A 113997-nucleotide genomic window follows, 5' to 3' on the forward strand; every position below is an offset into this window, starting at 1 on the left:
CGACGTTAAGGTGCGGGATGGGGATCGCTCGGCTCGTCTGTCGGCTGCTACCCGCAGATATCATGTTGACGGTCCCTCCACCCTGGCTCCTACATACCTCGTAGGAGACGGGAGGAACATACAAGCCATGCTCGGCTGATAGCGCACGGATACCGCAACGAAGAGCAGCCGAGCATGGCTCGGCTCTACAACAGGCTCGGGTCAGGCCTTGTCACCACCGCGGTCCACGCAACCCCAGTTGAGGATGCGGGTGCCGGCCGGCAGCACGCGGCGGAAGAATTCCACCTTGGCCGGCTTCGGGTTGACCACCACCGGCGCTTTCGCCGCAAGCAGCAGCGGCAGGTCGGCAGTGCTGTCGGAGTACGCGATATCGATGTCGCCGTAGCCGCGCTCGCGCAGCATGCGCATCTTCTCTTCGTTGTGGCAGTGCCGGGTCGGCCCTACCCCGCCCAGCCGCGGCCCCACTTCGGTGCCGATCACCGGCACGTCCTGGTGGGCGACGAAGGCCAGGATCGCGCGGGCAAGTTCCGGCGGTGCGCCGGTGGCCACCACCACGCGATCGCCCTTGGCACGGTGCGCGGCAAATACCTCCAGCGCCTGTGGCAGCAGCTTGGCGCGCATCTGCGCTTCATTGCGCAGCACGTAGGCGTCAATCACCTTGTTGAACTCGCGCGCGCGGTGCAGGCCGAAGCTGCCGATCCAGACGTAGACCGAGATACCGGCACGGCGGGTCGGCAGCATCGCCACCATCGGCCCGGCAATCGGGGTGACCAGCAGCGCCGCCAGCATCCGCAGCGGGTTGCGCTTGATCAGCGAGGCGAACAGGTGGGTACCCGAATCGCCGTCATACAGGGTGTGGTCGAAGTCGAAGACCACCAGCGGCGCATCCTCGCGCGGCGTTGGATAGTACGTTTTCATGCTGCGAAGAATAGCTGACGCAGACCCTCGCCCGGCTCTTCCACGCGCATGAAGGCCTCGCCGACCAGGAACGAGTGGATGCCGGCATCGCGCATCAGCGCCACATCCTGCGGGCCGAGAATGCCACTCTCGGTGACCAGCAGGCGGTCACGCGGCACGGCCAGGCGCATGTCCAGCGTGGTCTGCAGCGACACCTCGAAGGTGCGCAGGTTGCGGTTGTTGATGCCGATCATCGGCGCTGGAACCTGCAGCGCTCGCTCCAGCTCGTCGATGTCGTGCACTTCCACCAGCACGTCCATGCCCAGCGACATCGCCAGTTCGGACAGCGTGGCCAGCTGCGTGTCGTCCAGCGCGGCGACGATCAGCAGGATGCAGTCGGCGCCGAGCACGCGCGCCTCAACGACCTGGTAGGCGTCGATCACGAAGTCCTTGCGCAGCACCGGCAGCGTGCAGGCTTCGCGCGCCTGTTGCAGGTAGGCGTCGGCCCCCTGGAAGAAATCGACATCGGTCAGCACCGACAGGCAGCTGGCGCCGCCGAACTCATAGCTGACCGCAATGTCGGCCGGGCGGAAGTCGGGGCGGATCACGCCCTTGGACGGGCTGGCCTTCTTCACTTCGGCAATCACCGCCGGATCGCCATTGGCCACTGCGGCCTGCAGCGCGCGCACGAAGCCGCGCACCGGTGGCGCATCGGCCAGCGCGGCCTGCAGCTCCTCAAGCGGGCGCTGGGCGCGGCGCTGGGCTACTTCTTCGGCCTTGCGGGCCAGGATCGTCTGCAGGATATCGCTCATCGTCGTCGGGTCGGTGCTGGGGCGGTGAGGACGACCATTATCGGCCATCGGGTGGGTCAGGCTGAACCGCGCGCTCAGGCAACCAGCGCGCGGGTGGTGTCGACATACTGCTGCAGGCGGGCACGGGCGCTGCCATCGGCGATGACCGCGCGGGCGCGGGCCAGGCCGTCGCCGATATCGCTGGCCACGCCGGCCACGTACAACGCCGCGCCCGCATTCAGGGCGACGATGTCCAGCGCCGGTCCCGGCTCGTTGTCGAGCACCGCACGCAGCATGGCGATGGACTGTTCCGGGCCATCCACGCGCAGGTTGCGGCTGGCCGACATGGCGATGCCGAAGTCTTCCGGGTGGATCTCGTACTCGCGCACCTTGCCGTCGCGCAGCTCACCCACCAGGGTGCCCGCGCCCAGCGAGATCTCATCCATGTTGTCGCGGCCCCAGACCACCATCGCACGCTCGGTGCCCAGCTCGCGCAGCACGCGCGCCTGGATGCCCACCAGATCGGGATGGAACACGCCCATCAACACCGACGGTGCGCTGGCCGGGTTGGTCAGCGGACCGAGGATGTTGAAGATGGTGCGCACCCCCATCTCGCGACGCACCGGCGCCACCACCTTCATCGACGGGTGGTGGATCGGCGCGAACATGAAGCCGATGCCGGTCTGCTCGATGGCCGCGGCCACCTGCGCAGGCTGCAGCTCGATCGCCGCGCCCAGTGCTTCGACCGCATCGGCACTGCCGGATTTGGACGACACGCTGCGGTTGCCGTGCTTGGCCACGCGCGCGCCGGCGGCGGCGGCAACGAACATCGCGCAGGTGGAGATGTTGAAGGTATGCGAGCCATCGCCACCGGTGCCGACAATGTCGACCAGGTGGGTGGTATCGGCGACCGGTACGGCCAGCGCGAATTCGCGCATCACCGTCGCCGCGGCGGCGATCTCGTCGATGGTTTCCTTCTTCACGCGCAGGCCGGTGAGGATGGCGGCGGTCATCATCGGCGAGACGTCGCCGCGCATGATCTGCCGCATCAGGTCAACCATTTCGTCGAAGAAGATCTCGCGATGTTCGATGGTGCGTTGCAGGGCTTCCTGGGGGGAGAAGCTCATCGGAATACTCCTTGGATCAGGCAGCCGGGCGCTGCAGGAAATTGCGCAGCAGCGCGTGACCATGCTCGGTGAGGATCGATTCGGGGTGGAACTGCACGCCCTCGACCGGGAACTGGCGGTGGCGCAGGCCCATGATCTCTTCGATCGAGCCATCCTCGTTCTCGGTCCACGCGGTCACTTCCAGCGCGTCGGGCAGGCTGTTCTTGTCCACCACCAGCGAGTGGTAGCGGGTGGCCTGGTAACCGTCCGGCAGGCCCGCGAACACACCCTTGCCTTGATGGCGGATCGGCGAGGTCTTGCCGTGCATGATGTTGCCGGCGCGGATGACCGTACCGCCGTAGACCTGGCCGATGCCCTGGTGACCCAAGCACACGCCGAGGATCGGCGTGGTCGGGCCCAGGCGCTGGATCAGCTCCAGCGACACGCCCGCTTCGTTGGGCGTGCACGGGCCGGGCGAGATGACGATGCGCTCGGGTTTCTGCGCGGCGATCTCGTCCACGCTCATCGCATCGTTGCGCACCACCTTCACCTCGGCGCCCAGCGTCTGCAGGTACTGCACGAGGTTGTAGGTGAAGCTGTCGTAGTTGTCGATCATCCACAACATGGTCAGGTTCCGTCGCTTATCAGGAAAATGGCGTACACGTTTTCGGTGTAGGTGATGGGGCCGGCTTCGATGGATTCGGGCAGGCGCGAGCCCGTGGTCTCAATGCTGTTCATCGGCGCCTCGGGCGAGGGCGGCGAAGGCGGCGTCACCAGATCGCCGCTGCTGGGCCAGCTGCCTGCTTGGATTCCGTAGGCGAAGTTCGGAGCCACATCGGAAATGCTGTACAGACCGCGCAGCTGGGTGCCGTAGGCCTTGGCCAGGCCCTGCGCGGACTCGCGGGTCTTGGCTGCGGCCTCGCCCTTGAGTTCACGGCGCAGCGCCACCTCGCCCGAGTACGTCGGGGCCAGGCTGCTGACCTGTACGTTCTCGTTGGCCTTCAGCGCCCCCAGCACATCCTGCATCGCCTTCACGTTGGCAAAGCTGGCGCGCAGCTGGCGTGACACGCGGGTACCGATGAAGACCTGCCGGCTCTGCTCATAGCGTGTGGCGGGGCCGATGCGCAGGTTGTCCGCGCGCACGCTACCCTCCACCGCTTTGTGCTGCTTGAACAGCGCCAGTACGCGGGCGACGTTGTCCTGCACGCGGCGACGTGCGGCATCGGCATCCATGTCGGTCTCTTCGATGTTCAACTGCAGGCCGAACCGGTCCGGCATCACCAGCCGGCGCGCCTCGCCCTTCACCAGCAGGTGTGGCTGCGAGGGAATGGTGTTGGCCTGTGCCCACGCAGAGGGGGCCATCGTGGCCAGCAGCGACGACCACAGCAGAACGCTCAGCAGCTTCATGCGGTACTCCTTGTCTTGAATGGAAACAGCGAAGGGTGCTGCGGCGCAGGCCACAGCACAGGGAAACTCACAGGCCCTTGGCGGCCTGGGCGACGGCGCGGAACAGCGCGCGGCCCTTGTTCATCGTCTCGTCCCATTCCTTGTCCGGGTCGGAGTCGTAGACGATGCCGGCGCCGGCCTGCACATACAGGCGGCCGTCCTTGATCACCGCAGTGCGGATCGCGATCGCGGTATCGGCATCGCCGTGCCAGCCGATGTAGCCGATGCTGCCGGCGTAGACATTGCGCTTGATCGGTTCCAGCTCGCGGATCACTTCCAGCGCGCGGATCTTCGGCGCGCCGCTGACCGTACCGGCCGGGAAGGTGGCGCGCAGCACGTCGGCGTAGCTCAGGCCCGGCTGCAGCTGCCCGGTCACTTCGCTGACGATGTGCATGACGTGGCTGTAGCGTTCGATCACGAACTGCTCGCCCACTTCGACGGTGCCGGCCTTGGACACGCGGCCGGCGTCATTGCGGCCGAGGTCGATCAGCATCAGGTGCTCGGCGCGTTCCTTCGGGTCGGCCAGCAGCTCGACCTCCAGCGCCTGGTCCAGCTCCGGCGTGGCGCCGCGCGGACGGGTACCGGCGATCGGGCGCACGGTCACTTCACCGTCCTGCAGGCGCACCAGGATTTCCGGCGAGGAGCCGACCACCTGCAGGTCGCCAACATCCAGGAAATACATGTACGGCGACGGGTTCAGTGCACGCAGCGCGCGATACACATCCACCGGGCGCGCCTTGAACGGCACGCTCAGGCGCTGGCTGAGCACCACCTGGAAGATGTCGCCGGCACGGATGTATTCCTTGCTGCGCTGGACCGCGTCGACGAAGCCTTCGCGGGTGAAACCGGAAACGAAATCGGACTCGTCCAGCACGTCGCTGGTCAGCGGTGCCGGATAGCCTGCACCCGGCGCACGCAGTTTGGCGGTCAGTGCATCCAGGCGGGCCTGGGCCTGCTCGAAGGCGCCTTCGACACGCGGATCGGCATGCACGATCAGGTACAGGCGGCCCTTCAGGTTGTCGAATACCGCCAGCTCATCGGAGTGCAGCAGCAGGATGTCCGGGGTACCAAGTTCGTCACGGCCGGCCGGCGAGGCCAGGCGCGGCTCGATGTAGCCGATGCATTCGAAGCCGAACCAGCCGACCAGGCCACCGGTGAAGCCCGGCAGGCCTTCCAGCTTCGGCACCGAGTGGGCGCTGCGCAGCGCCTCGACCTCGGCAAACGGGTCGGCGACCTCGCGGGTTTCCAGCACCTGGCCGTCCTCACGCACAGTCAGGGTGTGGCCGTGGAAGGCGTACACGCGACGTGCCGGCAGGCCGATGATCGAGTAACGACCAAAGCGCTCGCCGCCTTCGACGGATTCAAACAGGTAGGTATTGGGGCCGTCGGCGAGCTTCAGATAGACCGAAAGCGGCGTGTCCAGGTCGGACAGCACTTCGCGGACAACGGGAATATGGGTGTGGCCTTCAGCGGCCTGCTGCTGAAACTGAGCGTGCGAGATCAAGACGACTTTCCTTCCGGGACACAGCGTTATGGGGACGGACGACGGCAACAGGCCACCATCGCCACCAACGGCGTGCGGAAGAAAGGGTATGCGGGGTCGTCAGGCTGGACACCCAATGACTGTATCGCAGCTTTGGCCGCAGGGAAACCCTTTGGCGACGGGCGGTTTGTCTTCGCCCTAGCCCATCCGCCGCGCCTGTTCCTGGCTCTCCTGCACCTGCTGCTGGGCCAGCGACACCCCCTGCGCCTGCTCGCGACTGGCGTTGATCGCATCAATCTGGGCGGTGCTCGCGCTGAGCGGCTGGGCCATGCCCGCCGCCACCTCGACGTGGGCATGGCGGCGGTGCGCGGCGTTCAGGTCGGGCGTATCCACCGCGAAGGCGCGGCGGTGATCGTCGCTGAGCACCACGTGGGAAATGGACTCCAGCCCCTCGCGCTTGGCCTGCACGGCCAGTGCACCGGCGAGCTGGTCGCTCTGCACGTTCGGCACGCGGTTGTGGGCGGCATCCAGGGCGTGCACGCCGGTCTGTGCGCCATTGAACAACCGGTAGTCGGTGTGACCAGGGTCGTTGATGCCGGGCGCGCGCGCAGTGGGTTCTGCCGCCACGCCGGCGCGACGACCATCCTCCGGATGCTGTATCCGCTGGTGCTGCTCGACCAGCTTGCGGGCGGCGGCTTCCTGCTTGATCAGTTCCGAATCCAGGCTGGGGATGACGGTCGGATCCATGCCATGGCGGGCAGTCGCCTCGCTGAAGGCCGGCATCATGCCGCGGATGACACGTTCGGACTTGTCGAGGTTGTGCAGCCTCATTGCGTCCAACGGCAGGTTGCCGGTCGGCACGTGGGTCGCTGCGGCAGCCCCGATGCCCACCGCAGCACCACCCAGCGTGGACAGGGTAATCGGCGCCTTGGCGGTGATGCCCTTCAGCTGGGACGCCACCAGGTCATAGCCACGATCGACATGGGCGCCGGCGGTGGCGAACCCGTTCTGCAGCTTGCCGGCCACCCATTGGCCGTCGTGGCTGATGGCAGCGGCCACGCGTTCACCCGCCGCACGCGTGCTTGCGGCGTCGGCAACGGCCTGTTTCGTCGCGTGCTGCGCATGGTGCTCGCCGTGGTCACGGACAGCTTCGGCCTGCTTGGCAAGCCGGCCGGCGACGTTGTCCGCGCCCACCCGGTCAGCCACCCACGACAGTGCGGACAGGCCATGGGAGCGGGTTTGCGATTCGACGCGGTGCAGCGTGGCTTCGATGCTGCCGGTCAGTTCGCGCCCCGAAGCGATCACCGTACTGGTCGCCCGGGTGCTCACCTGCAGGCTGGTGGACCCCATGTTCACCACCTGGCCGATGACCATGCCTTCGGTCTTCAGTACGCGCTCGACACCATCGCCCACCTTGTCCAGCGCATGGGCAGTGACGGCGCCGGCCCGTTCGACCTGCTCGCCGGCCAGGCGACCGCTGCGCATGCCGTACGCCGTGGCATGCAGCACGGTGGACAGCGGGCCCGCCAGTTCCGCCACCTGGCTGGGCGGCGCCACGTGCGGGCGATCGACGAGTGCCCCGTGCGCGTCGCGGGTCTTGGGCTCAAGCAACAGCTCGAGGCGCCCTGCCGCGAGCGGAATATCGCGCAGCGCCTGCTGGCCCGGCTGGCTCGCCAGTTGTTCGATGAACTGTGCAGCGGAGGTCTGCGCACCCGGGGGCAGCATCTCGCGCAGCTTTTCACCGACGACCTTCTGCATGGCCGGATCCTTCAGCACCATGCCCAGTTCGTTGGCAAGCACACCGTAGCCACGACGCTGATGCTCGCTCAGGCGGTGCATGCCGTTCTGCACATCGTTCAGCACCTCACCGGTGGTCTGGTAGGTGTGCACGGACTGCTGCGTGTCGAAGGTCGGCAGGCCGTTGTCCTTGGCATAACGCGCCGGGGTTGCCGGATGCAGGCCGGCGGCGTTGAACGTGGTGGCACGTGCGCCGGTGACTGCGGACGCGGCGGAAGCCATGCCGCCGCCGAGGGAGTGGCCGGCGATTTCGAAGCCGCCGGGCAGACGACGGTTCATGGCTACGGCAAGTTCCATCGCGCGATCGTAATAATCGCTGCGCATGCCGATGCCCTGCTGACCGTTGTTGAGGAAATCCTCGCCGCCGGATTCACGTTTTCCATTGGGCGCCAGCGGGTCAAGAATTTCACCCGTGGACCCCTTGTAGACCACGACAGGTTTCGCATCCTCACCGAAGACGCGCTTGTCGGGGATATAGATCTCGGCGCGGAATCCGGACTTCCTCGGCTGCAGCATTTCCTTGAGTTCAGCGTCCGAGATGTTGATGCCAGCTTCGCGCAGCGCGTCGGGATCACTACTTGCGCGCACCCATCCTACCGGGGGCTTTCCCTCGTGCTTCGCTGACTTATACACGTCAGCAGCCAGTCCTGACATTTCACGCGCATGGTACGTTTCCTGGAGGCGCTCAGCTTCCTTTTCGTTCCCACTGTCGCGCAATTGCTGCACGAGAATATTCTGCTCATTGACTGCGCGGGCACGCGCCTCGCTCTCCGAACCATTCATGGCAAACTCCATTGCACCTTGAAGTGCCGCTTGTTTCGCGGCACCTATGGATTACCAGAACCTTTTGCTAGTGTCACGTCATCAGCAAATAGACAGGAAAAAAATGACCGTCATTTTTCACAATATGACGACAAAATTCCTCACAAGTGTGGCATGGATCACGCTTCTGCTTGTGGCAGGGTGCTCTGGAACGTCTGCACACGGTGCCGATGGCTATTTCGAGGGAGCGGCATTACGGCTGGCCATTGCTGCTGAAAGCGGCGACGCCGATGCCATACGTCACCTCGTAAAGGACGAGGGCGTCAACCCGGACAAGGCGTTTTCAACGCGGGACGGAATTCCGCTGATCGCATGGCCGCTGCGGGCCCGCAACATCGAGGGACTCAAAGTGCTGCTCGACGTTGGGGCAGACCCCAATGCGCGTGAGTCAAAGCAGATGAATGGAGAACTGATCAGGTTCGACAACGCGATGGTCTACGCGGCCAAGATGGACGATCCTCGGTTCCTGGAACTGCTGCTGAAGCACGGAGGAGATCCCAACACACGAAACGTCAACAATGAAACGCTTCTCTTCCAAGCCTTCATCAGCGGGAACCAGTGGAAGAATGTCCAGACCCTGGTCAAGAACGGCGCAGACGTGAATGGATCCAACCGCAGAAGCCTGGGAGACGACACCGTCCTGAGCTGGTACACAGGAAGAGGCGCATTCGACTACGCATACTGGTTGCTGGAGCACGGTGCAGATCCCACCATTCCCGAGCACGTATCGGAAAGTTCGGGAAGATCTGCTCGGCAATTGATGGTTGAGGACATCTACTGGGAGATCACCACGCCGGACAACCTGCCGTGGCAGAAGAAATGCCAGCAGTGGCTGATCGAACGCAACATCCCCCGCCCGCCAATGCCCGAACACATCCGCAGGAAGCGCGAGGCATTCAAATTCCCGAGCAAGGAAGAAGACATTCCGCTGCTGTAACCTGCGTTCTTAGCCCCGCGACAGCAGCACGCAATCCTCCGGCAGGTGCATCCGCACCCTGCCCGCCACGCATTCGATGCGGAAGCTGCGTGCCTGCACCGGTTCGCCGTCCAGGTTCAAGGTCAGCGGCTGCGGTGCGTCGATCTGCAGCCAAGCCAGCTGCGCGCGTGTAGCGACACGTTCCAGCGCCGCTTCCTTGCCACCGGTCAGCATCTGTCCAAGGGTGGCGGCGACTTCGCCGTCCAGCTCCGGCACCACGGTGACGTCCAGCAGGCCGTCATCGATCAGTGCCTGCGGGCACAGCTGCTGACCACCACCGGCCTGACGGCCGTTGCCGATACCCAGCGCGATGAACCCACCTTCCCACTGGAAATCCGGCCCGCTCAGGCGCGCGGTGATCGGTTCGATGCGCCCGAGCTTGGCGATGCCGGTGATGACATACGCCAGACCGCCGAGCATCTTCTTCAAGCCCGCATCGGTTTCCACCGTGACCTGGGTACCGAAGCCGCCGCTGGCGAGGTTGGCGCACCACCATGGCTTGCCGTCGGCATCGACACGCAGCAGATCCATCGGACGCGGCGTACTGCCGGCAATCAGTGCGAAGGCCTCCTGCGGCTGCACCGGAATGCCGGCAGCGGTTGCGAAATCGTTGGCGGTGCCCATCGGCACCAACGCCAGTGAAGGCAGCGCCCCGGCCGGCTCGTCACGATGCGCCAGCGTCTCGGCCACCGCGCTCAGCGTGCCGTCGCCACCGGCCGCCACGATCACGTCCACGCCGTGGTCGATGGCCTCGGCCACGTAGCGCTCGGCGTCACCGTCTTCCCAGGTCACCCGCACTTCCAGCTGCACGCCACGGTCGCGCCAGTGGCCCACGGCCTCGCGCAGGTCGTCGTTGCCTGCGGACTTGCCGTTGAGGATCAGGCGCCAGCGCGGTGTGCTCATGCGGTGCTTCCAGGGAAAGGTGGCACAGGCTAGCAACCGCGCGTTCGGGGCCAGTGAAAGGCGGTGGCAACCGTTCAGCCAAGCGCAATGACTGCGACCCTCAGGGGATGTTCTTGCGTATACAGCGGCTCGTCGGTGACGGTGTCGGTGTCGAATTCGTCAGACGCATCACTTCCCTCGAAACACATGAATCGAGGGTTGTTCCAGTCATCAAGCACGATGGGCTGCACAACGCTGCGGATATCCGTTGTCTCGACGTGGTGGCAGCCAAATGGCAGCTTACCGTGCACGGATGACACCAGGCTCAGGCGCAGCTGGCGCACGTTCATGTCATGCCAGCAGTAGAACGTCATTGCGTGGCCTGCGACCTGCGCGGACCGGTGCGCGGCAACCCTGTGAATGAAGGCAACCACCTGCTCGACATCCAGGGTCACCTCCGCCGGCGGAGAGAATGCGCAGAGATTACCGTGCGCCTCAGCATTGATGTATTCCAGATCCATCACCAGCGCATCTTCTGCTGCAAACTGAAACCACGATTCAAGCAGGTCAGCGACATCGCTCTTCATCAGCCCATTCTAGTGCGCCTGCGCCACTCCCGGCAGGGTCGTTGACGACATCATGTCATCCGGTTGTCACCGAACACCCGGAGAATGGAAGGCCATAGCAGGGACGACGGATGGAGGCAGGATCAGCCTCCCACGCATGCAGCAAGGCCACGCCAGTGTTTGGCGTGGCTTTTTTTTGCCTGCCAGGCGCATCCACGCATGGCGTGGATCTACTGTGCCCACGCACCGTCTTCAGTAGATCCACGCCATGCGTGGATGCATTCCGCCTCAACCGTTGGCGAAATCGTGCAGCGCCTCACCTTCCAGCCGGTACACCGTCCACTCGTCCTGCGGCTTGGCGCCGGCTGCGGTGTAGAACTCGATGGCCGGCGTGTTCCAGTCCAGCACCGACCACTCGAAGCGGCCGCACCCTTCAGCCACCGCCTGCCGGGCGATGTACTTCAGCAGCGCCTTGCCCGCACCGGAACCACGCTTTTCCAGGCTCACGTACAGGTCTTCGAGGTAGATGCCCTTGCGGCCCAGCCAGGTGGAATAGTTGTAGAAGTACACCGCGTAGCCGATGGCTTCGCCGTTCGCCTCGCAGATCAGCGCGCGGGCGGTGGCGTCGGCGCCGAACAGGCTGTCAGCGATGCCGATTTCATCGGTCTGCACCGAATGCTCGGCCTTCTCGTAGATCGCCAGTTCGCGGATGAAGCGCAGGATCAGGCCAGCGTCGGCGACGGTGGCCGGGCGGATGTTCAACACGGCCACCGTGCTCATGGCTCAGCCCCGTGCCGCAGCGACGTTGGCGCGCATCTGCGCGATCACGTCCTGGTAGCTGGTCTTGGCGTTGAAGATGGCCGAGCCGGCGACAAAGGTATCGGCACCAGCGGCAGCGATCTCACCGATGTTGTCGGCCTTCACGCCACCGTCGATCTCCAGGCGGATGTCACGGCCGCTGGCATCGATCTTCTTGCGCACCACGCGCAGCTTGTCCAATGCCGACGAGATGAACGCCTGGCCGCCAAAGCCCGGGTTGACCGACATCAGCAGCACCAGGTCGAGGTCGTCCAGCACCCAGTCGAGGATATCCACCGGGGTGGCCGGGTTCAGCACGATGCCCGGCTTGCAGCCCAGCGAGCGGATCAGCTGGATGGTGCGGTGCACGTGGCGGCTGGCCTCCGGGTGGAAGCTGATGTAGGTGGCGCCGGCCTCGGCGAAGTCCGGGATGATGCGGTCCACCGGCTCGACCATCAGGTGCACGTCGATCGGCGCGGTGACGCCGTGCTTGCGCAGCGCCTGGCATACCATCGGGCCGATGGTCAGGTTCGGCACGTAGTGGTTGTCCATCACGTCGAAATGGACCCAATCGGCGCCAGCGGCCAGGACGTTGTCGACTTCTTCGCCCAAGCGGGCGAAGTTGGCCGAGAGGATGGAAGGAGCGATGAGGCAGTTGGACATGGCCGGGGCCTTCGGAACGGGGAAAGGGGTCTCCCGCCCGCAGGCGGGACTGTGGGGTCAGCGCTTGCGCAGGGTCTTGATGCGGTCGTAGGCGGCGTTGATGCGCCGCGACTTCTGCTCGGCCTGCTGCTGCAGCTCGGGGGCGGCGCCGCCCAGCTTGTCGGGGTGGTACTGGGAGATCAGCTTGCGGTAGGCGCGCTCGACCTCGGCATCGGTGGCCTCGGAGGTCAGCCCCAGCTCGCGGTAGGGGTTCTCTTTGTTCAGGCGGAACCAGTCCGAGTCGAAAGCGTGGCCGATCAACAGGCCGACCACCGCGCCGAACAGCGGATTGGGCCGGAACAGCAGGGCCCCGGCGATGAAACCGAGCAGTTTTCCGTACCAGCGCATGGCGCTCCGGGGTCGGCCGACGAAATGGACGCTCATTTTACGTCACAGCGGGCCCGGACCGCTTTACACTAGGCCGCCCGCTGGTCAGCGGGCCCGCCGGGTCCGTTGGGCAGCCGTATCGACGAAGCCCCAGGAGTGCCCGTGCCAACCACGCTGTTGCAATCCGATCTCCCCGGCCTGCCCTTGCGCCACCGCGGCAAGGTGCGTGATGTGTTCGATATCCCGCGCGAGCGGCTGCCGGCCGGTACCCCGCCGGGGGACTACCTGTTGATGGTCGCCACCGATCGCCTGTCGGCGTTCGACGTGGTCCTGCCCGACCCGATTCCGGGCAAGGGCGAGATGCTCTGCCAGGTGTCCAACTTCTGGTTCGCCAAGACCGCGCACCTGATGCCCAACCACTTGACCGGCATCGATGTGGCCAGCGTGCTGCCCGAAGGCGTGGACGCGGCCCTGTACGCCAAGCGCGCGGTGGTCACCCGCAAGCTGAAGCCGGTGCCGGTGGAAGCGATCGCCCGCGGCTACCTGATCGGCAGCGGCTGGAAGGACTACCAGCGCACCGGCAAGGTCAGCGGCATCGACCTGCCCGACGGCCTGCGCCAGGCCGAGCAGCTGCCAGAACCGATCTTCACCCCCTCGACCAAGGCCGCCGTGGGTGACCATGACGAGAACATCGACTTCGACGCGATGGTGAAGACGGTCGGTGCGGAGATGGCCGAGCGCGTGCGCGACGCCACGCTGCGCATCTACAAGTTCGCGGCCGATTACGCGCGCGAGCGCGGCATCATCCTGGCCGACACCAAGTTCGAGTTCGGTACCGACGCCGATGGTCGCCTGTACATCATGGACGAGATGCTGACGCCGGATTCCTCGCGCTACTGGCCGGCCGACGAGTACGAAGTGGGCACCAGCCCGCCGAGCTACGACAAGCAGTTCGTGCGTGACTACCTGGAGACGCTGGACTGGGGCAAGACCGCCCCGGGCCCGAGCATCCCGGCCGAGATCATCGAGCGCACCCGCGCCAAGTACGCCGAGGCGCTGCAGCGCCTGGCCGGAATCAGCGTCGACTGATTCCCCTGCGCCCCCGGCCGGCCTGGCTGGGGGCGGTTTCCTGCGCCCCCCGGCAGCCAGGCATGGCCTGGCTCTACTGTCGGTTTCCCGGGGTAGTGCCGGCCGCTGGCCGGCAACCTCGGCGAACCTGCAGCCAGGCATGGCCTGGCTCTACTGGCGGCCCCGGCCGGGGTATGCTGGCCGCATGCAGACCACCACCCAGCTTGCGCGTCCGATCGACCGCTATTTCGCCAGCTACTCCGACGACCACCGCAATGTGGTCAACCAGCGCATCCACCTGGTGGCGGTGCCGGCGATCCTGTGGTCGGTGGTGGCCCTGCTGTGGTGCGTGCCGCCGCTGATCACCTGGTTCCAGTACGGCATCTGGTCGGCGTTCGCGATGTTCAGCGCCTGGTGCTTCTACAACAAACTGTCGCGCCCGCTGGGCATCGGCATGCTCATCCAGTTCTTCGTGTTCGGCTGCCTGTGCCGGCTGCTGGAAGCGGAAATCGGCTTGCACAACCTGCGCTCGCTGGCCATCGGCGTCTTCGTCGTCGCCTGGATCGCGCAGTTCATCGGCCACAAGTTCGAAGGCCGCAAGCCCAGCTTCCTGACCGACCTGACCTACCTGCTGATCGGCCCGGCCTGGGTGATGGCCAAGGCCTATCGCAAGCTCGACTGGCGCTACTGACCAGCGTCGCCGCATCGACGCGTTCGTTTCCTGAACGGGCAGATGCCATCACCCACGCTGCACGGCGCGCCTGCCAGCCTGCCGCGGTGACCTCCCCACCTTGCCCCGCCCAGCGGCGGCGGTCCCTGTGCGACAGGGGCTGCGGTCTCCCTGCGTGGGCGTAGGGTGGACCTGCCAACCGGGTCCTGACGGGGCATCCGCGCCGCATGCTGCATCGCAGAAAAAATGAATCAGCGCACGTTACATGCAATTGATCGCTGTTCAATGGGTTTCGGCGACATTTGGCGGCCTGTTATGCTCCCTGACCTGCTCGTGAATCATGGATTCCCTGCATGCTCCCCAGCCTGCCCCTGCTGCTGGCCCTGCCGTTCCTCATGGCAGTGGCTGTCGCAGCCTTCCCCCGTAGTTCGCGCTCGACTGCTGCCTGGCTGGCGGCGCTGGCGCCGTTGGGCGGGCTGGCGATCCTCGCCTGGCTGACCCCATCGGTGCTCGATGGCCAGGTGGTGCGGACGATGGTGCCGTGGCTGCCGCAGATCGGCCTGGACTTCACCCTGCGCCTGGATGGCCTGGCCTGGATGTTCGCCGGGCTGGTGCTGGGCATCGGTGCGCTGGTGGTGCTGTATGCGCGCTACTACCTGAGCCCGCAGGACAGCGCGCACCGCTTCTACACCTACCTGTTGCTGTTCATGGGCGCCATGCTGGGCATGGTGCTGTCGGGCAACCTGTTGCTGCTGATGATCTTCTGGGAAATGACCAGCATCAGCTCGTTCCTGCTGATCGGTTTCTGGTCGCATCGCCAGGACGCCCGCGAGGGCGCACGGATGGCGCTGGTGATCACCGGCGGCGGCGGCCTGGCCCTGCTGGCCGGCGTGCTGCTGATCGGCCGCATCGTCGGCAGCTTCGACCTGGACGTGGTGCTGGCCGCCGGCGAGCAGATCCGCGCCAGTGCGCTGTACCCCTATGCGTTGTTCCTGGTGCTGGCGGGCATCTTCACCAAGAGCGCGCAGTTCCCGTTCCACTTCTGGCTGCCGCACGCGATGGCCGCGCCCACCCCGGTGTCGGCCTACCTGCACTCGGCCACCATGGTGAAGGCCGGCGTGTTCCTGCTGGCGCGCCTGCATCCGGCGTTGGCCGGCAGCGATCTGTTCTTCTACACGGTCAGCGGCATTGGTGCGATCACCCTGCTGATCGGCGCCTGGAACGCGATCTTCCAGCATGACCTGAAGGGCCTGCTGGCCTATTCGACGATCTCGCACCTGGGCCTGATCACCCTGCTGTTCGGCCTGTCCACGCCGATGGCGGTGGTCGCCGGCGTGTTCCACATCCTCAACCACGCCACCTTCAAGGCCTCGCTGTTCATGGCCGCCGGCATCATCGACCACGAGACCGGCACCCGTGACATGCGCAAGCTCGGTGGCCTGCGCAAGCTGATGCCGTTCACCAGCGCGCTGGCGATCATCGCCTCGCTGGCGATGGCCGGCATCCCGCTGCTCAATGGCTTCCTGTCCAAGGAAATGCTGTTCGCCGAAGCGCTCTCGGCCGGTGGCACCGACACCATGCGCACGGCGGTGTCGATCGCCGCGCTGCTGGCCGGTGTGTTCGGCGTGGCCTACAGCCTGCGCTTCGTGCACGACACCTTCTTCGGCAAGGGCCCGCATGGCCTGGACCGCGTGCCGCACGAGCCGCCGCGCTGGATGAAGGTGCCGGTGGAGATCCTGGTGGTGATCTGCGTGGCGGTGGGTATCGCCCCGGCACTGACGGTGGCGCCAATACTGCACGCAGCAGCCGCCTCGATCCTCGGCAGCGCGATGCCCGAGTACAACCTGTCGATCTGGCATGGCTTCAACCTGCCGCTGGCGATGAGCGCCGCGGGCGTGGTCGGTGGCGTGGCCCTCTACTTCGGCCTGCGCAAGCTGATCGATCTGCACGCGGTAACCAACACCACGCCGGGACGCAACGTCTTCCACCACCAGCTGGACCTGCTGTCGGCCGGTGCGCAGCGGCTGACCGCCGGCATCGCCAACGGCAGCCTGCAGCGCATGCTGCTGGGCCTGGTGCTGGTGGCGATCGTGGTCGCCGCTGCGCCCTACATCGCCAACCCGGCCTCGCCGGAATGGACCAAACCGCAGCCCATCCCGCTGCTGGGCTGGGCACTGTGGCTGGTGATGATGTCCTGCGCGGTGGCGACGCTGCGCATGTACAAGCAGCGCCTGCTGGCGGTGCTGCTGGTCGGCGGTGTCGGCCTGATGGTGGCGCTGACCTTCGTGTTCCTGTCCGCACCGGACCTGGCACTGACCCAGCTGCTGGTGGAGATGGTGACCTTGGTGCTGATGCTGCTGGGCATGAACTACCTGCCCGCACAGTCAGGCCCGGAGCGGCCGCGCTGGCGCAAGCGCCGTGATGCGCTGATCGCAATCGTGGCCGGTGCCGGCCTCGGCGCGCTGGCCTACAGCGCGATGACCCTGCCGCCGAACACCATGGCCGGCGAACTGCTTGCCCGCGCCCTGCCCGAGGCGTACGGCCAGAACGTGGTCAACGTGATCCTGGTCGACTTCCGCGGCTTCGATACCTTCGGCGAGATCACCGTGTTCGGTATTGCCGCACTGGTCGTGCATGCGCTGCTGCGGCGTACGCGGATGGCGCCGGAGCAGATCATGCCCGGCCCGCCGATCAAGCTGCCGGTGCCGGCCGATCTGGCCCAGATCATGTTCCCGCTGACCCTGACGGTGTCGATCTTCCTGTTCCTGCGCGGCCACAATGCGCCGGGCGGTGGCTTCATCGCCGGCCTGGTGCTGGCGGTGCCGCTGCTGATCCAGTACGTCATCCAGGGCACCGCATCGGTGGAATCGCGCTTCGGCTTCGACTACATCCGCTGCATCGGTACCGGCCTGCTGATCGCCATCCTCAGCGGCGCCGCCTCGATGCTGTTCGGTGTGCCGTTCCTGACCAGTGGTCACCTGGACCTGCACCTGCCGTTGATCGGTGATGTACCGCTGGCCAGCGCGATTGGTTTTGATATCGGCGTGTACCTGGTGGTGTTCGGTGGCGCGATGCTGATGCTGTCGATGATGGCCACCGTGAAACCCTCGCGGACGCGCACCGCGCGCAAGGGCGAGATCGACCTGCAACGCCGCTCGGCACGAACGGGGGAGATGCACTGATGGAACTGGCCCTGGCCTCTGCGATCGGCGTGCTGACCGCCATCGGCATCTACCTGCTGCTGCGCGCGCGCAGCTTCGATGTGATCCTCGGCATGACCTTCCTGTCCTACGCCACCAACCTGCTGATCTTCGCCGGTGGCCGCGTGGTGCAGGGCAAGGCGCCGGTGCTGCAGGAAGGCGTGGAAAGCCACCTCGGCAACTACACCGATCCGCTGCCGCAGGCGCTGGTACTGACTGCAATCGTGATCGCGTTTGCGATGACCGCCGTCAGTATCGTGCTGGCCATGCGCAGCCGCAGCGACAACCACAGTGACCATGTGGACGCGCACGAGCCGGACGACGATGCACCGCCGCGCCGGGGCGAGGACCGCGCATGAATCATCTGGTGATCCTGCCGATCCTGGTTCCGCTGCTCGGTGCTGCGCTGTCGCTGTTCGTTGAACACCGGCGCTATGGGCCGAAGGTACAGCGTGCCGTGGCGTGGACATCGCTGGCCGCACTGGCGGTGGTGGTCGGCCTGCTGTTCGCCGACACAGCAGGCGGCGACATCCGCGTCTACCTGCTGGGCGACTGGCCGTCGCGGCTGGGCATCGCGCTGGTCGCCGACCAGTTGTCCGCCTGGATGCTGCTGACCACCCTGCTGCTGGCCATTCCCTGCCTGCTGCACGCGTGTTCGGGCTGGGATCGGCGCGCACCGCACTTCCATGCGCTGTTCCAGTTCCAGCTGGTGGGCCTCAACGGCGCCTTCCTGACCGGCGACATCTTCAACCTGTTCGTGTTCTTCGAGGTGATGCTGATCGCCTCCTACGGCCTGCTGCTCAGTGGCGGCCGTGGCCTGCGCATGCGCATCGGCCTGCACTACGTGGTGTTCAACGTCACCGCCTCGACCCTGTTCCTGATCGCGCTGGGCCTGCTGTACGCCTCGCTGGGGTCGTTGAACATGGCCGAGCTGTCGCAGCGCATTGCCGAGGTGCCGCCGGCGCAGCTGACCCTGGTGAAGGCGACGATGGGGCTGTTGCTGCTGGTGTTCTGCGCCAAGGCCGCACTGATGCCGCTGTACCTGTGGCTGCCCGAATCGTATGCGCGTGCACCGGCGGCGGTGGCGGCGCTGTTTGCGATCATGACCAAGGTGGGCCTGTATGCCGTGCTGCGCATCCAGATGCTGTGGTTCGGCGAGGATGCGGGAGCGATGGCCGGCTACGGCCGTGACTGGCTGCTGTGGGCCGGTGTAGCGACGCTGGTGCTGGGTGGCCTGGGCGCATTGGCCGCAGCGCGCCTGCGCGTGTTGATTTCGTATCTGGTGATCGTTTCGGCGGCGACGCTGTTCATCGCGTTCTCTGTTGGCACGCCGAAGGTGCTGTCGGCCGGCCTGTATTACCTGCCGCACAGCAGCTTCGTCGCCGCCGCACTGTTCCTGGTCGCCGACCTGATCCGACGCCGCCGTGGCGGCGCCAGCGACCGCAAGGAAGTGATCGCGCCGATGCCCGGCAAGGAGACGCCCGCCGTGCTGTTCCTGATTGCGGCGGTGTCGGTGGCCGGCCTGCCGCCGCTGTCCGGCTTCCTGGCCAAGGCCGCACTGTTGGCCGGCATGCCCGCGCAGTACACCGGCGCGGTGTGGACGGCGGTGCTGGTCAGCAGCCTGCTGGTCATCATGGGCCTGACCCGCGGCGGCATCCGCCTGTTCTGGCGCGTGCCGCTGCCCGATCCCGATGCACCGCCACCGCGCAAGGCACCGCTGCGTCGCGTAGAGCTGTTTGCCGCCTGCATCCTGCTGGCGTACGGCATCGGCATGACGCTGTTCGCTGCGCCGCTGATGCAGCACACCGACGCCATCGCCACCCAGCTGCTGCAGCCGGGCGATTACGTGCAGCAGTTGCGCGCGACCACGCCGGAGATCCGCCAGCCATGACCGCCAAGCGTTCCCCGATCCGCCGCCTGCTGCCCTCGCCTGCGCTGAGCGTGATGGTGGTGGTGTTCTGGCTGCTGATGTCCGACAGCTTCACGCTCGGCCAGTTCCTGCTGGGCCTGCTGCTGGGCGTGGTGATTCCGCTGTTCGCTGCGCGCCTGGACCGCGAGTTCGCCCGCATCGGCACCCTGCGGCCGCTGCCGAAGCTGGTGTTCGTGACCCTGTGGGACATCCTGATGTCCAATATCCGCGTGGCCCTGCAGGTGCTGGGCCCGGAAAAGAACATCCACCCCGGTTTCATCTGGCTGCCGCTGGACATCGCCAACATCCACGGCATTGCCGCGCTGACCAGCATGATCACCCTGACCCCCGGCACGGTGTCGGCCGCACTCAGCGACGACCGCAAGTTCCTGCTGGTGCACGTGCTGCACCTGGAAGACCCGCAGGACCTGATCGACACGATCAAGCGCCGTTATGAAGCCCCATTGATGGAGATCTTCCCATGACTGGATTCCAGATCATCCAGACCACCCTGGTGGTATGCATGCACGTGGTCGGCCTGGCCATGCTGCTGGCCACCTGGCGCCTGCTGCGCGGGCCGACCGTGCCCGACCGCATCCTGGCACTGGATACGCTGTCAGTGACCGCCATCGCCGAGCTGATGCTGTTCGGCATGTACCTCAATTCGGCGATCTACTTCGAGGCGGCGTTGATCATCGCCATGCTCGGCTTCGGCAGCACCGTGGTGCTGAGCAAGTTCGTGCTGCGCCGGGACATCGTCGAATGATCACCTTCATCCAGATCGCGCTGTCGATCCTGCTGCTGTTCGGCTGCTTCTTCATCCTGGTCGGCGCGCTGGGGCTGGTGAAGCTGTCCACCTTCTTCAAGCGCCTGCACGCACCGACCAAGGCCAGCACGCTGGGCGTGGGCTGCGTGCTGGTGTGCTCGGTGTGTTACCACATCTTCCTGGGCCAGGACCCGCAGCCGCGCGAGCTGCTGATCACCGTGTTCCTGTTCATCACCGCACCGATCAGCGCGCACCTGATGGCCAAGGCGGCGTTGTCGCTGCTGATGGAAACGCGCCCCAGCCTGCCGGGCAACGAGCGTGCGGAAGAAGAACAGCTGCCGCCGCCGGAACCGGAGCGGGAAGAGGAAACCACCACGCGTTGACGGTGGGTGCCGACCGTTGGTCGGCACGCCCCCGGATAACCGCCAGTAGAGCCAGGCCATGCGTGGCTGCGAGTTCGCCGAGGTTATTGGCCAGCGGCCGGCACTACCTCAGACCGGTGTGACCAGCGCGATTTCCAGCCCCAGCCAGGCCACGAACGCGCCCAGCAGCACCGCACCTTCGATGCGGCTGATGCGCAGGTCGCCGCGCAGCATCGGGTACAGCACCAATGCGAAGGCCAGCAGCGCCGGCAGTTCCAGGCGCACGAACGAAGCCGGCAGCGCCAGCGGCTGCAGCAGCCCCATCGCACCGATCACCAGCATCAGGTTGACCACGCTGGAACCGAGCACGTGGCCCAGCACCATGTCGCCGTGACCACGGCGCGCCGCCGCGACGGCGGCTGCCACCTCCGGCAACGCGGTGCCGATCGCCACCGGCAACAGACCGACCAGCAGCGGCGTCCAGCCCAGCGCAGCACCGAAATCAGCGGCAGCACCGACCACCAGGCGCGCGCCCCAATACAGCGCCACTGCGGCAATCAGCAGACGCAACACGTTCAACGGCAGGCTGGTGCGACTCAGTGCCGACTCGGCGATGATCGCCTGTACCTCGGCGCTCTCATGGCGCCCGCGGCGCAGCAGCAGGAACTGCACCACCACGAACCCGGCCACCAGCACGCCAGCCTCCCAGCGCAGCAGGCGGCCATCCAGCCCGAACACGATCAGCAGCAGGCCCGCGGCCAGCAGCGCCCACCACAGCACCGTCTGCAGGCGGGCACGCAACAACAGCGGCGCAGCAATGGCAGCCATTGCCAGGGTCAGGCCGAGGTTGACGACGCTGCTGCCGACGGCGTTGCCCAAGGCAAGCTCGGGCTGGCCGACCACCAGCGCGCGGGCGTTGACCGCCAGCTCCGGCAGCGAGGTGGTGATGCCCAGCAACAGCAGGCCGGCGGTGAATGCGCTGGCACCGAAGCGCTGCGCCAGGCCGGAAACGGCTTTGACGATGGAGTCCCCACCCAGGGCCAGCAACAGCAGGCCGAGCAGGAACCAGGCAATGGCAATGGCGATCATCGAGCACTCCCCAGCGGTCGTGGCGCGATTCTACGCTCGGCCCACCCGCTGCGGGTGAGCCGAGGAGGGTGGATCAGCCGCAGCCTTCGGCGTAGTCCACCTGCGGCGTCCTGCCGACCCGCCAGGCACCGACCTTGCCGTCAGCGCCGAGGGCGAAATCGATGATCGCCGCGCCCTCCTGCGCCGGGCGCACGCGCAGGTGCTGGGCCTTGTCGTCGTACTTGTCCGGGCCGACGTCGGCGCGCTCGGGATAGAGCACCTGCAGCTCGCCCAGGGTCATGCCGACGCGGCCGCCACCGGGGGCGACGATGGACGGGCTGCGTACGTCGTAGCGGACCAGCTTGCGCGCCTCGAACATCAGGCGCGGGTCCTCGGCGTCCTGCGGGCGCAGGAAGTAGCAGCCCTCATTGGCATCGTCGGCCGGCAGCGGCTTGCCGGCGGCATCGGTGCCCAGACCCTGCAACGGCGTGCCGAAGCCACTGCGGACCTCGGCGATGCCGGCGCCCAGCGTGGCGCCGCCGAAGCCATCCAGGCGTGCCGGGCTGTCGCGGCGCGGGTCCACCGGCGAAGCGGTGGCCAGATCGGCGTCGGCGGGGACGGAGGCATCCTTCGCCGGTGCGGTGGCGGCGGCAGGTGCGTCCGCCGCGGCAGTTTCGGGACTACGGTTGCAGGCGGCCAGCGACAACAACAGCAGGCCGGCGATCGGGAGGTGCTTCATCGGTGCGGATCCTTGGCACAGGGTGGGTGCACGCTACCCCAGCGCGCGTGCAGGCGCTGCATTGTCATCGCGGTTTCATCGCCCTCATTCAGGCTGGGCAAGCACCGACTTGGCTGTCCTCCCCATGCAACCGCGCAAGACCGACCTCGCCCGAACCGCGCTGCAGGCCCACCGCGCGCCGCTGGACATGCGCCAGCGACGGCTGCTGATCCTGTGCGATGGCCAGCGCAGCATCGCCGAGCTGACCACGCTGCTGGGGCAGGACGCGGCAGCGATGGTGATCCAGCTGATCCAGGCCGGCTACCTGGTGACCGCTGCGGACACCGCCGCCTCCACGCAACTCGCGCCGGTGGTGGCTGCTGCCCCGCAGGCGCCGTCAGTCGCCGCAGCTTCCGCCGCGCCCGTCGAGCGACGCCGCTCGCTGGTCGCCGCGCGCATCTATGTGCTGGGAATCCTGGAGATGCAGCGGCATCCCAATGCAGCGGCGCTGTTCCGCGACCTGCAGCAGGCGCGTGCCGAAGGCGAGGTCCTGCGGGTGATGCAATCAGCGCTGCAGGTGTTGCCGGCGCTGACCTCGGAAGGCTACTGCCAACGCGTGCGGCAGCGGCTGATGGAGGCATTGCCGGTGGAGCATTGCGACGCGTTCGCGGCCATCGCCTGATCCGGCGAACAGCATCCACGCATGGCGTGGATCTACTGCATCACGAACCCCGATGGATCCACGCCGCGCGCGGTATCGCGCCACCCGGTAGATCCACGCCATGCGTGGATACGGTATCGCGCCACCCGGTAGATCCACGCCATGCGCGGATGCGGTATCGCGCCACCCGGTAGATCCACGCCATGCGTGGATGCGGTATCGCGCTTCCCAGTAAATCCACGCCATGCGTGGATACGGTATCGCGCTTCCCAGTAGATCCACGCCATGCGTGGATGCGGTATCGCGCTTCCCAGTAGATCCACGCCATGCGTGGACGCGGTATCGCGCCACCCGGTAGATCCACGCCACGCGTGGATACGGTATCGCGCCACCCGGTAGATCCACGCCATGCGTGGATGCGGAATCGCGCCACCCGGGAGATCCACGCCATGCGTGGATGCGGTATCGCGCTTCCCAGTAGATCCACGCCATGCGTGGATACGGACGATCAACGGAAATTGTTGCGCAGGCCGTTCCAGCACTGCTGGTAATCGCCCTGCCGGTGACCGGCGGCCAGCGCCTGCGCGGTCGGGCGGATCACCCCACGGGTCTCGAACATGAAGGCCATCGTGTCCTTGATCACGTCCGGCTTGGACAGGTCTGCACTGGAGGCTTTGTCGAAGGTCGGCGCATCCGGACCGTGGCCACTCATGCAGTTGTGCAACGACGCACCGCCCGGTACGAAGCCTTCGGCCTTGGCGTCGTAGGCACCATGCACCAGGCCCATGAACTCGCTGGCAATGTTGCGGTGGAACCACGGCGGACGGAACGTGTTCTGCGCCACCAGCCAGCGCGGCGGGAAGATGGCGAAATCCATGTTGCTGGTGCCCGCGGTGTCGCTGGGCGAGTGCAGCACCAGGAAGATCGACGGATCCGGGTGGTCATGGCTGATCGAGCCGATAGTGTTGAAGCGGCGCAGGTCGTAGCGGTACGGTGCGTAGTTGCCGTGCCAGGCGACCACGTCCAGCGGCGAATGATCGATCGGGGCACGCCACAGGCGGCCGTCGAACTTGGCAATCAGTTCGAAATCGCCGTCGATGTCTTCAAACGCGGCATGCGGGGTCTCGAAGTCGCGCGGATTGGCCAGGCCGTTGGAGCCGATCGGGCCCAGGTCGGGCAGCTTCAGCAGCGCGCCGTAGTTCTCGCAGATGTAGCCACGGCTCGGACCGTCAGGCAGCTCGACACGGAAGCGCACGCCGCGTGGAATCACCGCGATCTGCTGCGGTTCGATCTCGATCACGCCCAGCTCGGTCAGCAGCCGCAGGCTGCCCAGCTGCGGCACGATCAGCAGCTCGCCGTCGGCGTCGTAGAAGTAGCGGCCGACCATGTCACGGTTGGCCGCGTACAGATGGATACCAACACCGGCATGCGCGTCGGGCGAACCGTTACCGCCCATCGTGTACAGACCTTCGACGAAATCGGTCGGCAGCTCCGGCAGCGGCAGCGGGCTCCAGCGCAGCTGGTTCGGCGAAGCGGGCTGCGCACCGAAATCGCCCTGCAGCTGCGATTGCGCGAACGGAGTGAACTCGCCATGGGTCACCGCTGGGCGGATCCGGTACAACCAGCTGCGGCGGTTGCTGCCGCGCGGTGCGGTGAACGCGGTGCCGGTCAGCTGCTCGGCATACAGGCCATGGGCCACCTTCTGCGGCGAATTCTGGCCGACGGGCAGTGCACCGGGCACGGCCTCGCTGGCGAACTCGTTGCCGAAACCGGACTGGTAGCCGCGGGCGGTGATGGAGGGGGACATGGGGGTTCCTGGAAGCCTTGGGGAAGCCGCCGGGCATGGCCCGGCGCTACCGGTGGGAAGGTGCCGTTGTGGAAACGTTACAGCACGCCGCGACGGATCTGGTCGCGCTCGATGCTCTCGAACAGCGCGGTGAAGTTGCCTTCGCCGAAGCCTTCGTTGCCCTTGCGCTGGATGATCTCGAAGAAGATCGGGCCGATGCAGTTCTGGGTGAAGATCTGCAGCAGCTTGCGCTGGTGGGTTTCCGGGTCGGCGTCGATCAGGATCTTGTTCTTCGCCAGGCGGGCGACGTCCTCACCGTGGTTCGGCACGCGCTGGTCGATCACGTCGAAGTAGGTCTCCGGCGTGTCGAGGAAATCCACGCCCTGCGCGCGCATTGCTTCAACGGTCTCGTAGATGTTCTCGGTGAAGCAGGCGATGTGCTGGATGCCTTCGCCCTTGTACGCGTCCAGGTACTCGTTGATCTGGCTCTTCGGGTCGGACGACTCGTTCAGCGGAATGCGCACGATGCCGTCCGGCGCGGTCATCGCCTTGGACACCAGGCCGGTCTTCAGGCCCTTGATGTCGAAGTAGCGGATCTCGCGGAAGTTGAACAGACGCTCGTAGTAGTCCGACCACTGCTGCATGTTGCCGAAGTACAGGTTGTGGGTCAGGTGGTCGATGAAGGTCAGGCCGAAGCCCTTCGGGCGCAGCTCGGCGCCGGCGATCAGCTCGTAGTCGCCATCAAAGATGCTGCCGGCATCGCCGTAGCGATCCACCAGGTACAGCATGCAGTCGCCGATGCCCTTGATGACCGGGGCGTTGACCGCCTTGCTCTCCGGCTTGAAGGCGATGGCTTCGGCGCCATTGCCCAGCGCGGTCTGGTAGACCTCCGCGCCCGGCTTCTTGAAGCGGATGGCGAAGCCGCAGGCGCACGGGCCGTGCTTCTCGGCGAAATCGGCAGCGAACGAATCGGGGTCTTCATTGACCAGGAAGTTGACGTCGCCCTGGCGATAGACGGTAATCGGACGCTGCTTGTGCTTGAGCACCGCGCTGAAGCCCATCTTGCGGAAGTACTCGTGCAGCTCGGCACCACGGCCGGCCGGTGCGGCGAATTCGACGAACTCGAAGCCGTCGATGCCCATCGGGTTTTCGAAGGTGGTGACCTGCATGCCGGGGTTGGGATGCGAGGCGGACGGGACTGCGGTATTCATGGCGTGGCTCCGAATCGGTGCCGCATCGGCACAAACCAGGTGCGGGCGGGGTTGGACCCGGCGAGAATGCAGGGTACGGACCCAACACTTATAGTTACACTTGAAACCACCAGCAAGGTGCACCGCAACATGAGCCCCGCCGATCCCGCTTCCACCCGCCTGCGTGCCTCCCACGTCCTGCTCGACCTGGAACAGTTCCTGCCGTACCGGCTGAGCGTGCTGTCCAACCGGGTCAGCGGCAACATCGCCAAGCTGTACGGCGACCGCTATGGCCTGGCCATCCCGGAGTGGCGGGTGATCACCATCCTGGCGCTGTACCCCGGCTCGTCGGCCAGCGAGGTCTCCGACCGCACGGCGATGGACAAGGTGGCGGTCAGCCGTGCCGTGGCGCGCCTGCTGGAACGCGGTTTCATCAAGCGTGAGACGCATGGCGATGACCGCCGCCGTTCGGTGCTGGCGCTGTCGGCGGCGGGGTTCGAGGTGTACGAGACGATCGCGCCGATGGTGATCGAGATCACCCGCAAGCTGATGTCGGTGCTGAGCGAGGAAGAGGAGCAGGTGCTGGAGAAGCTGATCCTGCGCCTGGCCGGCGATGGCCTGGAGCGGATGGGCGAAGGGGTCTGACCCCTTCGGGGCGGCGCCCCCCGCCGCCCTGGGTCGGTGTCGCCCTTGGTCGACGCCTGGATCCACGCCAAGCGTGGATGATGTCGCGGGCTGCGCTGTGAGGGATCCGGCGCAGGCCATTGATGACGTGCAACGCGCGACGTTCATGGCCCGCCGACGAACGGTCTTTCGGCCGGGTTCGACTCGACGTGTCGCGTTTACCACCTGATGTTTCGGCATCGGGCCGGTAGAGTCCTGATCGACAGAGCGGTTGTATCGAAATTCGCGCATCGAATGGCATTGCCTATTGGACTGCCGGTCCCATCGGCCCGAGGGTAGGCGCGCAGCGGAGCACCGCTGCCGGGGTTGAAAGCCCGATGATCCGAAGGAAACCACGCCGCACCCGTCGCCGCCCATCGCGGGCGGCGACGACTCGCGCTGCCCTGCTTTGGCGGGCGGTGCGTGGGGCCGCATGGCCGCCGTTCTTCCTTCGGATCACGGTCTTTCAACCACGCATCGCCTGCCGCCTTTCCGGCGGCCCCTCCCCGGAGCTTCGCCATGACTCGCCCCCATCATCCCCCTGCCGCTCCCATCAACCGCGAAGCCGACCTGCAGCGCATCGACGAGGCGTTGGCCACACTGGAAACCGTCACCGAGGCGTGGCTTGAACATCATCGCCTGAAGGCCTGCCAGCCGGGCCTGCTGCTGTCATTGAACCGGCTGCTCGACCTGACCAGTCTCGCCAAGGGCTATGCCAGTGCGCTGCGGGTGATTGCCGAACCCTGAGGGATGGATGGAAGAGCATCCACGCATGGCGTGGATCTACGCGGAGTCCGCACGCAATGGGGCAGTAGATCCACGCCATGCGCGGATGCGGAACCACCAGCACCAGCAGTAGATCCACGCCATGCGTGGATGCGGCCTCACGCGCGGATGGCCCACGTACTCAGCTCAGATGCTTGCGCCGTGCATGGATCCACGGCACCGCAAGCGCGCCGATGGCGCCACCGGCAAAGCCCAGCGAGGCAGCAACGGTGGCCGCTTCAACGGCCCCGGGCAACGCCAGCGCGGCAGTGACCAGCAGCAGCGACGGCAGGCCGACGAAGGTGCCCAGGAAGAACGGCCAGCGCGGCGACCAGGTGTTGAGCTGCAGCAGGCTGACCGGCTGCCACGCCTCGGACGCGGCGTCTTCGGCGATCTTCGCGACCACTCTGCCCAGATCCACTTCCGGCAGCAGCTTGCCCGGACGGGCGGCGGCAATCGCCTCGGCCACGGCCTCGACGGGCGGGAAGCTGCCCGGCCATGCCACCGGTGCGGGCACGCCATAGGCGGTCAGCAGGGGCACGCTCAGCCACGGCGCCACCAGCGGCCGCAGCCTGCGCCGGCCATGCACGCACCAGATCTGCGGCTGGCCGTGCGCGGTCACGCTGTACAACGCCAGCTCGCCCGGCGGCGGGTAGCCCAGCATGGTCACCCGTGCCGCCAGGCTGTCCTGGTCCATCGCACGCAGGAAGCCGGGGCGGCTGCGCCCTTCCTGCATCCAGGCCAGGCCGAGCGCGCCGACCAGATAGGCCTCGGCGACATCCTTGCTGCCCGCGGTGGCACGGTCATCGCTGGCCAGATACCAGGCCAGTGACTTCGGTTCGGGTACGTCGGCCAGGCCCCAGCGGCTGTCATCGCCCAGCACATGGCGCACCGGCAGGCGGGCCGGTGCGGTTTCACCACGCTCGCCGGGCTGCAGGAACGGCAGCACGCCCTGCACGAAACTGGACAGGTCGATCGCGCGCACGCCGTTGCCGTGCCATTCCGGCGGCAGCAGACCGGCCAATTGCCCTTCGGCGGCCAGTCGATCCAGCCGTGCCTTCTGTTCCACCAGCTTCTGCACCGCGCCCTTCAGCACCACGTTGTCGGGCAAGGCGATCTGCGGCAACCGATGCCGCGGCGGTGCGAGTTCGAGGGCTTCCGCGCCGGTGCCGGCGTCGTCCAGCAGGGCTTCCTGCGGCGGCAGGCTCACGCCATCAGGCGCCTCACCTTCGACCAGAGTGCTGGCAGATTCGGGCAGACGTTCGGCGTGGTCGCTGTGCATGGGCGCTCCGGTCGCGCCGTGTGGCGCAGTGAGGTCCTTGCCATTAACGGCCGAAGGGTAATGATCTGTAGATCCACGCCACGCGTGGATGGCCGAGCAGCGGGCGGCAGGCGCCGGACGCTACCGCGGCGTTGGCGGCGCCCACTGCTTGAGGAACGCCATCACGCGTGCGGTCTGCACGGTCCTGCCCTTGTGCATCGCTTCGCTGGGCTGTGGCGCCAGCAGCGTGCCGTCGGCATCGATCACCAGCAGGTGCGGGTGTTCGCCTTGCAGCGGCGGGAACTGGCCCAGGAAGGCCGCGTTCGGGTTCTCGGCGCTGTCGTTGACCTTGACCCACACGTAGTGGGCATCACGGAAGCGGCGCAGGTCGCCATTGCCTTCCACGGCTTCATCCAGTGCATGGCAGGGCTCGCAGGTGGCGCTGCCCACTTCCAGGATGATGCGCTTGTTGCCGCGCTGGGCTTCGACCTTGGCCGTTTCCAGGTCGGCAACGGGGTCGCGGGCCGGGTCGAACTGCGCGCCAAGCCCGGCGATGGCGGCGATATCAGCCGCCGCCGGAGTATTGCCCGAGGCCACCGGTTCGCTGGGGTCAGCGACCGGTGGCTCGGTGGGGCGGGTATCCAGGGGCTGCGTGGGTTCGGGGGCCGCGGGAGGTTGAGGCTGCGAACAGGCGCCGATCAGCGCCGCACACACCACTGCCACCACTACACCACCGAACGTTGTACGCATGCCCACTACCCTCTCATTACTTCACGCCGTGCATCAGCTTGTTGATCAGCGGCGCGACCAGGAACAGGACCACACCCGAACCGATCAAGGCCCAGAAACCGAAGGTATACCCCTTCAGGGCCGATTCGACCGTCATGCCGCCTTCACCACTGACCGCACCGGCGAAGATGCCCGACAGGTTGTTGCCGATGCCGGTGGACAGGAACCAACCGCCCATGCCGAAGCCGACCAGGCGCACCGGGGCCAGCTTGGTCACCATCGACAGGCCGATCGGCGACAGGCACAGCTCACCGACCGACTGGATGACGTAGACCATGAACAGGGTCCAGAACGGGATCTTGCCGTCCACGACCATGGTCGACAGGGCGAACATCAGCAGTGCGAAGGCAGCGCCGTTGAACAGCAGGCCGAGGCCGAACTTGCGCGGGATGGACGGATTGGCGCGGCCCAGGGCCACCCAGATCCAGGCGATGATCGGCGCCAGGGTGATGATCGCCACCGAGTTGACCGACTGGAACCACGCGGTCGGGAAGGTCCAATCACCCAGCTGGCGGTTGACGATGTTCTCGGCCAGGAAGGTGAAGGAGCTGCCGGCCTGTTCGAAGAACATCCAGAACATGACGTTGAAGGCGAAGATGATCAGCATGGCGATCACGCGGTCGCGCTGCACCTTGCCCTCGCGGATGCCTTCCACCAGCAGCAGCACGGCCAGGGCGGCAAACATCACGCCGAGGATCCAGGCCAGCGCGGTGGCGCCGGTGGCGAGCAGGAAGTAAGCCACCGGAATGGCGAACAGCGAACCGACCAGCACCATGATGATGCGGCCGAAACCTTCAGCACCGACCGGCGGTGCACCGATGCCCTTCAGGCCCGCACGACCGATGTAGAACCACACCAGCGAGACCAGCATGCCCACGCCGGAGGCGATGAACACGACCTTGTACGACGGCATTTCCGAGGTGCCGAAGACCTTGCGGGCCAAGTACTCGGTCAGCACCGGGGCGATCATCGCGCCGATGTTGATGCCCATGTAGAAGATGGTGAAGCCCGAGTCGCGGCGCTCATCCTTCAGGCCGTACAGCTTGCCGACCATGGTCGAGATGTTCGGCTTGAACAGGCCGTTGCCGACGATGATCGTGGCCAGGCCAAGCTTGAAGATGTGCTCCTGCGGCAGCGAGATCATGAACAGGCCGACGGCCATGATGATCGCGCCGGTCAGGATCGAGCGCTGGTAACCCAGTACCCGGTCGGCCACGTAACCACCGAAGATCGCGGCGGCGTACACCAGCGCCAGGTAGGCGCCGTAGATGCGGCTGGCGTCGCCTTCACCGGCGGCGTTGCCGTTGTAGAACTGGGCAACGATGTACAGCACCAACGCCCAGCGGATGCCGTAGAACGCAAAGCGCTCCCAGAACTCGGTCATGAACAGCATCCACAACGGGCGCGGGTGGCCCATCGTGGTGTTGAAGTCCGGCAGCGCCGGCTCTGGGGTGTTCGCAGTGGCGTTTACGCTCATGCGGAATTCCTGGTTCGGTGGATGGAGGCACGTCCAATGTGCGGTGAAGCAACGCGCGAGGATCACCGAATTCTGGCGTTCACGTCAAATACACGCCGTTTGAGGCAGGTCGCGGCCTGCTCGCTGAACTTGCATCTGAAACGATCCAGCCAGCCGCGGGCGACCAAGCTGAATGGGGGTCAGGCCAGATCCGGCGGGGGCGCGACCTGCAGGGTGGTACGCACCTGGAACAATTCAGGGAAGAAGGTCAGTTCCAGCGCCTTGGCCAGGAAGCCCACGCCGGAGGAGCCGCCGGTGCCGCGCTTGAAGCCGATCACCCGCATCACCGTGCGCATGTGTCGGAACCGCCACAGCTGGAAGGCCGTTTCCAGGTCCACCAGGTCCTCGCACAGCGCGTACTCGCGCCAGTAGCGGTCGGTGTCCTGGTAGATGCGTTCAAAGACCGGCTGCAGTGCGTCATCGGCCACATGCGGCTGGGTCCAGTCATGCGCCTCGTACACCGCCGGCACCGCGTGGCCGAAGCGGGCCAGGTACTTCAGGAACTCCTCGTACAGGCTCGGCGCCTCCAGCACGGTGCGCAGCTGCGCCTGCCCGGCCGTGTCGTGCTCGAACACCTGCAGCATCTGCGCGTTCTTGTTGCCCAGCAGGAACTCGATGTAGCGGTACTGCAGCGACTGGAAGCCCGAGGACGGGCCCAGCACGTCGCGGAACCCCATGTACTCGGAAGGGGTCAGCGTTTCCAGCACCGACCACTGCTCGGTCAGCTGGCGCAGCACCTGCTTGCTGCGCGCCAGCACCTTGCGGCACTGCCAGACCTCGTCGCGCTGCAGGAAACCGATCGCCGCCCCCAGCTCGTGGCCCAGCAGCTTCAGCCACAGCTCGGAGGTCTGGTGCTGGATGATGAAGAGCATCTCGTCGTGATGCGGCGGACTGGACAGCGGCTGCTGCGCGCTGAGCAGCTGGTCCAGCCGCAGGTAGCCGCCGTAGGTCAGCCGCCCCTGCAGATCGGTGTGGATACCGGCTTCGAGATCGCGTTGGTTGTTGTCGACGGACATGGGCGGGACCAGATCGGGGGCGGCAAGGGTAGCGCGTTGCCGCCGCGCTGGCAGCCGTGATGACCGTACCGGGGCGTGCGGCGCAGCTGTGGAACGGCCGTTGCGCGTGGAACCGTTTGCGCCGTTCTACTGGCGCTCAGCCCAGGGCGCGTTGTGATGCTTTGCAGCAATGGCTGAATACGTTGAAGTTATTGGCATCAAGCACGCGGAAGGGGGTACAAAGGCCGGCAGGCCGTGCTGCGCCGCAGGAGAGCTTTTTCGTACGCATTCCTTAACATGGCGATTCATATCATTTGTAACTTCTCTGTCGAAGGTGCAGTACGCAATGACGGTTGCCGCTGAGTTCAAGATCGAATACCTGCAGTATCTGGACACGGACGGCACGCTCGTCCGCGATGACCTGCCCGAAGCCCTGCGCGACCCGCGCGCGTTGCTGCCGATGTTCAAGCAGATGCTGTTCGTGCGCGTGTTCGACGGCAAGTCGATCGCGCTGCAGCGCACCGGCAAGCTGGGCACCTACGCGGCCTGCCTCGGCCACGAAGCCGCGCATGTGGGGATCGGCGCCTCGATGCAGAAGGACGACGTGTTCGCACCGTCCTACCGCGAGTACGGCGCGATGTTCATGCGTGGCGTGCGCCCGCACGACGTGCTGATGTACTGGGGCGGCGACGAGCGCGGCAACGACTACGGCGGCAATGCGGCCAAGGACTTCCCGTTCTGCGTGCCGATCTCCACCCAGTGCCTGCACGCCGCAGGCGCTGCGCTGAAGTTCAAGCTCAACAAGGAACCGCAGATCGCGGTGGCCGTGTGCGGCGACGGCGGCAGTTCCAAGACCGACTTCTACGCTGCGCTGAATTCGGCCGGCGCCTACAAGCTGCCGCTGATCCTGTGCATCGTCAACAACGGCTGGGCCATCTCGGTCCCGCGTTCGGCGCAGACCGGTGCCGAGACGCTGGCACAGAAGGGCCTGGCTGGCGGCCTGCACTGCCTGCAGGTGGACGGCAACGATCTGATCGCGGTGATGGCCGCCATGCTGCAGGCGCGCGAACGTGCGCTGGCCGGCGACGGCGGCACCGTGCTGGAACTGATGACCTATCGCCTGTCCGACCACACCACCGCCGATGACGCGCGCCGCTACCGCGACGACGCCGAAGTGAAGGATGCCTGGCAGCGCGAGCCGATGCTGCGCCTGCGCAAGTACCTGACCAACGCCGGTGTCTGGAGCGAGGAAGAAGAAGCGGCCTGGACCGCCGAGTGCGGCAAGCGCGTGGACGAGGAAGTGAACCTGTACCTCAACACGCCGGTGCAGCCGGTCGAGGCGATGTTCGATTTCCTCTATGCCGACCCGCCGCAGGACCTGCTGGCCCAGCGCGCCCAGGCGATCGCCCTGGAGCAGCGCCATGGATGAGATCAAGAACGGCGCGTCCAGCGCGCACACCAACGCCGCCGACAGCGCTGCCGTCGCGCGCGGAGAACAGAACATGACCGACACCCCGATCACCCTCATCGAAGCCATCACCCAGGCACTGGCCTGGGAGCTGGAGCACGACAAGTCGGTGCTGGTGCTGGGCGAAGACGTGGGCGTCAACGGCGGCGTGTTCCGCGCCACCGCCGGCCTGCAGCAGCGCTTCGGCGCCGACCGCATCCTCGACACCCCGCTGGATGAAACCACCATCGCCGGCCTCACCATCGGCCTGGCCGCACAGGGCATGAAGCCGGTGGCCGAAGCCCAGTTCGACGGCTTCATGTACCCGATGGTCGACCACATCATCTGCCACGCCGCGCGCCTGCGTTACCGCACGCGTGGCCGCCTGCACTGCCCGATGGTGCTGCGCGTACCGTGGGGTGGTGGCATCCGTGCACCGGAACACCACAGCGAAGCCAACGAAGCGATCTTCACCAACGTGCCGGGCCTGCGCGTGGTGCTGCCGTCCTCACCGCAGCGCGCCTATGGCCTGCTGCTGGCCGCGATCCGCGAGCCGGATCCGGTGATCTACATGGAGCCCAAGCGCATCTACCGCCAGTACAAGGAAGTGGTCGTCAACGACGGCGAAGCCTTGCCGCTGGACGTGTGCTTCGTGCTGCGCGACGGCACCGACGTGACCCTGGTGACCTGGGGCGCGCAGGTGAAGGAAGCGCTGGAAGCGGCCGACAAGCTGGCCGGCGAAGGCATCAGTGCCGAAGTCATCGACGTGGCCACGCTGCGTCCGCTGGACTTCGCCACGATCGCCGAGTCGGTGGCCAAGACCGGCCGCTGCGTGATCGTGCAGGAGGCCCCGAAAACCGCGGGCTTCGGCGCGGAAATCGCCGCACGCCTGGCCGAGGAATCGCTGTACGACCTGCTGGCGCCGGTCGAGCGCGTTACCGGCTACGACACCCACATTCCGCTGTTCCGCCTGGAGATGAAGTATCTGCCGAGCGTGGAGCGGATCGTGGCGGCGGCCAAGCGCGCGGTGGCGGCAGGCTGACATGCGGGCCCGCCTTCTCGGGGCTTACCGCAGCCAGTATCCCAACCCGCTCCGGTTCCGCACCGGCCAGATCGTCGAAGTAGGCGTACGTGACGAGGAATGGCCGGCGTTTGCCTGGGTGCGCACCAGTGATGGGCGCGCCGGATGGGCACCGGTAGCGTGGTTGCAGCTGTTGGACGATGGTCGCGCAGAAGCCCTGCGCGACTATGACGCCCGCGAGCTGGATGTGGAGAACGGCGAGATGGTCAAGCTTCATCACGAACACGGCGGGTGGTGGTGGTCCGAGCGCGCCAATGGCGCGATGGGCTGGTTGCCTGCCCGCGAACTGGAACTGCTGGAAGAGAACTGCAAATGAGCCAGACCAAGAACTTCAACCTGCCCGACCTGGGCGAAGGCCTGCCGGACGCGACCATCGTCGAGTGGTTCGTCAAGGAAGGCGATGTGATCAAGCTGGACGAGCCGCTGGTCTCGATGGAGACCGCCAAGGCCGTCGTCGAAGTGCCCTCGCCGTTCTCCGGCACGGTGCTGAAGCTGTCCGGCGCTGCCGGCGACATCATCCCGACCGGCGCGGTGCTGGCCAGCTTCGCGCTGGACCCGAACCTGCCGCAGCGCGCTGACGGCCAGGACACCGGCCACAGCCACGGCCATGCCGCTCCGGCGGCTCCGGCCGCACCGACGCCGCCGCCGCTGCCGACCGCAGCCGCCCCGGTAGCTGCCGAAGAAGCCAAGCCGGCCGCCGCCGAGCGTGATGACGCCGGCACCGTGGTTGGCGCGATGCAGAGCTCCAACGCGGTGCATGCCGAACAGGCGCTGGCCGTCGGCGGCGTCAAGGCCGTACCGGCCGTGCGTGCCACCGCGCGCAAGCTGGGCGTGGACCTGAGCCGCGTGCGTGCCACCGGCACCGATGGCGCGGTGACCATGGCCGACGTCAAGCAGGCCGCTGCCGATGGCAGCGCGAAGATCGGCGCCGCACCGGCAGCGGTTGCTGCACCGGCTGCTGCCGCACCGGCTCCGGCGCAGGTAGCCGCGCCGGTCCAGTCCGACGCACGCACCCCGCTGTCTGCCGCTGGCAAGCCGATGCGCACCCAGCCGCCGGGCGTGGTCGCCAAGGGCCAGCCGGAACCGCTGAAGGGCGTGCGCCGCAACATGGCCCGCGTCATGGCCGATGCGCACAGCAAGGTCGTGCCGACCACCTTGAACGACGACGCCGACATCCACGCCTGGCTGCCGGGCAACGACGTCACCGCGCGCCTGGTGCGCTCGATCGTGGTCGCCGCGCAGAAGGTGCCGGCGATGAACGCCTGGTTCGATGGTGAAGCGCTGACCCGCACCCTGCATGCGCAGGTGGACATCGGCATCGCCGTTGATACCGACGACGGCCTGTTCGTGCCGGCGCTGCGCAACGCCGACATGCTCGACGCACGCGGCATCCGCGAAGGCGTGAACCGTCTGCGCGAGCAGGTGGAAGCGCGTTCGATCGCGGCCTCGGAGCTGAGCGGCTACACCATCTCGCTGTCCAACTTCGGCATGTTCGCTGGCCGCTACGCGACCCCGGTCGTGGTGCCGCCGTGCGTGGCCATCGTCGGTGCCGGTCGTGCCCGCCACCAGATGACCCCGGTGATGGGCGGCGTGGAAGCGCACAAGGTGATACCGCTGTCGGTGACGTTCGACCACCGCGCCGCCACCGGCGGTGAAGCGGCCCGCTTCCTGCGCGCGATGATGGACGATCTGGCGCTGGCCAGCTGATCGACCACCTGATCGGTGGGTGCCAACCGTTGGTTGGCACATGAACTGGAAAAACGCCGGGCATTGCCCGGCGTTTTTTGTGCGTCTTCATCCACGCATGGCGTGGATCTACTTCGCGCTGATCAATCGCGCGCGACCATGCCCTCGGCGCGGCTGTAGACACGCAGGCGGTGGCCATCGGGATCGACGCCGACGAAGGTGTGGCCAAATTCCAGCGTCACCGGTGCCTGGGTGATCTGCACGCCAAGCGCGCGCCATTCGTCGTGCATGCGATGCACCGTTGCTGCATCAGCCACCACCATCGCCAGTTCGGCTGCACCCGCCTCGGCGGTGACAGGCGGCTGCACGTCATCGCGTTGCCACAGGCCCAGCGCGGCGCCATCGCCAAGCAGGAACAGGGCGAAGCCGGGCGACTGCTCGACCGGGGGTTTGCCGAGGATGCCGCTGTAGAACGTGGCGCTGGTGGCGACGTCGTTCACGTACTGCAGCAGGGTGCTGGGCTTGAACATGGGGAAGCTCCGTTGTTGGGAGCGTTCATGGTGGCCCTGCCCTGCTGACAGATCCTGTCAGCAGCAGCGAGCCTGCTAGACGGCTGTTGCCCTGGCTCTGGTAGAGGTCGAGCTTGCTCGACTGCTCGAGCCTTGGCCCTGGTAGAGGTCGAGCTTGCTCGACTGCTCGAGCCTTGGCCCTGGTAGAGGTCGAGCTTGCTCGACTGCTCGAGCCTTGGCCTTGGTAGAGGTCGAGCTTGCTCGACTGCTCGAGCCTTGGCCCTGGTAGAGGTCGAGCTTGCTCGACTGCTCGAGCCTTGGCCCTGGTAGAGGTCGAGCTTGCTCGACTGCTCTCCGCGAACAGCAAAAGCGTCGAGCAAGCTCGACATCTACCAAGAGCGGAGAGCAAAGATCAAAAGCAGTCGAGCAAGCTCGACCTCTACCAAAGCTGGTCCGTCACGAACGGTCCAGCCAGTCCGGGGCGATGCCCTGCGCCTTCTGCCAGCGCCGCAGCAAGGTGGCGCGTGGCACCAGGTAGCACTCTGCCAACGCACGCACCTGGCGAATGCGATCCAGGCGGAAATGACGGAAGTCCTCGCGGCCCTCGCACCACGCCGCCAGCATCGGCACTTCATCGAAGTAGCCCAGTGCGAACGGCCAGACCACGCGCTCGGTACGCCGTCCCTGTGCATCCTCATAGGCGAACTGCAGCCGCTGCTGCGTACCCACCGCTTCGCGCACGGTCTGCAGGCGCGCCGGGGGCACCTTCGCTGCCGTACGCGATGGGCCCACCCGCAGGCCGCTGTCACGCAGTGCTTCGCGGCGTGCTGCTGGCAGCACATGGGCGATGCGTGCCAACGCATCACGCGCGGCCTCGGCCAGCGCCGGCTCGGTGCGTGCCGCTACCCAGCGCAGGCCCAGCACCAGCGCGTCGATTTCCGCCGGTGGCAAGGTCAGCGGCGGCAGCACGTCGCCCGGTTCCAGCTGGTAGCCGACACCGGCTTCCCCGCGCAGGTCGGCGCCCTGTTCGCGCAGCGTTTCGATATCGCGGTACAGCGTGCGCAGGCTGATGCCCAGCTCGTCGGCCAGCGCCTGCCCGGCCACCGGCCGGCGGTGGCGGCGCAGCACCTGCAGCAGCTGGGTCAGACGCAGCGCGCGCGACATCAGTCCACCAGGTCTTTCGAAGCCACCACGTGCTCGCCCGGTGCCGGCGCCAGTGCCGCGTTCACCAGCGCGCGCGCGATACGCGTGGCCGGGTTGATACGCCACGCACGCGGCAACACCGGCCGCAATGCACCCAGCACCTGCAGGGCGAACTGTTCGCCGCGGCGCGCCTGTGGGCGGTGGCCGCCGATCAGGCCCGGCCGGACCAGGGTCAGCGAAGCGAAGCCCAGCGCGCGCAGGTCGCGCTCCAGCTCGCCTTTTACCCGGCTGTAGAAGATGGCCGAACCCGGATTGGCCCCCGCCGCCGAATTCAGTACGAAGGCACGCGCGCCCTGGGTCCTGGCCAGGCGGGCGAAGGCGAGCGGGTAGTCGTGGTCGATCCGGTAGAAGGCCTCGCGGCTTCCCGCCAGGGCCATCGTGCTGCCCAGCGCGCATACCACTGCATCCACCGGTGCCCAGCCCGGCGCATCCGGCAGCTGATCGAAGTCCAGCACCGGGGCGTGCAGTTTCGGGTCGCGCAGGTCCAGCGGCCGTCGGGTCGGGGCCACCACAGCGCGGCAGCGTGGGTCGTCCAGCAGCATCGGCAGGGCCAGCCCGCCCACCAGTCCCGTCGCCCCCAGCAACATCACACGCATACCCACCTCCACTGCGGCATCCTGTCGCCCATCCTATCGGTTCAAGCCACCGCCAGTTGCGCCGATATGCTGTGACCAGCCTCCCTGCCACCCCAGGATTCGTTCCATGACGGACCAGCCCGACCCCCGCCCTGCCCCCGGCACCGCCATCGGACCGCCTGCGCGCGTGCGCGCGGTGGTCGATGACGGGCGCGGCGATCGGGTGGTACTGCAGGGCGGCAGCGGCGTGGCGTTGCAGCAGCTGTTTGCCGCGGCCGATGCGCCTGAGCCGCTGCTGGCCGCCTTCGCCAATGGCATGGCCACCCTGCCCGGCGAGCTGGGCGACATGGGCGATCGCCTGCAGTCGGCGCAGGCCAGTGCCGACTGGCCGCGTTATGGCCGGGCAATGCGGCAGCTGATCGACAAGTACATCCGCACCATCGACCAGCACTCGCCCGATGGCCAGCCCGACAGCCTGCGCCTGTCCGAGCAGCTGAGGTTGCTGCTGGGCGGCGCGGTGGTGGCGCTGCTGCAGCACGATCCCGACTTGCGCGAGCAGGCCCAGGCACTGGCCGTACGCCTGCGCCAGTGGCAACCGGGCGCGGCACTGGAGCCGATCGAACAAGGTGCGCGCGAGCTGGGTCACCAGATCGGCGTGCGCGCCGAGAGCTGGCAGGAACAGCAGGCGCTGCTGCTGGAATTGTTCGCACTGCTGCTGGAGAACGTCAGCGAGCTGCTGGATGACCGCAGCTGGCTGCAGGGCCAGATCGCAGCCGTGCGCCAGCTGCTGGCCGGACCGCTGGAAGCCGAATCGGTCGAGCGCACCCGCGCCGAGCTGCGCGAAGTGATCTACAAGCAGGGCCTGCTGCGGCAGGGAATCGACGATTCGAAAGCGGCCATGCGCGGGTTGATGGGCGAGTTCATCGAGCGCATGGACGGCATGGCCGCCAGTACCGGTGAATACCACGACCGCATCGGCAGCTACGCGCTGCAGCTGCGCGAGGCGCGCAGCATCGCCGACCTCAACCACCTGCTGCAGGAAGTGATGCAGGACACCGGCAAGGTGCAGCAGCAGGCCGCGCAGGCACGTGATCACCTGGCCAGCGCACGGCAGGAAGTGGAACGCGCCGAGCAGCGCATCAACCAGCTGGAACAGGATCTGCGCGCGGCCGGCGATCTGGCACGAATCGATCCGCTGACCCAGGCCCTGAACCGGCGTGGCCTGGATGAACTGCTGCAACGCGAACTGGCCCGCGCCGCGCGCAACAACTCGCCGTTGGGGCTGGCGGTGATCGACCTGGATGATTTCCACCAGACCAACGACGAACACGGCCACGCCGGCGGCGACGCGCTGCTGCAGCACCTGGTGGCGGTGTGCCGCCTGCTGCTGCGTGCCACCGATGGCATCGCCCGGCTGGGCGGCGACGAGTTCGTTCTGGTACTGCCGGAAACCCCCGGCGCGGACAGCATGGCCACCGTGCAGCGCCTGCAGCGTTCACTGGCGCATCGCGTGCTGACCGTGCAGGACCGGCGGGTACCGGTGCATTTCAGTGCCGGGCTTTCGCAATGGCAGCCGGGCGACGATGCCGATACGTTGCTGCGGCGCGCCGATGACGCCCTGTATGTGGCCAAGCGCGAAGGCAAGAACCGGGTGCACGCCGGGTAGTTCGCGAGCAGATGCCAACCTTGGTTGGCACGCGCGACAAACAACCCGCCGACCAAGGTCGGCCTCTACCGGGCAAGGCGCTGGAAACCGCTTGGTAGGTGCCAACCTTGGTTGGCACGCGCGGCAAACAAACCGCCGACCAAGGTCGGCCCCTACCGGGCAAGACCCCTGCGCTACTTGCCGCGCAGCTTCTGCACGCCGGTCACCACCGCCAGCACGATCGCACCGGCGATGATGCCGACCACCATGTTGCCCAGCGCGTTGACCAGCCAGCCCCACTGGCCTTCGCCGCCCAGCGCCTGCACCGCGTGGTGCAGCGCCGGCACGTTGTGCACCAGGATGCCGCCACCGACCAGGAACATCGCCGCGGTACCGGCCACCGACAGGAACTTCATCAGCCACGGCGCCGATACCAGCAGGCCACGGCCGACCGCCGCCAGCGCCGCGCCCTTGCGCGACAGGTACAGGCCCAGGTCGTCAAGCTTGACGATGCCGGCGACCAGCCCGTAGACGAACACGGTCATCGCCAGCGCGATCACCACCAAGGTGCTGACCTGGTTGATGAACGACGCCGTGGCGACCACACCCAGCGACAGCACGATGATTTCGGCCGAGAGGATGAAGTCGGTGCGGATCGCGCCCTTCACCTTGTCCTTCTCCCACGCGACCATGTCCACCTGCGCATCGGCCAGCGCCTTGCGCCGCTCAGCCTGATGTTCGGCGTCCTCGTCGGCGGAATGCAGGAAACGGTGCGCCAGCTTCTCCACGCCCTCGAAGCACAGGAAGGCACCGCCGATCATCATCAGCGGCACGATCAACGGTACGTTCCAGCCACGGCTGTGCAGCCAGGCTTCCAGCGCGCTGATCGCCAGCGCGGCGGGCACCAGGATCACCTTGTTCACCAGCGAGCCCTTGGCCACCGCCCACACCACCGGCAGTTCGCGGTTGGCATTGACGCCGGTCACCTGCTGCGCGTTCAGCGCCAGGTCGTCGCCCAGCACGCCGGCGGTCTTCTTGGCGGCGACCTTGGTCAGCACCGAGACGTCGTCGAGCAGGGAGGCGATATCGTCGAGCAGGGCAAACAGGCTGGCACCGGCCATGGGGGATCCAGTAAAGGGAATGAGCGGATTCTGACCCATCCTGCACCGCCTGCGGTAGCGGATTCACCGCGCGCCTACCGTTGCACAGGGACACTGCAAGCGTATTCCGATCCCGCCGGGCATGGCCCGGCGCTACCCGGCCGCCAGATCACGGCCGCCGGGTCGTCGCTTTCGAGGAGTTCTGTTTGAGCAAGCCGCCCGCCGCCACAGGCAATCCCCCGCTGATCCGGGGCATGAACCGGCGCAGCCAGATCCTGCGCCTGTTGATGCGCTACCGTCATTCCGGCGTGTTCTCCGGCATGAACCTGGACGCTGCCGGCAGCCACACCGATGTGCCGCCCGATGGCAATCCCGAGCAGTTCGTCAGTGACCTGGAAGCGCTGGGGCCGACCTTCGTCAAGCTCGGGCAGATGCTGTCCACCCGCCCGGACATGGTGCCGGTGGAGTTCGCCACCGCGCTGGAGCGGATGCAGGAGAAGGTCGCTGAGATCCCGGTCGAACGCATCCACGCCATCGTCGAACAGGAGCTGGGCGCACCGGTGAACAAGCTGTTCGCCGCATTCGATCCACAGCCGCTGGGCTGCGCGTCCATCGCCCAGGTGCATCGCGCAGTGCTGCATGACGGCCGCGAGGTCGCGGTGAAAGTGCAGAAGCCCGAGGTGGCCGCGCAGCTGCGTTCGGACCTGGACGTGCTGCGCAGCTTCGCCCTGGCCGCCGACCACCTGACCCAGATCGGCCGCCGCGTGCGCCTGCGTGACTGGCTCAACGAATTCTCCAAGACCCTGATGCAGGAGCTGGACTACCACGCAGAGGCTGAGAACCTGTCGCGCTTCGGTCGCCATCTGAAGCCGTTCCGGCGCCTGTGGATTCCGCAGCCGCTGTGGGACTACTGCAGTCATCGCGTGCTGACCATGGAACTGGCCAGCGGCGTACGCGTGGATGCCATTCCCGATGTGCGCCGTACCGAACAGGCGATGGACCCACTGGCGGCGGCGCTGATCCGTGGCTATCTGGATCAGATCTTCGTGCACGGCGAGATCCATGCCGATCCGCACCCGGGCAATCTGCGGGTACTGCCCGATGGGCGCCTGGCGATCTTCGATCTGGGCATGGTCGCGCACATGCCACCGCGCCTGCGCGAGCGGCTGCTGAAGATCCTGTTCGCCGCCGTCGATGGCCGCGGCGAGGAGGTGGCCGACGACCTGATCAGCATCAGCACGCGGCTGGAGGCGTTCGATGAAGAGCGTTACCTGCGCGAGACCGGCCAGCTGATCGCACGCTACGCAGCCAGCGCGAATTTCTCCGAAGGACGTGTGGTGCTGGACATGGTGCGCATCGCCACTTCGTCCGGATTGCGTACGCCGCCGGAGCTGAGCCTGCTGGGCAAGGCGCTGCTCAACCTTGAAACCGTATGCCGATTGCTGGCACCGGACCTTGATACGCGGCGCATCGTCGAGCGCCAGTTGCAGCACGTGATGCGCGCGCGTCTGAAGAAATCCCTGTCGGCCGCCAACCTGGCCAGCGAAGCCATGGAGGTGCAGCAACTGCTGCGCGATGGGCCACGCAAGCTCTCGGACATCATGGCGCTGCTGGCCGAGAACCGCCTGCAGATGAAGGTGACCGGGCTGGAAGAATCGCGGCTGATGGAGAACCTGCAGAAGATCGCCAACCGCGTGGCGGCCGGCATCATCAGCGCAGCGTTGATCATGGCGGCGGCGATGATGATGAAGATCGATACCGGCTGGCATATGTTCGGCTATCCCGCCATCGCACTGGTGCTGCTGTTGATCGGCGTGGTGCTTGGGCTGGGCATCGTGACCAGCGCCTTGCTGTTCGATCGGCGTGCGCGTTCGCGCGAGGAACGTGGACATCGATAGCGTTGATGCGTTGTCGTATCCACGCGTGTTGTGTATCTACGAAAACAGCGCATTCATGCGGTTTTTAATGCAATCGAGCGTGAGTTTTCACGCTCGATTTACGTTCGCGGCGTGATATCGCACGCGCGATTTCAACAAACATTTCAGTCAGGTTCGTGCATGCACTATCGGGTCATCGGCCTGTCATGCAGATGTGCTTGCAGCAGCGCCGGTCGGATGGACACGCGTCGGTACGACGTCCATCGCCACCCCGTCACTGCCGAAGCTGCCTATGCTCTGGATTCTGCTGCTGTCGCTGTTGCTGCTGTCCTGGTTGTTCCTCGCGTCCGCAAAGTGGGTGTGGTGGAAAGCAGGTCTGTTCTCGCTGTTGCTGCTGGCGCTCAGTGCGTGGTGGCTGATCGACAAGCTGTCCGGCGACGGACTCAACGCCGCCACCCTGTACCACCTGGGTGCGGACATGGAAGGCGCCGGTGTCGCCGACTTCAAGGGCTATATCGCCGGCTTCATCGTGCTGGCTGCCGTGTCGCTGCTGCCGCTGTTCGCTACGCGGGTGAAGCGTTGGCGCCGACCCACGGCCGGTGGTGCGTGGTTTGCCGGTTTCGCCGCGCTGTGGGTGGCCACGGTCATGATCAGCCCGCTGGCGCGCGATGGCCAACGCCTGTACCAGCAGCTGCGTCCGGTGGATTTCGCCCGTATCGCTCCCGAGTACCAGATCCCCACGCAGGCCCTGCAGCGCCCGCGCAACATCGTGTGGATCTACGGCGAGAGCCTGGAACGCACCTATCTGGATGAGGCCGTGTTTCCCGGCCTGATGCCCAATCTCAACCGCTTGGCCGCCAAGTCACTCGATGTCCGCGGGCTGGCCTCGGCCGAGGGCGGCGGCTGGACCATCGCCGGTCTGGTGTCATCGATGTGCGGCGTGCCGCTGACCACCTCGCAGGGCGATGAGAACAGCATGGACCGGATGGGCAGCTTCCTGCCCAAAGCCGTGTGCCTGGGCGACTATTTGAAGCAGCAGGGCTACACCAACCACTATCTGGGTGGCGCCAACGGCCAGTTCGCCGGCAAGGGCCAGTTCCTGGCCAGTCATGGCTTCGACGAAGTGCATGACCTGGCATGGTTCAAGCAGCAGAAGAAGATCGGCCGCATCCACTACTCGGCGTGGGGCGTGCATGACGACGTGCTGCTGGACACCGCCTACCAGCGCTTCGAACAGCTGTCGCGGCAGGACGCACCGTTCATGCTGACCACGCTGACCATGGACACGCACCACCCGGCCGGGCATCTGCCGGTGGCCTGCAAGGGCGAGCGCTACCAGAGCCAGTACGGCAACATCGGCATGCTCAACGCACTCAAGTGCACCGACCGCCTGATCTCGCAGCTGGTCGAGCGCATCCAGGCCAGCCCGTATGGCAAGGACACGCTGATCGTGATCGCCTCCGATCACCTGGCCATGCCCAATGACCTCAGCCATATCCTGACCAGGCAGAAGCGCGAGAACCTGCTGCTGTTCCTGGGTGACGGCGTGGCCCCGCGCCAGCTGGCCGCCGAAGACGGCTCGACGTTGGATTCGGGTGCCACCCTGCTCAGCCTGCTCGATCCGAACCTGCAGACGATGGGCTTCGGCCGTTCGCTGCTGGACGACAAGCGCGCGCCGAGTGCCAGCGCCGCCGCGCGCCGCGATGGCGGCCGCGACTACCCGCAGTACCTGGCCTTCGCCCGCTCGCTGTGGCTGGGTGAACCGACGCGGCAGCTGAAGATCGACGGCGACGACCAGGTCGTGGTCGGCCTGCAGCACGTGCAGCCGCCGGTGCTGCTGGAGTACGACAAGGACTGGGACTTGAAATCGGTGTATCTGGAAAACACCTCGCGCCAGTTCGACGATGCCGACCCGGACAACACACTCGCCTACGTCGATCGCTGCACCGCGTTCGAGGATGGCTCAGCCGACGGCGACTGGTGCGCGCTGCTGGTGAACCGCGACAACGGCATCAAGCTGTACCGCGATGGCCAGCTGCGCAACGGCATCGACGTGGATGCACCGCTGGATGCGTTCCAGGGCCCCCGCCCCAGCGTGCGCCAGGCACACATGATCACCCAGAAGGGCCGCCGCACCCGCGCGGGCCAGTACATGCTGCAGCTGGTGGCGAGTACGCGCCCGGATCGCGGTTTCTGGATCGAAGCGGTGTCTTCGCAGCGCAAGGTGGTGCTGGCCCAGCAGTGGGTGCAGCCCGATGCCGACGGCAAGATCAACGTGTCGTTCGGTCTTGATCACGAGGTGGACGATCTGGAAATCCGCGCGTGGTTGAACCACGCCGAGAAGCTGGCAGTGGATACGTTCGCACTGGTGCCCTCACGCGGGCGACCGCGGGGGTAAAGGGGTTCTTTCGGCAGGGCTGCGCCCTGCACCTGCAGAGGCGGAAGCAAAAGCAACGGCGGCATTTCGTGGGGTGGCGGGGCGGTGTCGGATTGCGGGGACGCCGCAAGTACGTCCCTGTAGGCTTGGCAGCCGCATCCATGCGGCTGACACCCCGCAATCCGACACCGCCCCACCTCTGACAGATTTCCGCAATCTGGTAGATCCACGCCATGCGTGGATGTTTTTCGATCAATTTTCGAAATATTCGATTTCGATGGACATTCATCCACGCATGGCGTGGATCTACGTGTCGACCAAGGTCGACACCTACCAACCGCAGCGCGGTCGACACCCACCAAGAGCAGGCAATGCCATCCCGACAGATCGCGGAAATCTGTCGAAGGCGGGGTGGGTCCGGTTGCGGGGGCGTGAGCGCCATGGATGGCGCGACCGAGCTTACATGGACGTACTTGCAGCGTCCCCCGCAACCGGACCCACCCCGCCTCCCCACAGGAAACCCGCTCTTGCTTCGGCCGTTGCTGTTGCCGTTGCTTCGGCAGGTGCAGGGCGCAGCCCTGCCGACCCACCCTCTTACTGCTGCGGATCCCGGGTGATGTGGATGTCGGTCGGCGTGGACAACGGGATGTTCCGCTCAGCCAGGATCTGCAGCAGGCTGAAATACAGATCGCTGCGCGTGCCGTACACCTGTCGCGGGCTGGCCACGTAGGCGAAGCTGTTGATGGTGATCTGGCCGCCGGCGATGCTGTCGATGTAGACCGACGGCGCCGGCTGCTGCAGTACCGTGCTGTGCGCACCGTAGGCATCCAGCAACGCCTGTCGCAGGCCCGCGACATCGGTGCTGGCCGGCACCGCGAACTGGATCTGGATGCGGCCCTGGTTGTTGCCCATCGTCATGTTGCGGATGGTCTTGGTGATCAGTTCCGAATTGGGCACGATCAAGGTGGACTTGTCGCTCACCTGGATCTCGGTCGAACGCACGTTGATCCGGCGGATGTCGCCTTCCTGATCGCCCAGTTTCACCCAGTCACCGATCTTCACCGGCCGCTCGGTCAGCAGGATCAGGCCGGACACGAAGTTCTGGATGATCGCCTGCAGGCCGAAGCCGATGCCCACCGAGAGCGCGCTGACCAGCAACGCCAGGTTCTTCAGGTTCAGGCCCATCGCGGTCAGCGCCCACAGCGCCACCAGGATGATGCCCACGTAGCGGGTGATCGTACTGATTGAGTTGCGTGCGCCCAGGTCCAGCTCGGTCTTGGGCAGGTAGGTGTCGGTCAACCAGCGCTGCAGCAGCTGCGTCAGCCCCAGTCCGACCAGCATCACCAACAGGGCAATGGCGATCCGCGCGGGCTTGAGCGTGATGTCGCCGATGGAGATGCCGTTGGCCAGCGACGCGACGCGCTCGACCACCGAGCCGATGTTGCCGAACGGTGCGGCCAGCGCCAGCAGCGCGACCAACACCACGAACGTGCGCAGCACGGCTGACAGCAGCACGCCGGCCTGCTCCAACCGCGACACGCTGAGGCCGGTGCTGAGCAGGATGGTCTGGCCAACCTTGCTGTCAGCGTTGAGCAGCCAGGTGGAGAAATCGTCGACGAACTTGAACAGCAGGGTTGCGGCCAGCACCACGATGCTGCCGCCGATCAACTGCTGGTTCACGAACTTGGCGAAGTTCACATAGCCCATCAAGGTGGCGATGATCGCGGCCACCACGGCGATGTTTCCGGCTACCCGTGCCAGCACCAGCCAGCTGCTGCGGCGTACCGGAACGGCCGCGCCCTGGCCGTCGGCCTGTGCTTCCAGCTTCGCCTCGGCCTCGGCGGTCTGCCGCCGATGCAGGCGCGCCAGGGTCACCAGCATGGCCATGATCAGGCCCAGGTAGGTCAGCGCGATCACGCCGTCCAGCGCCACCGTGGTGACATCGCTGGTGCGCGTGGCGCGATCGATGGCCACCAGCACCGTGCTCAGCCAGGCCAGTGCCGCAGCGCCCCAAGCGTACTTGCGCAGTTTCAGCGCGGCGGTGTCATCCAGGTTCAGCAGCCGCCACGAAGGCCGCTTGGGTACCAGCAGGCAGGCACTGAGCGCGGAGATGAAGGCCGCCGCGAACGTCGCCGCCTGCACGCCTTCGGCCACGCTCTGCAGCCGCGGCGGAATCGCGCCGATGGCATCCAGCGCGGCCACCAGCACCACCACGGCGTAACCGGGCAGCAGGGTGCCTACCAGCAGCAACCACATGGCCAGGCCGGAGCGGCGCAGGCGGCCGTCGGGGGCGCGCTCGGACGCGGCGAAGCGGCGCCCCAGCGCGCGCAGCCACAGGCGCAGCGGGAACATCATCACCAGTGCCGCCGCCAGCCCCAGCAGCAGCGTGCCCCAACCATGGGTGGCGATGGCCGTGGTCAGCGCCGCACGGCCCTGTTGGGCCAAGGGCGTGACGCGAGCGATGTCGTTCGGCAACTGGTCGGCCACCTGTCGCCACAGCGTCGGCGACAGCGGCGAGGCGACCTTGCGCCCCAGCTCCTCGGTGCGCTGTGCGTTGCGCTGCTTGTCGATGTCCGCGCTCAACTGCTGCGCACGCACGGCGCTGGACTTCGCCTGGGCAATCGATGCCACCAGGGCATCGCGCTGGCGGGTCAGCGTCCGCCGCTGCGCGGCCAGCTCCGGCGGTTCGGTGGTGTCCTTGGGCGCATCGCCCAGCTGCGTCAGCTGCTCGTTGAGCTGGTCCAGCTGGGGCTGCAGGGTCTTTTCCAGCGCCTCGGCATCGCGCTTGGCCTGCGATGCATTTTCCGACAGCGTGCCCAGCGTTTCGGTGGCTTCGGCATCAACGCGCTTGCGCTCAACATCCTTCAGCGTGCTGTCGATCTGCGCCAGCTGCTGCTTCGGTGTGGGGTCGTCATCCTGGGCCAGCGCCGGCACAGCCAGCAGCAGCGTGCAACACAACAGCAGGCCCAACCACGGGCCACGCACCAGGATCGTTCGGAAGAAGGAAGACAAGCCAGCCACACCGGTTCACGCGGACCACCGCGCCTGCGCGCGACTATACGGCAGGTGCTGTAAACGGCGGATGCGCAGGCGCTGGTGGGTGGCGGCGGCTCAGTACTTCAGCCGCAGCTCTTCTACCTGTGGCTGCTGCAGCGCGTACCACTCCTGGAATTCTTCCTCGGTGATCTCGTCCGGTGCGTACACCGCGATCGGATGCCAGGCATGGTCGGTCGGCAACGGCTGGCGCGGCCCGGCGCGCAGGCTGTAGGCCACGCCTTCGTAGTCCACCAGATCGTCAACCTGCGGCCACTGCTCGCGGGCGAACTGGGTTTCACTCTTCAACAGGATCACCTGGTACATCGGCACCTCCACTGCGGTTGGATCGGAAAAACGCGGCGCTGGCGGAAGCATACCGCTGCACCGATGACGGCACGCGCTTCGCCGGGGCGACGGAACGTTCTGGACATGGCCCTCGCCCCGGCTTCACCCGCCCGTGGCAGCGTCCTCGGCATCGTGGAGGTCCTCTCCTGCCACGCCTGACAATGACCGACCTGCCGCCCCTGAAGACCGTCACCGACCTCAAGCTGCCGCGTTACCTGGGCACCTGGTACGAGATCGCCCGCCTGCCGATGCGCCACGAGCCGGAGGGCTGCACCGACGTGTCGGCCCATTACCAGCTGCTCGACAACGGCAACGTGGGGGTCACCAACCGCTGCCGCATGGACGGCGAGGTCGAGGAAGCCACCGGTGAGGCGTGCGCGATCGACAACGACAGCGCGCGGCTGGAAGTCAGCTTCCTGCCCAAGGGCCTGCGCTGGCTGCCCTTCGCCAAGGGTGACTACTGGGTGATGCAGGTGGCGCCGGACTACAGCGTTGCCCTGGTCGGCAGCCCCGATCGCAAGTACCTGTGGCTGCTGGCGCGTGAGCCCCGGCTGGATGCCACCGTGCAGGAACATTATCTGGCAGCCGCACGCCTGCAGGGCTTCGATCTGTCCGAACTGATCCAGACCCCGCATACCGGCCACCCCACCGCCTGAGCACGAACGCGCATGGACCTGAAGAGTGGCTACCCGTGGTGGGCGGTGCGCAACGGCCTGATCCAGGCCTTTCCGCCGCTGGAACAGGATCTGCACTGCGATGTGCTGGTGGTCGGTGGCGGCATTACCGGCGCGCTGATTGCCGATGAGTTATCGGCCCATGGGCACGACGTTGCGGTGATCGAGCAGCGCGACATCGGCTGGGGCAGCACCGCAGCCAGCACCGCGTTGCTGCAGTACGAGATCGACACCCATCTGCTGGAGCTGGCCTCGCAGTATGGCGAGGACGCGGCGGCGCTGGCCTACCAGGCATGCGCGGATGCGATCCCGGCCCTGCGCCAGGTGGCACGCGGCTTGAAGGAGGTGGATTTCAAGCAGATGGACAGCCTGTACCTGGCCAGTCGCCGCCGTGACGTACCGCGGCTGATGGCCGAAGGTGAGGCGCGCCGTGGCATCGGCCTGGATGCCCGCTGGCTGGACCGGGAGGCGCTGCAGGAACGTTTCAGCGTCGATGCCGGCGGTGCGCTGCTGACCCGCCAGGCCGCGCGCGTGGATCCGTACCGCCTGGCCTATGGGCTGCTCGAGCGTGTGCGTCGGCGCGGCGGCGTGGTCCATGACCGCACCGTGCTACATGCCCTCACCCCCAGCACGCGCGGCGTGACTGCGCGCACCGAATCCGGCATGCAGATCCGTGCCCGCCACGTGGTGCTGGCGATGGGCTATGCCAACCAGCAATGGCTGGACCCACGCGTAGCCCGCAACCGCAGCAGCTATGCCTTCATCACCGACCCGATCAACGCCGACGAGCTGGGCTGGCTGCAGCGCACGATGGTCTGGGAGAGCGCGCGTCCCTATCTGTACCTGCGCGCCACCGGCGACCGCCGGTTGCTGGTGGGCGGGCTGGACGATGCCATCGATATTCCCGCCCGCCGCGACGGCCGGGTGGAAAGCAAGGCCCGCAAACTGATGAAGCAGCTGCAGCAGTGGTTCCCGCACCTGCAGCCGACCCCGGCGTTCTCGTGGGCGGGCACCTTTGCCGAGACCGCCGACGGCCTGCCGTTCTTCGGCCCGCATAAGCAGTGGGGCCCGCGGGTGCAGTTCGCCATGGCCTATGGTGGCAACGGCATCACCTATTCGATGATCGGCGCCGGGCTGTTGCGGGCCGGGATCGAGCGGCGCCGGCACCCGCTGCAGGAGCTGTTCGGGTTCGGGCGGTTGTAGCGTGCAGCCAGGCATGGCCGGGCTCTACCGCAAGCGGGCGCCGACAGGCATCATTCAAGCAACGCCTGCTAGCGTCGGCCTGTACCGCCGCGTGCTGCGCGGCCCCTCTCCGTTGGAGCGCCGTCATGATCCGCCCCCTGACCCTGCTGCTGTGCCTGGCCGCCCTGCCCGGGACCGCGTTGGCGCAGTCCGCCGCTGGCGCCACCGCGCCGCAGGCCTCCGGCCTGGACCTGTCCGTGCCGCAGACGCCGATCCGCTATCTCAACGATCCGACCCTGCAGCAGGATCCGCCGGGCACGTTCTACGGCGACAAGACCGGCCCGCGCGTGAATGGCGACGGCCGGATCGCCGACGTGACGGATGACAAGGTCAAGGTGTCCGGCAGTTTCACCACCGGCATCGGCTACGCCAAGAATTACGGCAACACCCACTACAACGCCGCCACGCTGAATCTCAGCAAGAACTACACCAACGATGAAGGCAAGACCCGCGGGGTCAACGTCAACATCCACGTGAGCGAAGGCAAGGGCCCGGGCTTCTTCGGGCCATATGGTGGTGGCGGCTACTACGGTGGTGGCCCGGGCTATTGGGACTACCCACCGCCTTACGGCTGGTAATCCGCGCCCTGGGTAGGTGTCGACCTTGGTCGACACGCTTTTCCGGCCCTGTGCCGACCAAGGTCGGCATCTACCGAAGCGCAGCTCGACCCGGCCAGCGGCCGGCTCTACCCGGTAGCTGTCGACCTTGGTCGACACGCCCACCCCAGCAGGCATCAATCCAGCCAGCCATCACGCTCGCTGTGCAGGATGCGGCCGTCGTAACCACTCAGGCGCACTTCCACACGCTGGTTGCGGGCATTCCGCGCTTCCAGCGACCACGTCGCACCATCGCGTTCCAGCGAATGGATCTCACGCAGCCCCTGCGACTGCGCCTTGGCCAGCACCTGTTCGGTACTCAGCAATGCGCGGCTGTCGTGCTCGTCGAAGATCTCGCCGGTCTTCGGGTCCACGTACACCTCGCTGAAGCGGCCGTCGGCACGGCTGACATCGGCTTCCCACAGGCCGTCATCGCGCTCGATCTCATGGATCTGGGTGTAGCCGGCCTTGCGCAGGGTCTGTTCGACCTGGGCCATGCCCAGCGGTGCGGCCTGGGCAGCGGGAGTGACGGCGAACGCAACGACAGTGGCGAGGGTGAGCGACTTCAACATGGGGGTTCTCCTGTTCGGTGCCGGACCATCCCGGCAACGCCACGATGCGCCGCGTGGTTAACAGCCACTTAGCCGCCGCTGTTAGCCAATGGTTAGTTGGCGGCGGCACACTCGCGCCTGTTCCCCCATTCCCCATCATCCACGTGCCGATCCTGTCTTCCCTGTCCCTGCTGCTGGCGCTGGCCAGCGCTCCGACCGCCACCGGCCCCGCCCAGGACCCGGCGCAGCAGGTCGCGCGCCGGGCCGTGCAGCAGGGCCGCTACGTGCCGCTGGAAAGCGTGGTGCGCGATGCACTCAAGCGCCACCCCGGCCAGCTGCTGGAAGTGGAGCTGGACGATGGCGTATACGAAGTGGAGATCCTGCGCGCCGACGGCGTGGTGGTGGAGCTGGACTATGATGCGCGCAACGGCAGGCTGCTGAAGACGGAGCTGGACGACTGATGCGCATCCTGTTGGCCGAAGACGATGCCGCATTGGCCGAGCGCCTGCAGCCGCTGCTGGAGCAGGCCGGTTACGTGGTCGACGTGGTGGCCGATGGTCGCCAGGCCGAGGAGATCGGCCAGGTGGAAGACCTGCAGGCCGCCATTGTCGATCTGGGCCTGCCCGGGCTGGATGGCCTGAGCGTGATCGAACGCTGGCGCGGCAATGGCCGCGACTTTCCGGTGCTGGTGCTGACCGCACGCGGCCGCTGGCACGACAAGCTGGCTGGATTCGACGCCGGCGCCGACGACTACCTGACCAAACCCTTCCAGGCCGATGAACTGGTGCTGCGCCTGCGCGCCCTGATCCGTCGCAGCCGCGGCCATGCCAGCCCACGCCTGCAGTGCGGCCCGTTGCAGCTGGACGTCAATGCCGGGCGCTTCGATCTGGATGGCCATGCACTGGCACTGAGCCCACAGGAATTCCGTCTGCTCAGCTACTTCATCCACCACAGCGGCCAGGTGATCGGCCGCGACCGTCTGGGTGAGCACGTGTTCGATGGCGGCCACGATCCCGATTCGAATGCGCTGGACGTGCTGCTGGGGCGCGTGCGTCGCAAGCTCGGCACCGACCTGATCCAGACCGTGCGCGGCCAGGGCTGGCGGTTGGCGGCGCCGTGAGCCGGCAACCATCACTGCGACGCCGGCTGCTGCTGGCCGGTGGCATCGGCCTGCTGCTGGTCTCGGCACTGGCCAGTGCGCTGCTGGGCGAACTGTTCAAGCGCAGCGCGCGCGACCGCCTGGACAACGAACTGCAGCAGGACATGCTGACCCTGCTGGCGCAGGCCGAGATCGATGCCGACGGTCAGCTGCAGCTGCGCCAGGAGCCCAATGACGCGCGTTTCCAGCGTGTGTTCTCCGGCGCCTACTGGCAGATCGCCGATGGCAGCGGCAAGGTGCTGCTGCAGTCGCGTTCGCTGTGGGACGAGACGTTGCCCGTGGCCGCCAATGGCGCGGCCGAACGCAATCTGCCTGGCCCGCTGCAGCAGTCGCTGCGCGCGCGCGTACAGCAGGTGCGCCTGCCACGCGCGAACGAACCCTATGTCGCCGTGGTCGCCACCGACCGCAGCGCACTGGACGCGGATGTGGCCGCGTTCCGCCAACGCAGCGCCATGGCGCTGGCGGTACTGGTCGCCGCGTGGCTGGCGGTACTGGCCAGCCAGGTGCATTTCGGCCTGCGCCCGCTGCAACGCCTCGGTACGCAGCTGGAGCGTGTGCGCCGCGGCGATGCACAGCGCATCGATACGGCGGGACTGGGCGCTGAAATCGCGCCGCTGGGCGACGAACTCAATGCACTGCTGGACCACCAGCAACGGATGGTGGCGCGCGCGCGTACCAGTGCACAGGACCTGGCGCATGCGCTGAAGACACCGCTGAGCGTGCTCGCCGCCGAAGCCGATGGTGAAGGCCGCGCGTGGCGCACCACGCTGCGTGAGCAGGGCGCGCGCATGCAGGCCAGCGTCGATCGCTATCTCGCCGCCGGGCTGACCGCTGATCATCGCGAGCGCACGCCGGTGGCGGCGGTGGCGCAGGCGATGTGCCGGTTGATGGCCCGGGTGCATGGCGACCGTGCGCTGCAGTTCCAGGCCGAGGGCATTGCAGAGGACCTGCAGTTCGCCGGCGCCAGCGCCGACCTCGAAGAAATGCTTGGCAACCTGCTCGACAACGCCGGCAAGTGGGCGCAGCGGGATGTGACAGTAACGGCGCGGGTGGACGAAGGGCAGTTGCGCATCGATGTGCGCGATGACGGTCCAGGTCTGGCAGCCGAGGCGTTGGCGCAGGTCACCCAGCGCGGCGTGCGGTTGGATGAGCGCGAAAGCAGCAGCGGCCTGGGGCTGGCGATCGTCGGTGATATCGCCGCCAGTTATGGCGGGCGGTTGGCGTTGGAGAATGCGCAGCCGGGGTTGCGCGCTACGTTGTGGTTGCCGGTGGGGTGACGCGCCGCTGCGCTCGCCGGGCATGGCCCGGCGCTACCGGATCACGCGCCACCCGGTAGGCGTCGACCTTGGTCGACACGCATCAAGCATCAACGATGATGCATCCACCAGCAGTCGATGGCATCCAGCACGATGTGGATCATCAAACCAATCCCCACCAGCCGCGTCTTCTTCGGAACGCACAGGCCCGCATACACGGCAATCGCCGGCGCGGTATGCAGTGGATGGAAGCCGATGCTGCAACGGTTCGGGGCGTAGATCGGGTCGGCCAGCAGATGGTCCAGGTCGATGATCCAGCCCAGCAGCAGCAACAGCCACGCCGAGGCGAAACGCTTGCGCCAGAACAGCCATGCCAGCAAGGCTGGCACGGCGGCATGCAGGAACAAGTGGAAGATCGCGCGCGCGCTCATCAGACGGGACTCATCACCGCCGGTAGCGCCGGGCCATGCCCGGCGTTCCCGTCACCCTCAGATCAGCGGTTCGTCGGACAGGTAGGTGTAACCGGTCAGGCCCGCTTCCAGCGCTTCGGACAGTTCCTGCGCGCGCTCCGGCGACAGGTCTGCCGATGCCACGCGGTCGGCGTAGGCCGCACGCAGGTCATCCAGCTTGTAGCCCACGTAGTCCAGCATCACGTCGGTGGTGTCGCCGCGACGCTGCTGGGTGATGGCGTAGCCATCGGCATCGGCCAGCACTTCCACCGCGTCGGTATCACCGAACAGGTTGTGGATGTCGCCGAGGATTTCCTGGTAGGCACCGACCATGAAGAAACCGATGCGGTAGCTTTCGCCGTGCTTGATCGCGTGCAGCGGCAGCGAGCTGTCCAGGCTTTCGTTCTCGACATAGGTCTTGACCATGCCATCGGAGTCGCAGGTCATGTCGGCGATGATGCCGCGGCGATCCGGCGTTTCGTTCAGGCGCTCGATCGGCACGATCGGGAACACCTGGTCGATCGCCCACGCATCGGGAATCGACTCGAACACGCTGAAGTTGACGAAGTACTTGTCGACCAGGCGTTCGTTCAGTTCATCCAGCGCCGGGCGATGGCTCTTCTCGTCATAGCTCAGGCGCGCACGCACGCCGTGGGCGATGGCATAGAACAGATCGTCGATGCGCGCACGCTGCGGCAGGTCGATCTGGCCCAACGCATAGCTGGACAGGCCTTCGGCGTGGAAGTGCTGTGCTTCCTGGAACAGCTCCACCGCCGGACGCACGTCCAGCTCTTCGTGGATCTCGCGCAGGTGACGGATCGAGGCCGGCTCGTCGTCGTGCTGGTCCGGCACGCGGCCTTCCTGCGCCTGTTCCACTTCGGACACGTTGGCGATCAGCACCGCGTGGTGCGCGGTCATCGCGCGGCCACACTCGGTGACGATGCGCGGCGGGGTCAGGCCGTGTTCTTCGCAGGCATTGGCCAGCGGCTGCACGATGTTGCTGGCGTACGAGTTCAGGCCGTAGTTGATCGAGCAGAAGCTGCGCGACCGGGTGCCTTCGTAGTCCACGCCCAGGCCACCGCCCACGTCGACGTGGGTGATCTTCGCACCCAGCTGTGACAGCTCGACGAAGTAGCGGGTGGCTTCGCGCATGCCGTTGGCGATGTCGCGCACGTTGGAGATCTGCGAGCCCATGTGGAAGTGCAGCAGGCTCAGGCAGTCGGCGTACTCGGTATCGCGCAGCGACTTCCACAGGTCCAGCAGCTGGCGCGGCGAAAGCCCGAACTTGGCCTTGTCGCCACCGCTGTTCTGCCACTTGCCGGCGCCCAGCGAGGCCAGGCGCATGCGCACGCCCAGGCCCGGCTTCACGTCCAGCGCCTTGGACTCTTCCAGCACCAGCTTCAGCTCGGACGGCTTCTCGATGACGATGAAGGTCTGCAGGCCCAGCTTGCGGCCGATCAGGGCCAGCCGGATGTACTCGCGGTCCTTGTAGCCGTTGCAGACGATCAGGCCACCCGGGCGCGACAGCGCCAGCACGGCCATCAGTTCCGGCTTGCTGCCCGCTTCCAGGCCGAAGCCCTCACCGTGGTGGCTGGCCAAGGTGCCGGCCACGCCGCGGTGCTGGTTCACCTTGATCGGGTACACGGCGGTGTAGCCGCCCGGGTAGTCCCAATCCTGCTGGGCCTGGGCAAACGCCGCCTGCAGCTTGCCCAGGCGCTGGCCCAGGATGTCCGGGAAGCGCACCAGCAGCGGCAGCTTGGCGCCGGCCGCGCGCGCGGCATCGACCACCTTGGGCAGCGACACCACCGGGCCATCCGCCCCGGTCGGTCTCACCACCATGTGCCCGGCCTGATCCACGTCGAAATAGCCATCCGCCCAGTGCGGGATCGAGTAGGTCTTGCGGGCTTGGTCGAGGGACCAATCGGTCATTGCAGTCGGCCTTGTGGCAAATAAAAGGGGGGGCATGATAACGCCTATATGCCCACAGGTTCGTTATCATGCGCGCCCGCGCCCGCGGCAGGTTCCAACCTGAACGGGCCGATCCGTCCGGATGCGTGGCACCCCGCCTTCAGCCCGGCTCCATCCCTTCCGAACAGGAATGCTTTCCCATGACTGACAACAGCAACTGGTACATCGAACACTTCGAGCGCACCGGCTCGGCCATCGGCTACCGCATCACCGGCAAGCTGGACGAAGTGCAGTCGCCGTTCCAGAAGATCGAGATCTTCCAGACCACCGACTGGGGCAACCTGATGACCATCGATGGGGCCATCATGCTGACCAGCAAGGACAACTTCTTCTACCACGAGATGATCAGCCACCCGGTGCTGTTCACCCACGCAGCCCCCAAGCGCGTGGTGATCATCGGCGGCGGCGACTGCGGCACCCTGCGCGAAGTGCTCAAGCACAAGGGCGTGGAGAGCGTGACCCAGTGCGACATCGACGAGCAGGTGACGGTGATGGCGCGCAAGCACTTCCCGGAACTGTGCGATTCCAACGACGACCCGCGCGCCGAGCTGATGTTCGATGACGGCGTGGCCTACATGGCCAACTGCCCGGCCGGCAGCGTGGACGTGGTGATCGTCGATTCGACCGATCCGGTCGGCCCGGGCGAAGGCCTGTTCAACAAGGCGTTCTACGAGAGCTGCTTCAAGGCCCTGAAGGACGACGGCATCCTGGTGCAGCAGTCCGAGTCGCCGCTGATGCAGCTGGAGCTGATCAACGAAATGCGCACCGAGATGGGCAAGGCAGGCTTCGGTTCGTTCAAGACCCTGCCGTTCCCTCAGCCGTGCTACCCCACCGGCTGGTGGAGCGTGACCCTGGCGCGCAAGGGCGACAGCAGCTTCGACTTCCGCCAGGCCGATTCGGCCGCCAAGACCTTCGACACCCTGTACTACACCGCCGCGCTGCACACCGGCGTGCTGGTGACCCCGCCGTTCGTGAAGGCGGCGCTGAAGGGTTGATCCTGTAGAGCCGAGCCCATGCTCGGCTGCTTCTGCGCGAAATGCAGCCGAGCATGGGCTCGGCTCTACAACAGAACGCGCAGGGCCCAAAAAACAAAAACCCGCGCTGGCGACAGCGCGGGTTTTTGCCTTCTGTAGAGCCGAGCCCACGCTCGGCTGTTTTTCCCTTACAGCGCCCAGATACCAGCGATCACCGCCACCACCAGGCCCCACTTGATCACCTGGTAGGCCACCACGCTGCGCTCGCGCAGGGCCTTGGCCTTCAGCCGCACTTTGTAGACGCTGCCGAAGGCCTTGTTGACGCCACCGGTCGGGTCGCCCGGCAGGTTCGGCGAGGCGCCACCGGCCAGCAGCGTGGACGCCATCAGGCGGTTGAACAGGCCCGGCAGGCCGAAGCGCAGCGGGCGGGCGATATCGCAGAACAGGATCACCCGGTCATCGGGCGTCTCGTTGTGCGCGTGGTGGATGTAGGTCTCGTCGAACATCATCCACTCGCCGTCGCGCCAGCTCTTCTTGATGCCGTCCACTTCGATGTAGCAGGCATCGTTGTTGGGCGTGGCCAGCCCCAGGTGCAGGCGCAGCGAGCCGGCGAACGGATCGCGGTGCGGGCGCAGTTCGCTGCCCGACGGCAGCTGCGCGAACATCGCCGCACGCACGTCCGGCAGCGATTCCAGCAGCGCGGTGGTCTTGGGGCACATCGCCTTGGCCGACGGGTGCGAGGGGCCGTACCACTTCAGGTAGAAGCGCTTCCAGCCGCGGCGGAAGAACGAATTGAAGCCGGCATCATTGAACGTGCTGGAGGCAGCAATCGCCTGCGCATCGCGCAGCGCCAGCGCCTCGTCGCGGATCATCTGCCAGTTCTGCCGCAGCGGCTCCAGCTGCGGGAATTCCTTGCCCGGGTCCAGGAACGGCGTGGTCGGCACCTTGGAAAACATGTACATGACCACGTTGATCGGGGCCATGAAGCTGGAGTGGTCCAGCAGCTGGCGCGACCAGCGCGCACGGACCTTGCCACGGAAGTGGATGTACAGCACGCAGGACACGAACAGCGCCGCAAGCACGATTTTGATGATCAAAACACTTTCCTCCAGCACACGCCGGACAGGGAAACAGGGCGATGCGGCCGCAGGGCCGGCATCAGTGGGGGAACGCGGCAGGAGACGGGGACGTGCCGGGTGGGTGCGGCCGTCGATGTCGCGTGTAACAGCTTATGGTCGGCAGGCCGTGCGCCGGGGTCAAGCCGGGCGTGCGCAACGTTCAGTGCCGCGTTGCTGAACGGGTGGCCTACACTGCCTTGATGCCGTTGCCCCAGACCGATCCCTACCCCGCCCTCAGCGCACGCTACGGCGACTTTTTCGCCCTGCCCGCACAGGCCGCGGCGCCACGCAGCGAGCTCTTTGGCTGGGGCGGCAGCCGGCTGCGAATGGACCGGCATGGGCCCGCCGACGCCGGTCTGACCGTACTGCTGGTGCATGGCGCCGGCGGCTACGGGCGGATGTTCGCGCCGCTGGCGGCAGAGCTGGCGGCAGCCGGGCACGAGGTGCTGGCGCCGGATCTGCCCGGCTATGGGCTCAGCCCCGCGCCCTGGCAGCAGGTGGATTACGGCAGCTGGAAACAGGCGTTGCTGGCCCTGATCCACGCCGAGCATGGGCGACGGCCGCGACCGTTCGTGCTGCTTGGCGCCAGCATCGGCGGCTTCCTGGCCTATCTGGTGGCGGCCGAATCACCGTGGGTGCGTGGGCTGGCCGTCACGACCCTGGCCGACCCGCGCAATCCAGTGGTGCAGGCAGCGCTGGTCCGCCCGCCGTGGATGCGCGCCCTGCTGCCGGGGCTGCGCCCGCTCAGCCGGCTGACCCGCGGCCTGCGCGTACCCGTGCGCTGGTTCACCCACATGCAACGGATGTCGCGCAATCCAGAACTGACCGCGCTGGTCTGCGCTGACCCACTGGGGGGTGGCAACCGCGTGCCAGTGGGGCTTATGGCATCGCTGTTTGATACCGCCCCGGCCATGGAGCCCGAAGCATTCACCCGCTGCCCGGTGCTGATGGTGCACCCCGCCTGCGACGACTGGACGCCGGTGGCGATCAGCGACCGCTTCTACCAGCGGCTGGCCGCGCCGAAGCAGCGGGTGCTGCTGGATGAATGTGGCCACTTCCCCATCGAGCAGCCGGGGCTGGACCAGCTGCGCGACGCACTGCTGCCGTTCGTTGCGCGCATTGCTGGGCTTGACGCTACGGCAAGTGGCTGATTTCAATGGCTCTGCGCGGAAGTGAGACAGAATTGTCCGAATGTATGTGACGAACTGTTCCAGCCACGACGCCGACATTTCTCCGACAAATCGTGGAATAGCGAACTCACCGGTACTAAAATTGGCTTAACGAAAGTTTAGCCAGTTCCCCCAGTCGTACCGGTTCGCTTGACGCTTCAGCGCCGCCCACCGGGTCGCCCGAGACCCCAGATGATCCCTTCCATTACCCCCTCCCCGTCCTGCGGCGATGACGCCGTGGCGCCGCTGCTGCTCAAGCGCGGTGAACGCTTCCTCGCCCCCGATGTCTACCGCACCTGCCTGGACGGCCGTCCGGCGGTGGTGAAGGACTACTCCCGCTACCGTGGCACCCCGCTGTCGCCGATTGCCCGGCTGATGGTGCGCCGCGAGGCGCGCATGCTGGAGCGGCTGGGCGGCTGGAAGCACGCCCCAGCCCTGCTCGGCACCCTGGGTGGCCTGGCGCTGGGCATGGAATTCATCCCCGGCCAGACCCTGAGCACCGCGCAGGCCGTGGGCAATGAAGTGTTCGAACAGCTGCAGCTCGCACTCAGCCGCCTGCATGCCGCCGGCATCACCCACAACGACCTGCACGGCACCAACGTGGTGGTCAGCGCTGGCGTGCCGGTGCTGCTGGATTTCACCTCGGCCTGGCGCGTACCGCGCTGGCTGCGCCGCAACCCGCTGAGCCGGCAGCTGAGCCGCAGCGACATGAAGAACCTGCTGAAGATGCGCCAGCGCGTCACCGGCCAAGCGCCAAGTGCAGCGCAGGCCGCGCTGGTGGCCGACCCGGGTTGGGTGGCGGCCGTGCGCCAGGGCTGGAAGCGGTTCTACAAGTGGGCCAAGCGCCGGTAGAGGTCGAGCTTGCTCGACCGCTTTTCTGTAGAGCCGAGCCCACGCTCGGCTGCCCTTTGCACCCGCCGAGCGTGGGCTCGGCTCTACAAAAACGGCTTACAACGCGTCCGCGTCCAGCTCACCGGTACGAATGCGCACCACACTACCCAGGTCGTACACGAACACCTTGCCGTCGCCGATCTTGCCGGTGCCCGCCGCCTTCACGATGGCTTCCACCACCACGTCCACCTGATCGTCGGTCACCGCCACTTCCAGCTTCACCTTCGGCAGGAAGTCGACCACGTACTCGGCGCCGCGGTACAGCTCGGTATGGCCCTTCTGGCGACCGAAGCCCTTCACTTCCGTCACCGTGATCCCGGTAACCCCGCGCTCGGCCAGCGCTTCGCGCACGTCGTCGAGCTTGAACGGCTTGATCACCGCCATGACCATCTTCATCGTCTATCTCCTGTATTCCGGCGTGGAGGATAGCGCCTGAACGCGGCCGGTGCGAAACCCGCAGCGCCTGTCCGGCAGCCCGGGGCCAGCAGTATCCTTACTGCCGAACAGCTGTGGCCGCGCCGGATGCGCAGGCCCACCACCCCACGGAGCACCCCATGATCGACCTGAACCAAATCGATGACCTGGCCCGTCGCCTCAGCGACCTGGTGCCGCCGGGCCTGCGCGAATCGCGCGAGGAACTGCAGGCCACCTTCAAGAGCGCGCTGCAGGCGGGGCTGGCCAAGCTGGACCTGGTGACCCGCGAAGAGTTTGAAGTGCAGCGTGCGGTGTTGTTGAAGACCCGCGAGAAGCTGGATGCGCTGGAAACAGCGGTGCGCGAGCTGGAAGGACGCAGCAAGGCAGAATGAAAAAAGGAGGCGCACCGCGCCTCCCACTTACAGAGTATTTCCCTGATGGGGCCTTGCCGCAAGGCCCGCCCGGCGCCCTAGACTCGCCGGCCTGTCGATCCGGCAGGACAGGTAGGGGTAGTGCCGATGGCACAGGACACCGAATGGACACCCGTTTCGCATGACACCTGCGACCAGGTCGCCGGGCCGTTCTATCACGGCACCCGGGCTGACCTCGCGGTAGGCGAACTGCTGAGCGCGGGATTCCGCTCCAACTATCGCGACAGTGTGGTGACGAAGCACGTCTACTTCACGACGATTGCCAAGGGCGCTGGGTTGGCTGCGGAGATGGCGCGGGGTGAGGGGCGGCCGCGTGTGTATGTGGTGGAGCCAACCGGGCCGTTTGAGGACGATCCGAATGTGACCAACAAAAAGTTTCCTGGGAATCCGACGCGGTCGTATCGGAGTGCGGAGCCGTTGCGGATTGTTGGTGAGATTGCGGAGTGGGAGCACTACGACGCTGAGTTCGTTCGGCAGTTGAGGGAGTTCGTTGCTTCGGGGAGCGCGGAGATCATCAATTGATGGGGGGCAGGCGCTGACGCGGCATTTCGGGGGACTCTGCCGTAGGGACTTAAGCTGGTAACACCTAGCCGGGCACGTGCCGAATCCTTCCAAATGCCTGCACGAAAGGCAGTGGGCGCTGCACGCAACCGAGCGTTGAACATCACAAGCAGATGCGCTTCCGCTCACCATATAAGCGACGCTTAGAGGCAAGAACCCTCTCGCAATCGCAGGCCCAGTCGCGGCGGTTCTCGTGCACGAGATCATCAGCGACAGTAGTATGGCGAAACTGAAAAATGGAGTTCCTTTCGTCCTTCGCCTGCAAGCACCTTGGAGCCTGCAAATGCTTCATAGGAAATGAATCCTCTCAATGCACCGTGCGGTTCAACGCGGTGCTCCCCACAGCCCCCTGGGCAATAGGCGCTCATCAGCCCACTACGGGCCTGCAGCCGATCTCCTCCCGCCAGCACAAACGTGTCATCTCTGGCTACAGAAAAGCCACCTGTGGCGTCCGGCCAGCTCTCCTTTGAGACGCACAACGCGCGGTCGTCATTCGAGACGAGTGAAACATCAAAGCGGCGCTCTTCGGCCCTATCGACAACATCCACCCTATAATTTTCCGCGGCAGGGCGGATGATTCCATGCGAGCAGGAGCACAAGCCTCCTGCCAGAAAAACCACAAGGGAAAATCCAAATAAATTCTTCATCGGGCAAAGTCCATTAGATGATCTGGATTGGTCAGTCGCTGTGAACTGGGGAACTGCTCAAAGCTATCCCTCTCCGCCGGCGAGCCAAACTTGTATCCCTTCTCACCATTGAACAGCGTGTCTTTGTATCCAAACACAGCATGCGCGGTCTCATGCCCGGCCGCCCAAGCAAGAGTCGATTGGCTCCTGAACTCGGCATGACTTGTATTCACGATTACTTGTGCCGAACCACTCGTGGGGACAGCAGCCAATGTTCCGGCATTATTACCTCCGTACTTGGCATCAATTTGAGCGGTCGTCATTCCGTTGGCAGGAATCGCGCCCGCCCCGGTATCCCGGAGCGCAGCTGCCATGCTCGACATGTCAGACGCAACTTTTGTCATGTTCTCGACTGTACCGGAACCTTCGCCAAAGTTGCGCTCAAATGCTCGAGTAAGGCTTTTCAGACCCTTCCCACTCGACAGCGCGCCTGTAATTCTATCCGCCGCCTTCTCAAGGCTCTTGGCGGCACTCTGCTGCGCTTTGTCAAATCCTTTCCATTCCCTGTCTGAAAAACCAGAGCCACGGGAAAGTCTTCCGTCAGGGTCCCTGAATCGATACGGATTGTCATCCGCATACCAGTATCGATTGAATGCTCCAAGCGGACCTCCGTAGGCGGTTACTGGATCCACAGACAGGAACCTGCCCACCTGTGGATCGTAGTAGCGCTGCTGCATATAGGAGAGGCTGTTCTGACTGTCGCTGACATGCCCCGCGTAGCCGATCCCGTCATTCAGTGGCCGATTCAGAAGCTCGCCATATGGATCATAAAAACTGCGCTCGACCACACTGCCCGAAGCGTCAGTAACTGCGACAGGTGAACCCAACAAATCCGGATGCGAGTACTTCAGAAGCGTTATTCCTTCCGGCCCTGATTCCAAAGTAGCAACAAGCATCGCACCTAAGTAAAGATACTCCCGAATTTTCCCATCGCGCTCGCTTTGCTGCCTACGAATCTTACCTTGGCTGTCATACATGGAAAGGATCGATCCGCTGCCCTGCAACCATGCCAGAACACGACGCCCATGACCGTCATAACGGTAGTTTTCCGGTCCTGGGGCTGAACGCAGTCGATTTCCCATGTCGAACACGAAGGCCTGCCCATTCCGCATCGAGAGATTTCCCTGTGCGTCATATGCCAGTCCCATCGTAGTCGCGCCGTCGCTCGACATCACGTTGGTCAGCCGGTTGGCACCATCATAGGCATAGAAATGATCCTTGCGGCCCAGCAGTCTGGCGCTCTTGATGTTGTCCAATACGTCATAGGCATAGCGGACAGTGCCATCGCCGCCAAAGGCGGCCGAAGCCGCCTGCGTAAGGCGACCGAGACCATCATAGGCCATCTGCCGGTTGCGACCGGAATCTATTGTGTCGAGAATCGAGTTCAGGTTGCCAACCGCATCGTAGCTGTAATTCAGGCCGATCACATTGGGCGATGCAGCGATGCGGGAGGGAAGCTGCCGGGTGTTGAGCACCTGCTCGAACTGAATGCCGTTGCCATATGTGAACATGCGAATGCTGCCATTTGCATGATACTCAGCGCCATTCACGTAACTGCCGACGCGGCTTGGCTGGCCCAGAGCATTCGGATCCAATGCAATGAACATACCACTCGGGTACTGGATGCCGGAACGCGATGCGTTGGCGTCGTAAGAATAGCCGAGCCCCCAAGTGAACCAGCCGGGCTGTGATGTGGATTCGCCCGTCATCAGCCTTCGCTTGTTGTAGCTGTACGCATTGGTAGTCTGGTTCGCCCCACCGTCGTTGAGCGTGACTATCTGAGTTGGAAGCCCATCTGCGGCGTAACTCCAAGTCTGGTTTCCATTCCCATCGGGGAACGTCAGCGTCGAAATCCTGTTACGCGCATCGTACGCCCGATCAATACGTCGCCCGGATCCTTGGGCCGCCGCCAGATCACAGTTGGCGGCATCCGGAAGGTTCAAACCACTGGCAGTCCAGAGAGTGTTGCCAGCGCCATCCTGGGCGATGACCGTAGCCCCAGACTCTGGCTCTATGGCCTTGCACAGTTCCCCGCCAGCGCCGTACACAAGCGTGCGTTGCAAGCGCACGCTGCCGTCTGCATTGCGACGTACGATCGCCGCCGGCCGCCCATAGCGATCCCGTGGAATATCGGTAAATTCCCCTTCGGGCGCGCTGATGGCAATTGCATCAGACTGCGCCGGTGTACCGAACGCAACGTACTGCACGCGGGTGGTATAGCCTCGCGGATCCACCGTGGTGCGTCGATTGCCCGCCTCGTAGGTGATGACGCTCGTTGCCACTCCGGACTCGGTATCCTGGGAAACCGATGTGGGGCGTCCCAATGCATCGTACTCGGTCCAAGTACCCTTCAATGGCGGCAGCGTTACGCGGGTGTTGGTATTGGCTGTAGCATCCCCAAATCGACCTACCCCTTCCTGGTTCATCCGCCACTGCAACGGGTACTGCCCGGCGACCGAAGGTGCGGTGATCGTAAATAGAAATTCGACAATGCCATTGGGCGGCACATCATAGGGCAGGGGAATACGCGCGGCGCTCCACACGGTATTGTCGGCAGGATTCTCGGTCGCCAGTGCGTATCCCGCTCCGCTGCTCCACGTCGTCTCGCCTGTGTTGCGGAAGCGCAGCCGCATCTGCATCGTGCTACCTGTCTCCATACCGATCGGGAAACCGCCCCCCTCTTCGGTTCGCGCGTTGTTCACAGGTGCCGTTACGCTCACCGCCACATTCGGCGTGGCGGGCCCAAACCAGCCCTTCCCATCAGCCCACATCTGCCGCTGGAAGTTATAGATCCCCGGCGCTGTAGGCGCTTGCATCGGCACTGGAATATCAACTGTTTCCCCAGGCGCTACCGCACGAGGGAGCGCAATGCGCGCGCTGCCCCAAAGTGTTGAATCGGTAGGGTTCTGGGCCCCCAACCAGTGGCTACCCGGATACCACGTGGTGTCGCCGGTGTTCTTCATGCTTACTACGGCGGATTGACTTCCCGCAGTCTTCATTTCATTGGCTACGAATTGACTGTGGTACTCAGCGCCGTTGACCGGTTGCCAAATAAAGAAGCCGATCTGGCCTGAAGCAAGCCCAAACCAGTTCCCATTCCTGTGCATCTGGAATGCCACGCCATACCAGCCTCCATTGGCCGCGCCCGTGCTGGGAACTAGAGTGATGTTGAAGGTCGCTGTTGCTCCCGGCGGCACTGTTCCTGGGACGGATAGGCTTGAGGACTGCCAGTACGCCGGATTGTCGTTGGGCATGCTGAGTGCATATCCGCCTTCCGGCGTCCATGTAGTTTCCCCTGTATTCCTCATCGTGACCGTCGCCACGAACGGCTGGCCGGCCACCACGCGATTTGTTGACAGAGAGGCAGACACCATCTCGGCCGAGTTAACAGGTTCCGGAGGGGCATTGACAGTAATGACTACAGGCCCACTCTGCAGCGACCTGACAATCTCCTCTCCGTTGAGGTTGCGGATGCCCTGCGCCGTCAGCATGTACTGATACGTTCCTGGCGGCAGACCATGCACCGTGTACGCGCCATACGCGAAATTGGTAACCAGCGCGCCGTTCTGCGTCAGCCGGACGTTGTCGATGTACTCGGACTTGGGACCCGCATTGGTACTCCCGAACTCAACCGTCATGGTCACAGTTGCTGGAGCTGTATAGACGGTCTGCGCCGGGCCGGTCAGCCTGACCCAAGCCTGGGCGTGCACTGCTGGACTAAGCGCAAGCGCCATGATCATCAGCAGCAATGCGCCAAACCAGCGCGACTGAATGCCCGATTCCATCATCGTCGGAATTCGCATCAGGGCCCCTCCACGCGATATCGACCGGGATAGGACTGGAAGATCGTCCTGCCGGCGTGGTCATAGGATGTGATGACCTGCCGCAGCGTTGAACCGCGATTGGCCGTGTCGTACTCCTCGGTAAGTACAGGACGCATCAATGCGTCGTGCCACGTTATGCGCCGTGCATTGCCGATTGATTCCGTGCGACGCCAGTGCCCCGCTGCCAGCCCCCGTTCAGACCCTGTGGTCCGCAGGTAGTTGATGATCGAATCATTCCACGCCACGTTGTCGCCGCCGGGATACCGGATGAGCGCCAAGCGGCCGACCGCGTCGTAGCCGTAGGAAGTGGTCGCCGCGGTTTCGTCGGTTCTGCTCAACAGCCAACCGTTGTCGTCCACCGTGGCGGAGATGCTGGTGCCATCGGCGTACAGGATGCGCCGAGGCGTGCCCCGCTTGTAATCCTGCAGTTGCGTTGCGTTGCCGTTGCCATCAACCACCTGCGTGATGTTCCCCAACGGGTCATAGGCCAGCGTTTGCCTCAGCTTGCCGAACACCCATGTGGACTGCGGGAGGGACTGTGCATTGAACTCGGTGCGCTGTTGCTCCACACCGGTCTCGACATCTTCCACGCGTTCTTTCTGGCCCAAGGTCCAGCTTGCGAGATCGTCATGAAGTACAACCCTGTCTTTGGCCACGCCCAGGTCACTTCCACTGTAGGTCTGGACCGGCCTCGCAAAGAGGTCGAATAGATCCACCCGCTCGGTATATGCCGTGGCCTCGCGCGTGGTGACGACCTGCTTCTGCGGCTCGATGAGTCCTTCGGTTGGGGTCATGATGCTCAGCGATTGCCCCACCAGAGGAATGAACTGCCCAGCAGCCTCTTCCTTGCTCAGATACTGGTATTTCACGCCTTGAAGCGTCACACCCGCAGCATTGGCGGTTCGGGTCTCCAGCACCTTGCCTTCATCGACGCGCGGCCGCACGCCGAACAGATAGCTGGTGACGCTTCCGTCAGGCTCGGTCACCGTCGTCCAGCGACCCTCGGCTGAAAAGCCATCCTGGAAGCCGTAGGTGGTTGTCATTGATGGCAGGCCCGGCCCACTGATGGTCCGCTGCTGCAGGTTCCAGACACCGATATAGGGCGTCTGCTCAGGCGACGAGCACGGGCTGATGTCGGTAGCGCGGTAGAAGTAGCGATAGGCCAGTGAGTAGGTAGACACCGCACCCGCCGGATGACCAACCGCATAGCTGTAGGGGCCGTAGACGGTTCCCATACGAGGATCGCACTCGGAGCCCTCCGGCGTAGGTCCAAAATTGGGGGGGCGCAGCGTGCCGCTCGCGGTGTAGGTCCACCGCGTACCGTCGGGAAGCACCACGGCCGCCAGTCCACCATCGATACGCGAGCCAAGTACGCCGGGTTCACGGTACTGGTAGGTCCATGTTCGACCGTGGGCCGAGGCACTTGTAATGCGGTCGCCGGAGTAGCCAAGGGTGATGGCACGTCCGTCACTGCTGGTGATGGACGTCAGCTTGTCGCCGTTGTATCCATAATTGACCCAGTTGCCGAAACGATCCTCCACGCGCGTAGCCATGAAGAAGACATGGGTTCGTGACAGCGACCGGGTGGGTGCCAGTGGATTATCCTTGTAATTCATCCGGGTCATTTCGCGCGTCACGACCCAGTTGAGGTAGTACTTCGTCCCATCCGGCGTGACCGCCAGGAACGCCTCGCCAGGCACTCCGTTCTCGGTCTGCGGCAAGCACCGGACGCGCACATTGCCGGCTGTCACCCATGGATAGCTCTGCGCGTCAGTGGGCATCGGGACGCCGGCTGATGCAACCAGCATCTGCGCGCTCCCTTGGCCGGGCAGATTCAGACCGTAGCCATTCCAGAACACGGTTTCCGGGTAGTAGGAAATGCCGCCATCGCCAATGTAGGGCCGCTTCTGCTGTGTGCAGCGCTGGAAGCGGCTCGCATCGTTGTCGGGCCCGACCACCCATCCGCGGGCGCTGAAAACACCCTCCAAGTGTGGAACGTCGACATCCCAATCGTAGAAGCCGGCAAGGTCGCCAGGCTTGCTGTCCTGATACAAATAGCGCTCACTGATGCTGCGCTTGCGGCTCAGCGCCACAGGCGGTCCAGCGTTGCCCGGGATGGCGATGTCTGTGACCGAAAAGCTCAACTGCCCGTTGAACAGAGAAATGCTCTCGCCGAAGGCACCTGCATCAAGCTTCCCAAGCTGCTGGGCCTTGCCAACGCGATTGGCGTATTCGGACTCGGCCTCCACGAATTCCTGCGCCGAAGCCGACGTTGCAGCGAAGCACAGCAACACTGGAGCGAGCCGCCACCCATTGCATCCCATGATGTCCCCCTGGCGAGAATGAACAATCCGTTCATACAGCGCTGCCGATTTTGCACGGTCACCCGCTCTCACACTCGTCAGAAAAACCCGCATTGCCCTGTAGGCTTTTTCTTAACGGGCCCGACCAGCCCCTACGTTTGTGCTCGAAAAGTGCGACCGAACGGTCTCAAGATGCCGTCACAGGGTTTCGCGATCGGTTTAACTTGGCGGGCTGAAGACCGAACCGGCTGTTACCTCACGGAGCCCCCCCATGATCGACCTGAACCAAATCGATGACCTCGCCCGTCGCCTCAGCGACCTGGTGCCGCCGGGCCTGCGCGAATCGCGCGAGGAACTGCAGGCCACCTTCAAGAGCGCTGCAGGCGGGGCTGGCCAAGCTGGACGTGGTGACGCGCGAAGAGTTTGAAGTGCAGCGTGCGGTGTTGTTGAAGACCCGCGAGAAGCTGGATGCGCTGGAAACGGCGGTGCGCGAGCTGGAAGGCCGCAGCAAGGCAGAATGAAAAAAGGAGGCGCACCGCGCCTCCCACTTACAGAGTATTTCCCTGATGGGGCCTTGCCACAAGGCCCGTCCGGCGCCCTAGACTCGCCGGCCTGTCGATCCGGCAGAACAGGTAGGGGTAGTGCCGATGGCACAGGACACCGAATGGACACCCGTTTCGCATGACACCTGCGACCAGGTTGCCGGGCCGTTCTATCACGGCACCCGCGCTGACCTCGCGGTGGGCGGGCTGCTGAGCGCGGGATTCCGCTCCAACTATCGCGACAGCGTGGTGATGAACCACATCTACTTCACCACGATTGCCAAGGGCGCCGGGCTGGCTGCGGAGATGGCCAAGGGTGAGGGACGACCGCGCGTGTATGTGGTGGAGCCGACCGGCCCGTTTGAGGACGATCCGAATGTCACCAACAAGAAGTTTCCTGGGAATCCGACGCGATCGTATCGGAGTGCGGAGCCGTTGCGGGTTGTTGGGGAGATTGCGGAGTGGGAGGCCTACGACGCGGAGTTCGTTCGGCAGTTGAGGGCGTTTGTTGCGTCGGGGAGTGGAGAGATCATCAACTGATGAACGGGGCGGCCGTGCTTTGGCTGACGGAAAAGCAACGCAGCAGGCTTTCGAACGTTATCCACTTGCGGCCAGACATGGACCTCTCGGGCTAGGGCGCCACGGTCTAGGCCGTACTGGTGCCGTGCCAAGGCACGCACCCGCGGGGGGGGGGTACTATCAGGCTCATTCTTTCCTGTCCGGATTCGAGGTCGTTGGCCACCAAACCGCCGGCCGGCGCACTGGCCCGCCCACTCGGCTGCCGAGCGCGCCATGCTGGATTGGAACCTGGCGCGCTTGGTCGACGTGCACGAGGCCACACCTTCGATGGCCGGCGCAAGCTGCGGGGTGTTCAACCTTCCTGGAAGAGATATCAGTCTGACCAAATGGCTAGGCCGCGTGCCTGAAGCCGAAGCCCCCCCCCTCGGGGTTGAACTCAGCCACAACGACGTGCTATAAACGGGCTGTAGACGGCGCCCAATGACTACGCTGCTTAGCAGCCGTAGTCGGCGGGCGCCATTTTTTATTCCGGGTTTGCGTATGTATTGACTGCGCCTGTTCCTTGCAGATACTCGCGGAACACCAAATATTCAATCCTTCGCTTCGATTCTTTAGTCAGCTTGTTCGGGTACGAAGAGCGTTTGTGAGTGGAGTGATGAGCCGGATCTAGGGTGTCCACCAGTGAGTGGAGGACAACCCCATAGATGAGTAATTTCTGCCGCGTCGATCTATCGCTTGTCTTCCCAAGGAGATCGGTCAAAGGTTGACACCAGCTTTCTGCAGATCTGCTGCCAGCTAGTTTCTCGCCAAACTCAACGACTCCGATCGTGCGCAAGCCGCCGCTGGCCCGTAGGTCTGTTGTGATCTCACCAATGGCCTTCTGATGCGTTCTATTCACCAATCGGATGCGCTGTGACTCGAAACATGTGATGAATTTACTCAACTGTCTCCCCCGCGCATCCCCGGAGATAGAGACCCCCAAGCTTTCTGCTCTCAAGATTTCGACCCGCCCCCAGAAGCTCGCATATAAATACGCGAGCCCAACAAGGTCAGTGTCAATTTCATTACCAGACTGCCCTGCAAGCGGCACGAAGTCTCTTTCAGCCAAAGAAATCGTTTTTCCGACAATTGCATCAGCGGCTTTCAATAGAGGGTCGAGATGGACATCAACAATGTCTTTCGCGGCTTTACGCTGCTTCCAGTGCGCCCGTATTGGCGCGATGAAGAACTGCTCAATGAGTGTGGATGCCAACCCTCCGGACACAGCAGCGATGAATAGCGTAAGCCATATCGATTTTTCCTCTTCCACGAATATTTCATCCTTTTTTACGTCTAACAATCTGGTGACCGGACCCGCGGAGCCAGCCATATCCTTCACTCATGGCGTCTGGAATAACGACGCCTTTCCCTGATGCCGCAAGAGCTTAGGGCGACCGGCTTCGGCCCGCAAGCCGATGCATGGCCGGTTCGGCCGAGCGCCCGATGGTTGCTCTAATGCTCTAAGAGGCAGTTCAACTTCCACTCGGAAAAAAGCGCTCCACCCGAATGGACCTTGCTGATCTGCCGCCCACTGATGGCTGCTGCCGCCCGGAAACGCCCCCAGAAGGCGGGCATTTGCAGGTCAGTCCCTCGCGTGGGACGATGGCATCTAGAGCGACACTCAGAGCCGAGGGGGCACGATGAGGATTAAGTCTGTTCGAATCAAGAATTTCAGATCTTTTGAAGATCAACTCATCACACTCGACCCCTATACTTGCCTTGTAGGCCCCAATGGCGCGGGCAAGTCCACCCTTCTTAATGCGTTGAATGTCTTCTTTTTCGAGGACTCTAGCGCGACCCCCGTCACCTATCTAACCGCAGAAGATTTCCACCAGAAGCAAATTGACAAGCCTGTCGAGATAACAGTAACTTTTCATGAACTATCTCCCCGCGCCCAAGAATCCCTGAAGGATTACTACCGTAACGGCGAGCTTGTTGTTTCTGCCATCGCTAGATTTGAAGATGAAAAAGGCAAGGCTGTCGTCGAGCAGGTAGGCAGTCGCATGGCGATTGCGGACTTTGCCAGATTCTTTGAGGCATGGAAGTCCGGCGCGCCCGCAGGGGATCTCACGCAGATTTTTGATGAACTTAAAGAAGCGTATCCAGGGATACCCACCCCCGCAGGCAGATCAAAGGATGCGCGGCGGGATGCCCTCCGAGCTTATGAAGGTGATCCGGCGAATACGCATCTGCTAACGCCCCTGCGTAGCACGGATCAATTTTACGGTATTGCGGGAACATCCAAGCTCAGGCCCTTCATCCAATGGGTCTATGTCCCAGCGGTGAAGGACGCTACCGAGGAGCAGTCAGAGAGCCGTGAGGGGGCATTGGGTAAACTCTTGGCGCGCACAGTCCATGCCCGAGTAAATTTCAAAACCGACCTAGCTGCTATAGAGCAGGCCGCACAGCAACAGTACCAAACGCTTATGGACGCCAATCAAGGCGTCCTAGACGAAGTGGCAACTGCCTTGTCTGGCCGATTGAGCCAGTGGTCGCACCCCGAGGTTACGCTGCACATAAACTGGAACAGCATCCCAATCAACGTCAAGACGCCAACAGCCAAGGTGTTGGCAGGCGAACAAGGTTTTGAAGGCGATTTGGCGCGGTTTGGGCACGGTTTTCAGCGATCCTATCTCCTGGCATTGCTTCAAGAGTTGGCCACCATACCGGGAGATGATGCCCCGACTTTGATCCTAGGCGTGGAAGAACCGGAGCTGTATCAACATCCTCCACAGGCGAGGCACCTTTCACAGGTACTCCAGCAGTTGGCCGCGAGCGGCTCTCAGGTGGTTTGCACGACTCATAGTCCATACTTCGTTGACGGCTCAAATTTTGAAATGGTCCGGCTGTTCCGAAAATCTCCACAGAGACGTGCGACAGTTACTTTTTCACTGACTCGCCAGCGGTTCTCCGACCGCTTCGCTGAGGCAGATGAAGCAGCACCCCTGCAGCTCTCAGCAGTAGAGACGCAGCTCAATCAAGCCTTGAGGGGCGGCATCAACGAAATGTTCTTCGCAACAAAGTTGGTGCTGGTTGAAGGCCCGGAGGATGCCGCCTACTTAATGACTTGGATGGCCTTGACAGGGCGATTCAACACGTTTCGAAGTCAAGGAATTCATATTGTCCCAACAGAAGGAAAGAGCAACCTAGCAAGGCCTCTGATCATTGCTCAAGAGTTGGAAATTCCAGTCTTCGTCATCTTTGATGGCGACCGCGAGAAAGCGGCTCATGCGGCCCAGACAACAGACAATCGCCGCTTGCTGCGAATACTGGGCTTGGACCAAGCTCCCCTTTTCCCCGCCGATCCAAGCTGGGGACACAATCATGTCCAGTGGCCAGATGAGCTTTCAAGGATCGTCGATACTGAACTAAACGACTCAATCGGACAGGCGGCTTTTGGCCAGGTAGTTAATGAATCTCGCCAGCATTGCGGATTTGCTGCTGACGTGAACAAGCATACGATGTTTGTGGAAAAGAAGCTTACCGCCTCGCATTCCCGGGGAGGTGCCTGCCCCACCCTTGACCGGGTTTGCGACGCAATTCTGGCCCTTTGACCCAGGTCTTCCGAACGGAAATTGGTATGTTGCGCGGATGTAGGGTTCTGGTCGAATTCAACGCTTCCCAATCCCTATAATTCTTTCAAATCCTAGTGTTGGACAGGGGTATTTTATGCGCTCCGTTGAGACGCGACCGCTTCCGGCCAGGACGGGACGCTCGCAATGCCGGAATCAGGCCCATCGCCGAAGCGGGTTGACCTTGAAAGATGTGCTGGACCGACCCCTACTTGAACATACCCAACAAATCCTTGTCCTCATGCCGCTGCTCCCACGTAGAGAGAAAGCAGAAGCTCACGCCGCTTTGCACGGCAGCCTTCTGAAACACGGCCAGCTCTTCCTTCGTGATCGGATACTCAACCGGGTCAAAATGCAGAAGCGCCCACGGCTTGAAGAATGAGAACCCAGGCAGGAGTTCCGAGAAGACTTCCTTCAGCTTAGGCTGGATGGTGGAGAAGTCCCTGATCGCCCCCGCGCGATTTCCAAGGGCGTAACACTGGCGACGAATCGTTCTGTCTCCACCCACCACCCGCGCAGTGAAGTGGTCCTGGCGCACTTGAACGTAAATCAGCTGGCGGCGAAAGATCCTCATCCCCATCTCAACGGCACCTGCTCAATGGCCGTCCGTGTAACTGCATGCCTGCCATCAATGCGCAGGCTCCGCCTTCAGCGCGCTTGAATCCCTTCGCAGCAGGTAAAGCGCCACCAGGAACGGCCACAGCGAGTTGATCGACGAGAACACGCGCTGGGTCAGCCCCCTGAACCCTTCCGGATCCGCTCCCACCACGTTCAACCAGAGATAGACGATGCTCGCGATGCTCACCACAGCGGTCACGGCGTACGCCCTTCGGTTGGCGGACCACGCACTCAACTCGATATGCGACATCGCCGGTGCAATGATGTTTGCGATGCCTATAGTGTAGAAGCCGTGCATCGGGTGACCCATCGGCCAGAGCCCGTTGGTCAGCATCGAGACGCCAAAGACCATCCAGCAGACGGCACCTACGGCAATCCGGCGACCGGACTCCCGCCATACCCCAATGGAGAACGCCACGAAGCCGACGCCGGAGCCGATGGCCGCAATCCTGCCGCAGATGCTTGCGAGCGTTGGCGCCTGAAGCAGCTCGCTGGCGTGCTGCGCAAGCGGGTTGTAGCCCGGCGCGAACACGGCGGCAACGCTGGTCCAGAACAAGAACCACGGAAGCGGGACCAGACCCGCGCAGAGAAGAAGTCGGTTACGACGTAACACGTACAGTGGTCCTTGTTTTGGCCTGCGCCAGTGGGTGGAATCCGTTCAAGTGCTGCAAAACCTTCCTGCTGCAGGCAGGACAGTTCTGCGTGACTACATCGGTAGTCAGAATGTGCGTGGCGCCCTGAGGGGGTCAATAGGCAGAAAGTCATTCCCGCCCGGATGCGATGCCGGCAACGGCGTCGTGGCAAGGCGCCCTCTCTGGCCCGTCCTGCGCTTCTACCAGCCCACGCGGTAAAGTTGCGTATCCCATGCTCAGGTTTGCCATGCCAGCACTCGACCAAGATGACATTGCCGGCGCACATCAAGAAGTACAACGACTTCTTGGCCGATGCATTCTGCGCCTGCAGCAGTACGAGCAATTGCTGAAGGCCATGCTTGCCGTGAGCAGCTTCTCGGGTACCGCGGAAACACTGCCATTCGCCTTGGATAATCGCAGGGCTGAGATCAGCGGCAAGACAATGGGGACGCTGGTCGGCCGCCTGACGACCGAGTACGTGACGAAGGAAGGCGGCGAATTCCCCGACGACGTTCCGGTTTCTCGGCCCGATTCATGCTTTTTCGCTTTCCGGATGCAGACCAGTCTTTCAGATGAAGCGCATGCGGCCCTCCAAGCCGATCTACGCGAATTGGTGGAAATGCGGAACGCGCTTGTCCACAGCTTCATCCAGCAGCACGACCTCCAGACTGTCGATGGATGCCTGCAGGCCCAGGATGCGCTCAGCAGCTCTTACACCAAGATCGACCATCACCTCCAACAACTGCGCCCCCTCGCTGAAGATATGGACAGGACGAGAGCTGCGTTTGCGGAGTGGATGCAATCACCCGAACTCCAAGAGCTTGTGGGTAATGGCATCGCGCCTGATGGACAGATCCACTGGCCCATCGCGGGTATTGTCAGTGCGCTGAGGCAAGCCTGCCGGGAACGATCCATCGATGGCTGGGTGAATCTGGACACTGCGGCTCGTTGGGTTTCCGAGCATCATCCGGAACAGACCCCGAAGAAGTACGGCTGCGCCCGCTGGCGGCATGTCATTCACGAGTCAGGGCAGTTCGAGATGCGGCATTTCACTCACGATGGACAATTCGGGGCGTGGTTCCGCGAGCGCGTCAGTTCGAAGAGTTGAAGAGGCACTTCCGCCAGCAACAGCCATGGCAGCCACGAGCCGTTACCGACTGCACGATGTCGCATTTGCCGCACCCTGCATCTTTGGCGGAAGGTTCTGACGACTCCGTCCCAGAAGTGCCGTTTTCCTAGCACAGCAAGGCGCTCGCCCCTTTCCGCGCTATGCCACAATGCCAAAAACGTCTTGGGTTTTGGCGGCATTGACCCCTCCCCCTTGGCATTCCGCACAACAGCAGGTAATCGTTACTGCGCCACCCTGCATCGGTGGCCGGGCCTCGAAAACCCGCTGTTGTGATGATGTTTACGCTTGCCAGCCGGCACCGCCCTGCGTGGTGCCGGCTGGCAATCCGTCTGCCGGCTATGGCGGGCGGTGCGTGGGGGCCTTGCGCCCGCCGGGGATCATCACACGCCGGTTTTCGAGCCACGCATCGTCCGCCACCTTTATCGGTGGCGGCTTCTGCCTGCTTGCACGGAGCCTGCCATGACCACGCCGCACTCCCCTCCCCCGCGCCCCATCCAGGAGGCGCCCTCGCCTGCACCTGCTCTGGACCCCAACAGCCTCATCGCCATCCTGCGCAGCATCGGCGCAGGCGCTGCGGCCGATGGCCAGCCGTGGCCCGAACGCCATCACCTGCGCAGTCGGCAGATGCAACTGTCGGACGCCGACTGCGCGCTGACGGGCCAGCGCATCGTGCAGGAACTCCTGCTGGCCGCCGAGCGCACGCGCCAGAACGGTGAGCCCGACCAGTACGTGGGCGACCGGGTGATGGAAGGGCTGGTGATGGCCGATATCGCACTTACCGCCTTCATCCACGAACGGGTGCGCCCACGGGAGTGAGCGCATGAAGAAGTGCGGTTTTGCCGCGGTGGCGGCGTGCATCGTCCTGATCGGCGCGATGTGGGCAGGCTGGCCCGAACCGGCAGGCGAGCAGGTGTGGGCCTACCAGAAGCTGCGCCCGGCCGATTACCGGCTACTGCACAGTGATGCACTCGGCTTCGTTACCGCGAAAGAGGATGAGGGCTTTGAACTGCACACGCGCTATGCCGGTGTAACGTCCTTCGAGATCCGGTGCAAGGGCGTTCTGGTGATGGACGTGGAGAATGCCCCCTCACGCGTGCTGATCCGGATGCCTGCCGATGCACTGTGGCGGGCGCCGGATATCGAGCGCCTGCGTCTCAGCTTCGTGCGTTGGTTGGATCTTCACCAGAGCCAGGGGCAGCTGCTGGTGGAAAGTGCTGGGCCATCGTGGGTTGAGGCGCGGTTTGGGCGCTTCGGCGGGGCGCTGCCCGGTGGGCAGCGGTGCTTGCTGGGTTCTGGACAGTCCTTTGCAGGAAGCTCTATAGCCGCCTCGCCAACAGTCGAGGCCCGAATGCCATCAACGGAAGATCAATAAGACGACACCGACTGCGCCTAAAGACTCAACGCCCGACCTTCAACATATTCTTCGCACACCCTGAGGTGAATGGCGGTAGAGCTACCTAGACTTTGGAGAACCTCACGAACAGATGACCAATTAAGCCCTCCCAACCCCGCGCCCACGCGAGGCAGCGCTATCTCAGAGATATCCTTTGACTCCGCCATTTTAATCATTTCCCGGAGACTCTTATCAATCGCCCAAAGCTCAGCCGGAGTCTTCCAGCTCTTCTGTGTCCCGAGATTGAAGACCGCCTGACCGGAGGACTCCCAGTAAAAAACATCGCCAAGAGTAAACTCCCCCGCCTTGCACCTTCGGCGATACTCTTCATACATCGCCGGGAATCGTCCTTTAAAGGACACAGCAACCCCCTTACCCATAGCTCCAGCGCAATTACATCCATGAGCCAGCGCTACGACGCCTGGCGTTGCGAATATATCCCCACATTCAAACGTAACAGCCATTATTGCGACTTCCTCGCCCGACCCCAGACCACCTCAAAATCAGGAGCGGTAATCTCATGCTCTGTACCAAGGCCAATTATCGAAAGAGGTTGATCGGCGAGCATGAAACGATCATCGCTCTGCCCCTCCTTGTCGCACCAGATGATCGAATCACCGTAGATCTCCACCTGCCGAGTAATCTCATCACCTGTCGCCTCAAGAAATATCAAACCCTCCCCGAGAATGGACTCCGCACAGTGTTTAAAATATTTCCTGGTCATGGCTTCAATGTGGTTCCCGAATTGACAATGCGCCCTGAAATATCCAAAGGGCCCCCATTGGGGTGGAGATAAGTACCTGATCGAGGATTCACAATGTTCAACCCTGTAACATCGATCTCAACAAAGTGGCTCATCTTACCGATGCGGGCAGGGTTGCCCGGGCGAGCGAGTGTCATGGTGATCCAGCAAACACCAGACCTAGACACCATCGCAGTCATTGCCACCCTTCACCAGCGCCCCAACTTCCCGCAGGAACTTCTGGATATCCGCAGCTGAGCTGCACATGCTCTCCGGCGCGACGTCGAAGCTATTCCCCCCCGCCCGCTTCTGGAATGCCTCCAGTTCAGAGCGGCATTGCGCCGCCAGCTTCCTGGCATCCAGCTTCGCAGCAGCCTGAATCACCGGGCCGCCTCGCGAAGCGACATAGCATTTGTAGTCCTCTGAAAGTGCCCCGTCCATGCGGAAGCGTGAGAGTTCCAGCAAGTGTTTGGGGGCAGAAGGGCTTCTACTGCCGCCTATAAGGGCGAGCCCAAGTTCCGCGCCATCAGCCCCCGCGCATGCATAGGGGCTCTGCGAACACAGTGACCTGCTTTCCGAACTCTTATGCACGGCCAACGAGGCGAGAATGGCGTGCTCTGCCATCCTGATGTCCGCCGCAAGTCTCTGGGCCATGGGACGGGCCGACGCCGAGCTTACAAGCGCGACACATAGAGCGAGGCATGGAATGAGCAATTTAGCCTTCATTGACTTACCAGAGGCGTGGAAGAAGAAACGCACGAACGATCTGCAGGATGTGAAGCGCATGGTGCCGCATTTCAGGGTCCGATCCCACCGCTGATGCGGCAACGTTCTTATCCTGGACATGGAAACAAGCGTGGCGGCGCTGGCGGGTGGCGGCAACCCGCCCTGCTCCGGCGAAACTCCGCTCGCGCTCCATGGTGCGCTGCCTTCTTTTGGAAGAGCTTCCCGAGTGGAACCCACGACTGCGACGCAGGGGACCACGGCCGAGTCAGCCGCATCGCCAGCCATGCTGTCGCACGGTTGGCAGGTTTCCCCGTCCCGAATTTTCCCGAGATTCACTAAATCGGGTATCGCGGCACCGTTTCGGTGGAACTTGTGGCTGCGCTGAAGCCCCGCTAGCATCGGCTCAACAGCTTTCCCGTCCTGCCCCCGCATCCATGATGGAAGCCCCCGTGACCGAATCGACCCCCATTGAAGTTTCAGCCGAAGCCGCATCTCATCAGGGCGAATTCTTCCTGATCGACGCCGGCCTACTGGGCAATGGCAAGGTTCCCGGCATAGAGATCGCCAACGAAGAGAAGCTGATCGACCCGGGGATGAATGTCGTCTCACGTCCTGACGGAACGCCAGACCAGTATCCGGAACGTCCCCATCTGGTTCATGTACCGAAAAAGGGCGGAATGCCACGCGATCTGGAAGAGCTCGCTGGCATATGGATTGTGTCGGAGCCGTTGAAGCAGCTGTTTGAGCAGGTGGACGCCGAGGCGTTTGCATTTGTGGCCTGCGACTTCAGCCTTGCTGACGGCAGCCCTGGCCCTCGGTACTACCTGGGCAATGTGCTGCGCAGGCTCGATGCCCTGGATGAAGCCGCTTCCCGCGTGAGGATCAAGCTCGACCACAATTATCAGACCGGCGAGGACGAGAAGCTTTACAGCCTCGCCGGCGGAGCGAGCCTGGTGTTCAAACAGGATGTTGTGGGAGATGCCCATATCTTCCGCCAGGATCGCATGGGAGCACCGCCCATCTGCGACCGCGCGATGTTTGATGCTTTGAGTGCGGCCAACTTCTCCGGCGTACGGCTGCGCGATGTAGCCGATATTTAAGACGAGCTCTTTCAAACGGATTCTTGAATGAGGTGGTGCGCATGGCCGACACACCGGTTTTTCAGGGACACCATCTGATCGAACAGATTGCGTTCGAACAGAGCCAGCTGCTGAAGTCGCTTGCCAGGAGTGGTCATTTCGCGCTCCACGGCCCCGACAACATTCTCAACCTGCCCGCGAACCCTGCGCTGGCGACCAGGCTGAGTATTTCGCCACACTCAGGCGGGCCGTTGAGTGCGTACTCGGATCAACTGAAGTTCGTTCTCGACGACCTCGCGGAAACATCCGATGGCCGAGCCTTGCTGTCGAAGGACACGCCGCCGGATGTGCGGGCGGCCGCGGCCGAGCGTATGGGTGCCCGCATCCAGAACCTCGAACATACCCTTCGCGCCGGCATCCTCAACGGCGACCTGGTCACCAACACGCCCGAGAACATGACCCCGGCGGAAGCCAACGCCAAGGTCCGCACCTTCTTCTCTGATCTGGACGGCTACCAGCGCACCCACGCCACGCAGATTGCGGAACTGAAGACGCTCAATCCGTCCGAGTTGCGCTGGCGCGGCGTCACCCAGTCCGAAGCCAACGTGAGGTTGGCGCTGGATGCCATCGACGAACCCGGCAACTCCACCCTGAGCGAGCGCTGGGGTGGCCGCGCATCGTTGGGCACCGCCATTCAAGAGGCCAACCAGGGCGGCCGCCTGCCGTTGAGCGAGCACACCGCCGTCCGCGTGCGCACTGCGTTCAACCCGGAAATGCCACTGACCATCGTGCGCCCCGGCCCGGCAACCACGGCTCCGGAACTGGCTGGCACTGCAGGGCGAGCGGGTGCTGCGGAAGGTGCCGCCGAGGCTGCTGCCGCCGCGCGCGGACAGATTACCGGCGCCCGCGTACTCGGTGCCGCGGGCGTCGCCGCACTGGCCGTGGACTTCGCCATCACCGGCCACCGCGTGGCCGAGTTGCGCAGCGAGGGCAACGATGCCGGCGCAAAATCTGCTGCCACCCACTTCGTGGGGCGTACCGCGGGCGGCTTCGGCGGCGGTTTCCTGTTGGGCGCAGGGTACGGCGTGGTCACCGGCTCGTGGACCGGGCCAGGTGCGCTGGCTACCGGGCTGTTGGGCGGCGTGGCCGGTGGCTTTGCCGGTGAGTACTGGGCCCAGTACCAGGACAAGAAAGCCGTCTACACCCAGGTGGACCGCAGCGGCAACGAATGGAGCCGCGACCCGGAGGATGCAAAGGGCACCTGGAGCCGCAGCGTGCGCACGCCGCAACCCGATGGAAGCTACCGCGAGACCACGATGCTCGCCGGTGGCCGGCTGGTGGATGAGCTGAACTACAAAGCCGCCAACGACTCCTATTCGCTGGGCATGGCCAACCTGCCCAAACCGCAGAATCCCTTCAAGCTGGATGCAAGCGGAGAGAACACGCCCCCGCGCGAGCCGTTCGAAACCAACCGCCACTACGTGCGCAACCCGAACAACGGCGAATGGAACCTCTCCATCCACGCAGTGATTGATGGACGCGTCCCGTTGGACTACAGCGTGTCCGTCAGCCCGGAAAAGGCCGGCCAGCTGGAACTGGAGTCGCAGCGCATCATTGCCCAGAACGCCGCCAACACGCCGGAGGCGCTCGCCGCCCGTTACCAGGTGGCGTTCAGCCAGTACAACTGGCACGAGTTCGCCAGCATCGAGCCGGTACCGGAGGTGATCACCAACGCGCAGAACCAGACGCAACCCTTGCGCGCCTCGAACGGCGAGAAGTACACACAGGATGCCAACGGGCAGTGGCACACCCCGGGCTGGGTGTATGGCACCAACCCGGCCGAAGGCAGCATCATCGAGGAGCTCAATCGCACGCGTCAGAGCCAGCAAGCCGGTGTGCAGGAGCTGGCTTCCATGGCGGACATTGCCCGGGCCAATCCCACGCCAAAGGAGTACGGCCTGCGCAGCCAGGTGGTGGACGCCTACCAGAGCGCCGGCATTGTGCGGAACGCAGAAGAAATTGATGACGCTGTAGCTGCTGTTGCCCAGGATCACGCACGCACCGTGCCCAGCTTCGGCACTTTCATGCTGCAGGTACAGAAGGATGGCTCGCTGGCCACATTGGCCGGGAAAGATGACGAGCGCATGCAGATCGTTTCCGTTACCACGCCGGCGGAGATTGCACAGGTACACGTGCAGCGCACGACTGCACCGCAGGAACAGCCACCCACGGGCATCCCGCCGCGCGCGCCCACCCCACCTGAGCCTGCACCGAGCGCACCACCGCCACACACCACCACGCCGCCTGCACCTGCCACACAGCACAAAACTGAAGTAGGCCAACACCACAGCACAGCCCCACGCCCGGAGGACGCCGGGCTGCTGGGGCAGTTGCGCTCGTCGGTGGCCATGCTGGATGAAAAGAACAACAAACCATGGGACCAGAGCAGTGATCGCCTGCTGGCCAGCGCCTACAGGCTTGCGGCAGAGGCCGGGTTCAAACCCGGCGACAAAATAGACATGGCGTTGAATGAGGCCACCGAAACCCGTGCTGCGGGTACCACATTGTTCGTGACGCGCTCGGGGCCGGGCGCGTCATCAGACCCCGCCGCCAACCGGGTGCAGATGCCGACGCAGGACGCGCTGGCGGCGGCACCGGAGCAGCAGTATGCCGCGGCCAACCGGAGCCTCGGTGCTCAGGACCAGGAGCGGTCACAGCAGCTGGCACAAGCGCAGACGCAGGAGCAGGAGCAGAGCCGGCAAGGACCGCGGATGGGCTGATGGCAGCCCTTCGCCGCTGAGCAGGTACGACGCTACGGATCAGCTGCCGTTGGGGTGTTGGTCAACGCGCACAAACACCGGGTTGGAGTAGAACCACAGATCCTGCCAAGGGTCGTCGCCGGGTGCGTCCCACACCGCCTCAACAGCCCCGGTGCTGTTACCCCGCACCCGCACGAACCCGCCGTGCGAGGGCACCGGCAGCGACCAGCGCGCTATGGTCCACTCGCCGTCGCGCGACCACGTGGTGGCATCAAACCCGCGTCGCTGCATCTGCACGCTGCCGTCGTCCCCCTTGCCCCCCACAATCAGCTCGATGCGCTTCAACGCCGGGTGCTGCCCGTTGGCGTTGGCATGCGTCGGCTGCCGTACCCGTACCTCCACCTGCATGGTCTGCGTGGCGGCAAGCGTTACCGTATCGCCCGGGCCGCCGCTGGTATCGCCAGCGGTCACTCGCAGCGACAGCGCGTCGATCAGGTCGCCGGTCACGGTGAACATGCGGCCGTGGCGCAACGCATCGAGGATGTCGTCCGCTTCCGGCCGCGCCCAGGTGTAGGTCTTGCTGTACTCCCCCGGGTCATAGTCGCGCCCACCGTCGCGCAGGTTCACGTGCGAATCGGAATTGGCGGTGATCCAGAAGCGCATGCCCTCGGCCAGCATCTGGTCCCAGATGCCTCCCACCTGCGCGGTCATCTGGTCGTAGCCCCCCATCGTGGGTGCGTCTGCGTTGCGGTACAGCCCGCGCTCGGTGCGGATGGCCTGGTGGCCCGGCGCCCCCTCCATGCCCACCAGCACGTTCGGTGCGGCCGCGTGCCAGCCGCGCAGTTCGTCGGGCGTCACCTCACCCCATTCGCCCACGCCGGTTGCGGTGCGCGACGGGTGGTTGATGAACATCAGCGGTGCGGGGCTCAGCCCGCGCAGATAGGCCAACGCCGCCTGCATCTGCGCTTCGGTATCGCGGCTGCCTTGCAGCGGCTCGCTACGGCTGAAGTCGCGCTCTGCGGCCACCAGCTGGTCCCGCTCTGCCGGGCCGGGCGCGATGATCAGCGAGGCGTGCTCGCCGGCCGGCACATCGAATTCCATGCCATTGAACTGGATCACCTCGGGAACATCGGCGCGTGCCTGCACCAGCGCGGGATAGGCGTGGTCGCGGGTGACCGCAGCGTGGCCGGGGCCGCCGTGGTCGGTGTGCACCATCCAGCGCAGGCCGAAGGCTTTGGCCTGTGCGGCGTTGTGGCTGCGGCTGTAGGGCGAGTCGCCACCGCGCACCGGGGTGGGCGGCGTGGTGCTGTGGTCCCAGTCCACGCTCCATTCGCTGTGTACGTGGTGGTCGCCGGCCAGCCATTGGCGGCCGCTATCGGCCGTGGACGCAGATGCATGCGCCGACACGGCAAGCACTGCCAGCATCAGATGATTCTTCATGATGAACTTCCTGAAATGCGCGCGGGCGGCATGCGGACCTTTGCTGTCCGCACACCGCGCGCGTCAACCTACGTTTAGAAGTCTGCGCGCAGGCCCAGGCTGATGCGGCGGCCAGAGGTTTCATCCATGGTCGGGAAGGCCGGGTCCATGGTGTAGCCGCTGGTGCGTTCGTTGGTGAGGTTGATGCCCTTCAGGCTGATCTTGATGTTGTCGGTGATGCGGTAGCCGATCGACACGTCCATCTGGCCATAGGCGTCGCGCCAGATCGGGTACAGGTTGTAGCCGATCGATTCGACGTAGGCGTCCTTGTGGTTGTAGGACACGCGGGCATCGAAGCGCGAATTTTCGTAGTAGGCGGTGAAGTTCCAGGTCTTCTCAGAAAGACCCGGCATCGGCGTGCGGATGCCCAGGTCCGATTCGCCGGCCAGCGAGCTGTCCAGCAGCGTGTAGTTGGCGTTGATGCCGAACCCCTCCAGCCAGGGCGCGAACATGTTCAGCGGCAGCTGCGCCACCAGCTCCACGCCGTCTACCTGGTAGGCACCCTTGGCATTCACCGGCTGGTACACGTCGAAGTCGTAGGTCCCGTTGAGGCTGCCGTTGGCGTTGTAGACCGCCACGTCTTCCACCACACCGGTAAGCGAGTTGATGACCACGCCGTCGATGTTCTTGCGGAAGTAGCTGGCGGCAAACAGCGCGCCGTTGTCCAGGTACTTTTCCAGGCCGATTTCCCACTGCTTGGCGTAGGTCGGCTTCAGTTCCGGGTTGCCGTCGGTGAAGCGGTAGGAACTCCAGCTGGCGGTACGCTTGTAGGCGATGTCGGTCAGCGCCGGGCGCATCATCACCTTGGATGCGGCTGCACGCAGCAGCAGGCCGGGGGAGAGTTCGGCGGTCATGTTGAAGCTGGGCAGCAGGTCGTCGTAGCTGCCGTCCTTCGACACCGGGGTATCGGTGTAGCCGGTGCTGCCGTTGGCCAGCTGGATGGGGTGATAGCCGAACGAATCGACCTTGGTATCCACATACCGCGCGCCGGCGTTGATGGTGAGCGGCACGCTGCCGATTTCGAAGGCGAAATCGGTCATGGCGTAGAAACTCATCACCTTCTCGTCCACCTGGTAGTACTGGCCCGGGTCGAAGGGAGTGTGGAACCCGTCGTAGCGGAAGGCGCTGCGGGCGTAGTCGTTGGAGATCTGCTGCCAGTTCAGCCCTTTGTTGGAATAGCGTCCGCCCGGCACGATGTCGCTGATGTTTTCCAGCGGGCTGTCGGCCATGGTGCGGGTATTGACCCAGGCGGCGCTGCCGGCAGTCGGCCCGGTGATCTTCAGCTCACCATACTGGCGCTGCTTGGAACGGTCGGTGTAGCGCGCACCGAACCTGATGGTATGCAGCGCCGGCAGGAAGGCCATGTCCAGCAGACGGGCCACGTTTACCTGGGCGGCGTACTTGTCGTCCTTCACTTTTTCCAGAGTGGTTTCATAGGCTTCGAACAGGTAGCGACGCGGGTCGTTGTACATGTCGAAGCTGCCGGCGGCGGCCGTGGGAAGGGTTTCACCACCGCTGCCGGTCCAGCGGGTGCGCGAGGGCGCATAGGCCACATGCTTCAGGTTGGAGAAGTCCGAGGTCTTCTCTGCACCGGAATAGCCCACCAGCGCATCCACCTGCCAGTTGTCGTTCTTCCAGTCCATCGCCAGGCTGTACTGGCTGTAGTCGGTCTTGTTGATGCGTTCCTTGCTGAGCATCTCGTGCTGGGTGGCGGTGTAGGACACATCGCGCAGCACCACCATGCCGTACTCGGACAGCGTGGTGTTGTCGTAGCCGTGGATGGTGTCGAATGTGCTGCGGCTGGACGCGGAATAGGCCGCCGCATCGTACTCGTCTTCGGTGCTGTCGTAGCCACCCACCATGGCATCGAAGGTCAGGCTGAAGTTGCTGCTGGGCTTGTACTGCAGCGAACCGGTTGCGCCCCACTTGTCCTGTTCGTTGAGGTAGACGCGGTCGCCCACCTTGTCCTGGAACACCACGCGGTTGGTCTGGTCGGCATCATTGCGGTTAGTGATGTTCACGCCTGCATCGCGCCGCAGCACGGCCTGTGCCTGGGTACCACGGGTGCCAGAGGCGGTAAGAAAGCGCGAGGACGGGCGGAAGTTGATGCCCGAGGTGGAGTCGGTGCGGTTGGTACGCTTGGACTGCGAGTAGGACACCAGCGCGCCCCAGTCGCCCCAGGTATCGGCAGCGAGGAAGGCAAAGCGCGGGTCCACTTCTTCGGAAATGCTGTTGTGCGCGCCCTCGGCAGAGACCACCAGCTTGCGTTCGTTGTAGTCGAACGGGCGTGCGGTGGAAATCTTCACCGAACCGGCAATACCGCCCTCTTCATCGGCAGCGGTAGGCGATTTCTGCACGGTCACCTGCTGGATGATCTCCGAGGCGAACATGTCAAATTCAACATCGCGCCCACCACTGCCCGAAGCGGTTGCCAGGTCGTTGATGGAAACGTGGGTGTATTCCGAAGGCAGGCCACGCACGTTGACCTTGGTGCCCAGGCCCTTGCTGCGCTCGATGGTGACGCCCGGCACGCGTTGCAGGGCTTCGGCGAGGTTCTGTTCGGGAAAGTCGGCCACGTCGGTGGCCACGATCGAGTCGGAAAAACCGACGGTGGCGCGCTTGATGTCCACGGCCTGTTCCAGGCTGCGGCTGTAGCTGCCGGTCACCTGGATGGTTTCCAGGTTGGCGGCTTCGGCAACGGGGGCACCCACGCTGCCCTGGAGCAAAGCGGTGCCCGCCACCAGCGCCGCACCCGTGGGTGCCTGTGCGGACGTCTGCGCCGGTGCGGCCGTGGCCTGCGCTTCGATGGTGACGGTGGTGGCGTTGAGGTAGCGGTAGCGCAGCCCGGTGCCAGCCAGCAGGCCGTTGAGCGCCGCATCTGCACTGAGCCCGGCAGGCACGCCCGGCGTGCGCGGGTTGCCTGCACTCTGGGCGTTGTAGACGAACTGCAGGCCGGTCTGGCGCGACAAGGCGTTGAGCGCCATGTCCAGCGGCTGCGAGGCGATGGCCTGGCTGGCCACGCGGGCCGGTTCTGCGGCGTGGGCAGCGGCAGCGGTGACCTGCAGTGCCAGAGCGATGGAAAGGAACAGTGTGCGGCGCATCGTGGGATCCAGTGAGGAAATGGCGGTGGTCGCGGAACGGGTGTGTTCCTGCTTTCCCCAACTACGAGGGCGCAGCGCGCCGATCGGGCACCGCTGTTTCGATGAATTTTTTCTTACAGCGGTGGCGCGGCACGCCGTTGCACGTGAATACCGTCGGCGCTGTGCTGGGTGACCAGCGTCGGCTGCTGGTCAAGAAACGCGCGCAGCGATGCCACGTCATCCGCACGCAGGTTGCCGGTCAGACGCAGCGCGCCGGCGTCGTCGCTCACGTGCAGGCGCAGGGTATTGCGCCGGTTGAAGCGGTCGGCCACGTCGCGCAGCGGTTCGTCGCGGAACACCATACGACCGTTCCACCAGGCGGTCATGCTGGCGGCGTCCTCCTGGCTGATCCGCACCTGCTGGTCGCGGTAGTCGACCTGCGCCGCCTGCCCCGCGCCCAGATCGGCCAGCATGCGGCCGCGCCCGCCATCGCCGCGCACGTGCACACGCCCTTCGCTGACGCCGATGCGCGCCTGCTCGCGCAGCAGCGAAACATCGAACGTGGTGCCGATGTCGGTGACCTGCAGGCCGGCCGCGTGCACCGCGAAGGGTCGACGGTCCTTGCCGACCACGAAACTGGCCTGGCCGCGTTCAAGTTCGACGCGCCGCCCCAGCAGGGACATGCGTACCGACATCTCGCTTTCCGCGTCCAGGTGCACCACGGTGCTGTCGGCCAGGGTGATCTGTCGCGGCGCACCGTGCGCGGCCACATAGTGCGCGGTGCGCGGCCAGGCCACGGTGGTGGCCAGCCCCACGGCCAGCATCAGCGCTGCGGCCACTGCAATGCGGGGCACCCCGCGCGCAGGGTGCTTGGCCCGCGTTGCCGGCGCAGCGGCCGAGCGCGGTGAAAGACGCACCACGTTATGGACATTGGCGGCTGGCGCGGGGGCCTGCAGCAGCGCATCCACATCAACCGGCAGGGTGCGCAGCGCATCCCCGAGCGCACTGGCTACCTCGCTGATGGCCATGTACTCGCGCAGGTGGTCGGGCGAAACCAGCAGCCACTGCATGAAGGCACGCTGCTGCGAAGGACTGAGGTCGCCCTCGCGCTGCAGGGCATGCCAGTGCGCGGCGGCCTGGGTGAGCGCCGTGGGATGTTCAACGCGCATGCTTACGGCCTCCCTGCCGGTTCGGCCATTGCCCGGCGGCACACCGACAGCCCGCGCACCACGTGCTTCTTCACCATGTGCGGGGATACGCCCATGCGCTCGGCAATCTGCTTGTAGCTCATTCCATCGCGGTACTGCATGACCAGCACCGCGCGGGTGTGTTCGGGCAGGGTGGCCAGCAATGTCTGCAGGTGCTGGCGGCGCTGTTCGCGTTCGGCGGCATCTTCCACGCATTCCCCGCTGGCCAGACTCTGGCCCAGGTGTTCGATGTCTTCGATGGGCAGCGTGGACCAGCGCCGACGCGCGGCCTGCTCGCGCGCCAGGTTCTGCGCAACGGTGAACAGGTACGCTTCTGGATTGGCGATCGGCTCGCCATTGCCCTCATGCGCACGCAGCAGCCGCAGATAGGTCTCCTGCACCAGGTCTTCGGCATCCTGGCGCGCGCCACGGCGCACGAAGAAGCCGCGCAGCAATGGCGCGTGGTCTTCGAACATGCGCGCCAGGCGCCGTCTTGCCTGCTCGGCCACCGGTGTCGCCTTTACCCCCTGAAGTGCGCCGCAAGGTAGGCGTCGGAGATGACGAGCGGATGACGGTTGTGGTTCGGGTGGGGCATTTCCCGGTCAAGCGCTTGACCCAGTGTCGCTTCCTGCGGTGGCAGGGCTTCCCCGTACGCCCCTTGCACTCGCGCTGAAGCGGCGTAGCCAAACGCGCGCGCCGCGTTCTTCTCAGGCACCACTGACGTCTTGAAACGCAGCTTTACACCATATGCGCGCTGCAGCCTGGCGAGAATTTCCTGATACTTTCGCGCGTCCCGTGCATCCCCACGGATCCTGACTTCGGCCTCGTTGTCACCCACATGGCCGGTCAACCCGACGAAGCCCGGGATGGCTGCCTGTACTTCGCGGCGGATGTCTTCCAATCGGTTGGAAAATTCTTCGCTGGTGAAGGGATGCCCCGAGGAAAATTCCATGCGCACGCTCCCTGCCGCGGTCGCCCATTGCCGGGGTGCAACGGCGCCCTCGCCTTTCAGCCTCACCAGCACATGAAAGTCTGGCAACTGCTCGATGCTGATCCCGGCCAATCGCGCGACGTACTCCTGCTGGATGTCCTGGATGAGCGGCGCCATCGCAGTCTCCAACTGGATCCGTCGGATTGCTTCATCGACCGATAGAGAACTGACTCTGGAAAGAAGATTCCTGACCGCAACGGCCGTCTCCTCGTCCAGCTCCCTCTGCTCCTTCTCTGAAGCATGCTGTTGAGCGTATGCAGTGCTGAAAGCCATGCCGCCGAGTAGAAGCGCCAGTGCACTCTTGAGAACCCTGCTTCCCTTCATTTGGCTTTCCCCAATAAATACCCATCGCATGATGACTGCTGCGCATGCCCTTTTTGCTCCATGTCGTGGCGCTGATGGAGAGCGCAGAGACCTATATCTAGCGCAGGCAGATGCAGCACTTCCATCGTCCGCGCCTCCAGACTCTGGCTCAGACGTCGAATCGAGCGTCCAAGTGGTGGCTGCCAGCCAGCGGCAGTTGCCACGCAGGCGCATCACTTGCAAGTCCCGATGGCATGCATGAATGGATCTACAGGACGCGCCCCGCATAACGCGGGATCTCAGGGACCGAACCCCAGCGCCATTGCAACGACTTCTGCATCCTTGATGTAGAAGCATATGCTCGATCCGCTGCCCGAGAACCCACAGATGCGCTCGACATTGAAGCTGCCCAGCGTTTCCTGCTCAGTGTGGATCTGACCATACCTGCGCGCTGCACTAGCCGCCCGGGAAGCAGGGTCACCGATTGCAACTCCCTTGAGTTTCAGCTTCCGCAAGCTCTCGGTTCTACCTGCGGCAGGTTGCCCCATGCTGATCGAAGAAACGCGGATCTCGTCGACGGTTCGGTACTTTGATGTGACATCAGGATTGGAGGTAATCAGGACCTCCCATCGGGTAGTTGGGTCCAGGTATCTGCGCCGTATCAGCCCAGCGGCATCCACGATCTTTTCGCCATCGCCATATCGACGCACGACGTCCTGTTCGCTGTAGACGTGAGGAATGAAATCGCCGTCGCGGAATGCTTTCGATACAAAGTCCACACGAGAGATATCTGCAGCAAAGCCCACGGCTGCAGGCAACAGGCCCAGCGCAATCAGGATGAAAATGCGTGTCTTCATGACGTCTTCGTCTATCCATGGGAGGGGATGATCACAGGACAGCCGTGCGTCATCCGCTGACAACGATACGGGTTTCCGAGGTGCACTCGCTGTGGTGTCTGGCTCGAGCAGATCGCTGAGGCCTGATCGGGCCAGGAAGAGCTGAAGTACCCCTAGGAGTATCACCTGACTTCCCTGATGGTTGCCACCCTTGGTGGGCTGACACCATCGAGAACCCGTTCCATCAGGAAACCACACATGAGCCTGGCGCTGGTCCACAGCCGTGCCCGCGCAGGGGTCGATGCCCCATTGGTGCGGATCGAGGTGCATCTCTCCGGTGGTCTGCCCGTCACCCAGATCGTCGGCCTGGCCGAGACCAGCGTGCGCGAGTCACGCGAGCGCGTGCGCGCTGCCCTGCTCTGCGCGCGCTTCGACTTTCCGCAGCGGCGCATCACCTTGAACCTGGCCCCAGCCGATCTGCCCAAGGAAGGCGGGCGCTACGACTTGGCGATTGCCTTGGGCATCCTCGCCGCCAGCGGCCAGGTCGATCCGCAGTCGCTGCTGCAGTACGAGTTCCTCGGTGAGCTGGGTCTGACCGGTGAACTACGACCGGTGTCCGGCGCGCTGCCCGCCGCGATTGCCGCCGCCGAAGCGGGGCGCATCTTGATTGTGCCCCCGGGCAACGCTGCCGAAGCCGCCCTCGCCCAGCACGCCGATGTGCGGGTGGCGCGCACTCTGCTGGAATGCTGCGCCGGGCTGGGCAACCCGCGTCTACTGCCACAGGTGGAACGCTTGGACACCACACCATTGCCGCTGCCCGATCTGGCCGATGTGCGCGGTCAGGCGCTCGCGCGCCGGGCGTTGGAAGTGGCGGCGGCCGGTGGCCATCATCTGCTGCTGATCGGCAGCCCCGGCTGCGGAAAGACACTGCTGGCCTCGCGCCTGCCCAGCCTGCTGCCGGATTCCGAAGAGATCGACGCCCTGCAGTTGGCGGCCATCACTTCGGTCAGCGGCGAAGGGCTGGACCCGAAGCGCTGGCGACAGCGGCCGTTCCGGGCGCCGCACCACAGTGCGAGCGCGGCGGCGTTGGTGGGTGGCGGCAATCCGCCCTGCCCTGGCGAAATCTCGCTGGCGCATCACGGCGTGCTGTTCCTGGATGAACTGCCCGAGTGGAACCGCAGCGCGCTGGAAACCCTGCGCGAACCGCTGGAATCGGGCCACATCCGCATCTCCCGCGCGGCACGCAGCGTGGTCTACCCCGCGCGCTTCCAACTGGTGGCGGCGATGAACCCGTGCCCCTGCGGTTGGGCCGGCGACCGCAGCAATCGCTGCCTGTGCAGCGACGAGCGCATCACCCGCTACCGCGCGCGGGTATCGGGCCCGTTGCTGGACCGCATCGACCTGCACATCAACGTGAGCCGCATGGATGCGGTGGAGCTGCGCGAGAGCACACCGCTGGGTGAGCCCAGCGCCAGCGTGCGCTCGCGGGTGGAAGCGGCGCATGCGCGGCAGCAGGCGCGTGGTGGGCTCAACGCGCACCTGCCGCCGGCCGCGCTGCGCGCGTGCACGCGCTTGAGCGAGGCCGACCAGGACCTGCTGGAACAGGCGATCGAGCGCCTGCAGCTGTCGGCGCGGGCAATGCATCGCATCCTGCGGGTGGCGCGCACGATTGCTGATCTGGCCGAAAGCGGAACCATACAGACCGCGCACCTGGCTGAGGCCATCGGCTACCGGCAGTTGGATCGGGGCAAGCCAGGTACCTAGTGCGTCACCGCATGCACGGAGGAATCAGATTCATCTGATATCTGCCATGCCACCTGCGCCCTGACCATTTCCGCGAGCCCATACACAAGGAGATGCGGTTTTGCTCAGGATGCTCATCATGGGCGGGCAGGAGGCCGCCCGTCAGCGGATATCACGGACGATAGGACGGCGCGGCCTGATCCGCATGGAATCGATCTACAGCGTGGACAGCGGCCTGTCGGTGCTGGAATGGCGCAACTACGACCTGGTGGGAACGTTCCTGGCGGCTGGCCTCGGCACGCGCCTGCAGGAGTCGTACGTGCTGCGCGATGCGAAGGTGCAGCTGGTGCTGTTCGGCATGGGGCTGAGCGAGGAGGTGGCCAGCATCCGCCTTCGCCTGCGCGCGCAGGGCCTGCCGTCGCCGATTCTGGTCCGGACCGACTTCGACAGCTACGACGAGTCACTGTTCTGGCGATCGCTGACGGCACACATGATCCTGCCGTCGGTGCAGGAGGGCGTTGGCCCCCTCCCCGCCACAGGCGACGCGTGCGACCATGCAGGGCCCAGTCCCTAGCGGTGCCTGCCTCGCCAGGTGCCCGCCCAGCCATACATGAGCACTCCCCAGCCGCCGCACCTGCCGACCTCCGATGCATCCACCCCGCTGACACCTGCGGCAACCGGCGGCGGGCCACTGGGTGAAACCAAGATGCGCGAAATCGCGGTGCGGATCTCGCAGTACTTCCGCGATTTCCTTGAGTCGGATTTCAAGCGCGCGCAGGCGCCCCGGCGCCGCATCGTGCTCACCAGCGATTCCGGCTTCCGCGCGGGCATGCGTACCGCGCCCTACCCGGCGTTGGACAAGGAGCTGTGGAAGCTGCTCAGCCGCCCCTCCGGCGAGGAACTTTCGTTCACCATCGGCCCGCGCAGCTACACGCGGCCGATCAGCGCGACGCTGCGTCGGATTGTCGAAGAGCAGGTGAACGCCATCAGCGAGACCGCCATCGCCACGGTGCGTGTGGCCGTGTTGGATAAGGCGCGCGCCAGCATGGCCGGTGCCCTGGAAGACCCGGAAGCCTGGGTGGAATCGGTGCAGGGCAGCCTGGTGGATGCGATGTGCGTGCAGGTGGTGCGGCCGCTGATCGCGCATCTGGCCGGCCCGCTGCAGGGCCAGGCGTACTGGGTGATGGATTCGCTGCACGCGGCTGAATCGGACCTGGTCACGCGCTCGGTTGTCGATCTGTACCAGACACTGCCGGAAGTGCTGGCACGCCTGCTCGCCACCGGCGACGAGCTGCCGTTGCAGCAGGCCTGCGAGCACCAGTTGACCCGCGACGGCACGATCAGTGCGCTGATGGCCTTCTTCGAGAACTTCGTGGCGGCCGATGCCTTCCATGAGTTCCGCGACCTGGAAACCTATGTCGCCACCGGCGATGGCCTGCAGCTGTATCTCTACGTGGGCACGCTCAAGTACGCAGGCGTGCAGTACCCGGTGTTCTATCTGCCGCTGGATGTGGTGCGGGCCAAGGATGGGTCTGGCTATACCCTGACCCTCAGCAACCGCCTGTTCGCCAACCGCCGCGCGATCGACTTCGTGCTGCAGGAGCTGGCCGTGGGCATGGCGCGCGAATGGGTGTCGCCGATCCAGGAGCGCATCCAGTACCTCGACCCGGCACAAAGCCTGTTTGAAGTGGCGGCATCTCTGTTCCGCCAGGTGGCCAATGCGGTGGATCTGGGCGGTGAAGTCTCGCTGTCCTCGTCCGCCAGCGAGGCGTCCACCGCCACCGTGGCGCTGTCGCCTGCGCTGCACCTGGCTGCGTTCGAGCGCGCCGACGAAGCGCTGCTGAATGATTTCGAAGAGATCATCGACCAGGCCCGCAACGGTGGGTCGAAGCTGGTGGACCTGTTCCACGGCATGGTGGAAGGCGTGCTGATGCGCAACCCCGAACCGATCGGGGAACGGGTGGAATCGGCGTGGGATGCGCTGCCGCTGGTGGAGCGCATGGTGTTCGATTCGCCCATCCCGTTGAACGAGGAACAGCGCAAGATCCTGCTGGCCGTGCGCGAGCCGCAGGGGCGGATCGTGGTGGTCGAAGGGCCGCCCGGCACCGGCAAGTCGCACACCATCACCGCCATTGCCGCCGACTGTGCGTTCAACAAGAAGAGCTGCCTGGTGCTGTCGGACAAGACCGAAGCGCTGGACGTGGTGTACGACAAGCTGTCCGATGCGATGAGCCGGGTTCGCCACGATCGGGATTTCCCCAATCCGATCCTGCGGCTGGGCCAGCAGGCAGCCAACTTCAAGCGCCTGACTTCCACCGGCACCATCAGCCAGATTTCGGCCTTCGCCAAGGCCATGAAGGCCAACCAGCCCGCCCTTGAGAGCGAGCGCCAGGACACGGCGCAGACGCTGCGGCAGGCCATTTCCAGCACCGTGCAGACGCTGGGGGGTGTCTCGCTTGCCGCCGTGAAGGCCATGCACGAGCAGGAGGCGGAACTGGGCGAACGCGCGCCTGCGGTGCTACAGCAGGTGCACGCGGTGATGGATGCCAACGTGCTGGCCGAGCTGGAAGCGGTGACCGCACAGGCCGACGTGCTTGAAACCTATCTGGCCGACCTGTTCGGCAGCACGGACTACACCCCGGCGTCGCTGGACGAGCGCATCCGTCGCGATGCAGTGACAACGGCCTTCCTTGCCGACCGACCGGTTGACGGCTGGGAGCTGTTCGAGTCGTTGGATGCCGACCAGGTACGGCTGCTGGGCACGATCCTGCTGCAATACCAGCAGCTGAAGATGCCGGTGCTGGGCTATCTGTTGCGCGGCAACGCCGTACGCGGGCTGGAACTGCAGCTCAACCAACTGGGTACCACCCGCCCGCTGCTGCTCAAGCACGATGCAGCAGCGCTGCAGGCCATCGTGCAGGGCGCAAACGCGTTGCGCATGAAGCTGGAGGCCGAAGGCCTGGGCGCGCAGCTGCCGGCCAGCTACCGGCAGATCGCCCACGGCGCCGCGCCGGGACCGGGTGCGGCGGTTGCACGGCAGGCAATGACCCTGCTGGCGCGGCTCAATCCTGCCATCGTCGAGACCCTGCTGGCCGAGCCGAAGGACGACCCGGCGCTGTGGGCGCTGACCCTGCGCTTCCTGCAGGGCTGGATGGCCACGCGCAAGGCCTTCGTCGACGCGCCGCAGTACGACTATGTCGGTACCAAGACCAAGCTGGAACGCCTGAACACCTCGGTGATGAATGCCCACGTGGATGGGCGCCTGATCAGCTTCATGGACCATCACCGTGCCGACGCCCGCGCGCTGGCAGGGGTGATCGCCAACCGGCAGAAGTTCCCGGTGGACAAGTTCGAGAGCGTGCGCGAGTCGTTCCCGGTGATGATCGCCAGCATCCGCGAGTTCGGCGAGTACATGCCGCTGGCGCCGGACCTGTTCGACGTGCTGGTGATCGATGAAGGCTCGCAGGTCTCGGTGGCGCAGGCGCTGCCGGCGCTGCTGCGCGCGCGCAAGGTGGTCGTACTGGGCGATTCCAAGCAGTTCTCCAACGTCAAGGCCGCCAACGCCAGCATCGCGCTGAACGACAAGTACCGCTCGGACCTGGTCAACTACTTCCGCACCAACGTCAGCCAGCAGGCCGACGTGCTGGAACGGCTGGCCATGTTCGATGTGAAGCGCTCGGTGCTGGAGTTCTGCTCGCTCTCGGCCTCGTACTCGGTGATGCTGCGCAAGCATTTCCGCAGCTATGCGGAACTGATCGGGTTCTCGTCCTCCACCTTCTACAACCACCAGCTGCAGGCACTGAAGATCCGCAGCCGGCCGCTGCAGGAAGTGATCCGCTTCAGCCAGGTCGATGCCAGTGGGCACCGCACCAGCCGCAGCACCAACGACGCGGAAGCGGCGTTCATTGCCGAGCGCCTGGTGGAACTGCTGGATACGGATGCGCCGCCCACGGTGGGCATCATCACGCCGTTCCGCGAGCAGCAGACGCTGTTGTCCAAGGCGTTGTTCAACCATCCGCGCGGCCGCGAGTTCGAAGACCGGCTTCGGCTGAAGGTGATGACGGTCGACTCCTGCCAGGGCGAGGAACGCGGGCTGATCTTCTATTCGATGGTGGCGACCGCCGGCCAGGATGCCTTGAACTACATCTTCCCGATCAGCCTGACTGGCGCGGTGGATGCGGTGGAGGACAAGCTGAAGGTGCAGCGCCTGAATGTCGGCTTCTCCCGTGCGCAGGAGGCGATCTGGTTCGTCCATTCGATGCCGGTCGATGCGTTCCGCGGCGCAATCGGCAATGCGCTGCGTTACTACGCCAGCCAACTGGAACGCCCCGCGCCCGACGCCGCGCAGACCGACGCGCGCAGCCCGATGGAATCGAAGGTGCTGCAGTGGCTGCAGCAGACGCCGTTCGTACTCGCACATGGCGATGCTGTCGAGATCATTCCGCAGTTCCCGGTGGGCGACTACCTGCGCCAGCTTGACCCGACCTACCAGCATCCGGCGTGGCGCGTGGATTTCCTGGTGACCGTGCAGACCGTGCGCGGCGCACTGCAGATCGTGATCGAGTACGACGGCTTCGAGTTCCATTTCCGCCGCGACAAGCCGGTGCATGTGGGCAACCACGAGCGCTATCTGGTCGAGGCCGATGTCGAGCGACAGCTGACGCTGGAAAGCTACGGCTATCGCTTCCTGCGCATCAACCGCTTCAACCTCGGCAGCGACCCTGTGCAGACACTGTCCGACCGGCTCTATCGCCTGATTGAAGTGGCCGGTACGGAGATCCGCTCGGCTGCGGTCGATCAGGTGATCGAGCAGGTGCAGGGGCTGGAGTCGAAGGAAAAGAAGGTCTGCAGCCGCTGCGGGCAGATCCGCAGCCAGGAGGAATTCTTCGACCCTGACCTGCGCGCCGGTGCCGGCGGGGTGGGACGGATCTGCATGCCCTGCAAGGTCAGCTGACGGAGACGGTGTCGCGCGTGGCGGGTGATGCGGGGCGGATCAGGATCCCATCATGCGGAGGGGATCCTGGCCGCGTACCGCCACCGCTGCCAGCCGGCGGCTGACGAGCGCGTAGAGCTCCTCCAGCTCGGCGGCGCGGTCGGCGGTCATGTTCGCGCCGAACAGCACGCGTGACAGCGCGCGCTTGTGGGTGTCGTCGGGATGGCGCGCCCGCGCCCGGTATACGGTCTGCAGCACCAGCCAGGCCAGGCGGAAGCCGCCCCCGGGCAGGGGCCGGACCACGCGGTCATAGACCTGCCAGAACTGGTACTCGGCCTCCAGGTCGACCGTCGGTGCGGCGAACGGCACCGGACGCGGACGTCCATGGGCGCGTCTGCGGACCGGAGGGAAACGGGGGTTCTGTTGTGCCATGCGTACAGGATGACCCAGCAACATTGTGGGAACCTTGCGTTGGTGCCACGAAATCAGTGCAGATCGTGCAAACAGCGGATGGGGTCGGAGCCCTTTGCGTGGCAAAGGGATCCGACCCCGTTCCGTATCTCAGAACGACATCGACGTGCTCAGCATCACCTGCCGTGGGGCGCTGCGCTGCAGGGTCTGGTAATCCCCCGAGAACGACGAACCGGCGATGGTGGCAGTGCCGATGTTGTTGCGGTTGAACAGGTTGCTCACGTCCAGTCGCAGCTCCAGCCCCGGCACCAGGCTGTCCGGCCCCAGCTTGTAGGCCGTGTATGCGTTGACCTGCCAGAACGTCGGCACGCGGATGTCGTTTTCATAGGTGAAGGGCTGGCGCAGGTACGAGGTGCTGGTGGCACCGAAACGCCAGCCGCCGAAGTGCGCGGACAGGTCACTGACCAGCGACAGCTGCGGATAGCCCGGCTGTGCGTTGCCCTTGATCGGGTACACGGTATCGCCCACCACGAAATCGCTGTCGTAGTACGAGCGCGCCAGTGCGATGCCCTGGTAGAACTGCAGATGATCGGTGAGGTCGGCGGTGATGCCGAGATCGGCGCCGATCACGTGCATCTTCGGCATCAGCCGCACCGTATTGATCTGTGCGAACTGGGTGCCGACCGCCGCCGACAGCAGGCGGTTGCGGATGTCGTTGTAGAACACATCTGCAGTAACCGTCAGCCGGTCGAAGCGATGGCTGGCACCGACGGTCAGGTTCCAGTTCTTCTCCGGCCGCAGAGTGCCGGCCACGCGGTCGAACTCTTCCTGGTCGGTGATGGTCCAGGCCGATGCGGTGTAACCGATGTTGCCGCGCTGGGCCACGCGATAGCCGTTCATGGTGTTGGCCAGATCGATGAAGGCATCGGTCCGGTCGGTCGGGCTCCAGTACAGCGACACGTGCGGCAGGAAGTTGCTCTTGGCGCGCAGCGTGCCGTTCACCGGCCGCTCCGGCGCGTCGCCGATCCCACCGCCGGTGGTGCTGAAGTCCACCGCCTTGAAGCCCAGCCCCAGCACCAGCGTCTCGGTGACAGCGTAGTTGTCATGCAGGTAGAACTGCCGTGAACGGGTCACCCAGCTGGATGCGTTGTCGGTCTGGAACGCCGGCCCGTACACATCGAACGGCCCGGTGGCCTTCAGTGGCTTGCCCTCGCCCAGCAGCGGCTGCTGGTACCACTCGGTCTTGGCGGCCGCCTTGCTCTTCTCCTGCCAGAAGCCGGTGGTGATGGTGTGCGCACCGGCCTCGAACTGCAGGTTGAACATGCCACCCAAGCGGTTGAGCCGGGGCGTCTGCACCTGTTCGGAGAAGGGCGCGCCGTTGGGTGACGGCACGGTCGGGTCGGTCAGGGTGGCCTGGGTGTGGCTGTTGGCGTTGTACAGCTGCACGTTCCCGCTGAGCGCGGGCGTGATCTGGAAACGGTGGTTGATCGAGGCGACGCGGTCGCGGGTCACCTGGCCGGTGTCGTACGGAATCAGTTCGGACAGCTCACCGCAGGTGTAGGCGCCGCAGGATTTGTCGGCGTTCTCCGGCGAGGCTACGTAGTACGCCCACGCATAGTCCGGATAGAAGCTGTCGGCCTTCCAGCCCAGCTTGCGGATCATGTCGAAGGAAATGTTGTTGTAGCCCCACACCGCGGCCTTGCTGTCGGACAGGAAGACGGTGAAGTCACCCCACGCCACATCCTGCTGGGCCTTGAGGTCGCCGCGCAGGAACTTCTGCGTGCCGGCGCCCTGGTACTTGTCGGCCGACACCCGCTGCAGGTCGACCAGCAGCTTCGGGCCGTGCTCGCCCAGTTGGCCGCTCTGGCCCGAGACGGTGGTGACCAGCGTGTTGTTGCTGCCCACGCCCTGCTTGATGCGCAGGCTGGGCGTGTCCTGCAACTCTGCCAGCCGGTACTCGAGGCTGCCGCCATTGACGCTGCTGGAGAACACGCTGACTGGCGCACCGCCCGGGCTGACCGTGATCGAGCCGATGCCATCGGGCACGCCGACATTGACCACGCTGGTGCCGGTGAGCGAGAGGAAGCCGTTGTCGTTCAGCGGCACGCCTTCGAAGGTGATGCCCATTTCATTCATGCGGAAACCGCGCACGAACAGGCTGGTGGCGGAGATGTCCAGGCCGAGACCGTCGGTGGCGGTGTAGCTGGCGCCCGGCACGTTCTTCAGCATCGACAGGCCGTTGTTGCCCGACACCATCGCATCCAAATCGGTGGCGTTGATGACGTAGCGATTCGGGCCGACCACTTGGGTGGGCGTGCCAGCGGCACCGCGCGGCGTAGCGACGACCTGCAGCGCGTTCAGGGTGGTGGGGGTGTCGTGCGCGGCGTCGGTGGACTCTGCGGCGTGCAGCGGTGCAACGAGAGCGGTGCCGATCGCCAAGGCAATAAGCGTAGGTGGAGTGTTCATGGGCAGATCCAGGGTGCAGGGGGAAGGTGGCGCAGGCGCACGCCCAGCGCGATGCAGCACCGGTGTGCGGCGCGCTGGCTGGCGGCGATTGCGTTGAAGGAATGACGGCGCGGTGCGCGCCGGTCAGCAGCGGAGGGAAGCGGTGATCTTCCGGGTGATGCGGCGGGGTGATTTCGACGTGCGGAATTCTTGCATCTGCCCGCCCATACCGCCATTGCACCGTGGTAAAGCGCGGCTATACGCAGGTATCGCTTTCGATGCTGCACTATCACTTGCACGTTGCAATGTGATGTATGTGCGCTCCGTCAGCCTTTCGACTTTTCGTGCCTGGCTCGACTTGTGCCGCCCTGGAAGCTGAATGATCATGTCCGCGGCGGCCGCGCGGACCTTTGCGATGCCTTCCGCACACGCTGCCATGCAAGGCTCCGACGCGTTAACTCGACACTTCAAAGGACGAACGTCATGTTGAATGGATTGAAACCGCTCGCCGCAACTGCACTGTGCCTGCTCGGCCTGTCCGCCTTCGCCGAAAATGCTGCCGCCGCGCAATGGGTCGACAGCGGCCGCACTGCGTACTTCAAACAAAGCCCCTTCTCCAGCGCATGGGAACACACCTGCACGACCGGCGGTACGCCGATCCAGGACTTCCCGGGTACCTGCGCCAACGATCCGTTCAGCGGCTGGACGACCAACTACAACGCCGCCAGCGCATCGGCCAACAACCAGCTCAATGCTTGCCACTTCGACTCGCAGAAACTCGGCTCGGCCTGCTACGGCCTGGCGTATGCGATCAATGGGCAGGTCTACGCTGGCGGCCTGCCCGCCGCGTGCAACGTCGGTGCCCGTGCGGTGGTTGTTTCGACCCGCATGGAAACGATCGAGATCCAGAACCATGAGCTCGATGTAGAGAGCGTCCAGTCGGGCAACGAGTACGTCTGCCAGTAAAACCGTTGGTGGGACGCCGCCGCCGTGCGCGGCGGCGTCCTTCTTCACATTACCGGCTTACTGCAGCACGAAGCGCTCGATCGCCTGCGCGACGCCGTCTTCGGAATTGCTGGCGGTTTCAAAACGCGCCACGGCTTTCACCGCATCGATGGCATTGCCCATCGCCACGCTGGTGCCGGCGTACCGCAGCATGGTCAGATCGTTTTCCTGGTCGCCGATGGCCATCACGTTGGCGCGGTCGATACCCAGGTGCTCGGCCAGCTTCTGCAGGCTCGGCCCCTTGCCGGCGCGACGGTCGAACACTTCCAGGAAGAACGGCGCGCTCTTCAGCACCGCGAAGCGCTCGGTCAGCGCAGCCGGCAGGCGCGCGATGGCAGCGTCCAGCACCTCTGGTTCGTCGATCATCATCAGCTTGATGAAGGACATGCCCGGGTCCATGTCGGCCACGCGGCGGTACGACAGTGGCATGCGCGAGAGATGCGAGTCGGCCACGGTGTAGATGCTGATGTCCTGGTTGGGCGTGTACATGCGCTGTGCGTCCAGTGCCTGGAAATGCACGCCGATCTCGCGGGCGACCTGTTCGCAGTACACGAAGTCGTCGAAGCTGAGCGGATACTCGACCACCGTCTCGCGCGGGCCGATGCGCTGCACCAGGCCACCGTTGCAGGCGATGCAGTAATCGTCGTCGCCCTCGATGCCGAGTTCCTGCAGGAACGGCGCCAGGCCGGGAACCGGGCGGCCACTGGTCAGCACGATGTGCACGCCCAGCGCGCGCGCCTCGGCGATGGCCTGTTTCACGCGCGGAGTGAGCTTGTGGGCGGGGTCCAGCAGGGTGCCATCCATATCGATGGCGACCAGTTCGATGGTCGATTGCCTGCGACCCATGTCCATCATCTTCAACCAGTGCGGGGGATGCCCATTTTAGGCCAGGCCGCCGCACAACGCCGACCTCATGCATCGTTCACCTCCGCGCGGCGCTGGCCGGGGATACTCATGGGGCCTGTGCGTCCCCCACCGCAGGACGGCCCTATCGACCGCCCTTCCCTAGACACGCTTTCGACGCATGACCTACCAAGCGCCAGACGCCAGCGACACCGCCCCGCTTGCCCAGCAGATTGAAGACCTGATCGACGGCCTGCCCGGCGACCACATCCGCGTCGGCACCCTGCTGCACGCACTGGGCGACGAAGGCCTGATGCTGGTGGTGATCCTGCTGTCGGCGATTTTCCTGATTCCGGTGTCGATTCCCGGGCTGAGCACGGTATTCGGTGCGTCCATCCTGCTGATCGGCCTGAGCCGCGTGCGCGACCGTCCGTTGTGGGTGCCGCAGCGATTGGCCGACAAGCAGATCGCCACCGACAAGCTGAAAGCCAACCTGGGCCGTGCCCTGAAATGGGTGCATCGGATGGAGCGGCTGTCGCGGCCGATGCGGCTGGCAGCGATGGTGCGCTCGAAGAAGATGATGCGGCTGAACAACCTGGCGCTGGTGTTCGCGACGATCCTGCTGATGCTGCCGGCCGGACCGATTCCTTTCAGCAACACGCTGCCGGCGCTGGCACTGATGTCATTTGCGATCGGCTTCATCCAGCGCGATGGCGCTGCGGTGGCGGCCGGCTACGGCTTCGTGGTGGCGTCGGTGGTGTACTTCGGTGTGCTGCTGGGCGGTGTGGGCTTTGCGGCCGAATCGGTGTTCAGTGGCTTCCGCAGCGGGTCGTCGGCGCTGTAGAGCCGAGCCCATGCTCGGCTGCTCTTCCATCTGGGCGTGGAAACCCCGCGCTGCGCACGTCAGCCGAGCATGGGCTCGGCTCTACAGAAAGCCTGCGAAGTGCGGACGGCCGGCTACTTCGCCGACACCCGCCACACCACGTCGCCCACATCGTCGGCGACCAGCAACGCGCCTTCGGCATCGATGGCCATGCCGACCGGCGCGCCCATCAGCGTCTTCTCATCCTTGGACGCGAACCCGCTCACCACCGCTTCCGGGCGGCCGGCCGGCTTGCCGTCCTTGAACGGCACGTACACCACTTCGTAGCCGCTCAACGGCGAGCGGTCCCAGCTGCCGTGCTCGCCGATGAAGGCACCGCCGTGGTACTTCGCCGGCAACGCCTGGCCGGTGTAGAACAGCAGGCCCAGCGGTGCCACGTGCGAGCCGATGGCGAAGTCCGGGCGAATTGCCTTGGCCACCAGGTCCGGCCGCTGCGGCTGCACGCGCTCGTCCACGTGCTGGCCGTAGTAGCTGTAGGGCCAGCCGTAGAAGCCATGCTCCTGCACCGAGGTGAGGTAGTCCGGCACCAGGTCGGCACCGATCTCATCGCGCTCGTTCACCACCGCCCACAGCTTGCCGGTGCTCGGCTCCCAGTCCAGGCCGGTGGGATTGCGCAGGCCCGAGGCGTAGATGCGGCTGCCGCGGGTGGCCACGTCCACTTCCAGCACCACCGCGCGGCGGTACTCGACGGCCAGGCCGTTCTCGGTGATGTTGCTGTTGGAGCCCACGCCCACATACAGCTTGCTGCCATCACGGCTGGCCAGCAGTTCCTTGGTCCAGTGGTGGTTGATGGTGCTGGGCAGGTCGGTGAACTCGCTGCCCTTGTCGGACATGCGGGTTTCGCCGGGCACGTAGTGGTACTTCATGATATTGCCGGTGTTGGCCACGTACAGCGTGTCGCCGATCAGCTGGATACCGAATGGCGAGTGCAGGTTTTCGATATAGACGTGCTGGGTCCAGGCGTTGGTACCCGGCGTGCGCCGCAGCAGGGTGACCCGGTTGCCGCCCTTGCCGGCCTTGCCCGAGCGCGCCTTCACCTTGCCGGCGATCCATTGCTTGGGCGTGGTGACCGGCTCTTCGCCGGGGCCATTGCCTTCCACCACCAGCACATCGCCGTTGGGCAGCGACAGCAGCCGGCGCGGATGCTGCAGGTTGGCGGCGATGCGCTCGATCTTCAGGCCATCGGCTACCGACGGTGACTGGCCCTCGGCCCAGCCCACGCCCTTGGGCACCTGCATCGGTGGCATCAGGTAGTTCTGCGGCGCAGGCAGCGGTGGTTGCGCACCGGATTGATCGGCCGGGTGGTACTCGGCTTTGCCGGCACAGGCGGCCAGCGCCAATGCCAGCGAGAGCACGCCCACGACGGGCAGGATGCGCTTAGCCATGACGGGCTCCTTGCAGCACCGGCTGCTGCAGCGAAAGCAGGATGAAACCGAGCGCGATCAGTGCCACCGTCAGCGCGGACAGGAGGGTACCCGGTACCGCCGCCGCATAGGCGTCGCGGCTGTGCACGAAGGCGTTCCAGATGGCCAGCACGATGGCGACCAGGTTGAGCAGGAAATCGAGGCGGTCGGTGCCGGTGGCGGTGCCGTTGCGGCGCCAGACCGCGAACAGGTTGATCAGGCGCGGCAGGATGGCGATCAGCAGGCCGAACGTGATCAGCCATGCCGCCGACTTGCCCCACATCACTTCAGCGGTGTTGAGGTAGAGGATGTCGAAGATGAGGCCGGCCACGAAGAAGCCGAACGGTATCGGGTTCAACAGGCTGAAGAGTGTAGTGCCGAGGCCGCGGTGGGCCTGGGCGACAGGGTTGACCATGGTCGTGCTCCGTACGGGGAAGGGCTGCACGGGCTGTAGTAGCACAGCTGCCCGGGAAGCGGCGCGACGACGCCCTGTAGTGCCGAGCCATGCTCGGCAGCTCTTGCCGCAGCGGTCGAACGGTTTCCACGCTACGCCGGTTCGTCTGCACGTATCTCATGGAACGGCAGCATGGTCTCGAAGCCGAATTCATGTTCCATGCTGATGCGGACCAGGCCGCCAATCGCGTACCAGCTGGTGTTGGCGTGTACATCGATGCCACGCCAGCCGCCCTCGGCCAGCAGGTCCAGCGTCTGTGCCCGGGGCATCTTCTCCCTCTCCTCCCTCAGCAGCGCGCGGCGGTGCCGTTTCATCAGCAGGCGCAGCTGCTTCACCGTGGTGATGTTGAACGCGGTGAGCACGGGCGGCAGCTCGGCGATGTCGGCGTCGGTCCAGTAATCGTGGCGCCGGTGATACATCGACAGCACCACCTTGCGGATGGTGGCCACGGTGAGCGGGGCCAGATCGGCATGGGCGCGGGCATTGGGGCGTGTCATCCGCTGTCCTCCGGGGGCTGCAGGCATGGTGGCATGGCGGGGGTGTGCCAACCAAGGTTGGCATCTACCGGCGCTCAGGCCAGAGCGGCGCAGTCGTGATTACCAGACGGCATAAGTGTTTGTGACGCATTTGGCACATCAGCACATTGGCTGTGTGAAGAGGTAGGGGGTTGTTCGTTGTGTCGCGTTTGGCTCGTTGCGATGGGGCAGATCCGCCCCGCCGTCCTGCCATGCCGATTCACAACAGAAGGATTCGTGTATGAAGCGACACACGCAACGCTCCGCGCCACCGCGCTCTGCGCGCCTGGCCCTGGCCACTGCCCTGGTACTGGGCAGCCTGGCCCTTACCGCCCAGGCGCAACAGGCCGACACGCTGGCGGGTATCCAGTGGCATCTGCTCAATACCGGGCAGACGGTGCCGGCCGATACGCTGCCGGTGGCCGGCAACGATCTCAATGTCGATGGCCTGTTCCGCAATGGTATCCGCGGCCAGGGCGTGGTGATCGGCATTGTCGATGACGGCCTGCAGATCGCCCACCCGGATCTGGCCGCGAACGTGGCGGCGGTGGCCGGCAAGAACTTCGCCAATGGCTCCAACAACCCCACGCCATCCAATCCCGATGCCGACAACCACGGCACGATGGTGGGCGGCATCGCCGGTGCGGTGGGCGCCAACAACCTGGGCGTGCGCGGCGTAGCCCCGGCGGCGACGCTGAAGGGCTTCAACGTGCTGGCGTCCAATGCGCAGGGCAACCAGCAGAGCAACATCGAATACGCCTGGTGGGATGGCGCAGAGTCGGCCGATGTGCAGGTGTTCAACAACAGCTGGGGCGCAGGCCCTGGCAACCCCAACCTGCCCGTGGCCTACAGCCAGAACACGGTGAGTTCGTACGAGCAGGCATTGTCGGGCACCCGCGGTGGCCGCGGCGGCATCTACGTGAAGTCGGCCGGCAACAACTTCAACAACGCCTCGATCAGCCAGACCCAGGACGTCTGCACCACCGACACCAAGAACCGCAACACCGGCTGCGTGCCGGCCGGTCGCGATCCACGCAACAACCTGTTCAACGTGATCACCGTGGGTGCAGTGCGCGCCGACGGCGTGCGCTCGTCGTACTCGTCCACCGGTTCGGCACTGTGGGTGTCGGCGTTTGGCGGCGAGTACGGCCTGCAGGCGCAGTACGCGCCGAACCTGGTGGCACGTGCGTACGATCCGGCCATCGTCACCACCGACGTGACCGGCTGCACGCAGGGCAGCAACAAGAACACCAACCGCCAGAACACACTGGACAGCAACCTGTCGGCCATCGACAGCACCTGCAACTACACGGCGAAGATGAACGGTACGTCGGCGTCGGCGCCGATGGTGTCGGGCGTGGCGGCGCTGGTGCTGGAGGCCAATCCGAACCTGTCCTACCGCGATGTGAAGTACATCCTGGCCACCACCGCTACCCGCAACCACCCGAACCAGCCGGCGGTGACGCTGGCCGACGGTCGCACGCTGGTGCCGGGCTGGACGGTGAACGCTGCCAACCGCGCGTACAGCAACTGGTACGGCTTCGGTGTGGTCAACGCGGCGCGTGCGGTGCAGGTCGCCGAGACCTTCCAGTCGCTGGGGCCGCTGCTGGACACCGGCTGGCGCACCACCACGCGCACCGTTGCCATCGGCAACACCACCAACGCTGCCGCGCGGTTGACCTTCCAGGTGGCCAATGGCGCACGCAACATCGAGTCGGTGCAGCTGGGCTTCCGGGTCAACCACAGCAACACCCGCCAGCTGCAGTTCGTGCTGGTTTCGCCCAGTGGCACGCGCAGCGTGGTGCAGCCGGCGTTCACCGCCATCGGCTCGGGTACCGGTGGCGTGCAGCGCAACTTCACCAACTGGGATCTGCTGTCCAGCAATGCCTTCCTGGATGAAAGCGCCACCGGCACCTGGACGCTGGAAGTAACCGACATGGGGCAGGCCGCGAACGCTGCATCGCGCGGCAACCTCGAATTCTTCAAGATCCGCGTTCTGGGGCACTGATGATGAAGACGACCATTCTGTTGAGCACGCTCGCCTTCGCGGCGATGACCTCCCCTGCCTGGGCACAGAGCTCGGGGCAGACCCCACCGGCCAGGAGCCTGTCCACCGTGGATGCGCAGGAACTGAAAGCCTCCGCCACCGGCCGATCGTTCGATGTGGGCGGCGCGCGTTTCCAGCTGTCTCCTTCGACCACCGTGAAGCAGGCCGCCGGCGGTCAGTTCACGATCACCCCGCAGGCCGCGGCGACCACGACCAGCGCGCGCAGCAAGCGTTCGCTGGATGGTGCAGCAGCAGGCGGCGCTGATGCCGGTGCCGGCAAGTTCGCGGCGGCGGTATCCAATGATGGTGCTCCGGTGGTGGCGACCTCACGGGTGAAGGTGTTCTTTACCGATGCGGCGTCTGCACAGCGCGCGGCGAAGGCCACTGGCGGCACCGTGGTGAAGGTCTCCAAGGCCGCAGGCCTGGCCATCGTGGAGTACCCGTCGGTGAACGCGGCGCTGGATGCGAGCACCCGGCTGCTGTCGACCGCGGGCGTCAAGGCAGCCGAGCCGGACGTGGTGCAGTGGGAAGAGAAGAAGTGATCTAGGGCGTTGCGTGGTGCCCCCGGTCGGTTGGCTCTCCTGGCCGGCCGGGGGATTGGTGCATGGGTGATCGTGTCGACCAAGGTCGACACCTACCGGGGACCCTCACCGCGAGCGTGCCGTGGACGTGTAGAGCCGAGCCCATGCTCGGCTGCTGTCCCTAGTGAATGTCGCAAACGCCACGTGGCACGAAATGCGTCCAGCCGTATCCTGATGTCCTCTCAATCGAGCCGGGTACTCGGCGGGGGCTGCACGTTGGATGTTGCTATCATTGGAGATCAGTACGCCGCACTGCAGAAGTTCGTTGCAGCGATTTCCGCAAGGAACCGCGAAGTGCTGTCAGAGCGATTTCTTGTTCCAGTAGACGTCATCGACGAGATCTTCGAAGCAATCAACGACTATTTTGACGAAGGAGTGGTCCTCACAGTTCCGATGACTGGAATGGCTGCCATTCCGGGGGATTCGCGACCACCCGTGGATGCCTATCGAGCCAACGCCGGGACCGTTATTGTCGATTGCGTACTGTTCGCTGACGGAATTCCTGACCAAGCATCCTTCATGTCGAGTTCTTGGATGACTCCGACCGTCTCCACTATCGATACGTCGGCTCTTGGCGCCGTGAGTCAGCCGCGACCCTGTCGGGACGGGTCGCGCTGAGCCGAGCATGGGCTCGGCTCTACAGCTGTGCCAACCAAGGTTGGCACCTACTAGGAGCAGATCCGGACGAGCCAACCAAGGTTGGCACCCACCAGCGTCAGCGCGCGGCGAGTGAGTCGCTATGGGCGAGGCTACAGCTGGCCAGTGCTTCACTGCCGGCAGCCGGGTGTTCCGGCTCCAGCAGCAACCGCTGCACGTCCGAGAACAGCTGTTCCACCGGCATGCCATAGGGTGCGAACAGGCGCAGGCGGCCCTGGCGGTCGAACACGTAGCCACCCGCGATGTGGCTCATCGTGTAGGTATCCGGCAGCTGCCCGGGCTCTTTCTCGTAGAACGCCTTGAAGTCACTGGCCATCGCCGAGAGCTGCGCTTCATCGCCCACCAGCGCGATCGCCTTCGGATCGAACGCGTGCACATAGGTGTGTGCGACTTCGGGTGTATCGCGCGCCGGGTCCACGCTGACGAACACCACCTGCAACTGGTCGGCATCCTTGCCCATCAGGTGCTTGACCTGGCTCAGTTCGACCATGGTGGTCGGGCACACGTCGGGGCAGCTGGTGAAGCCGAAGAACAGGTAGGTCACCTGCCCCTGCAGGTCCTTCGGGCCACGCAGGGTGCCGGCGCTGTCGGGCATGGTCCAGTGCTGGCCCAGTTCCTCGCAGGCGATGTCCTTGGAATAGAAATCCATGCGCGACTGCGCGCTGCAGCCGGCCAGCAGGCCGAGTGCCAGGCCTGCGGCAAGCAGCGGCAGGCGAAGGGAACGAACAACGGAAGCAACACGCATCACGGGTACCACCAACACGAGGTGGGCGCGGTCTCGGTCAGGCCTGCCCTGGGGGAGAGAGGGCTGAGGTGCCAGGGCGATCGCGCACTCCTTGCCGATCGCCCCGGCCACGGTCAGTTGATCATCATGTGGTAGTGCATGCTCCAGATGATCCAGATCGACAACGCGACCACGATGAACAGGATCACCAGGGTGAACACGAAGCTGGCCAGGTTCCAGCCACCTTCGGACTTGCGGTCCATGTGCAGGAAGTACACCAGCTGCACCAGGATCTGGGCGACAGCAAAGCCGACCAGCAGGAACAGCGTGACCGGCCGCGACAGCACCGGGTTCATCACCAGTGCGAACGGCACCACCGTCAGCAGCGCGCACAGCACGAAGCCGATCAGGTAGGACTTGGTGGAACCGTGCGCATTGCCGGCGCGCGAGGTTTCGACGTGGGTCATGTCAGAAGGCTCCGATCAGGTAGACGAAGGTGAAGACGCAGATCCACACCAGGTCCAGGAAGTGCCAGAACAGGCTCAGACAGGACACGCGGGTGATGTTGGTCGGGGTCAGGCCACGGCGATACACCTGGTGCATCACCACCGCCATCCAGATCAGGCCGCTGGCCACGTGCAGGCCGTGGGTAGCGACCAGGGCGAAGAACGCCGACAGGTAGGCACTGGTGCTGGGGCCGGCACCTTCATGGATCAGGTGCGAGAACTCGTACAGCTCCATGCCGATGAACGAGGCACCGAGCACGAAGGTCACGCCCAGCCAGCGCAGCACCGCTGCCTTGTCCAAGCGGTGCATGGCCAGCACGGCCTGGCCGTAGGTGATGCTGGACACCAGCAGGATGAAGGTCTCGGCCATCACGAACGGCAGCGAGAACAGCTCCTTGCCGGTGGGGCCACCGGCGTAGGCGGTGCTGAGCACCGCGTACGAGGCGAACAGCGAGCCGAACAGCACCAGGTCGGACATGAGGTAGACCCACATGCCGAACACTTTCATGCCGCCCTGTTCGTGGGCATGGTCGTGCTCATGGTGATCGTCGTGGACCAGCGCATCGCTGTCCAGTTGCGGACGGGTCAACAGGTTCATGCGCGCACCTCCTGCAGCTTGGCGTGGTTGGCGGCTTCGGTACGCGCCACCTCCTCGGAGCTGACGTAGTAATCCACGTCCTCGTTGTAGGAGCGCGCGATCAGGGTGACGATCATCGCGATGAAGCTGGCACCGGCCATCCACCAGATGTGCCAGACCAGGGCGAAGCACAGCACCAGGATCCAGACATTGAGGATCAACGGCACGCCGGTGTTCTTCGGCATGTGGATCGGTGCGTACTTCTTCGGCGGCGGCGGCAGGCCGCGCTTCTTCGCTTCGTGGAAGGCATCCAGCTCATCGGCCTTGGGCACCACGGCGAAGTTGTAGAACGGCGGCGGCGACGGCGTGGCCCATTCCAGCGTGCGTGCATTCCACGGGTCGCCGGTGAGGTCGAGGTTGCGCTTGCGATCCCGCACGCTGACGTAGATCTGCACCAGCATCAGGATGATGCCCGCGAACACGAACAGCGCACCGATGAACGCAGCGATCAGGTACGGCGTCCACGCCGGGTTGTCGTACTGGTTCATGCGCCGGGTCATGCCCATGAAGCCGAGCATGTACAGCGGCATGAAGGCCAGGTAGAAGCCGATCACCCAGCAGGCGAAGGACCACTTGCCCAGGCGCTCGTTGAGGGTGAAGCCGAACACCTTCGGGAACCAGTAGACGAAGCCGGCCAGGTAGCCGAACAGCGCGCCGCCGATGATGGTGTTGTGGAAGTGGGCCACCAGGAACAGGCTGTTGTGCAGCAGGAAGTCCGCGCCCGGGATGGCCAGCAGCACGCCGGTCATGCCACCGATGGTGAAGGTGACCAGGAAGGCGATGGTCCACAGCATCGGCACGCTGAACTCCACGCGGCCGCCGTACATGGTGAACAGCCAGGTGAAGATCTTCACGCCGGTGGGGATGGCGATGATCATCGTCATGATGCCGAAGAAGGCATTGACGCTGGCACCCGAGCCCATGGTGAAGAAGTGGTGCAGCCACACGATGAAGGACAGGATGCCGATCGCCAGGGTGGCGCCGACCATCGACGTGTAGCCGAACAGCTTCTTGCGCGAGAACGTGGCGGTCACTTCAGAGAAGATGCCGAACGCCGGCAGCACCAGGATGTACACCTCCGGGTGGCCCCAGGCCCACACCAGGTTCACGTACATCATCGGGTTGCCACCCAATGTGTTGGTGTAGAAGTTGAAGTCCAGGTAGCGGTCCAGGGTGAGTGCACCCAGGGCCACGGTCAGGATCGGGAAGGCGGCGATGATGATCACGCTGGTGACCAGCACGGTCCAGGTGAACACCGGCATCTTCATCAACGTCATGCCCGGCGCACGCATGCGCAGGATGGTGATGAACAGGTTGACGCCGGTCAGCAACGTACCGATGCCGGACGCCTGCAACGCCCAGATGTAGTAATCGACACCTACCCCTGGACTGAACTCGATGCCCGACAGCGGCGGATAGGCGACCCAGCCGGTCATGGCGAATTCGCCGACACCCAGCGAGATCATCATCAGCGCAGCGCCGACCACGAAGATCCAGAAGCTGAAGGCGTTGAGGAACGGGAACGCCATGTCGCGCGCGCCGATCTGCAGCGGCACGATGATGTTCATCAGGCCGACCACGAACGGGGTGGCCACGAAGAAGATCATGATCACGCCGTGCGCGGTGAAGATCTGGTCGTAGTGCTCCGGTGGCAGGAAGCCATCACTGCCCGGCCCGGCGGCCGCCAGCTGTGCACGCATCATCAGCGCATCGGCGAAGCCGCGCACCAGCATGACCAGCGCGACGACCACGTACATGATGCCGATCTTCTTGTGGTCCACGGTGGTGAACCAGTCGCGCCACAGCACGCCCCACAGCTTGAAGTACGTCACCGCGCCGAGCAGCGCGAGGCCACCCAGCACCATGGCCGCCAGCGTGACCACCACGATCGGCTCGTGCAGCGGCACGGCCTCCCACGTCAATTTACCCAACATGTTCGTTACTCCTGGGAAACCTGGGCACCGGCGGCCGTACCGGCCGGGGCCGCAGCAGCGGTGTTCTCACCGACACCGATGAACTGGTCGATGACTTTCTTGAACAGCAGCGGTTCAACGCTGGAGAAGTGCTGCACCGGCGCGTTCTTCGACGGTGCGGCCAGCGCCTTGAACTGATCGAAGCTGAGCGCATCCGGCGCGCTGCGCACCTCGGCCACCCAGCGATCAAAGTCTTCGTTGCTGCTGGCGGTGGCGATGAACTTCATGTTCGAGAAACCATGCCCGCTGTAGTTGCCGGACATGCCACGGAACTGGCCGGGCTGGTTGGCGATCAGGTGCAGCTGCGTGCGCATGCCGGCCATCGCGTAGATCTGCCCACCCAGCTGCGGGATGAAGAAGGTATTCATCGTCGAGTTGGAGGTGATGTTGAACGCCAGCGCGCGGTTGGCCGGGAAGTTGAGCTGGTTGACCGTGGCGATGCCCAGGTCCGGGTACACGAACACCCACTTCCAGTCGGTGGCGATCACGTCCACGTGCAGCGGCTCGCCGGCCACGTCCAGCGGCTTGTACGGATCAAGCTCGTGGGTCGACTTCCACACGATGACCGCCAGCACCGCGATGATGATCAACGGCACGCCCCAGACCACCACTTCCACCTTGGTGGAGTGCGACCAGTCCGGCGTGTACTTGGCCTTGGTATTACCGGCGCGGAAGCGCCAGGCGAACACGAAGGTCAGCACGATGGCCGGCACGACGACGATCAGCATCAGGCCGATGCAGATCAGGATCAGGTCGCGCTGTGCGATCCCGACCATGCCCTTCGAATCCAGCAGCACCCAGTCGCAGCCCGTCAGGGCGATGCAGGCCAGGGCGACCAGCGCCAGGCGGATGCGGTTCCAGCAGATATTCATTGGAGGTCAACCCTGTTGAAGATGCGCGCTTGACCGGCTCGCCTGCGCGCAGCGCCCGGGCGTGGAGCGGCTACACTGTGGGTACGAGGTCGCCTACAAACAGGCGAGCCAATCCAATCAAGCCCATACAAGATACAGCATTGTATGGACTTGTGCATCTGCACGTATGGAAAAATCCGACCGATGACGCCTCCTGCTGCCGGCCGCCGCCTGAAACACCCCAACCGGACCTGGGTTCGCCCCTTCCGCGAGGGCGCAGGACCGCTGTACCTGCAGATCGCCCAGCAGGTGCGCGAAGCAGTGGACGATGGCGTGCTGCGCCCGGGCGACCGCCTGCCGCCGCAGCGCGACCTGGCCCAGCAGGTGGGGGTGGATCTGACCACGGTCACCCGCGCCTTCGCCGAACTGCGCCAGGCCGGCCTGCTGGACGCGCAGGGCGCGGGCGGCACCTTCATTGCGATGTCCGCCGGCAACCGCAGCACCTCGGTCGACCTGAGCATGAACATCCCGCCGCTGCTGGGCAGCGCGCCGTTCGCACAGGGCATGGAGGCCGGGTTCCAGCACCTGGGCCAGCAGCTGGGCCAGGGCGAGCTGATGAGCTATCACGTTGGC

Annotated in this window: 102 protein-coding genes and 1 pseudogene (1 of these 103 only partly in view); 47 read left to right on the top strand and 56 right to left on the bottom strand. The window is 64.9% G+C overall.

Annotated features, from left to right (window positions below; genetic code table 11):
• Positions 1 to 201 precede the first annotated feature (201 nt).
• The 7 genes from CR919_RS08740 to CR919_RS08770 form a co-directional block, all read right to left on the bottom strand.
• Positions 202 to 918 carry a haloacid dehalogenase-like hydrolase gene (locus CR919_RS08740; RefSeq protein ID WP_099819691.1) on the bottom strand — a complete coding sequence of 239 codons (717 nt, stop codon included), beginning with the start codon at positions 916 to 918 and terminating at the stop codon, positions 202 to 204.
• Positions 915 to 1709, bottom strand: coding sequence for an indole-3-glycerol phosphate synthase TrpC (trpC, locus tag CR919_RS08745; protein WP_033832398.1), 795 nt, complete (start codon positions 1707 to 1709; stop codon positions 915 to 917). The genes CR919_RS08740 and trpC overlap by 4 nt, the downstream gene beginning before the upstream one ends.
• Before the next feature lie 74 nt (positions 1710 to 1783).
• Complete coding sequence (gene trpD, locus CR919_RS08750) at positions 1784 to 2815, bottom strand: anthranilate phosphoribosyltransferase (protein WP_025874615.1); 1032 nt, start codon at positions 2813 to 2815, stop codon at positions 1784 to 1786.
• A 16-nt stretch (positions 2816 to 2831) separates the two neighbouring features.
• Positions 2832 to 3419, bottom strand: a complete 588-nt coding sequence (locus CR919_RS08755; RefSeq protein ID WP_089237370.1) for an aminodeoxychorismate/anthranilate synthase component II — start codon at positions 3417 to 3419, stop codon at positions 2832 to 2834.
• 2 nt (positions 3420 to 3421) lie between these two features.
• Positions 3422 to 4201, bottom strand: coding sequence for an SIMPL domain-containing protein (locus CR919_RS08760; RefSeq protein WP_099819692.1), 780 nt, complete (start codon positions 4199 to 4201; stop codon positions 3422 to 3424).
• Positions 4202 to 4268: 67 nt separating this feature from the next.
• Positions 4269 to 5744, bottom strand: coding sequence for an anthranilate synthase component I (gene trpE / locus CR919_RS08765; RefSeq protein ID WP_099819693.1), 1476 nt, complete (start codon positions 5742 to 5744; stop codon positions 4269 to 4271).
• A gap of 177 nt (positions 5745 to 5921) precedes the next feature.
• Positions 5922 to 8108: an XVIPCD domain-containing protein gene (locus tag CR919_RS08770; RefSeq protein WP_243380014.1), complete on the bottom strand. Its 2187-nt coding sequence runs from the start codon at positions 8106 to 8108 to the stop codon at positions 5922 to 5924.
• A 298-nt stretch (positions 8109 to 8406) separates the two neighbouring features.
• Here CR919_RS08770 and CR919_RS08775 point away from each other — a divergent pair, with 298 nt between their 5' ends.
• The gene (locus tag CR919_RS08775) at positions 8407 to 9279 is read left to right on the top strand and encodes an ankyrin repeat domain-containing protein (RefSeq protein WP_243380018.1); all 873 of its coding nucleotides are present in this window, start codon (positions 8407 to 8409) and stop codon (positions 9277 to 9279) included.
• Between the two features lie 9 nt (positions 9280 to 9288).
• Here the strand turns inward: CR919_RS08775 and yegS are convergent, their stop codons facing one another.
• From yegS to CR919_RS08800, 5 genes are all read right to left on the bottom strand, one after another.
• Positions 9289 to 10221, bottom strand: coding sequence for a lipid kinase YegS (gene yegS, locus CR919_RS08780; protein ID WP_099819695.1), 933 nt, complete (start codon positions 10219 to 10221; stop codon positions 9289 to 9291).
• 74 nt (positions 10222 to 10295) lie between these two features.
• Positions 10296 to 10787, bottom strand: a complete 492-nt coding sequence (locus tag CR919_RS08785; RefSeq protein ID WP_099819696.1) for a hypothetical protein — start codon at positions 10785 to 10787, stop codon at positions 10296 to 10298.
• 267 nt (positions 10788 to 11054) lie between these two features.
• A complete protein-coding gene (locus CR919_RS08790) occupies positions 11055 to 11537 on the bottom strand; it encodes a GNAT family N-acetyltransferase (protein WP_099819950.1) in 483 nt (160 codons plus the stop codon).
• Positions 11538 to 11549: 12 nt separating this feature from the next.
• Entirely contained in the window at positions 11550 to 12227 is a 678-nt protein-coding gene (gene rpe, locus CR919_RS08795; RefSeq protein ID WP_099819697.1) for a ribulose-phosphate 3-epimerase, read from the bottom strand.
• A 57-nt stretch (positions 12228 to 12284) separates the two neighbouring features.
• Positions 12285 to 12614, bottom strand: a complete 330-nt coding sequence (locus tag CR919_RS08800) for a DnaJ domain-containing protein (RefSeq protein ID WP_005411327.1) — start codon at positions 12612 to 12614, stop codon at positions 12285 to 12287.
• A gap of 141 nt (positions 12615 to 12755) precedes the next feature.
• Here CR919_RS08800 and CR919_RS08805 point away from each other — a divergent pair, with 141 nt between their 5' ends.
• The 8 genes from CR919_RS08805 (at position 12756) to CR919_RS08840 (ending at position 20589) form a co-directional block, all read left to right on the top strand.
• On the top strand, positions 12756 to 13682 hold the full coding sequence (locus CR919_RS08805; RefSeq protein ID WP_162291998.1) for a phosphoribosylaminoimidazolesuccinocarboxamide synthase: 927 nt from the start codon (positions 12756 to 12758) through the stop codon (positions 13680 to 13682).
• Positions 13683 to 13866: 184 nt separating this feature from the next.
• On the top strand, positions 13867 to 14352 hold the full coding sequence (locus CR919_RS08810) for an Mpo1-like protein (protein ID WP_099819699.1): 486 nt from the start codon (positions 13867 to 13869) through the stop codon (positions 14350 to 14352).
• A gap of 332 nt (positions 14353 to 14684) precedes the next feature.
• Positions 14685 to 17513, top strand: coding sequence for a monovalent cation/H+ antiporter subunit A (locus CR919_RS08815; protein ID WP_099819700.1), 2829 nt, complete (start codon positions 14685 to 14687; stop codon positions 17511 to 17513).
• Positions 17513 to 17890, top strand: a complete 378-nt coding sequence (locus tag CR919_RS08820; RefSeq protein ID WP_025874601.1) for a Na+/H+ antiporter subunit C — start codon at positions 17513 to 17515, stop codon at positions 17888 to 17890. Before CR919_RS08815 ends, CR919_RS08820 begins: the two co-directional genes overlap by 1 nt.
• On the top strand, positions 17887 to 19422 hold the full coding sequence (locus CR919_RS08825; protein ID WP_099819701.1) for a monovalent cation/H+ antiporter subunit D: 1536 nt from the start codon (positions 17887 to 17889) through the stop codon (positions 19420 to 19422). Before CR919_RS08820 ends, CR919_RS08825 begins: the two co-directional genes overlap by 4 nt.
• Positions 19419 to 19925, top strand: a complete 507-nt coding sequence (locus tag CR919_RS08830) for a Na+/H+ antiporter subunit E (protein ID WP_099819702.1) — start codon at positions 19419 to 19421, stop codon at positions 19923 to 19925. Before CR919_RS08825 ends, CR919_RS08830 begins: the two co-directional genes overlap by 4 nt.
• Entirely contained in the window at positions 19922 to 20206 is a 285-nt protein-coding gene (locus CR919_RS08835; protein ID WP_025874598.1) for a K+/H+ antiporter subunit F, read from the top strand. The genes CR919_RS08830 and CR919_RS08835 overlap by 4 nt, the downstream gene beginning before the upstream one ends.
• Complete coding sequence (locus tag CR919_RS08840) at positions 20203 to 20589, top strand: Na+/H+ antiporter subunit G (protein ID WP_099819703.1); 387 nt, start codon at positions 20203 to 20205, stop codon at positions 20587 to 20589. The genes CR919_RS08835 and CR919_RS08840 overlap by 4 nt, the downstream gene beginning before the upstream one ends.
• Before the next feature lie 108 nt (positions 20590 to 20697).
• On the opposite strand, the gene CR919_RS08845 is transcribed toward CR919_RS08840, so the two are convergent.
• Positions 20698 to 21657, bottom strand: coding sequence for a sodium:calcium antiporter (locus CR919_RS08845; RefSeq protein ID WP_099819704.1), 960 nt, complete (start codon positions 21655 to 21657; stop codon positions 20698 to 20700).
• Between the two features lie 73 nt (positions 21658 to 21730).
• Complete coding sequence (locus CR919_RS08850; protein ID WP_099819705.1) at positions 21731 to 22375, bottom strand: hypothetical protein; 645 nt, start codon at positions 22373 to 22375, stop codon at positions 21731 to 21733.
• Between the two features lie 124 nt (positions 22376 to 22499).
• Between CR919_RS08850 and CR919_RS08855 the strand changes: the two genes are divergently transcribed.
• On the top strand, positions 22500 to 23036 hold the full coding sequence (locus CR919_RS08855; RefSeq protein WP_099819706.1) for a hypothetical protein: 537 nt from the start codon (positions 22500 to 22502) through the stop codon (positions 23034 to 23036).
• A gap of 487 nt (positions 23037 to 23523) precedes the next feature.
• Here the strand turns inward: CR919_RS08855 and hmgA are convergent, their stop codons facing one another.
• Both hmgA and hppD read right to left on the bottom strand, forming a co-directional pair.
• Positions 23524 to 24822, bottom strand: coding sequence for a homogentisate 1,2-dioxygenase (gene hmgA / locus CR919_RS08860; protein WP_099819707.1), 1299 nt, complete (start codon positions 24820 to 24822; stop codon positions 23524 to 23526).
• Positions 24823 to 24899: 77 nt separating this feature from the next.
• The gene (gene hppD / locus CR919_RS08865; RefSeq protein ID WP_170919610.1) at positions 24900 to 26012 is read right to left on the bottom strand and encodes a 4-hydroxyphenylpyruvate dioxygenase; all 1113 of its coding nucleotides are present in this window, start codon (positions 26010 to 26012) and stop codon (positions 24900 to 24902) included.
• 129 nt (positions 26013 to 26141) lie between these two features.
• Between hppD and CR919_RS08870 the strand changes: the two genes are divergently transcribed.
• Together CR919_RS08870 and CR919_RS08875 are read left to right on the top strand one after the other, a co-directional pair.
• Positions 26142 to 26636 carry a MarR family winged helix-turn-helix transcriptional regulator gene (locus tag CR919_RS08870; RefSeq protein ID WP_050815698.1) on the top strand — a complete coding sequence of 165 codons (495 nt, stop codon included), beginning with the start codon at positions 26142 to 26144 and terminating at the stop codon, positions 26634 to 26636.
• Between the two features lie 537 nt (positions 26637 to 27173).
• Complete coding sequence (locus tag CR919_RS08875; protein WP_099819708.1) at positions 27174 to 27401, top strand: hypothetical protein; 228 nt, start codon at positions 27174 to 27176, stop codon at positions 27399 to 27401.
• 160 nt (positions 27402 to 27561) lie between these two features.
• On the opposite strand, the gene CR919_RS08880 is transcribed toward CR919_RS08875, so the two are convergent.
• The 4 genes from CR919_RS08880 to CR919_RS08895 form a co-directional block, all read right to left on the bottom strand.
• Positions 27562 to 28701 (bottom strand): hypothetical protein, encoded by a 1140-nt coding sequence (locus CR919_RS08880; RefSeq protein ID WP_099819709.1) that lies wholly within the window; start codon positions 28699 to 28701, stop codon positions 27562 to 27564.
• A gap of 120 nt (positions 28702 to 28821) precedes the next feature.
• Positions 28822 to 29430 (bottom strand): thioredoxin family protein, encoded by a 609-nt coding sequence (locus CR919_RS08885; protein ID WP_099819710.1) that lies wholly within the window; start codon positions 29428 to 29430, stop codon positions 28822 to 28824.
• Positions 29431 to 29446: 16 nt separating this feature from the next.
• A complete protein-coding gene (locus tag CR919_RS08890; protein ID WP_099819711.1) occupies positions 29447 to 30946 on the bottom strand; it encodes an oligopeptide:H+ symporter in 1500 nt (499 codons plus the stop codon).
• Between the two features lie 179 nt (positions 30947 to 31125).
• Positions 31126 to 32001 carry a tryptophan 2,3-dioxygenase family protein gene (locus tag CR919_RS08895; protein ID WP_099819712.1) on the bottom strand — a complete coding sequence of 292 codons (876 nt, stop codon included), beginning with the start codon at positions 31999 to 32001 and terminating at the stop codon, positions 31126 to 31128.
• 325 nt (positions 32002 to 32326) lie between these two features.
• Here CR919_RS08895 and pdhA point away from each other — a divergent pair, with 325 nt between their 5' ends.
• From pdhA to CR919_RS08915, 4 genes are read left to right on the top strand one after another with little or no spacing between them, the layout of a single operon-like run.
• Entirely contained in the window at positions 32327 to 33409 is a 1083-nt protein-coding gene (pdhA, locus tag CR919_RS08900) for a pyruvate dehydrogenase (acetyl-transferring) E1 component subunit alpha (protein WP_032976633.1), read from the top strand.
• Positions 33402 to 34469: an alpha-ketoacid dehydrogenase subunit beta gene (locus CR919_RS08905; protein ID WP_089237416.1), complete on the top strand. Its 1068-nt coding sequence runs from the start codon at positions 33402 to 33404 to the stop codon at positions 34467 to 34469. The genes pdhA and CR919_RS08905 overlap by 8 nt, the downstream gene beginning before the upstream one ends.
• Before the next feature lies 1 nt (position 34470).
• On the top strand, positions 34471 to 34824 hold the full coding sequence (locus CR919_RS08910; protein WP_099819713.1) for an SH3 domain-containing protein: 354 nt from the start codon (positions 34471 to 34473) through the stop codon (positions 34822 to 34824).
• Positions 34821 to 36215: a dihydrolipoamide acetyltransferase family protein gene (locus CR919_RS08915; RefSeq protein ID WP_089237418.1), complete on the top strand. Its 1395-nt coding sequence runs from the start codon at positions 34821 to 34823 to the stop codon at positions 36213 to 36215. The genes CR919_RS08910 and CR919_RS08915 overlap by 4 nt, the downstream gene beginning before the upstream one ends.
• A gap of 122 nt (positions 36216 to 36337) precedes the next feature.
• Here CR919_RS08915 and CR919_RS08920 read toward each other — a convergent pair whose 3' ends face one another.
• The 3 genes from CR919_RS08920 to CR919_RS08930 form a co-directional block, all read right to left on the bottom strand.
• Positions 36338 to 36724, bottom strand: a complete 387-nt coding sequence (locus CR919_RS08920) for a VOC family protein (RefSeq protein ID WP_099819714.1) — start codon at positions 36722 to 36724, stop codon at positions 36338 to 36340.
• Positions 36725 to 37159: 435 nt separating this feature from the next.
• A complete protein-coding gene (locus CR919_RS08925) occupies positions 37160 to 37867 on the bottom strand; it encodes a YafY family protein (protein WP_099819715.1) in 708 nt (235 codons plus the stop codon).
• Positions 37867 to 38502 carry an NAD-dependent dehydratase gene (locus tag CR919_RS08930; RefSeq protein WP_180165192.1) on the bottom strand — a complete coding sequence of 212 codons (636 nt, stop codon included), beginning with the start codon at positions 38500 to 38502 and terminating at the stop codon, positions 37867 to 37869. The genes CR919_RS08925 and CR919_RS08930 overlap by 1 nt, the downstream gene beginning before the upstream one ends.
• Before the next feature lie 106 nt (positions 38503 to 38608).
• On the opposite strand from CR919_RS08930, the gene CR919_RS08935 reads away from it, so the two are divergent.
• The gene (locus CR919_RS08935) at positions 38609 to 40147 is read left to right on the top strand and encodes a GGDEF domain-containing protein (protein WP_099819717.1); all 1539 of its coding nucleotides are present in this window, start codon (positions 38609 to 38611) and stop codon (positions 40145 to 40147) included.
• Between the two features lie 173 nt (positions 40148 to 40320).
• Here CR919_RS08935 and CR919_RS08940 read toward each other — a convergent pair whose 3' ends face one another.
• A complete protein-coding gene (locus CR919_RS08940) occupies positions 40321 to 41247 on the bottom strand; it encodes a DUF808 domain-containing protein (protein WP_099819718.1) in 927 nt (308 codons plus the stop codon).
• Positions 41248 to 41432: 185 nt separating this feature from the next.
• Here CR919_RS08940 and CR919_RS08945 point away from each other — a divergent pair, with 185 nt between their 5' ends.
• Both CR919_RS08945 and CR919_RS08950 read left to right on the top strand, forming a co-directional pair.
• Complete coding sequence (locus CR919_RS08945; RefSeq protein ID WP_099819719.1) at positions 41433 to 43124, top strand: AarF/UbiB family protein; 1692 nt, start codon at positions 41433 to 41435, stop codon at positions 43122 to 43124.
• Between the two features lie 271 nt (positions 43125 to 43395).
• A complete protein-coding gene (locus tag CR919_RS08950; RefSeq protein ID WP_099819720.1) occupies positions 43396 to 45501 on the top strand; it encodes a phosphoglycerol transferase I in 2106 nt (701 codons plus the stop codon).
• A gap of 573 nt (positions 45502 to 46074) precedes the next feature.
• Here CR919_RS08950 and CR919_RS08955 read toward each other — a convergent pair.
• Together CR919_RS08955 and CR919_RS08960 are read right to left on the bottom strand one after the other, a co-directional pair.
• The gene (locus CR919_RS08955) at positions 46075 to 48501 is read right to left on the bottom strand and encodes a DUF3772 domain-containing protein (RefSeq protein ID WP_165787253.1); all 2427 of its coding nucleotides are present in this window, start codon (positions 48499 to 48501) and stop codon (positions 46075 to 46077) included.
• Positions 48502 to 48591: 90 nt separating this feature from the next.
• Complete coding sequence (locus tag CR919_RS08960) at positions 48592 to 48840, bottom strand: hypothetical protein (RefSeq protein ID WP_089237451.1); 249 nt, start codon at positions 48838 to 48840, stop codon at positions 48592 to 48594.
• Between the two features lie 182 nt (positions 48841 to 49022).
• Here CR919_RS08960 and CR919_RS08965 point away from each other — a divergent pair, with 182 nt between their 5' ends.
• From CR919_RS08965 to CR919_RS08975, 3 genes are all read left to right on the top strand, one after another.
• Positions 49023 to 49517, top strand: coding sequence for a lipocalin family protein (locus CR919_RS08965; protein ID WP_099819722.1), 495 nt, complete (start codon positions 49023 to 49025; stop codon positions 49515 to 49517).
• Between the two features lie 12 nt (positions 49518 to 49529).
• Positions 49530 to 50738, top strand: a complete 1209-nt coding sequence (locus CR919_RS08970) for an FAD-dependent oxidoreductase (RefSeq protein WP_099819723.1) — start codon at positions 49530 to 49532, stop codon at positions 50736 to 50738.
• A 125-nt stretch (positions 50739 to 50863) separates the two neighbouring features.
• Positions 50864 to 51355: a hypothetical protein gene (locus CR919_RS08975; protein ID WP_099819724.1), complete on the top strand. Its 492-nt coding sequence runs from the start codon at positions 50864 to 50866 to the stop codon at positions 51353 to 51355.
• 155 nt (positions 51356 to 51510) lie between these two features.
• On the opposite strand, the gene CR919_RS08980 is transcribed toward CR919_RS08975, so the two are convergent.
• On the bottom strand, positions 51511 to 51945 hold the full coding sequence (locus CR919_RS08980) for a PepSY domain-containing protein (protein ID WP_099819725.1): 435 nt from the start codon (positions 51943 to 51945) through the stop codon (positions 51511 to 51513).
• Positions 51946 to 52094: 149 nt separating this feature from the next.
• Here CR919_RS08980 and CR919_RS08985 point away from each other — a divergent pair, with 149 nt between their 5' ends.
• Genes CR919_RS08985 through CR919_RS08995 form a run of 3 tightly spaced genes read left to right on the top strand, consistent with a single transcriptional unit; the run spans position 52095 to position 54360 of the window.
• Positions 52095 to 52385: a PepSY domain-containing protein gene (locus CR919_RS08985; protein ID WP_089238156.1), complete on the top strand. Its 291-nt coding sequence runs from the start codon at positions 52095 to 52097 to the stop codon at positions 52383 to 52385.
• Positions 52385 to 53044, top strand: coding sequence for a response regulator transcription factor (locus CR919_RS08990; protein ID WP_099819726.1), 660 nt, complete (start codon positions 52385 to 52387; stop codon positions 53042 to 53044). Before CR919_RS08985 ends, CR919_RS08990 begins: the two co-directional genes overlap by 1 nt.
• The gene (locus CR919_RS08995) at positions 53041 to 54360 is read left to right on the top strand and encodes a sensor histidine kinase (RefSeq protein WP_099819727.1); all 1320 of its coding nucleotides are present in this window, start codon (positions 53041 to 53043) and stop codon (positions 54358 to 54360) included. The genes CR919_RS08990 and CR919_RS08995 overlap by 4 nt, the downstream gene beginning before the upstream one ends.
• 89 nt (positions 54361 to 54449) lie before the next feature.
• Here CR919_RS08995 and CR919_RS09000 read toward each other — a convergent pair whose 3' ends face one another.
• Together CR919_RS09000 and speA are read right to left on the bottom strand one after the other, a co-directional pair.
• A complete protein-coding gene (locus CR919_RS09000) occupies positions 54450 to 54770 on the bottom strand; it encodes a DUF6122 family protein (RefSeq protein ID WP_033832425.1) in 321 nt (106 codons plus the stop codon).
• Between the two features lie 57 nt (positions 54771 to 54827).
• Positions 54828 to 56717: an arginine decarboxylase gene (gene speA, locus CR919_RS09005; RefSeq protein WP_099819728.1), complete on the bottom strand. Its 1890-nt coding sequence runs from the start codon at positions 56715 to 56717 to the stop codon at positions 54828 to 54830.
• 179 nt (positions 56718 to 56896) lie between these two features.
• Here speA and speE point away from each other — a divergent pair, with 179 nt between their 5' ends.
• Entirely contained in the window at positions 56897 to 57751 is an 855-nt protein-coding gene (gene speE, locus CR919_RS09010; RefSeq protein WP_032977218.1) for a polyamine aminopropyltransferase, read from the top strand.
• A gap of 167 nt (positions 57752 to 57918) precedes the next feature.
• On the opposite strand, the gene CR919_RS09015 is transcribed toward speE, so the two are convergent.
• On the bottom strand, positions 57919 to 58824 hold the full coding sequence (locus tag CR919_RS09015; protein WP_165787262.1) for an aspartyl/asparaginyl beta-hydroxylase domain-containing protein: 906 nt from the start codon (positions 58822 to 58824) through the stop codon (positions 57919 to 57921).
• A gap of 224 nt (positions 58825 to 59048) precedes the next feature.
• Here CR919_RS09015 and CR919_RS09020 point away from each other — a divergent pair, with 224 nt between their 5' ends.
• Positions 59049 to 59999: an alpha/beta hydrolase gene (locus CR919_RS09020; RefSeq protein WP_165787254.1), complete on the top strand. Its 951-nt coding sequence runs from the start codon at positions 59049 to 59051 to the stop codon at positions 59997 to 59999.
• A gap of 210 nt (positions 60000 to 60209) precedes the next feature.
• Positions 60210 to 60869: an RIO1 family regulatory kinase/ATPase gene (locus CR919_RS09025; RefSeq protein WP_099819731.1), complete on the top strand. Its 660-nt coding sequence runs from the start codon at positions 60210 to 60212 to the stop codon at positions 60867 to 60869.
• A 96-nt stretch (positions 60870 to 60965) separates the two neighbouring features.
• Here the strand turns inward: CR919_RS09025 and CR919_RS09030 are convergent, their stop codons facing one another.
• Positions 60966 to 61304 (bottom strand): P-II family nitrogen regulator, encoded by a 339-nt coding sequence (locus CR919_RS09030; RefSeq protein WP_025874559.1) that lies wholly within the window; start codon positions 61302 to 61304, stop codon positions 60966 to 60968.
• Between the two features lie 158 nt (positions 61305 to 61462).
• Here CR919_RS09030 and CR919_RS09035 point away from each other — a divergent pair, with 158 nt between their 5' ends.
• Together CR919_RS09035 and arr (CR919_RS09040) are read left to right on the top strand one after the other, a co-directional pair.
• Entirely contained in the window at positions 61463 to 61714 is a 252-nt protein-coding gene (locus CR919_RS09035; RefSeq protein WP_089237467.1) for an accessory factor UbiK family protein, read from the top strand.
• Between the two features lie 126 nt (positions 61715 to 61840).
• Positions 61841 to 62275 (top strand): NAD(+)--rifampin ADP-ribosyltransferase, encoded by a 435-nt coding sequence (gene arr / locus CR919_RS09040; protein WP_099819732.1) that lies wholly within the window; start codon positions 61841 to 61843, stop codon positions 62273 to 62275.
• Between the two features lie 245 nt (positions 62276 to 62520).
• Here the strand turns inward: arr (CR919_RS09040) and CR919_RS21040 are convergent, their stop codons facing one another.
• From CR919_RS21040 to CR919_RS09050, 3 genes are read right to left on the bottom strand one after another with little or no spacing between them, the layout of a single operon-like run.
• Entirely contained in the window at positions 62521 to 62961 is a 441-nt protein-coding gene (locus CR919_RS21040) for a hypothetical protein (protein ID WP_133119598.1), read from the bottom strand.
• Positions 62958 to 66803, bottom strand: a complete 3846-nt coding sequence (locus CR919_RS09045; RefSeq protein ID WP_099819733.1) for an RHS repeat-associated core domain-containing protein — start codon at positions 66801 to 66803, stop codon at positions 62958 to 62960. The genes CR919_RS21040 and CR919_RS09045 overlap by 4 nt, the downstream gene beginning before the upstream one ends.
• Positions 66803 to 69241, bottom strand: coding sequence for an RHS repeat domain-containing protein (locus tag CR919_RS09050; RefSeq protein ID WP_108724212.1), 2439 nt, complete (start codon positions 69239 to 69241; stop codon positions 66803 to 66805). The genes CR919_RS09045 and CR919_RS09050 overlap by 1 nt, the downstream gene beginning before the upstream one ends.
• 157 nt (positions 69242 to 69398) lie before the next feature.
• Between CR919_RS09050 and CR919_RS09055 the strand changes: the two are divergent.
• A pseudogene (locus CR919_RS09055) lies at positions 69399 to 69648 on the top strand (accessory factor UbiK family protein).
• Positions 69649 to 69774: 126 nt separating this feature from the next.
• On the top strand, positions 69775 to 70209 hold the full coding sequence (gene arr, locus CR919_RS09060) for an NAD(+)--rifampin ADP-ribosyltransferase (RefSeq protein WP_099819735.1): 435 nt from the start codon (positions 69775 to 69777) through the stop codon (positions 70207 to 70209).
• Positions 70210 to 70711: 502 nt separating this feature from the next.
• On the opposite strand, the gene CR919_RS09065 is transcribed toward arr (CR919_RS09060), so the two are convergent.
• Entirely contained in the window at positions 70712 to 71497 is a 786-nt protein-coding gene (locus tag CR919_RS09065) for a hypothetical protein (RefSeq protein ID WP_133119599.1), read from the bottom strand.
• 370 nt (positions 71498 to 71867) lie between these two features.
• On the opposite strand from CR919_RS09065, the gene CR919_RS09070 reads away from it, so the two are divergent.
• Entirely contained in the window at positions 71868 to 73781 is a 1914-nt protein-coding gene (locus tag CR919_RS09070) for an AAA family ATPase (RefSeq protein ID WP_099819737.1), read from the top strand.
• 226 nt (positions 73782 to 74007) lie between these two features.
• Here CR919_RS09070 and CR919_RS09075 read toward each other — a convergent pair whose 3' ends face one another.
• Together CR919_RS09075 and CR919_RS09080 are read right to left on the bottom strand one after the other, a co-directional pair.
• Positions 74008 to 74373, bottom strand: coding sequence for a hypothetical protein (locus CR919_RS09075; RefSeq protein ID WP_099819951.1), 366 nt, complete (start codon positions 74371 to 74373; stop codon positions 74008 to 74010).
• Positions 74374 to 74427: 54 nt separating this feature from the next.
• The gene (locus tag CR919_RS09080; RefSeq protein WP_099819738.1) at positions 74428 to 75030 is read right to left on the bottom strand and encodes a DUF998 domain-containing protein; all 603 of its coding nucleotides are present in this window, start codon (positions 75028 to 75030) and stop codon (positions 74428 to 74430) included.
• Positions 75031 to 75281: 251 nt separating this feature from the next.
• On the opposite strand from CR919_RS09080, the gene CR919_RS09085 reads away from it, so the two are divergent.
• The 3 genes from CR919_RS09085 (at position 75282) to CR919_RS09095 (ending at position 77550) form a co-directional block, all read left to right on the top strand.
• A complete protein-coding gene (locus CR919_RS09085) occupies positions 75282 to 76157 on the top strand; it encodes an OST-HTH/LOTUS domain-containing protein (RefSeq protein ID WP_243380022.1) in 876 nt (291 codons plus the stop codon).
• A 480-nt stretch (positions 76158 to 76637) separates the two neighbouring features.
• Positions 76638 to 76994 carry a hypothetical protein gene (locus CR919_RS09090; RefSeq protein ID WP_099819739.1) on the top strand — a complete coding sequence of 119 codons (357 nt, stop codon included), beginning with the start codon at positions 76638 to 76640 and terminating at the stop codon, positions 76992 to 76994.
• Positions 76995 to 76998: 4 nt separating this feature from the next.
• The gene (locus tag CR919_RS09095; protein WP_243380024.1) at positions 76999 to 77550 is read left to right on the top strand and encodes a cold-shock protein; all 552 of its coding nucleotides are present in this window, start codon (positions 76999 to 77001) and stop codon (positions 77548 to 77550) included.
• Between the two features lie 484 nt (positions 77551 to 78034).
• On the opposite strand, the gene CR919_RS09105 is transcribed toward CR919_RS09095, so the two are convergent.
• Together CR919_RS09105 and CR919_RS21195 are read right to left on the bottom strand one after the other, a co-directional pair.
• The gene (locus tag CR919_RS09105) at positions 78035 to 78295 is read right to left on the bottom strand and encodes a hypothetical protein (protein ID WP_099819741.1); all 261 of its coding nucleotides are present in this window, start codon (positions 78293 to 78295) and stop codon (positions 78035 to 78037) included.
• A 198-nt stretch (positions 78296 to 78493) separates the two neighbouring features.
• The gene (locus CR919_RS21195) at positions 78494 to 78937 is read right to left on the bottom strand and encodes an Imm57 family immunity protein (RefSeq protein ID WP_165787255.1); all 444 of its coding nucleotides are present in this window, start codon (positions 78935 to 78937) and stop codon (positions 78494 to 78496) included.
• Between the two features lie 539 nt (positions 78938 to 79476).
• Here CR919_RS21195 and CR919_RS09115 point away from each other — a divergent pair.
• Together CR919_RS09115 and CR919_RS09120 are read left to right on the top strand one after the other, a co-directional pair.
• Entirely contained in the window at positions 79477 to 80139 is a 663-nt protein-coding gene (locus tag CR919_RS09115; RefSeq protein ID WP_165787256.1) for a DUF1629 domain-containing protein, read from the top strand.
• Between the two features lie 41 nt (positions 80140 to 80180).
• Positions 80181 to 82898, top strand: coding sequence for an XVIPCD domain-containing protein (locus CR919_RS09120; RefSeq protein WP_099819744.1), 2718 nt, complete (start codon positions 80181 to 80183; stop codon positions 82896 to 82898).
• A 39-nt stretch (positions 82899 to 82937) separates the two neighbouring features.
• Here the strand turns inward: CR919_RS09120 and CR919_RS09125 are convergent, their stop codons facing one another.
• From CR919_RS09125 to CR919_RS09150, 6 genes are all read right to left on the bottom strand, one after another.
• Positions 82938 to 84317 carry a hypothetical protein gene (locus CR919_RS09125; protein ID WP_243380026.1) on the bottom strand — a complete coding sequence of 460 codons (1380 nt, stop codon included), beginning with the start codon at positions 84315 to 84317 and terminating at the stop codon, positions 82938 to 82940.
• 74 nt (positions 84318 to 84391) lie between these two features.
• Entirely contained in the window at positions 84392 to 87457 is a 3066-nt protein-coding gene (locus CR919_RS09130) for a TonB-dependent receptor (protein ID WP_099819745.1), read from the bottom strand.
• 113 nt (positions 87458 to 87570) lie between these two features.
• Entirely contained in the window at positions 87571 to 88605 is a 1035-nt protein-coding gene (locus tag CR919_RS09135) for a FecR domain-containing protein (protein WP_099819746.1), read from the bottom strand.
• A 2-nt stretch (positions 88606 to 88607) separates the two neighbouring features.
• On the bottom strand, positions 88608 to 89132 hold the full coding sequence (locus tag CR919_RS09140; RefSeq protein ID WP_165787257.1) for a sigma-70 family RNA polymerase sigma factor: 525 nt from the start codon (positions 89130 to 89132) through the stop codon (positions 88608 to 88610).
• An 11-nt stretch (positions 89133 to 89143) separates the two neighbouring features.
• Entirely contained in the window at positions 89144 to 89968 is an 825-nt protein-coding gene (locus tag CR919_RS09145) for a hypothetical protein (protein ID WP_099819748.1), read from the bottom strand.
• 248 nt (positions 89969 to 90216) lie between these two features.
• A complete protein-coding gene (locus CR919_RS09150; protein ID WP_099819749.1) occupies positions 90217 to 90774 on the bottom strand; it encodes a hypothetical protein in 558 nt (185 codons plus the stop codon).
• A 237-nt stretch (positions 90775 to 91011) separates the two neighbouring features.
• On the opposite strand from CR919_RS09150, the gene CR919_RS09155 reads away from it, so the two are divergent.
• The 3 genes from CR919_RS09155 to CR919_RS09165 all read left to right on the top strand — a co-directional run bounded on the left by CR919_RS09155 (position 91012) and on the right by CR919_RS09165 (position 97450).
• Complete coding sequence (locus CR919_RS09155; RefSeq protein WP_099819750.1) at positions 91012 to 92517, top strand: YifB family Mg chelatase-like AAA ATPase; 1506 nt, start codon at positions 91012 to 91014, stop codon at positions 92515 to 92517.
• A 184-nt stretch (positions 92518 to 92701) separates the two neighbouring features.
• A complete protein-coding gene (locus CR919_RS09160; protein WP_099819751.1) occupies positions 92702 to 93070 on the top strand; it encodes a hypothetical protein in 369 nt (122 codons plus the stop codon).
• Positions 93071 to 93106: 36 nt separating this feature from the next.
• Entirely contained in the window at positions 93107 to 97450 is a 4344-nt protein-coding gene (locus CR919_RS09165) for an AAA domain-containing protein (RefSeq protein WP_099819752.1), read from the top strand.
• A gap of 39 nt (positions 97451 to 97489) precedes the next feature.
• Here CR919_RS09165 and CR919_RS09170 read toward each other — a convergent pair whose 3' ends face one another.
• Positions 97490 to 97798, bottom strand: coding sequence for a hypothetical protein (locus tag CR919_RS09170; protein ID WP_243380029.1), 309 nt, complete (start codon positions 97796 to 97798; stop codon positions 97490 to 97492).
• 192 nt (positions 97799 to 97990) lie between these two features.
• Positions 97991 to 100306 (bottom strand): TonB-dependent receptor, encoded by a 2316-nt coding sequence (locus CR919_RS09175; protein ID WP_099819754.1) that lies wholly within the window; start codon positions 100304 to 100306, stop codon positions 97991 to 97993.
• A gap of 462 nt (positions 100307 to 100768) precedes the next feature.
• Here CR919_RS09175 and CR919_RS09180 point away from each other — a divergent pair, with 462 nt between their 5' ends.
• Positions 100769 to 101251 carry a hypothetical protein gene (locus tag CR919_RS09180; protein ID WP_099819755.1) on the top strand — a complete coding sequence of 161 codons (483 nt, stop codon included), beginning with the start codon at positions 100769 to 100771 and terminating at the stop codon, positions 101249 to 101251.
• Positions 101252 to 101308: 57 nt separating this feature from the next.
• On the opposite strand, the gene yidA is transcribed toward CR919_RS09180, so the two are convergent.
• Complete coding sequence (yidA, locus tag CR919_RS09185; RefSeq protein WP_099819756.1) at positions 101309 to 102142, bottom strand: sugar-phosphatase; 834 nt, start codon at positions 102140 to 102142, stop codon at positions 101309 to 101311.
• A gap of 172 nt (positions 102143 to 102314) precedes the next feature.
• Between yidA and CR919_RS09190 the strand changes: the two genes are divergently transcribed.
• Positions 102315 to 102977 carry an exopolysaccharide biosynthesis protein gene (locus CR919_RS09190; protein WP_099819757.1) on the top strand — a complete coding sequence of 221 codons (663 nt, stop codon included), beginning with the start codon at positions 102315 to 102317 and terminating at the stop codon, positions 102975 to 102977.
• Between the two features lie 113 nt (positions 102978 to 103090).
• On the opposite strand, the gene CR919_RS09195 is transcribed toward CR919_RS09190, so the two are convergent.
• From CR919_RS09195 to CR919_RS09205, 3 genes are all read right to left on the bottom strand, one after another.
• The gene (locus CR919_RS09195) at positions 103091 to 104401 is read right to left on the bottom strand and encodes a sorbosone dehydrogenase family protein (RefSeq protein WP_099819758.1); all 1311 of its coding nucleotides are present in this window, start codon (positions 104399 to 104401) and stop codon (positions 103091 to 103093) included.
• Positions 104394 to 104834, bottom strand: coding sequence for a DUF2231 domain-containing protein (locus CR919_RS09200; RefSeq protein WP_089237509.1), 441 nt, complete (start codon positions 104832 to 104834; stop codon positions 104394 to 104396). Before CR919_RS09200 ends, CR919_RS09195 begins: the two co-directional genes overlap by 8 nt.
• Positions 104835 to 104965: 131 nt before the next feature.
• Positions 104966 to 105370: a hypothetical protein gene (locus CR919_RS09205; protein WP_099819759.1), complete on the bottom strand. Its 405-nt coding sequence runs from the start codon at positions 105368 to 105370 to the stop codon at positions 104966 to 104968.
• Positions 105371 to 105629: 259 nt separating this feature from the next.
• Here CR919_RS09205 and CR919_RS09210 point away from each other — a divergent pair, with 259 nt between their 5' ends.
• From CR919_RS09210 to CR919_RS21045, 3 genes are all read left to right on the top strand, one after another.
• Positions 105630 to 107396 (top strand): S8 family serine peptidase, encoded by a 1767-nt coding sequence (locus tag CR919_RS09210; RefSeq protein WP_099819760.1) that lies wholly within the window; start codon positions 105630 to 105632, stop codon positions 107394 to 107396.
• The gene (locus CR919_RS09215) at positions 107396 to 107977 is read left to right on the top strand and encodes a DNA breaking-rejoining protein (protein ID WP_099819761.1); all 582 of its coding nucleotides are present in this window, start codon (positions 107396 to 107398) and stop codon (positions 107975 to 107977) included. Before CR919_RS09210 ends, CR919_RS09215 begins: the two co-directional genes overlap by 1 nt.
• Before the next feature lie 213 nt (positions 107978 to 108190).
• Positions 108191 to 108634 carry a hypothetical protein gene (locus CR919_RS21045; RefSeq protein ID WP_133119600.1) on the top strand — a complete coding sequence of 148 codons (444 nt, stop codon included), beginning with the start codon at positions 108191 to 108193 and terminating at the stop codon, positions 108632 to 108634.
• Between the two features lie 97 nt (positions 108635 to 108731).
• On the opposite strand, the gene CR919_RS09220 is transcribed toward CR919_RS21045, so the two are convergent.
• The 5 genes from CR919_RS09220 to cyoA all read right to left on the bottom strand — a co-directional run bounded on the left by CR919_RS09220 (position 108732) and on the right by cyoA (position 113385).
• A complete protein-coding gene (locus CR919_RS09220; RefSeq protein ID WP_099819954.1) occupies positions 108732 to 109418 on the bottom strand; it encodes an SCO family protein in 687 nt (228 codons plus the stop codon).
• Positions 109419 to 109531: 113 nt separating this feature from the next.
• Entirely contained in the window at positions 109532 to 109864 is a 333-nt protein-coding gene (gene cyoD, locus CR919_RS09225) for a cytochrome o ubiquinol oxidase subunit IV (RefSeq protein WP_099819762.1), read from the bottom strand.
• Position 109865: 1 nt separating this feature from the next.
• Positions 109866 to 110501: a cytochrome o ubiquinol oxidase subunit III gene (gene cyoC / locus CR919_RS09230; protein WP_080149637.1), complete on the bottom strand. Its 636-nt coding sequence runs from the start codon at positions 110499 to 110501 to the stop codon at positions 109866 to 109868.
• Positions 110498 to 112474: a cytochrome o ubiquinol oxidase subunit I gene (gene cyoB, locus CR919_RS09235; protein ID WP_099819763.1), complete on the bottom strand. Its 1977-nt coding sequence runs from the start codon at positions 112472 to 112474 to the stop codon at positions 110498 to 110500. The genes cyoC and cyoB overlap by 4 nt, the downstream gene beginning before the upstream one ends.
• A gap of 5 nt (positions 112475 to 112479) precedes the next feature.
• The gene (gene cyoA, locus CR919_RS09240; RefSeq protein WP_099819764.1) at positions 112480 to 113385 is read right to left on the bottom strand and encodes a ubiquinol oxidase subunit II; all 906 of its coding nucleotides are present in this window, start codon (positions 113383 to 113385) and stop codon (positions 112480 to 112482) included.
• A gap of 183 nt (positions 113386 to 113568) precedes the next feature.
• Here cyoA and CR919_RS09245 point away from each other — a divergent pair, with 183 nt between their 5' ends.
• Positions 113569 to 113997, top strand: the 5' portion of a protein-coding gene (locus CR919_RS09245; RefSeq protein ID WP_099819765.1) for a PLP-dependent aminotransferase family protein. Its footprint extends 987 nt past the window's final position; the window shows 429 of its 1416 coding nt (coding positions 1-429); its start codon is at positions 113569 to 113571; the stop codon falls past the right edge of the window.

Origin of the sequence: Stenotrophomonas sp. LMG 10879 (assembly GCF_002750935.1) — a bacterium.
Classification (GTDB): domain Bacteria; phylum Pseudomonadota; class Gammaproteobacteria; order Xanthomonadales; family Xanthomonadaceae; genus Stenotrophomonas; species Stenotrophomonas lactitubi_B.

What these genes read in the sequence shown, in the direction of transcription:
- CR919_RS08855 (WP_099819706.1), top strand. Translation starts at nt 22,500, where the DNA reads ATGCAACCGCGCAAGACCGACCTCGCCCGAACCGCGCTGCAGGCCCAC.
- CR919_RS08740 (WP_099819691.1), bottom strand. Translation starts at nt 918, where the DNA reads ATGAAAACGTACTATCCAACGCCGCGCGAGGATGCGCCGCTGGTGGTC.
- yegS (WP_099819695.1), bottom strand. Translation starts at nt 10,221, where the DNA reads ATGAGCACACCGCGCTGGCGCCTGATCCTCAACGGCAAGTCCGCAGGC.
- CR919_RS09165 (WP_099819752.1), top strand. Translation starts at nt 93,107, where the DNA reads ATGAGCACTCCCCAGCCGCCGCACCTGCCGACCTCCGATGCATCCACC.
- CR919_RS08760 (WP_099819692.1), bottom strand. Translation starts at nt 4,201, where the DNA reads ATGAAGCTGCTGAGCGTTCTGCTGTGGTCGTCGCTGCTGGCCACGATG.
- trpD (WP_025874615.1), bottom strand. Translation starts at nt 2,815, where the DNA reads ATGAGCTTCTCCCCCCAGGAAGCCCTGCAACGCACCATCGAACATCGC.
- speA (WP_099819728.1), bottom strand. Translation starts at nt 56,717, where the DNA reads ATGACCGATTGGTCCCTCGACCAAGCCCGCAAGACCTACTCGATCCCG.
- CR919_RS08785 (WP_099819696.1), bottom strand. Translation starts at nt 10,787, where the DNA reads ATGAAGAGCGATGTCGCTGACCTGCTTGAATCGTGGTTTCAGTTTGCA.
- CR919_RS08800 (WP_005411327.1), bottom strand. Translation starts at nt 12,614, where the DNA reads ATGCGCTGGTACGGAAAACTGCTCGGTTTCATCGCCGGGGCCCTGCTG.
- cyoB (WP_099819763.1), bottom strand. Translation starts at nt 112,474, where the DNA reads ATGTTGGGTAAATTGACGTGGGAGGCCGTGCCGCTGCACGAGCCGATC.
- CR919_RS08825 (WP_099819701.1), top strand. Translation starts at nt 17,887, where the DNA reads ATGAATCATCTGGTGATCCTGCCGATCCTGGTTCCGCTGCTCGGTGCT.
- CR919_RS09030 (WP_025874559.1), bottom strand. Translation starts at nt 61,304, where the DNA reads ATGAAGATGGTCATGGCGGTGATCAAGCCGTTCAAGCTCGACGACGTG.
- CR919_RS09210 (WP_099819760.1), top strand. Translation starts at nt 105,630, where the DNA reads ATGAAGCGACACACGCAACGCTCCGCGCCACCGCGCTCTGCGCGCCTG.
- CR919_RS08950 (WP_099819720.1), top strand. Translation starts at nt 43,396, where the DNA reads ATGCTCTGGATTCTGCTGCTGTCGCTGTTGCTGCTGTCCTGGTTGTTC.
- CR919_RS09105 (WP_099819741.1), bottom strand. Translation starts at nt 78,295, where the DNA reads ATGACCAGGAAATATTTTAAACACTGTGCGGAGTCCATTCTCGGGGAG.
- CR919_RS08935 (WP_099819717.1), top strand. Translation starts at nt 38,609, where the DNA reads ATGACGGACCAGCCCGACCCCCGCCCTGCCCCCGGCACCGCCATCGGA.
- CR919_RS09215 (WP_099819761.1), top strand. Translation starts at nt 107,396, where the DNA reads ATGATGAAGACGACCATTCTGTTGAGCACGCTCGCCTTCGCGGCGATG.
- speE (WP_032977218.1), top strand. Translation starts at nt 56,897, where the DNA reads ATGACTGACAACAGCAACTGGTACATCGAACACTTCGAGCGCACCGGC.
- CR919_RS09095 (WP_243380024.1), top strand. Translation starts at nt 76,999, where the DNA reads ATGAAGAAGTGCGGTTTTGCCGCGGTGGCGGCGTGCATCGTCCTGATC.
- CR919_RS08990 (WP_099819726.1), top strand. Translation starts at nt 52,385, where the DNA reads ATGCGCATCCTGTTGGCCGAAGACGATGCCGCATTGGCCGAGCGCCTG.
- CR919_RS09020 (WP_165787254.1), top strand. Translation starts at nt 59,049, where the DNA reads ATGCCGTTGCCCCAGACCGATCCCTACCCCGCCCTCAGCGCACGCTAC.
- CR919_RS09220 (WP_099819954.1), bottom strand. Translation starts at nt 109,418, where the DNA reads ATGCGTGTTGCTTCCGTTGTTCGTTCCCTTCGCCTGCCGCTGCTTGCC.
- CR919_RS09075 (WP_099819951.1), bottom strand. Translation starts at nt 74,373, where the DNA reads ATGAGGATCTTTCGCCGCCAGCTGATTTACGTTCAAGTGCGCCAGGAC.
- CR919_RS09025 (WP_099819731.1), top strand. Translation starts at nt 60,210, where the DNA reads ATGATCCCTTCCATTACCCCCTCCCCGTCCTGCGGCGATGACGCCGTG.
- CR919_RS09130 (WP_099819745.1), bottom strand. Translation starts at nt 87,457, where the DNA reads ATGCGCCGCACACTGTTCCTTTCCATCGCTCTGGCACTGCAGGTCACC.
- CR919_RS08810 (WP_099819699.1), top strand. Translation starts at nt 13,867, where the DNA reads ATGCAGACCACCACCCAGCTTGCGCGTCCGATCGACCGCTATTTCGCC.
- CR919_RS09000 (WP_033832425.1), bottom strand. Translation starts at nt 54,770, where the DNA reads ATGAGCGCGCGCGCGATCTTCCACTTGTTCCTGCATGCCGCCGTGCCA.
- CR919_RS09050 (WP_108724212.1), bottom strand. Translation starts at nt 69,241, where the DNA reads ATGCGGGTTTTTCTGACGAGTGTGAGAGCGGGTGACCGTGCAAAATCG.
- CR919_RS09200 (WP_089237509.1), bottom strand. Translation starts at nt 104,834, where the DNA reads ATGGTCAACCCTGTCGCCCAGGCCCACCGCGGCCTCGGCACTACACTC.
- CR919_RS08980 (WP_099819725.1), bottom strand. Translation starts at nt 51,945, where the DNA reads ATGTTGAAGTCGCTCACCCTCGCCACTGTCGTTGCGTTCGCCGTCACT.
- CR919_RS09070 (WP_099819737.1), top strand. Translation starts at nt 71,868, where the DNA reads ATGAGGATTAAGTCTGTTCGAATCAAGAATTTCAGATCTTTTGAAGAT.
- CR919_RS09150 (WP_099819749.1), bottom strand. Translation starts at nt 90,774, where the DNA reads ATGAAGACACGCATTTTCATCCTGATTGCGCTGGGCCTGTTGCCTGCA.
- cyoA (WP_099819764.1), bottom strand. Translation starts at nt 113,385, where the DNA reads ATGAATATCTGCTGGAACCGCATCCGCCTGGCGCTGGTCGCCCTGGCC.
- CR919_RS09145 (WP_099819748.1), bottom strand. Translation starts at nt 89,968, where the DNA reads ATGCGATGGGTATTTATTGGGGAAAGCCAAATGAAGGGAAGCAGGGTT.
- hmgA (WP_099819707.1), bottom strand. Translation starts at nt 24,822, where the DNA reads ATGTCCCCCTCCATCACCGCCCGCGGCTACCAGTCCGGTTTCGGCAAC.
- CR919_RS08755 (WP_089237370.1), bottom strand. Translation starts at nt 3,419, where the DNA reads ATGTTGTGGATGATCGACAACTACGACAGCTTCACCTACAACCTCGTG.
- CR919_RS08910 (WP_099819713.1), top strand. Translation starts at nt 34,471, where the DNA reads ATGCGGGCCCGCCTTCTCGGGGCTTACCGCAGCCAGTATCCCAACCCG.
- CR919_RS08775 (WP_243380018.1), top strand. Translation starts at nt 8,407, where the DNA reads ATGACCGTCATTTTTCACAATATGACGACAAAATTCCTCACAAGTGTG.
- CR919_RS21195 (WP_165787255.1), bottom strand. Translation starts at nt 78,937, where the DNA reads ATGGCAGAGCACGCCATTCTCGCCTCGTTGGCCGTGCATAAGAGTTCG.
- CR919_RS08840 (WP_099819703.1), top strand. Translation starts at nt 20,203, where the DNA reads ATGATCACCTTCATCCAGATCGCGCTGTCGATCCTGCTGCTGTTCGGC.
- CR919_RS08960 (WP_089237451.1), bottom strand. Translation starts at nt 48,840, where the DNA reads ATGTACCAGGTGATCCTGTTGAAGAGTGAAACCCAGTTCGCCCGCGAG.
- CR919_RS08930 (WP_180165192.1), bottom strand. Translation starts at nt 38,502, where the DNA reads ATGCGTGTGATGTTGCTGGGGGCGACGGGACTGGTGGGCGGGCTGGCC.
- CR919_RS08925 (WP_099819715.1), bottom strand. Translation starts at nt 37,867, where the DNA reads ATGTCGCGCGCGCTGCGTCTGACCCAGCTGCTGCAGGTGCTGCGCCGC.
- arr (WP_099819735.1), top strand. Translation starts at nt 69,775, where the DNA reads ATGGCACAGGACACCGAATGGACACCCGTTTCGCATGACACCTGCGAC.
- CR919_RS09090 (WP_099819739.1), top strand. Translation starts at nt 76,638, where the DNA reads ATGACCACGCCGCACTCCCCTCCCCCGCGCCCCATCCAGGAGGCGCCC.
- CR919_RS08850 (WP_099819705.1), bottom strand. Translation starts at nt 22,375, where the DNA reads ATGAAGCACCTCCCGATCGCCGGCCTGCTGTTGTTGTCGCTGGCCGCC.
- CR919_RS08975 (WP_099819724.1), top strand. Translation starts at nt 50,864, where the DNA reads ATGATCCGCCCCCTGACCCTGCTGCTGTGCCTGGCCGCCCTGCCCGGG.
- pdhA (WP_032976633.1), top strand. Translation starts at nt 32,327, where the DNA reads ATGACGGTTGCCGCTGAGTTCAAGATCGAATACCTGCAGTATCTGGAC.
- cyoD (WP_099819762.1), bottom strand. Translation starts at nt 109,864, where the DNA reads ATGACCCACGTCGAAACCTCGCGCGCCGGCAATGCGCACGGTTCCACC.
- CR919_RS08820 (WP_025874601.1), top strand. Translation starts at nt 17,513, where the DNA reads ATGGAACTGGCCCTGGCCTCTGCGATCGGCGTGCTGACCGCCATCGGC.
- CR919_RS08890 (WP_099819711.1), bottom strand. Translation starts at nt 30,946, where the DNA reads ATGAGCGTAAACGCCACTGCGAACACCCCAGAGCCGGCGCTGCCGGAC.
- CR919_RS21040 (WP_133119598.1), bottom strand. Translation starts at nt 62,961, where the DNA reads ATGAAGAATTTATTTGGATTTTCCCTTGTGGTTTTTCTGGCAGGAGGC.
- CR919_RS08920 (WP_099819714.1), bottom strand. Translation starts at nt 36,724, where the DNA reads ATGTTCAAGCCCAGCACCCTGCTGCAGTACGTGAACGACGTCGCCACC.
- CR919_RS08905 (WP_089237416.1), top strand. Translation starts at nt 33,402, where the DNA reads ATGGATGAGATCAAGAACGGCGCGTCCAGCGCGCACACCAACGCCGCC.
- cyoC (WP_080149637.1), bottom strand. Translation starts at nt 110,501, where the DNA reads ATGAACCTGTTGACCCGTCCGCAACTGGACAGCGATGCGCTGGTCCAC.
- CR919_RS09045 (WP_099819733.1), bottom strand. Translation starts at nt 66,803, where the DNA reads ATGCGAATTCCGACGATGATGGAATCGGGCATTCAGTCGCGCTGGTTT.
- CR919_RS08915 (WP_089237418.1), top strand. Translation starts at nt 34,821, where the DNA reads ATGAGCCAGACCAAGAACTTCAACCTGCCCGACCTGGGCGAAGGCCTG.
- CR919_RS09120 (WP_099819744.1), top strand. Translation starts at nt 80,181, where the DNA reads ATGGCCGACACACCGGTTTTTCAGGGACACCATCTGATCGAACAGATT.
- CR919_RS08830 (WP_099819702.1), top strand. Translation starts at nt 19,419, where the DNA reads ATGACCGCCAAGCGTTCCCCGATCCGCCGCCTGCTGCCCTCGCCTGCG.
- CR919_RS08870 (WP_050815698.1), top strand. Translation starts at nt 26,142, where the DNA reads ATGAGCCCCGCCGATCCCGCTTCCACCCGCCTGCGTGCCTCCCACGTC.
- CR919_RS09190 (WP_099819757.1), top strand. Translation starts at nt 102,315, where the DNA reads ATGACCTACCAAGCGCCAGACGCCAGCGACACCGCCCCGCTTGCCCAG.
- CR919_RS09135 (WP_099819746.1), bottom strand. Translation starts at nt 88,605, where the DNA reads ATGCGCGTTGAACATCCCACGGCGCTCACCCAGGCCGCCGCGCACTGG.
- CR919_RS21045 (WP_133119600.1), top strand. Translation starts at nt 108,191, where the DNA reads ATGTCCTCTCAATCGAGCCGGGTACTCGGCGGGGGCTGCACGTTGGAT.
- CR919_RS08895 (WP_099819712.1), bottom strand. Translation starts at nt 32,001, where the DNA reads ATGTCCGTCGACAACAACCAACGCGATCTCGAAGCCGGTATCCACACC.
- CR919_RS08845 (WP_099819704.1), bottom strand. Translation starts at nt 21,657, where the DNA reads ATGATCGCCATTGCCATTGCCTGGTTCCTGCTCGGCCTGCTGTTGCTG.
- CR919_RS09035 (WP_089237467.1), top strand. Translation starts at nt 61,463, where the DNA reads ATGATCGACCTGAACCAAATCGATGACCTGGCCCGTCGCCTCAGCGAC.
- CR919_RS09125 (WP_243380026.1), bottom strand. Translation starts at nt 84,317, where the DNA reads ATGAAGAATCATCTGATGCTGGCAGTGCTTGCCGTGTCGGCGCATGCA.
- CR919_RS09115 (WP_165787256.1), top strand. Translation starts at nt 79,477, where the DNA reads ATGGAAGCCCCCGTGACCGAATCGACCCCCATTGAAGTTTCAGCCGAA.
- CR919_RS09155 (WP_099819750.1), top strand. Translation starts at nt 91,012, where the DNA reads ATGAGCCTGGCGCTGGTCCACAGCCGTGCCCGCGCAGGGGTCGATGCC.
- CR919_RS08970 (WP_099819723.1), top strand. Translation starts at nt 49,530, where the DNA reads ATGGACCTGAAGAGTGGCTACCCGTGGTGGGCGGTGCGCAACGGCCTG.
- CR919_RS09180 (WP_099819755.1), top strand. Translation starts at nt 100,769, where the DNA reads ATGTTGAATGGATTGAAACCGCTCGCCGCAACTGCACTGTGCCTGCTC.
- CR919_RS08875 (WP_099819708.1), top strand. Translation starts at nt 27,174, where the DNA reads ATGACTCGCCCCCATCATCCCCCTGCCGCTCCCATCAACCGCGAAGCC.
- hppD (WP_170919610.1), bottom strand. Translation starts at nt 26,012, where the DNA reads ATGAATACCGCAGTCCCGTCCGCCTCGCATCCCAACCCCGGCATGCAG.
- CR919_RS08815 (WP_099819700.1), top strand. Translation starts at nt 14,685, where the DNA reads ATGCTCCCCAGCCTGCCCCTGCTGCTGGCCCTGCCGTTCCTCATGGCA.
- CR919_RS09205 (WP_099819759.1), bottom strand. Translation starts at nt 105,370, where the DNA reads ATGACACGCCCCAATGCCCGCGCCCATGCCGATCTGGCCCCGCTCACC.
- CR919_RS09160 (WP_099819751.1), top strand. Translation starts at nt 92,702, where the DNA reads ATGGAATCGATCTACAGCGTGGACAGCGGCCTGTCGGTGCTGGAATGG.
- trpC (WP_033832398.1), bottom strand. Translation starts at nt 1,709, where the DNA reads ATGAGCGATATCCTGCAGACGATCCTGGCCCGCAAGGCCGAAGAAGTA.
- CR919_RS09195 (WP_099819758.1), bottom strand. Translation starts at nt 104,401, where the DNA reads ATGGCTAAGCGCATCCTGCCCGTCGTGGGCGTGCTCTCGCTGGCATTG.
- CR919_RS08885 (WP_099819710.1), bottom strand. Translation starts at nt 29,430, where the DNA reads ATGCGTACAACGTTCGGTGGTGTAGTGGTGGCAGTGGTGTGTGCGGCG.
- CR919_RS09085 (WP_243380022.1), top strand. Translation starts at nt 75,282, where the DNA reads ATGCTCAGGTTTGCCATGCCAGCACTCGACCAAGATGACATTGCCGGC.
- CR919_RS09175 (WP_099819754.1), bottom strand. Translation starts at nt 100,306, where the DNA reads ATGAACACTCCACCTACGCTTATTGCCTTGGCGATCGGCACCGCTCTC.
- CR919_RS08835 (WP_025874598.1), top strand. Translation starts at nt 19,922, where the DNA reads ATGACTGGATTCCAGATCATCCAGACCACCCTGGTGGTATGCATGCAC.
- yidA (WP_099819756.1), bottom strand. Translation starts at nt 102,142, where the DNA reads ATGGACATGGGTCGCAGGCAATCGACCATCGAACTGGTCGCCATCGAT.
- CR919_RS08880 (WP_099819709.1), bottom strand. Translation starts at nt 28,701, where the DNA reads ATGCACAGCGACCACGCCGAACGTCTGCCCGAATCTGCCAGCACTCTG.
- rpe (WP_099819697.1), bottom strand. Translation starts at nt 12,227, where the DNA reads ATGTCCAACTGCCTCATCGCTCCTTCCATCCTCTCGGCCAACTTCGCC.
- CR919_RS08965 (WP_099819722.1), top strand. Translation starts at nt 49,023, where the DNA reads ATGACCGACCTGCCGCCCCTGAAGACCGTCACCGACCTCAAGCTGCCG.
- arr (WP_099819732.1), top strand. Translation starts at nt 61,841, where the DNA reads ATGGCACAGGACACCGAATGGACACCCGTTTCGCATGACACCTGCGAC.
- CR919_RS08940 (WP_099819718.1), bottom strand. Translation starts at nt 41,247, where the DNA reads ATGGCCGGTGCCAGCCTGTTTGCCCTGCTCGACGATATCGCCTCCCTG.